Origin of the sequence: Sorangium sp. So ce836, from assembly GCF_028553905.1 — a bacterium.
Lineage (GTDB): Bacteria > Myxococcota_A > Polyangia > Polyangiales > Polyangiaceae > Sorangium > Sorangium cellulosum_D.
In genome coordinates this window covers 6,000,414-6,115,756 of record NZ_CP102233.1, presented here as the reverse complement: position 1 = coordinate 6,115,756, position 115,343 = coordinate 6,000,414, and the positions used below count along the sequence as shown (strand labels likewise).

Annotated in this window: 86 protein-coding genes (2 of these 86 cut by a window edge); 46 read left to right on the top strand and 40 right to left on the bottom strand. The window is 71.4% G+C overall.

Annotation, left to right across the window (positions count from 1 at the left end):
* On the bottom strand, positions 1-1,218 hold the 5' portion of the coding sequence (locus NQZ70_RS22095; RefSeq protein WP_129575965.1) for a DEAD/DEAH box helicase. 222 nt of this gene lie to the left of the window's left edge; the window shows 1,218 of its 1,440 coding nt (coding positions 1-1,218); the start codon lies at positions 1,216-1,218; its stop codon lies off the left edge, out of view.
* A 451-nt stretch (positions 1,219-1,669) separates the two neighbouring features.
* Between NQZ70_RS22095 and NQZ70_RS22090 the strand changes: the two genes are divergently transcribed.
* On the top strand, positions 1,670-2,950 hold the full coding sequence (locus tag NQZ70_RS22090; protein ID WP_129575964.1) for a phosphodiester glycosidase family protein: 1,281 nt from the start codon (positions 1,670-1,672) through the stop codon (positions 2,948-2,950).
* 451 nt (positions 2,951-3,401) lie between these two features.
* Positions 3,402-6,668 (top strand): UvrD-helicase domain-containing protein, encoded by a 3,267-nt coding sequence (locus tag NQZ70_RS22085; protein ID WP_129575963.1) that lies wholly within the window; start codon positions 3,402-3,404, stop codon positions 6,666-6,668.
* A gap of 88 nt (positions 6,669-6,756) precedes the next feature.
* On the opposite strand, the gene NQZ70_RS22080 is transcribed toward NQZ70_RS22085, so the two are convergent.
* The gene (locus tag NQZ70_RS22080) at positions 6,757-8,376 is read right to left on the bottom strand and encodes a tetratricopeptide repeat protein (protein ID WP_237245511.1); all 1,620 of its coding nucleotides are present in this window, start codon (positions 8,374-8,376) and stop codon (positions 6,757-6,759) included.
* Positions 8,377-8,449: 73 nt separating this feature from the next.
* On the opposite strand from NQZ70_RS22080, the gene NQZ70_RS22075 reads away from it, so the two are divergent.
* The 10 genes from NQZ70_RS22075 to folK all read left to right on the top strand — a co-directional run bounded on the left by NQZ70_RS22075 (position 8,450) and on the right by folK (position 20,453).
* Complete coding sequence (locus NQZ70_RS22075; protein WP_237245510.1) at positions 8,450-8,752, top strand: hypothetical protein; 303 nt, start codon at positions 8,450-8,452, stop codon at positions 8,750-8,752.
* Between the two features lie 105 nt (positions 8,753-8,857).
* Entirely contained in the window at positions 8,858-10,291 is a 1,434-nt protein-coding gene (gene mgtE, locus NQZ70_RS22070; RefSeq protein ID WP_165374099.1) for a magnesium transporter, read from the top strand.
* A gap of 56 nt (positions 10,292-10,347) precedes the next feature.
* Positions 10,348-10,638 (top strand): SelT/SelW/SelH family protein, encoded by a 291-nt coding sequence (locus tag NQZ70_RS22065; protein WP_129575961.1) that lies wholly within the window; start codon positions 10,348-10,350, stop codon positions 10,636-10,638.
* 736 nt (positions 10,639-11,374) lie between these two features.
* The gene (gene folE / locus NQZ70_RS22060; RefSeq protein ID WP_207217917.1) at positions 11,375-12,094 is read left to right on the top strand and encodes a GTP cyclohydrolase I; all 720 of its coding nucleotides are present in this window, start codon (positions 11,375-11,377) and stop codon (positions 12,092-12,094) included.
* Positions 12,091-12,669 (top strand): 6-carboxytetrahydropterin synthase, encoded by a 579-nt coding sequence (locus NQZ70_RS22055; RefSeq protein ID WP_129575960.1) that lies wholly within the window; start codon positions 12,091-12,093, stop codon positions 12,667-12,669. Before folE ends, NQZ70_RS22055 begins: the two co-directional genes overlap by 4 nt.
* Positions 12,669-14,714, top strand: a complete 2,046-nt coding sequence (locus tag NQZ70_RS22050) for an alpha-ketoacid dehydrogenase subunit alpha/beta (protein WP_165374097.1) — start codon at positions 12,669-12,671, stop codon at positions 14,712-14,714. Before NQZ70_RS22055 ends, NQZ70_RS22050 begins: the two co-directional genes overlap by 1 nt.
* 52 nt (positions 14,715-14,766) lie before the next feature.
* Positions 14,767-17,577, top strand: coding sequence for a condensation domain-containing protein (locus NQZ70_RS22045; protein ID WP_129575959.1), 2,811 nt, complete (start codon positions 14,767-14,769; stop codon positions 17,575-17,577).
* 88 nt (positions 17,578-17,665) lie between these two features.
* On the top strand, positions 17,666-19,048 hold the full coding sequence (locus NQZ70_RS22040) for a tetratricopeptide repeat protein (protein ID WP_129575958.1): 1,383 nt from the start codon (positions 17,666-17,668) through the stop codon (positions 19,046-19,048).
* Between the two features lie 29 nt (positions 19,049-19,077).
* A complete protein-coding gene (locus tag NQZ70_RS22035) occupies positions 19,078-19,842 on the top strand; it encodes a pteridine reductase (protein ID WP_207217916.1) in 765 nt (254 codons plus the stop codon).
* Between the two features lie 74 nt (positions 19,843-19,916).
* Entirely contained in the window at positions 19,917-20,453 is a 537-nt protein-coding gene (gene folK / locus NQZ70_RS22030) for a 2-amino-4-hydroxy-6-hydroxymethyldihydropteridine diphosphokinase (protein WP_207217915.1), read from the top strand.
* A 128-nt stretch (positions 20,454-20,581) separates the two neighbouring features.
* Here the strand turns inward: folK and NQZ70_RS22025 are convergent, their stop codons facing one another.
* The gene (locus tag NQZ70_RS22025; protein ID WP_129575956.1) at positions 20,582-21,580 is read right to left on the bottom strand and encodes a serine O-acetyltransferase; all 999 of its coding nucleotides are present in this window, start codon (positions 21,578-21,580) and stop codon (positions 20,582-20,584) included.
* Positions 21,581-21,587: 7 nt separating this feature from the next.
* Positions 21,588-22,580 (bottom strand): cysteine synthase A, encoded by a 993-nt coding sequence (gene cysK / locus NQZ70_RS22020; RefSeq protein ID WP_129575955.1) that lies wholly within the window; start codon positions 22,578-22,580, stop codon positions 21,588-21,590.
* 506 nt (positions 22,581-23,086) lie between these two features.
* On the opposite strand from cysK, the gene NQZ70_RS22015 reads away from it, so the two are divergent.
* From NQZ70_RS22015 to NQZ70_RS21995, 5 genes are all read left to right on the top strand, one after another.
* Positions 23,087-24,346 (top strand): hypothetical protein, encoded by a 1,260-nt coding sequence (locus NQZ70_RS22015; protein WP_237245509.1) that lies wholly within the window; start codon positions 23,087-23,089, stop codon positions 24,344-24,346.
* A gap of 526 nt (positions 24,347-24,872) precedes the next feature.
* Entirely contained in the window at positions 24,873-27,020 is a 2,148-nt protein-coding gene (gene ligD, locus NQZ70_RS22010) for a DNA ligase D (protein WP_129575954.1), read from the top strand.
* Positions 27,021-27,204: 184 nt separating this feature from the next.
* Complete coding sequence (locus NQZ70_RS22005) at positions 27,205-27,837, top strand: hypothetical protein (protein WP_129575953.1); 633 nt, start codon at positions 27,205-27,207, stop codon at positions 27,835-27,837.
* 20 nt (positions 27,838-27,857) lie between these two features.
* Positions 27,858-28,457 carry an RES family NAD+ phosphorylase gene (locus tag NQZ70_RS22000; RefSeq protein WP_129575952.1) on the top strand — a complete coding sequence of 200 codons (600 nt, stop codon included), beginning with the start codon at positions 27,858-27,860 and terminating at the stop codon, positions 28,455-28,457.
* 215 nt (positions 28,458-28,672) lie between these two features.
* Positions 28,673-29,098, top strand: coding sequence for a hypothetical protein (locus NQZ70_RS21995; RefSeq protein WP_165374096.1), 426 nt, complete (start codon positions 28,673-28,675; stop codon positions 29,096-29,098).
* 55 nt (positions 29,099-29,153) lie between these two features.
* Here NQZ70_RS21995 and NQZ70_RS21990 read toward each other — a convergent pair whose 3' ends face one another.
* The 3 genes from NQZ70_RS21990 to NQZ70_RS21980 all read right to left on the bottom strand — a co-directional run bounded on the left by NQZ70_RS21990 (position 29,154) and on the right by NQZ70_RS21980 (position 32,982).
* Complete coding sequence (locus tag NQZ70_RS21990; protein WP_165374095.1) at positions 29,154-30,170, bottom strand: hypothetical protein; 1,017 nt, start codon at positions 30,168-30,170, stop codon at positions 29,154-29,156.
* 94 nt (positions 30,171-30,264) lie between these two features.
* Positions 30,265-30,867 carry a DUF4360 domain-containing protein gene (locus NQZ70_RS21985; protein ID WP_129575950.1) on the bottom strand — a complete coding sequence of 201 codons (603 nt, stop codon included), beginning with the start codon at positions 30,865-30,867 and terminating at the stop codon, positions 30,265-30,267.
* A gap of 258 nt (positions 30,868-31,125) precedes the next feature.
* Positions 31,126-32,982, bottom strand: a complete 1,857-nt coding sequence (locus tag NQZ70_RS21980) for a M14 family zinc carboxypeptidase (RefSeq protein ID WP_237245508.1) — start codon at positions 32,980-32,982, stop codon at positions 31,126-31,128.
* 798 nt (positions 32,983-33,780) lie between these two features.
* On the opposite strand from NQZ70_RS21980, the gene NQZ70_RS21975 reads away from it, so the two are divergent.
* The 3 genes from NQZ70_RS21975 (at position 33,781) to NQZ70_RS21965 (ending at position 38,208) form a co-directional block, all read left to right on the top strand.
* Positions 33,781-34,812: an extensin family protein gene (locus NQZ70_RS21975; protein WP_129575949.1), complete on the top strand. Its 1,032-nt coding sequence runs from the start codon at positions 33,781-33,783 to the stop codon at positions 34,810-34,812.
* Positions 34,813-35,008: 196 nt separating this feature from the next.
* Positions 35,009-36,619, top strand: coding sequence for a hypothetical protein (locus NQZ70_RS21970; protein ID WP_129575948.1), 1,611 nt, complete (start codon positions 35,009-35,011; stop codon positions 36,617-36,619).
* A 47-nt stretch (positions 36,620-36,666) separates the two neighbouring features.
* Complete coding sequence (locus tag NQZ70_RS21965) at positions 36,667-38,208, top strand: hypothetical protein (RefSeq protein ID WP_129575947.1); 1,542 nt, start codon at positions 36,667-36,669, stop codon at positions 38,206-38,208.
* 74 nt (positions 38,209-38,282) lie between these two features.
* On the opposite strand, the gene NQZ70_RS21960 is transcribed toward NQZ70_RS21965, so the two are convergent.
* The 3 genes from NQZ70_RS21960 to NQZ70_RS21950 form a co-directional block, all read right to left on the bottom strand.
* Positions 38,283-38,726: a hypothetical protein gene (locus NQZ70_RS21960; RefSeq protein WP_129575946.1), complete on the bottom strand. Its 444-nt coding sequence runs from the start codon at positions 38,724-38,726 to the stop codon at positions 38,283-38,285.
* A 219-nt stretch (positions 38,727-38,945) separates the two neighbouring features.
* Positions 38,946-39,590 (bottom strand): hypothetical protein, encoded by a 645-nt coding sequence (locus NQZ70_RS21955; protein ID WP_207217914.1) that lies wholly within the window; start codon positions 39,588-39,590, stop codon positions 38,946-38,948.
* Positions 39,591-39,622: 32 nt separating this feature from the next.
* The gene (locus NQZ70_RS21950) at positions 39,623-40,054 is read right to left on the bottom strand and encodes a hypothetical protein (protein WP_129575944.1); all 432 of its coding nucleotides are present in this window, start codon (positions 40,052-40,054) and stop codon (positions 39,623-39,625) included.
* Positions 40,055-40,589: 535 nt separating this feature from the next.
* Here NQZ70_RS21950 and NQZ70_RS21945 point away from each other — a divergent pair.
* The 5 genes from NQZ70_RS21945 to NQZ70_RS21925 all read left to right on the top strand — a co-directional run bounded on the left by NQZ70_RS21945 (position 40,590) and on the right by NQZ70_RS21925 (position 46,047).
* The gene (locus tag NQZ70_RS21945; protein ID WP_237245507.1) at positions 40,590-41,663 is read left to right on the top strand and encodes an alpha/beta fold hydrolase; all 1,074 of its coding nucleotides are present in this window, start codon (positions 40,590-40,592) and stop codon (positions 41,661-41,663) included.
* Positions 41,664-41,703: 40 nt separating this feature from the next.
* The gene (locus tag NQZ70_RS21940) at positions 41,704-42,771 is read left to right on the top strand and encodes a hypothetical protein (RefSeq protein ID WP_129575943.1); all 1,068 of its coding nucleotides are present in this window, start codon (positions 41,704-41,706) and stop codon (positions 42,769-42,771) included.
* A complete protein-coding gene (locus NQZ70_RS21935; protein ID WP_129575942.1) occupies positions 42,768-43,772 on the top strand; it encodes a zinc ribbon domain-containing protein in 1,005 nt (334 codons plus the stop codon). The genes NQZ70_RS21940 and NQZ70_RS21935 overlap by 4 nt, the downstream gene beginning before the upstream one ends.
* A gap of 198 nt (positions 43,773-43,970) precedes the next feature.
* Positions 43,971-44,501: a pyridoxamine 5'-phosphate oxidase family protein gene (locus NQZ70_RS21930; protein WP_129575941.1), complete on the top strand. Its 531-nt coding sequence runs from the start codon at positions 43,971-43,973 to the stop codon at positions 44,499-44,501.
* Between the two features lie 412 nt (positions 44,502-44,913).
* On the top strand, positions 44,914-46,047 hold the full coding sequence (locus NQZ70_RS21925; protein ID WP_237245506.1) for an AI-2E family transporter: 1,134 nt from the start codon (positions 44,914-44,916) through the stop codon (positions 46,045-46,047).
* A 20-nt stretch (positions 46,048-46,067) separates the two neighbouring features.
* On the opposite strand, the gene NQZ70_RS21920 is transcribed toward NQZ70_RS21925, so the two are convergent.
* From NQZ70_RS21920 to NQZ70_RS21900, 5 genes are all read right to left on the bottom strand, one after another.
* Positions 46,068-48,818 carry an ATP-binding protein gene (locus NQZ70_RS21920; protein WP_129575940.1) on the bottom strand — a complete coding sequence of 917 codons (2,751 nt, stop codon included), beginning with the start codon at positions 48,816-48,818 and terminating at the stop codon, positions 46,068-46,070.
* A 10-nt stretch (positions 48,819-48,828) separates the two neighbouring features.
* A complete protein-coding gene (locus NQZ70_RS21915; protein ID WP_129575939.1) occupies positions 48,829-51,000 on the bottom strand; it encodes an ATPase domain-containing protein in 2,172 nt (723 codons plus the stop codon).
* Positions 50,997-51,434: a hypothetical protein gene (locus tag NQZ70_RS21910; RefSeq protein ID WP_129575938.1), complete on the bottom strand. Its 438-nt coding sequence runs from the start codon at positions 51,432-51,434 to the stop codon at positions 50,997-50,999. Before NQZ70_RS21910 ends, NQZ70_RS21915 begins: the two co-directional genes overlap by 4 nt.
* A gap of 1,408 nt (positions 51,435-52,842) precedes the next feature.
* The gene (locus NQZ70_RS21905; RefSeq protein WP_129575937.1) at positions 52,843-53,598 is read right to left on the bottom strand and encodes a hypothetical protein; all 756 of its coding nucleotides are present in this window, start codon (positions 53,596-53,598) and stop codon (positions 52,843-52,845) included.
* Between the two features lie 92 nt (positions 53,599-53,690).
* Positions 53,691-54,704 carry a DNA-formamidopyrimidine glycosylase family protein gene (locus NQZ70_RS21900; RefSeq protein WP_237245505.1) on the bottom strand — a complete coding sequence of 338 codons (1,014 nt, stop codon included), beginning with the start codon at positions 54,702-54,704 and terminating at the stop codon, positions 53,691-53,693.
* Between the two features lie 114 nt (positions 54,705-54,818).
* Between NQZ70_RS21900 and NQZ70_RS21895 the strand changes: the two genes are divergently transcribed.
* The 6 genes from NQZ70_RS21895 (at position 54,819) to NQZ70_RS21870 (ending at position 60,415) form a co-directional block, all read left to right on the top strand.
* A complete protein-coding gene (locus NQZ70_RS21895; RefSeq protein ID WP_257792782.1) occupies positions 54,819-54,950 on the top strand; it encodes a hypothetical protein in 132 nt (43 codons plus the stop codon).
* Entirely contained in the window at positions 54,950-56,875 is a 1,926-nt protein-coding gene (locus NQZ70_RS21890) for an SIR2 family protein (RefSeq protein ID WP_129575936.1), read from the top strand. Before NQZ70_RS21895 ends, NQZ70_RS21890 begins: the two co-directional genes overlap by 1 nt.
* A 455-nt stretch (positions 56,876-57,330) precedes the next feature.
* Positions 57,331-57,597 carry a DUF6289 family protein gene (locus tag NQZ70_RS21885; protein WP_129575935.1) on the top strand — a complete coding sequence of 89 codons (267 nt, stop codon included), beginning with the start codon at positions 57,331-57,333 and terminating at the stop codon, positions 57,595-57,597.
* Between the two features lie 218 nt (positions 57,598-57,815).
* A complete protein-coding gene (locus NQZ70_RS21880) occupies positions 57,816-58,991 on the top strand; it encodes an endo-1,4-beta-xylanase (protein WP_129575934.1) in 1,176 nt (391 codons plus the stop codon).
* 66 nt (positions 58,992-59,057) lie between these two features.
* The gene (locus NQZ70_RS21875; protein ID WP_165374094.1) at positions 59,058-59,735 is read left to right on the top strand and encodes a hypothetical protein; all 678 of its coding nucleotides are present in this window, start codon (positions 59,058-59,060) and stop codon (positions 59,733-59,735) included.
* 26 nt (positions 59,736-59,761) lie between these two features.
* Entirely contained in the window at positions 59,762-60,415 is a 654-nt protein-coding gene (locus tag NQZ70_RS21870) for a hypothetical protein (protein ID WP_129575932.1), read from the top strand.
* 56 nt (positions 60,416-60,471) lie between these two features.
* On the opposite strand, the gene NQZ70_RS21865 is transcribed toward NQZ70_RS21870, so the two are convergent.
* The 3 genes from NQZ70_RS21865 to NQZ70_RS21855 all read right to left on the bottom strand — a co-directional run bounded on the left by NQZ70_RS21865 (position 60,472) and on the right by NQZ70_RS21855 (position 65,603).
* Positions 60,472-62,271, bottom strand: a complete 1,800-nt coding sequence (locus NQZ70_RS21865) for a glycoside hydrolase family 44 protein (protein WP_237245504.1) — start codon at positions 62,269-62,271, stop codon at positions 60,472-60,474.
* 147 nt (positions 62,272-62,418) lie between these two features.
* The gene (locus NQZ70_RS21860; RefSeq protein ID WP_129575931.1) at positions 62,419-64,857 is read right to left on the bottom strand and encodes a serine/threonine-protein kinase; all 2,439 of its coding nucleotides are present in this window, start codon (positions 64,855-64,857) and stop codon (positions 62,419-62,421) included.
* Positions 64,854-65,603 (bottom strand): RNA polymerase sigma factor, encoded by a 750-nt coding sequence (locus NQZ70_RS21855; protein WP_129575930.1) that lies wholly within the window; start codon positions 65,601-65,603, stop codon positions 64,854-64,856. Before NQZ70_RS21855 ends, NQZ70_RS21860 begins: the two co-directional genes overlap by 4 nt.
* Before the next feature lie 186 nt (positions 65,604-65,789).
* Here NQZ70_RS21855 and NQZ70_RS21850 point away from each other — a divergent pair, with 186 nt between their 5' ends.
* Positions 65,790-67,100, top strand: coding sequence for a hypothetical protein (locus NQZ70_RS21850; protein WP_129575929.1), 1,311 nt, complete (start codon positions 65,790-65,792; stop codon positions 67,098-67,100).
* Between the two features lie 19 nt (positions 67,101-67,119).
* Here NQZ70_RS21850 and NQZ70_RS21845 read toward each other — a convergent pair whose 3' ends face one another.
* Complete coding sequence (locus NQZ70_RS21845) at positions 67,120-68,622, bottom strand: hypothetical protein (RefSeq protein ID WP_237245503.1); 1,503 nt, start codon at positions 68,620-68,622, stop codon at positions 67,120-67,122.
* A gap of 296 nt (positions 68,623-68,918) precedes the next feature.
* Complete coding sequence (locus tag NQZ70_RS21840) at positions 68,919-69,794, bottom strand: hypothetical protein (protein WP_129575928.1); 876 nt, start codon at positions 69,792-69,794, stop codon at positions 68,919-68,921.
* An 848-nt stretch (positions 69,795-70,642) separates the two neighbouring features.
* Between NQZ70_RS21840 and NQZ70_RS21835 the strand changes: the two genes are divergently transcribed.
* From NQZ70_RS21835 to NQZ70_RS21825, 3 genes are all read left to right on the top strand, one after another.
* The gene (locus tag NQZ70_RS21835) at positions 70,643-71,929 is read left to right on the top strand and encodes a hypothetical protein (RefSeq protein WP_237245502.1); all 1,287 of its coding nucleotides are present in this window, start codon (positions 70,643-70,645) and stop codon (positions 71,927-71,929) included.
* Between the two features lie 205 nt (positions 71,930-72,134).
* Positions 72,135-74,264, top strand: a complete 2,130-nt coding sequence (locus NQZ70_RS21830) for a molybdopterin oxidoreductase family protein (protein WP_129575926.1) — start codon at positions 72,135-72,137, stop codon at positions 74,262-74,264.
* Positions 74,264-75,715 (top strand): FAD-dependent oxidoreductase, encoded by a 1,452-nt coding sequence (locus NQZ70_RS21825; protein WP_129575925.1) that lies wholly within the window; start codon positions 74,264-74,266, stop codon positions 75,713-75,715. The genes NQZ70_RS21830 and NQZ70_RS21825 overlap by 1 nt, the downstream gene beginning before the upstream one ends.
* A gap of 255 nt (positions 75,716-75,970) precedes the next feature.
* Here NQZ70_RS21825 and NQZ70_RS21820 read toward each other — a convergent pair whose 3' ends face one another.
* The 3 genes from NQZ70_RS21820 to NQZ70_RS21810 form a co-directional block, all read right to left on the bottom strand.
* Positions 75,971-77,695: a hypothetical protein gene (locus NQZ70_RS21820; RefSeq protein ID WP_129575924.1), complete on the bottom strand. Its 1,725-nt coding sequence runs from the start codon at positions 77,693-77,695 to the stop codon at positions 75,971-75,973.
* Positions 77,696-78,520: 825 nt separating this feature from the next.
* Positions 78,521-80,362 carry a serine/threonine-protein kinase gene (locus NQZ70_RS21815; RefSeq protein ID WP_129575923.1) on the bottom strand — a complete coding sequence of 614 codons (1,842 nt, stop codon included), beginning with the start codon at positions 80,360-80,362 and terminating at the stop codon, positions 78,521-78,523.
* Between the two features lie 181 nt (positions 80,363-80,543).
* Positions 80,544-80,888 carry a molybdopterin oxidoreductase gene (locus NQZ70_RS21810; RefSeq protein ID WP_129575922.1) on the bottom strand — a complete coding sequence of 115 codons (345 nt, stop codon included), beginning with the start codon at positions 80,886-80,888 and terminating at the stop codon, positions 80,544-80,546.
* Positions 80,889-81,035: 147 nt separating this feature from the next.
* On the opposite strand from NQZ70_RS21810, the gene NQZ70_RS21805 reads away from it, so the two are divergent.
* A complete protein-coding gene (locus NQZ70_RS21805; RefSeq protein WP_165374093.1) occupies positions 81,036-82,604 on the top strand; it encodes a GMC family oxidoreductase in 1,569 nt (522 codons plus the stop codon).
* Between the two features lie 226 nt (positions 82,605-82,830).
* Here the strand turns inward: NQZ70_RS21805 and NQZ70_RS21800 are convergent, their stop codons facing one another.
* Positions 82,831-83,157, bottom strand: a complete 327-nt coding sequence (locus NQZ70_RS21800) for a hypothetical protein (RefSeq protein ID WP_165374092.1) — start codon at positions 83,155-83,157, stop codon at positions 82,831-82,833.
* Positions 83,158-83,164: 7 nt separating this feature from the next.
* Here NQZ70_RS21800 and NQZ70_RS21795 point away from each other — a divergent pair, with 7 nt between their 5' ends.
* Entirely contained in the window at positions 83,165-83,839 is a 675-nt protein-coding gene (locus NQZ70_RS21795; RefSeq protein WP_129575921.1) for a hypothetical protein, read from the top strand.
* A gap of 469 nt (positions 83,840-84,308) precedes the next feature.
* A complete protein-coding gene (locus NQZ70_RS21790; RefSeq protein WP_129575920.1) occupies positions 84,309-84,911 on the top strand; it encodes a hypothetical protein in 603 nt (200 codons plus the stop codon).
* An 84-nt stretch (positions 84,912-84,995) separates the two neighbouring features.
* Here NQZ70_RS21790 and NQZ70_RS21785 read toward each other — a convergent pair whose 3' ends face one another.
* From NQZ70_RS21785 to NQZ70_RS21770, 4 genes are all read right to left on the bottom strand, one after another.
* Entirely contained in the window at positions 84,996-86,003 is a 1,008-nt protein-coding gene (locus tag NQZ70_RS21785; protein WP_129581493.1) for a lipase secretion chaperone, read from the bottom strand.
* A gap of 50 nt (positions 86,004-86,053) precedes the next feature.
* Positions 86,054-86,965, bottom strand: coding sequence for a triacylglycerol lipase (locus NQZ70_RS21780; protein WP_129575919.1), 912 nt, complete (start codon positions 86,963-86,965; stop codon positions 86,054-86,056).
* Between the two features lie 454 nt (positions 86,966-87,419).
* Positions 87,420-91,448, bottom strand: a complete 4,029-nt coding sequence (locus NQZ70_RS21775) for a serine/threonine-protein kinase PknK (RefSeq protein WP_129575918.1) — start codon at positions 91,446-91,448, stop codon at positions 87,420-87,422.
* A 1-nt stretch (position 91,449) separates the two neighbouring features.
* Positions 91,450-92,277 (bottom strand): hypothetical protein, encoded by an 828-nt coding sequence (locus NQZ70_RS21770; protein ID WP_129575917.1) that lies wholly within the window; start codon positions 92,275-92,277, stop codon positions 91,450-91,452.
* A 732-nt stretch (positions 92,278-93,009) separates the two neighbouring features.
* Between NQZ70_RS21770 and NQZ70_RS21765 the strand changes: the two genes are divergently transcribed.
* A complete protein-coding gene (locus NQZ70_RS21765; RefSeq protein WP_129575916.1) occupies positions 93,010-93,426 on the top strand; it encodes an HPP family protein in 417 nt (138 codons plus the stop codon).
* A gap of 82 nt (positions 93,427-93,508) precedes the next feature.
* Positions 93,509-94,861, top strand: a complete 1,353-nt coding sequence (locus NQZ70_RS21760; protein WP_272829141.1) for an Rpn family recombination-promoting nuclease/putative transposase — start codon at positions 93,509-93,511, stop codon at positions 94,859-94,861.
* 101 nt (positions 94,862-94,962) lie between these two features.
* Here the strand turns inward: NQZ70_RS21760 and NQZ70_RS21755 are convergent, their stop codons facing one another.
* The gene (locus NQZ70_RS21755) at positions 94,963-95,775 is read right to left on the bottom strand and encodes a metallophosphoesterase (protein WP_237245501.1); all 813 of its coding nucleotides are present in this window, start codon (positions 95,773-95,775) and stop codon (positions 94,963-94,965) included.
* A gap of 14 nt (positions 95,776-95,789) precedes the next feature.
* Positions 95,790-96,140 carry a BolA family transcriptional regulator gene (locus NQZ70_RS21750; protein ID WP_044988516.1) on the bottom strand — a complete coding sequence of 117 codons (351 nt, stop codon included), beginning with the start codon at positions 96,138-96,140 and terminating at the stop codon, positions 95,790-95,792.
* Between the two features lie 191 nt (positions 96,141-96,331).
* Between NQZ70_RS21750 and NQZ70_RS21745 the strand changes: the two genes are divergently transcribed.
* Positions 96,332-97,018 carry a hypothetical protein gene (locus NQZ70_RS21745; RefSeq protein ID WP_207217912.1) on the top strand — a complete coding sequence of 229 codons (687 nt, stop codon included), beginning with the start codon at positions 96,332-96,334 and terminating at the stop codon, positions 97,016-97,018.
* A gap of 43 nt (positions 97,019-97,061) precedes the next feature.
* On the opposite strand, the gene NQZ70_RS21740 is transcribed toward NQZ70_RS21745, so the two are convergent.
* From NQZ70_RS21740 to NQZ70_RS21710, 7 genes are all read right to left on the bottom strand, one after another.
* A complete protein-coding gene (locus tag NQZ70_RS21740; RefSeq protein ID WP_129575913.1) occupies positions 97,062-98,582 on the bottom strand; it encodes a hypothetical protein in 1,521 nt (506 codons plus the stop codon).
* A gap of 125 nt (positions 98,583-98,707) precedes the next feature.
* Complete coding sequence (locus tag NQZ70_RS21735) at positions 98,708-99,724, bottom strand: ABC transporter ATP-binding protein (protein WP_129575912.1); 1,017 nt, start codon at positions 99,722-99,724, stop codon at positions 98,708-98,710.
* A complete protein-coding gene (locus tag NQZ70_RS21730) occupies positions 99,721-100,734 on the bottom strand; it encodes an ABC transporter ATP-binding protein (protein WP_129575911.1) in 1,014 nt (337 codons plus the stop codon). Before NQZ70_RS21730 ends, NQZ70_RS21735 begins: the two co-directional genes overlap by 4 nt.
* A 43-nt stretch (positions 100,735-100,777) precedes the next feature.
* Positions 100,778-101,851: an ABC transporter permease gene (locus tag NQZ70_RS21725; protein WP_129575910.1), complete on the bottom strand. Its 1,074-nt coding sequence runs from the start codon at positions 101,849-101,851 to the stop codon at positions 100,778-100,780.
* A 2-nt stretch (positions 101,852-101,853) separates the two neighbouring features.
* Positions 101,854-102,774, bottom strand: a complete 921-nt coding sequence (locus tag NQZ70_RS21720; protein ID WP_129575909.1) for an ABC transporter permease — start codon at positions 102,772-102,774, stop codon at positions 101,854-101,856.
* Between the two features lie 285 nt (positions 102,775-103,059).
* Positions 103,060-103,425, bottom strand: a complete 366-nt coding sequence (locus tag NQZ70_RS21715) for a glutaredoxin domain-containing protein (RefSeq protein ID WP_129575908.1) — start codon at positions 103,423-103,425, stop codon at positions 103,060-103,062.
* A 173-nt stretch (positions 103,426-103,598) separates the two neighbouring features.
* Positions 103,599-104,567, bottom strand: a complete 969-nt coding sequence (locus NQZ70_RS21710) for a quinone oxidoreductase (protein ID WP_129581491.1) — start codon at positions 104,565-104,567, stop codon at positions 103,599-103,601.
* Between the two features lie 141 nt (positions 104,568-104,708).
* Here NQZ70_RS21710 and NQZ70_RS21705 point away from each other — a divergent pair, with 141 nt between their 5' ends.
* The 4 genes from NQZ70_RS21705 (at position 104,709) to NQZ70_RS21690 (ending at position 110,750) form a co-directional block, all read left to right on the top strand.
* Complete coding sequence (locus NQZ70_RS21705) at positions 104,709-106,241, top strand: GH1 family beta-glucosidase (protein ID WP_129575907.1); 1,533 nt, start codon at positions 104,709-104,711, stop codon at positions 106,239-106,241.
* A gap of 214 nt (positions 106,242-106,455) precedes the next feature.
* A complete protein-coding gene (locus NQZ70_RS21700) occupies positions 106,456-108,039 on the top strand; it encodes a family 43 glycosylhydrolase (RefSeq protein WP_129575906.1) in 1,584 nt (527 codons plus the stop codon).
* Between the two features lie 457 nt (positions 108,040-108,496).
* The gene (locus NQZ70_RS21695) at positions 108,497-109,714 is read left to right on the top strand and encodes a hypothetical protein (RefSeq protein WP_165373705.1); all 1,218 of its coding nucleotides are present in this window, start codon (positions 108,497-108,499) and stop codon (positions 109,712-109,714) included.
* Positions 109,715-109,964: 250 nt separating this feature from the next.
* Positions 109,965-110,750, top strand: a complete 786-nt coding sequence (locus NQZ70_RS21690) for a hypothetical protein (RefSeq protein WP_129575904.1) — start codon at positions 109,965-109,967, stop codon at positions 110,748-110,750.
* Between the two features lie 109 nt (positions 110,751-110,859).
* Here the strand turns inward: NQZ70_RS21690 and NQZ70_RS21685 are convergent, their stop codons facing one another.
* Positions 110,860-111,792, bottom strand: a complete 933-nt coding sequence (locus NQZ70_RS21685; RefSeq protein WP_165374090.1) for a fibro-slime domain-containing protein — start codon at positions 111,790-111,792, stop codon at positions 110,860-110,862.
* Between the two features lie 298 nt (positions 111,793-112,090).
* Positions 112,091-112,807: an SDR family oxidoreductase gene (locus NQZ70_RS21680; protein ID WP_165374089.1), complete on the bottom strand. Its 717-nt coding sequence runs from the start codon at positions 112,805-112,807 to the stop codon at positions 112,091-112,093.
* Between the two features lie 49 nt (positions 112,808-112,856).
* Here NQZ70_RS21680 and NQZ70_RS21675 point away from each other — a divergent pair, with 49 nt between their 5' ends.
* A complete protein-coding gene (locus NQZ70_RS21675) occupies positions 112,857-113,756 on the top strand; it encodes a LysR family transcriptional regulator (protein WP_129575903.1) in 900 nt (299 codons plus the stop codon).
* A gap of 26 nt (positions 113,757-113,782) precedes the next feature.
* Here the strand turns inward: NQZ70_RS21675 and NQZ70_RS21670 are convergent, their stop codons facing one another.
* A protein-coding gene (locus NQZ70_RS21670; protein ID WP_129575902.1) for a TIM-barrel domain-containing protein crosses the window boundary here: on the bottom strand, positions 113,783-115,343 show its 3' portion. 839 nt of this gene lie beyond the right edge of the window; only the last 1,561 of its 2,400 coding nucleotides appear in the window; the start codon falls outside the window, past its right edge — the gene reads right to left on this strand; it ends in the stop codon at positions 113,783-113,785.

Sequence of the window (115,343 nt, the reverse complement as noted above, 5' to 3'; positions counted from 1 at the left end):
CCCTTGCGGCCGCTGCTGCTGCGGCCGACCTTGCGCCTGGGGCCGCCCCTGCGGCTGCGCCTGATGGGCGGGCCTGGGATCGGGCTGGAGCCAGGGGATGCCGGGGATGGAGAGGAGCGGGAGGCGCTTCTGGATGAGGCGCTCGATGTCGGCGAGGTACGGGCGCTCCTCGATGTCGCAGAACGAGAGCGCCACCCCCGACGCCCCGGCGCGCGCCGTGCGGCCGATGCGGTGCACGTAGCTCTCCGGGATGTTCGGGAGGTCGTAGTTGATCACGTGCGAGATGTCCTCGATGTCGATGCCGCGCGCCGCGATGTCGGTCGCGACGAGCACGCTCGTCGTCCCCTGCTTGAAGCTCGCGAGCGCCCGCTCGCGCGCGCCCTGCGACTTGTTCCCGTGGATGGCGACGGCCTCGATGCGCGCGCGGCCGAGCTGCTGGACCACGCGGTTGGCGCCGTGCTTGGTGCGGGTGAACACGATCGCCCGGCGGAGCGCGGGATCCTTGAGCACGTGCTCCAGCATCGCGCGCTTGTCGGACCGCTCGACGAAGACCACCCGCTGGTCGATGTTCTCGGCGGTGGTGGCGACCCGCGCGACCTCGACCCGCACCGGGCGGTGCAGGATGCTGTCCGCGAGCTTCTGGATGTCCGGGGGCATCGTGGCCGAGAACAGGAGCGTCTGGCGGCGCTCGGGCAGCATCGCGAGCACGCGCCGGATGTCGTGGATGAACCCCATGTCGAGCATCCGGTCGGCCTCGTCGAGCACGAGCGTCTCGAGCCGCCCGAACGGCGAGATGCCCTGCGAGCAGAGGTCGAGCAGCCGGCCCGGCGTCGCCACGAGGACGTCGACGCCGCGGCGCAGCGCCTCCATCTGGGGGCGCTGCCCCACCCCGCCGAAGACGACCGCGGTCCGCAGGCCGAGGTTCTTGCCGTACGTGGTGAAGCTCTCGCCGACCTGCGCGGCGAGCTCGCGCGTCGGGGTGAGCACGAGCACGCGGAGCCCGCGCTGGCTCGGCGCGCCGGCCTGCGCGAGGCGCTGCAGGATCGGCAAGGCGAACGCGGCGGTCTTGCCCGTCCCGGTCTGCGCGCACCCGAGGACGTCGTTGCCCTCGAGGATCGGCGGGATGGCCTGCTGCTGGATGGGCGTCGGGGCGCTGTATCCTTCGGCCTCGATGGCGCGGAGCAGCGGGTCGATGAGCTTGAGATCGGCAAATTCCATGGACATCGGGCTCGTGGAGAGCCCCTCCTGAGCAAGGGCGGAAAGCGCCGCGGCACCGCGCCCTCCTCTGCGGAGGGCCCGATCACGGAGAGCTGCCGCCTCGCGCCTCCCTCAGCGGAGGCTGCGAGGTCCACATGACAGCGACCGAGCACCGCGACCCGTGCCAGGTCAGTCCGAGGCCGCGACTCTAGTACGGCGCGGTGAGGAAGTCGAGGCGCGACCGCGAGCCCGGCAGCGAGTCGTCGCCGCGCGCCGTGACGGACGCGACGGTCGGGCCCGCGCTCGCGGATCCGCTCCGCTCCGAGCAGCGCCGTGCGCGGAGCGGGTTCCGTGCGCTCGGCGCATCGTGCTACACCCTCCCCGAGCCGGGGGGACCGCGGCTCGCGAGCGCCCGCGTCGCTTCGCAGCTCCCCTCCGAGCGCCGCACCCCCCGCAGCACGCGCAGCACTCCATGGCCGACACCGCCGAAGCCTCGAACACGCCGGCCCAGGCCGGGCACTCCGCGCCGCAGCGCCCCGGCGCTCCGCAGCGCCGCCGCCGGCTGCGGCGCTGGGCCCTCGGCTCCCTCGCCGTCTCGGGGCTCGCCGGCGTCGGATTGTGGATCGCGGTGCACCGGATTCCGTGGATGGGTCCGCTCGTCGCGAACGGCCTGCGCTCCGTGATCGGGGCCGAGAACGTGACCGCGCTCGAGGAGACCGCCTACGGCGTCGAGGATCGCGTCCACCAGGTCCTTCGCAAGAACGAGCCGCCGAAGACGTACTGGGAGGTGCCCGAGCAGGCGCCGGCGCCGGCCGCGCCCGCCGCCGAGGCGAGCGCCGCGGTCGCCCCGGCGGTCGTGGCGGCGGCGTTCCGGCCGAAGGACGTCGGCCCCTCGCACGCGGCCTGGCCGGCGCCCGGCGACGGGCAATGGGTGCCCATCGTGGATCGCGCGCGCCCGGGCGACCCCCCGCGCCTCTACAAGACGCTGATCCACCCGGATCCGCACCGCTCCTGGGCGGAGCTGTTCATCGTGGCGGTGGATCTCTCGGGGGTCGACGTCCACCTCATGGCCGGCTCGCGGGAGCCGGCGGCGATGACCGAGGAGGGCAAGACCTACGAGCGGCCCGCGAAGATCCCGAAGGCGGACCACGAGCGGCTGCTCGCGGCGTTCAACGGCGGTTTCATGACCGAGCACGGTCAGTGGGGCATGCGGATCGACGGCGTGACGCTGGTGCGCCCGCGGGAGAACGGCTGCACCCTCGCGCTCCACCGCGACGGCCGGATGCAGATCGCGCCGTGGGCCCGCATGGCCGCCGACGAGGGCGCCATGCGGTGGTGGCGGCAGACGCCGAGCTGCATGGTCGACGAGGGCGAGCTCCACCCGGCGCTCCGCGTGCCCGAGGTCCGCAACTGGGGCGCCACGCTGGACGGCAACACGGTGATCCGCCGCTCCGCGGTGGGGCTCGACCGCGACGGCAAGGTCCTCTTCGTGGCCATCAGCAACCACACGACGGCGCCCGCCATCGCGCTCGGGTTGCGCCACGTCGGCGCCACGGCAGTGGCCCAGCTCGACGTGAACTGGTCGTACCCGAAGTTCTTGCTCTACGAGCCCGGCGAGGGCGGCGCGCTCATGCCGGTCGCGCTGGCGAGCGGCTTCGAGTTCTCGGAAGACGAGTACATCCGCAAGCGCTCCCTGCGCGACTTCTTCTACCTGACCCGCAAGGCCCCGGCGCCCTCCACCGCGACGCCGTGACCCCGCGCGGCGCGCGGCGGCCCCCGCCGGACTGGCCCTCGCGCTGACGAGCGCGCCGGCTGGGCTCCGGCTGGCGCGCTGGCGTGGCACGCGTCGCGCCGCGCCGCGCGAGCGCACCACAGGGCCGTTCGGCAGGGCCATCCAGACCCAGGCGCTCGCGGGCGCAGGTCCGCAGCGATCAACCTGCCTGAGCGAGATCCTCTCCCGGCGAGCTCACCCGGGCTCCTGGACTCATTGCATCGAGCGATCGATCTTTACCATATATTGAGGCCTCTTCACGCCGCGCTGCCCTTTACGTTCAGCGAGCGTCTTTTGCCATGGATCAAACCTGTTCGCGCAGCGCATGTCTTTACGTTGATCGTGACTCATTTTCCTGGCGATATTCGACAAAAACAGCGGTGTCTGCAATTGACAGCGCGAGGGAGTTCGATACGTCCTCACGGCGGAACCCATGCGTTTCTATGCAGACCTCCATGTGCACTCGAAGTATTCCCGCGCGACGAGCAGCGATTGCGATCTTGCGCACCTGAGCTACTGGGCTCAGCGCAAGGGCATCTCGGTGATCGGCACGGGGGATTTCACCCATCCGGCGTGGATGGCCGAGCTCCGCGAGAGCCTCGTGCCCGCGGAGCCAGGGCTGTTTCGCCTGCGGGACGACCTCGAGCGCGCGGTCTCGGAGCGGCTCCCCGGCGCGTGCCGCGGGCCGACCCGCTTCGTCCTCTCGGTGGAGATCTCGACGATCTACAAGAAGGGAGATCGGACGCGCAAAATCCATCATCTCCTCTACGCGCCCGACTTCGCGGCGGCGGACCGGATGGTCCGCGCGCTCTCGAAGATCGGCAACCTGACCGCCGACGGGCGGCCGATCCTGGGGCTCGATTCGCGCCACCTGCTCGAGATCGTGCTGGAGTCGGGCGATGGCTCCTACCTCGTGCCGGCGCACATCTGGACTCCCTGGTTCTCGGTGCTCGGCTCCAAGGCCGGCTTCGACGCGGTCGAGGAGTGCTACGGCGATCTCGCGCCGCACATCTTCGCGCTCGAGACCGGGCTCTCGTCCGATCCCGCGATGAACTGGCGCATCTCCGGGCTCGATCGCTACCGGCTCGTCTCCAGCTCGGACGCGCACTCGCCCGCGAAGCTCGGCCGCGAGGCCACGGCGTTCGACGCGCCGCTCGATTACTTCGCGATCCGGCGCGCCCTGGAGACCGGACAGGGCTTCGGCGGCACGGTGGAGTTCTTCCCGGAGGAGGGCAAATACCACCTCGACGGCCACCGGAAGTGCAATGTCGTGCTGTCGCCGGCGGAGACGCGGGCGCTCTCCCTCGCGTGCCCCGTGTGCGGGCACCCGGTCACCGTGGGCGTGCTGCACCGGGTCGAGGAGCTCGCCGACCGCGAGGAGGGGGTGCGCCCCGAGGGCGCGAGCGCGTTCCGCAACCTCGTGCCGCTGCCCGAGGTGCTGGCCGAGCTCCACGGCCTGGGCGCCTCCAGCAAGGTGGTGCAGCGGAGCTACGACCGGGTGCTGTCGCGGCTCGGCCCCGAGCTGTTCCTCCTCGGCGACGCCCCGCTCGACGAGATCGAGCGCGCCGGGACGCCGCTGCTCTCCGAGGCGATCGCGCGGATGCGCGAGGGGCGCGTGATCCGCGACGCCGGCTACGACGGCGAGTACGGCGTGATCCGGGTCTTCCAGCCGGAGGAGCTCACCCAGCGCCGCGGGGGCGGGCTCCTCTTCCAGCCCGAGCCCGCGGCGCCCGGGCCGCCGTCCGCGCCGGCGCGCGCCTCCGAGGCGTCGCGGCCGCCCCCGCGCCGCGGCCGGGCCCAGGCCGAGCGCGCGCCGGGGCCCGCCGGCGAGGCGTCGCTCGGCGCGCCGCCCGGCGGGGGGCCCCCGGGCGGCGCGGCGCTGCTCGACGGGCTCGACCCGGAGCAGCGGGCTGCGGCGGAGCTCACCGAGGGCGCGGTGCTCCTCCTCGCGGGGCCGGGCACGGGCAAGACCCGCACGCTCACGCACCGGATCGCCCACCTCGTCCTGGATCTCGGCGTGCCGCCGGAGCAGTGCCTCGCGATCACCTTCACGCGCCGGGCCGCCGACGAGATGCGGGAGCGCCTCGGCGCGCTGCTCGGCGAGGCCGGCGGCCGCGTGCCGGCCATGACCTTCCACGCGCTCGGCCTCTCGCTGCTCCGCGAGCACGCGCAGGCCGCGGGCGCCGCTCTGCCCGGGATCGCCGGCGAGCGCGAGCGGATGGCGCTGCTCGCCGCGGCGCTCAGCGTCCCGGAGCGGCGGGCGGCCCGGCTGCTCGCCGACATCGCCGCGCTGAAGCGGCGCTACCCGCGCCACGCCGACGCGCCCCGGCCGCAGGAGGGCGCGCCGGCCGAAGACGGCGAGATCGACCGCCACCTCGACCGCGCGTGGAAGGTGTACGAGGACGAGCTCGCCGCACGCGGGCTCCTCGACCTGGACGATCTCATCGGCCATGCGGTCCTGCTCCTCGAGGCGCAGGGCGAAGCGCTCGCCGCGGCGCGCGCGCGGGCCCGGTACCTCTCCATCGACGAGTACCAGGACATCGACGAGCGCCAGTACCGGCTCGTGCGCGCGCTGGTCCCGCCCGGCGGGAACGTCTGCGCCATCGGCGATCCGGATCAGGCCATCTACGGCTTCCGCGGCGCGGACGTGGGCTTCTTCTTCCGCTTCCAGCAGGACTTCCCGGCGGCGCGGGTGGTGAGGCTGAAGCGGAATTACCGCTCGTCGCGCCCGATCGTCGAGGCGGCGCTCCAGGTGATCGCGCCCTCGCCGACGCTCGGCGCGCGGGAGCTCCTGCCGAGCGCGGGGGGCGTGGAGCTCGTGGCGGTCCACGAGTCGCCCACGGAGGCGGCCGAGGCCGAGCGCGTGGTCCACACCATCGAGCGGATGCTCGGGGGGTCGACGTTCTTCTCGATGGATAGCGGGCGGGTGGACTCGCCTGCGGCGGGCGGCGAGTATCCCTTCTCGGATTTCGCGGTGCTCTACCGGACCGAGGCGCAATCGGAGCCGCTCCGGGAGGCGTTCGCCCGCTCGGGCATGCCGTTCCAGCGGCGGTCCGAGCGCCGCCTCGTCGAGCGCGCGGCCTCGGAGGCGCTCGCGCGGGCGCTGGCCGGCGCCCCGCCGGGGCCGCTCGCGGCGCGGCTCAAGGCGGCCGCGGCGCGGCTGCGGGAGGAGGTCGCGCAGCCGGCGGTGGACGGCGCTCCGCCCGCGGAGGGCGCGGCGCGCCTCGGCGAGGCCGACGTGGACGCGGCGCTGGAGCTGCTCTTGCCGCTCGCGGAGCGCTGCGGAGGGGATCTCGATCGCTTCTCGATCGAGCTCGCGGTGAGCACCGAGATCGACGCGTGGGATCCGCGGGCCGACCGCATCTCGCTCCTCACGCTGCACGCGGCCAAGGGGCTCGAGTTCCGGGTGGTCTTCCTGGTGGGGTGCGAGGACGGCCTGCTCCCGTTGCGGTTCCCTGGCAGGGAGGAGACGGATGTCGCCGAGGAGCGCCGGCTCTTCTATGTCGGCATGACGCGGGCGCGAGAGCGGCTGTTCCTCACCCGCGCGATGCAGCGCGCGCGGCACGGCAAGGTGGTCGAGACCGAGATCTCGCCGTTCGTGCGCGAGGTCGAGGAGCGGCTGCTCCTGCGGGCCGGTCCGTCGCCGGAGGCGCAGAAGAAGCCGCGCGCGGCGGCCGATCGCCAGATGAAGCTGTTCTAGGCGCGCGGTGAGCCCTGCGCTCCGGCGCGAGGGAGCACCCGCCGCGACGCCGTGAGCTCGCGGTTCGCCGGAGCGCCGCGGCCCTCGCCTACTTGCGCGCGCCGCCGAGCCGCTTCTGGCTCGCGCACGCCGCCTTGTCCTGGGTCCGCGAGCACTGCTCCGCGTAGAAGGTGCGCGCGCGTTCCTTGTCCTTCTTCTCCAGGAGCGCGCCGAACGCGTCGCATGCCCTCTTCTCCCCCCACTGCGAGCACGCCCTCTCGTACAGCGAGAACGCCCGCTCCGCGTCGGCCGTCACCCCGTCGCCGCGCTGCCAGATCTCCGCGGCCCGCAGGCAGCCGCCCGAGCCGCACACCTTCTCGTAGAGCGCGGCGGCGCGCGCCATGTCCTTCGGAATGCCGGTCCCCTTCTCGTACATCCCGGCGAGGCTCATGCACGCCTCGGCGCCGAAGCCCTTCTCCGGACAACCCTTCTCGAAGAACGAATAGGCCTTCGCGACGTCCCTCGGCACGCCGTCGCCCTCCGCGTAGACCGCGCCCGCGGCGTTGCACGCGCGCATGTCCCCCAGGCTGCAGCCCCGCCGGTACGCCGCGATCGCCTTCACGCCGTCCTTCGGCGCGCCCTGCCCCTTGCGGAGGATGTCCCCGAGGTCGACGCAGTCCTCGGCCTCGCCCCCCTCGCACGCGCGCTGGAGCACGGCCACGGCCACGGCCACGTCCTTCGCCGCGAGCTTCCCCTCGATGAGCATCTTGCCCAGCGCGCTGCAGCTCGGCCCGTACCCGAGATCGCAGCCGCGCCGGAGGAACGCGACCGCGCGCGTCGCATCCTTCGGGAGGGCCGCCTGCGGGCCCTCGCTCAGGTACCACTCGGCCGCGCTGAAGCACGCCCAGCCGTCGCCCATCTCGCACGCCTTGTCGGCGAACTCGCGCACCTTGGCCCGCCCCGCGGTGTCCGGCGGCACCTTGGCGCTCTGGATGTCGCGCAGCTGCAGCCGCGCCCGCGCGTAGCAGGCCTGCGAGACGCCGGCGCCGCACGCCTTCTCGAACAGCTCCGCCGCCCTCGCGTCGTCGCGCGGCAGGTCCTTGCCGCTCAGGTAGTGAGTCCCGAGGTGATAGCAGCTGCCGACGTCGCCCTTCCCGCACTGCGCCGCGCACGCCCTCGCGTCTGCGGGCTCGCACAGGTGCGCGGGCGCGCCCGCCGGCGGCGAGCACTTCGCCCCGCTCCGCACCGTCCCGACCGGGCACGAGCTCGACAGCTTCGGGAGCTCTTCCTCGGCCGGCTTCGCCGCCGGCTCGGCCGTCTCTGCCTTCTTCGCGTCCAGCGGGACGAGCTCCAGGCGAAGCGGCGCATGGCAGCGGTCCGTCGGGGCCTGCGCGTCGGGCTTCGCGGCCCGGCACGCCTCGAGCTCCCCTTCCCGGCTCGACGTGCCCCCCTGGCTCGACGCCGCCGCAGGCCCGACCGCCGCGAAGACCTGATCGACCGTCCGCGCCGCGCCGCGGCTGCCCGGCGCCATCGCGAAGGCCCCGAGGAGCGCCGCGCGCACGAAGTGCGTCGCGCCCTCGCAGCTGCCCGAGAGGTCCTGCGCCGAGGCCGAGGTCACCGTGGTCGCCATCCTCCCTGCGGGCACGAGCGCCACGTCGATCGCCGCCGTCTGGTTGCCTTCGATCGCGGTGCTGAGCGCCGGCGCGCCGAACGGAACGTTCGCCTGCATCTCCGCAGGATTTGTTAATTGAATTACGTTTTCGTTCCGGCTCACGCCCGCGTAGGAGTAGGTCCCTGGGAGCTTGCACTGCGCGAGGAGCTTCAACGTCGTGCAGTCGTACGAGACGACGGCGACGCCTTCTTTCATCGCGAGGCCGAGATCGGAGCGGCGGGTCGTGAGCCAGTCGACGATGAGCGGCTCGGTGTGGCCGATGGCCGGACACCCGCCGGTGTTCTCGCCGGCGCTGCTCGCGGGCAAGACGGTGGGCCGGGGCGGGTGCACGACCACCTCGGGATCCAGGCCCGGTCCACAGGCCGTCGCTGCGAGCGAGAGCCCAACCACGCACATCTCGAAGGCGCGCTTCATCGGGCCGACAGAACCATGAGCCGTGGGGTCCGGTCAATATGGCGAGCGCGGCAGCGCGCCCGCACGCCGGCCGCGCGGTCCGTGCCGGGCTATGCTCGGCGCGCCGCCCGCGCCCGGAGCCTCCATGAGCACGTCCAGGTCCCAGGAGAGACTGCAAGAGAGCCAGAGCCTGGTAACTACCCTGCTCGAAAAGCAACGCGTCATCGAGGCCCTGACCCACAAGCAGGAGAGCAAGAACAAAGAGCTGATCGAGTCGCTGGTCCACCGTCAAAATCTCGCCCTGCTGCAGCGGAAGCTCAGGGATCTGCACCCGGCGGACCTCGCTCACATCATCGAGGTGCTCCCCCAGCCGGACCGGCTTGTGGTCTGGGCTGAGCTCGAGCCCTACCACGCCGCACAGGTGCTGCTCGAGGCTTCGCCGTCGGTCCGCGACTCGCTCGTGGCGGAGACGGAGCGCGGCCGCCTGATCGCGCTCCTCGGCCAGCTCGACCCCGACGATCTCGCCTACATCAACGAGTCGATCGACCCGGAGATCGTGGCGGAGGTGTACCAGTCGCTGGACGCGCGCGAGCAGTCGCTGTTCCGGTCGACGATCGCGTACCCGGACGACTCGGTCGGCCACCTGATGAGCCCGGAGCTCGTCTGGGTGCGCGACAGCTGGGATATCGCGGGCGCGCTCGAGGAGGTGCGCCGGCGGGCCGAGCTGCCGTCGCACACGGAGGCGCTGTTCGTGGTCGACGTGCGCAACGTGCTCCGCGGCACGCTCTCGCTCAAGGACCTGCTGCTCCGCCCGCCGAGCGCGCGCGTGAGCGCGGTCATGTCCACGGACGTGGTGAGCTTCACGCCGCGGGAGCGGGCCAGCGACGCGGCCAAGGCGTTCGAGCGGTACGACCTCATCGCCGCGCCGGTGGTGGACGAGCGCGGCAAGCTGATCGGCCGGCTGACCGTCGATGTGGTGATGGATTTCCTGCGGCGGCAGGCCCAGAGCGAGGCGCTGCGGCGCGCGGGCCTGGCGGGCGAGGAGGACTACTTCGCCCCCGCGTGGACGAGCGCGAGGAACCGCTGGCTCTGGCTGTTCGTCAACCTGCTCACGGCGTTCATGGCCTCGCGGGTCATCGGCCTCTTCGAGAGCACCATTCGGGATCTCGTGGCGCTGGCCGCGCTGATGCCGATCGTGGCGAGCGTCGGCGGCAACACCGGCAATCAGACGGTGGCGCTCGTCATCCGGGGCCTCGCGCTCGACCGGATCACGCGGGCGAACGTGCGCCATCTCCTGCAAAAGGAGCTCTTCGTGGGCCTGATGAACGGCGCGGTCTGGGGCACGCTGGTGGGGCTCGCCGCCATGGCCCTTTACAGCAGCGTCCCGCTCGGGCTGGTGATGGCTGCGGCCATCCTGCTCAACCTCGTGGTGGCGGCGATGGTCGGCTGCGCGGTGCCGATCGTGCTCCAGCGCCTGGGCCGCGATCCGGCCCAGGGATCGAGCGTCCTGCTCACGTTCACCACGGACAGCATGGGCTTCTTCATCTTCCTCGGGCTGGCGCGGGCGTTCCTCGTCTGAGCCAGCGCTCGGCCTGAGCCAGCGCTCGCGCCGTCCGATCGCGCTACGCTCGCGCCATGGACACCGCCCCCGCCTCGCAGCGCCCGCTCGTCGCGATCCGGTACTGCCCGAAGTGCCGCTGGCTGACGCGCGCCGCCTGGCTCGCTCAGGAGCTGCTCATCACGTTCCCCGACGAGATCGACGTGCTCCTGTCGCCGGGCGGGAGCGGCATCTTCGACGTCACGCTCGACGGGGATCTCCTCTTCTCGCGCGCCGCCGCCGAGCGCTTCCCCGAGCCCAAGGAGCTGAAGCAAGCGATCCGCGACCGGATCGCCCCGGGCCGCCCCCTCGGCCACTCCGACCGATAAGGAGGCGCTGCTCCGGCGCGCTCAGCCCGGCTGCACGCAATCGCCGATACCGAAACAAGCCACCCTCGTTGCTCAGTCCCCAGCTGCTACTCATTTGTTTACCTGGACGATTGCCAGGCGGCTTGCGTGCCCGCGGCGACAGCGGCGGCACTCCGGGCCAGAGAGCCGCGCGTCGGCAGCGCGCAGGCGCTTGGCGCCACGGTCGGGGCGGAGAAGGGTGAACACGAGCGCGCGGCGGTGCCCCTTGAGAGCCAGCGGTTCGACGAGCGCCTCTCGTGACGGGACCTGGTCCCTCCGGCAACGTCCCTGAGTACCTCCTCGTGCGCGGCAGCCTCCGATTGCAAAATCGGGCGTCGAAAAATCGCAGAATTGCACGCGCCGAGTTGACACGATCAAAATGCTGATGTAATCGACGTAACCGCGGGGGGCAGTTCGGGTTTCCAGCGCGAGATTTGTGCACCCGAACATGCGTTTCGCGCCGCTCGCGCGCGGGCACCGGATACATAGGGGGCCTAGCCCGCGGCCGCAGCGGATCTGTGCGTCGGCACCGGGGCGGCGACGGCCTCGCCCGAGGCCGGGCACGAACGCAAGATGAGCGAGGTACGAGATGACGTCTGCGGGCCGGCCACGGTGCAAGCACCGCCCGCTTGCCATGGCGCGGGCCTCGACCCCACGAGCGGCTACTGTGAGCCCATGATGCGAGCGTCCTATTCTCGACGACTGAGCTGATCCCGAGATGCTGGCACACGAGAGAATGCAAATGCGATACCATGAATTAGAAGTCGCGCCGCCCGGCCACGCCGACGGCATTTCCACGTACTTGGCCAAGAAGCGCAGCACGCACGGCGCTGACGCGAGCCTGACGGAACAGGAGCTGTCAGCGATCGTTGAGAGAGCGGCCATCTCGTTCGGTGAGTTCTTGACGGCGCTGGGGGTCGACTGGAAGAGCGACCCGAACTCCGCGGACACCCCGAAGAGAGTCGCCACCGCGTACGTCTTCGACCTCTGGAAGGGGCGTTACCAGCCCATGGCCCAGATTACTACATTCCCGGCGGACAATTATAGGGGGCACATCTTCGAAGGCGGGATCGCCCTCAATTCCATGTGCTCCCATCATCATCAGGCGATCGTCGGGCACGTCCATGTCGCCTATGTCCCGGGAGCGAATGGCCGTGTTCTCGGCTTATCGAAGCTCAATCGAATCGTGGAGCACTTCGGAAGGCGGGCGCTCATCCAGGAGCGGCTCACAGTGTCCATCCACAACGGCATCGATAAGGTGTGCGAGGGGAACGAGGGGGTCGCCGTCCTGGTCGACGCCGTGCACAACTGCGTTCGATGCAGAGGGGTGAGGCATCACGACAGCCGCATGAAAACCCACATGTTCTCGGGCCTGTTCAGCGACCCCGCTGGACCGGCGAGGGCCGAGTTCTACGAGCTCATTCGAGGGATCAAGTGACCGTACAGTATATCACCCGCAAGGGCTCGTTTGACTCCGCGCACCGGGTCATGGACGAGAGCTTCAAGTGCTTCAACATTCATGGCCATACGTACCTGTATGAGCTCACGTTCGCCTTCGATCAGGTGCAGCACATCGGGTACGCCATCGACTTCAAGGAGATCAAGCGGGTTGGAGCGACCTGGATCGACGATCTCCTCGATCATGCATCGATCCTCAACCCTCGGGATGCAGACTTCATCACCGCGGTCCATGCCACGCGTAGCAAGTTCTGGCTCATGAGCCTGAACGGCGGCGCTTACTGCAACCCGACCGTAGAGAACATCGCCAAGGAGATATTTCTGGCGATGGAGCTGCTCTTCCAAGCATGGGACCACCTGAAGATTCACCACGTCCGGCTGTACGAGACTCCCAACTGCTATACAGACTGCGGCGCCGACGCGATACACACCGATGAGCGAGGTATGTTTCTCGCGCAGAGGCGCGACGAGCTGACGCTCTTCGCCAAATCGATGGGCAAGATCGATTACGACAGCAGAAAGTCCAGAGCTTCGTCCAAGCAGATAGTCCCGTGATGAGCGTCGAAGATACCACGATGACCGCTGCCAGCCCGCTCTCGGACGTCGAACGGCGACTCTTCCGAAAATCGCTGCTGATACGAGAGACGGAGGAGGCGCTGCTGCGCTTGTACGCAGAGGGCGAGCTGCACGGAACCGTTCATACCTGCATAGGCCAGGAGCTGTCCGGTGCGATCGTGTGCGAGTTCCTCCAGCCAGAGGACTCGATCTTCTCGAACCACCGCTGCCATGGGCATTTCTTGTCGCGCGTCGGGGATGTGACGGGGCTCATCGCGGAGATCCTGGGGAAGGAGCTGGGTGTGTGTGGCGGCAGAGGGGGCAGCCAGCACCTGTGCAAGGACGGCTTCTTCTCGAACGGGATCCAGGGCGGGATAGTACCAGTAGCAGCCGGTCTGGCATTCGCGAGGAAGCTGCTCGATAGCGGCAGTATTTCCGTCGTGTTCATCGGCGACGGAACGCTCGGAGAGGGCGTGCTCTATGAGGTCTTGAACATCGCGTCCAAGTGGAGCCTGCCGCTGCTGATCGTGCTCGAAAACAACTTCTACGCGCAGTCCACGCATCACTCCGAGACGTTGGCGGGCGACATCTGCGAACGAGCGCGCGCCTTCGGGGTGCGATCTGTCAAAGCCGACACCTGGAACTGGCGCGGCTTGTTCGCGGCGGCGGAAGACCTGGCGGGATACACGAGACGCCAGTCGAGGCCGTCGCTGCTGCAGGTCGACACCTACCGGCTGAAGGCGCACTCGAAGGGCGATGACAACAGGGACATCCACGAGATCGAGCACTTCAGGAGCATCGACCCGATCAACGTCGCTCTGCGCGAGCGGGAGGCAGAGCTCGCGCCGGACCTGGCCGAGGTCCGCGAGACGGTCGAACAGGCGATAGCGGCCGCACGGTCAGCGCGCTATCCGTCGCCAACCAGCGCCGCGCGCGCGCCACGGGCGCCGTCCTTCTCGCCGGTACCCGCGAGCCGAGCGGCGCCGCTCCGAATGTCACGCGCGATCAACGATGCGTTCGTGGAGATCATGGAGCGGGACCCGAGGATCTTGTTCATCGGAGAAGACGTCAAGTCACCCTATGGCGGGGCGTTCAAGATCTCCGACGGCCTGTCGGATCGATTTCCGGGTCGCGTGTTCAACACCCCGATCTCCGAGAGCGCGATCGTCGGCATCGGCTGCGGGGTCGCGATGGCAGGATACCGCCCCTTCGTCGAGATCATGTTCGGCGACTTCCTCACGCTGGCGTTCGACCAGATCCTGAACCACGCCGCCAAGTTCAGGTACATGTACAACGAGCAAGTGAGGGTGCCCCTGGTCATCCGAACGCCCATGGGAGCAGGCAGAGGGTATGGCCCGACGCACAGCCAGACGCTGGAGAAGCACTTCATGGGTGTCCCCGGGCTCACGGTGCTGGCGATAAACAACCTGATCGATCCGAAGCTCGTCTATCGCGCGCTCGCCGAGCACCAGGGGGATCCGGTTCTGTTGATCGAGAACAAGGTCCTCTATACGAAGCACGTCCGGAGCGACGCGCCGGCCGGCTTCGAGCGAACGATGTCCGACGAGCCCTTCCCCGCGGTCGTGGTGGCGCCGCGGTCGACCCGCATCGATGTGACGATCTTCGGCTATGGCGGGCTGGGCGACGTACTGGTGGACGTCGCGGACAAGCTCTTCGAGGAGCACGACGTGGTGGCGCAAATCATATGTCCTGTTCAAGTGTTCCCGTTCAGTGTGCTCCCCTACGCCGAGCTGGTGTCGAGGAGCAAGCTGGCGGTCACCGTCGAGGAGGGGCAAGGGTTCGCGGGCTTCGGCGCGGAGGTGGTGGCGCAGCTCGCGGAGCTCAAGGGACCATCGCTGCCGAAGGTCGCGCGCATCGGCCCGCCTAGCGCGACGATCCCGGCGAGCAAGCCGCTCGAAGCGCAGATGTTCCCTGGAATAGACAGCATTGTCGAGCGAATCCTGGAGCTGTTGACGAGCAGCACGGGCACCGCGAGGAGTATGTCACGCTCCTCGTCGCCGGCAGAGGAGAGCTCCTGCCGCTGACGCGCCGTCCCGGCGCCGACGAGGGCGCCCCCAGAAGGATCGAGCCCCAATCATGAAGAGCATCATTCGCCTGACGAAGTTGAGCTCCAACGACGAGACCACACTGATCGCGGAGTGGCTGGCCAAGGACGGCGACTACGTGGCCGCCGAGCAGGTCATCGCGAGGGTGGAAACGTCCAAGGCGACCGTGGACGTCCACAGCGAGGCCTCGGGATACCTGCGGACGCGGTGCAAAGCCGGGGACGAGCTGCCGGTCGGCGCCCCGATCGCCGAGATCTACGCCGAGCGTCGCGAGCTCGAGGCTGCCGTAGCATCGGAGGTAGCGCCCAAGGGCGGGGCCGGGGGCGGGGGGCGAGCCGTCGGAGAGTTGGCGCGGCTCTCGCGGCCAGCGCGGAGATTCCTGGAGCAGAACAACCTCGATCCCGCTCTGCTCAGTCTGCCCGGGCTGGTGAGCGTCGCCGACATCAAGGAGGCCCTCGCCCACGACGGCAGCCGCGAAGAAACGCCGGCCGATCGCGCGTCTTTCACCGGGCCGACGGCGGACGAGCGGGCTCTCTTCGGGGCCATGACGTCAGAGGTGATCAGCCCGTCCAAGCGGCGCGAGATCGATGTGCTCTCGGAGGCGCAGCGAGGAGCCCTTTGCAGCGCGCTGACGGTGCAGTTGATGTCGTCTCCCCTGAGGGAGAGGCTCAAAGGCGATCCCAGCAGCAACGGACAGGTGCTTCCCTATTGCCTGTGGGTCCTGGCGCGGCTGCTCGACGAGCACCCGAAGCTGACGGCCTACTATGACGCAGGGCGAATCCATTATTACAACGAGGTGAATATCGCGCTTGCCGTGGATCTTGGGAAGGGTCTGCGGGTCCCCGTCGTCCGGCATGCGAACAAGCTGAGCCTGAGCGCGATCGAGGCTGCGGTCGCGGACTGCGTGAGCCGGTACGACGAGGACCGGCTCACGCTCGAGGACGTGAGGGGCGCTACCATCACGGTGACCGACCTTTCCGGCCATGACATCTCGCACTTCCAGCCGATGCTGAACCGCCGGCAGTCTGCCGTCCTGGGGATCGGCGGGGACCGAGGTATGCCCGGACATCCCATGTCGTTCACCCTGGTCTTTGATCACCGCGTGCTGACCGGCGCAGAGGTCGCCGAGTTTCTCCGCGCGTTCAAGCAGAAGGTCCTGACGGGGGGCCCGCAGGCCTTTGCCGAGGCCTGCCAGGGGCGCGATGACCGGGGAGCACTAGATTCCGCGGCGTTCGGAGACGTGGGCTCGATCGCCGAGGATGTCGCCACGGTGTGGCGATCGGTCCTCGGGCAGCCGGCAGTAAGCCCATCTGACGATTTCTTCGCGATCGGCGGCGATTCCATGTTGGCCGTTCGAGCGGTATCGCGGGTTGCTCGCCTGCTCTCCATAGAGATCCCGTTGAGATCGCTCTTCGAGAACCCCACGCTCCACGCGTTCGCTCGTTGCGTCTCGGAGCGCGGGAGAGCCCTTAGGCAAGATACATCTCAGCGTGTACCGACGCGATCGGCAGAAGCCCCGGTCGTATCGCTCGTGCAGGAGCGCCTCCTCCAGCTGTGCGTCGACGGGGACCCGTCCGACTACAATCTTTTCCGCGCGTTTCGCCTGAAGGGGAAGGTCGACACTTCTGCGCTGGCGGACAGCGTGCGCTCCCTGATGCGGCGCCACGCGGTCCTCCGGTCGCGGTTCCGACGTGTGGACGGCGCGCCGAGCGTGGTCATCGATGAGAACGCGGAGTTGCCGATCGAGATGATCGACCTGTCCGGTCTACCCGCCGGAGATCGGACCGCGGGCATAGCGAAGGTGTTGCGACGCGAGTCCCGCTGGTCGTGGGACCTGTTCGGCGGCCGGCTGGTCCGGGTGACGCTGGCCGGTCTGGCCCAGGACGAGCACCTCCTGACCGTGTGCGTGCATCATTTGCTCGGGGACGGATGGTCTATCGGCGTTTTGGCCGATGAGCTCTCGATCCTGTACCGCCGAACCCGCGGGGACGAGACCGCGAGCCTGCCAGAGCTTCCGAGCCAGTACTACGACTTCGCGGGCTGGCAACGTCGGTACCTGGAGGGGCGCGTCATGGAACGGCAACTGAATTACTGGAAGCAGAGGATGGCCGGCGCGCCCGCTGCCCTCACCCTGCCGCTGGACGGGCCGCGAGGGGCGAAGCCGACGGGCGTGTCGGTCTCGGAGACTTTCGACATCCCTCGAGAGACAGGTATATTCGATTTGAGCAAGCGTGAGGGGGCTACGCTGTTCACCGTGCTCATATCGGCGTGGGGGGTGGTGCTGTCGAAGTATACGGGCCAAGACGACATCGTCGTTGGCGCTGCTTCGGCGAATAGAGACAAAGAGAGCCTCGAACATCTTATCGGCTTCTTTGCGAATAATTGGCCGCTGCGTATGTCTACCCGCGATGAGATCACGTTCTCATCCTTGCTGAGCTTCGTGCGCGCGAGCACCCACGATGCATACGACAACGTGGACGTCCCTTTTGGCTGCATCGTCGACGCGCTGGCGCCCGACGAAGACCCTAAGGCGCGCCCGCGCGTCTTCCAGGCGATGTTGATCATGCTGCCCAGCGCAGAATTGACATTGCCTGACGTTGAGGTGTCCCCGCTCCATCTGGAGAGCAGCAGCGGCAAAGAGCCTTTCGACGGCTCGGTGCTCGACATGACGCTTTGGGCATCTGTCTCGAAGCGTGGTGTGCACGTGAGCTTGGCTTACAACGTGGATCTGTTCCGAGGAGGTGTGATACGAGCAATGGCTCAATCCTACCTGAAGGTGCTCCGCCGGGTGTCCGTGGATCCTCAGGTGACGCTTGCGCGTTTGAAAGAAATCTGTGTCTGAGTGGCACATTTCGGCAGCGGTCGATGCAACAGTACGTTGTAGCGTGTCGTGCGCCGGAGGTTGTTCAACCTCGTACCTGTGAGATCCTATGCGACTCGACGAATTGTACGCGCAGGCCCGTAATGCGCTCCATAGATTCGACCTCGATGGCTGTGTGGACTCTTGCGATCGAGCGCTGTGCGAGATGGGGCAACCAGATACATCGACCGCCGACGGTCGCCTCGAGTTCATCTACCTGCTTCTGCTGGCGCACGATATGCTGGATGGAGGCTCGGCGCCCATCCTCGACGGGAAATACACGCAGGGCGACTTGTTCGCGTGGACGGACGCCCTGCCGGCACGAGCGGATCGCCTCGATACACTCGTGAAGGTGAAGGTCTTAAAGGGCAACTGGCTCTCACGCACGAAGTCAGCGCTCGATGCCATCCAAGCGATGGGGGAAGCGCTCGCCCTGGCTCAGACGGGCTGTGCGCCGCTCGTCCTGGCGCTCGCCACGGCTGAGCTTGGGCACAAGACCATGAAGGTCGACCTGCGACGCGGAGCCGAGCTGGCTCGAGCGGCGTTCGATATTGTGAGCCGGTGCGCGCCCCAGGGTGCCATGTCTATGGAGTCCCAGCGCCACGTTGCCACGATCCATGCCATCCGAGGGATCTGCGAATTCGACATGGGCTACTACGAGACGTCCATCGATTACCTATCTCGAGCTCATCGAGCGAGCGTGAGCCTCGGGCTGAGGGGCGATATCGCCGTGGCCTGCAATTACCTTGCCCAGGTCTACGTCGCGCTCGGAGAGTTTGAGTCGGCGGAGTCGGTGCTCGTCAGCGCGATCGAGCGCTTCGACCGAGGCGGCGTGCCACACGCTTGGAACGCGAACAACCGGGCGCTCCTGGGGAAGCTGTACCTCGAATGGGGCAAGATCGACGCCGCGCACGAGCACCTGATCTCCGGTTTGCGCGAGAGCAATGCGATGCGCAGCCTTCCGTTGATCACTCTCGTACGGAACTACCACGCGGAATTTCTGATGCTGCGCGCGACGACCAAGAACGAACGGGATCTTCTACTCGCCGAAGAGCTCTTACGTGAGAACATCGAGGAGTGCCATCGGACCGGTATCTATCGGAGTCAAATCCTCTCCCTCTCGTTGCTTGGCCAGCTGTTCCTGGCTCGAGGGGACGACGCGCAGGCGATCCGGTCCAGCGAGGCCGCTGTCGAGATGCTGACGGGCATGGGATGGTTGCCGGCCCTCCGGGCTCAGGAGATCTACTATAATCACCACGTCGTACAGACGAGGCTCGGGGACCTGGAGCAGGCAGCGCGCTGGCTCGGGACGGCTTTCGATACGGTCCTCGACATCGCGAGCAGGATCAACGACGAGGCGCGTCGGAGGTCATTCCTGGGGCGAGTTCGGATCAATGAGACCATAATCCGTGAGCGCACTCAGGCGACGTCGCTCGTGACGGCGCCGAGCTGACGCATGTCGATTGGCTATCGTGGAGAAGCATGATGGGTATCGGAGATTCGGTGCCGCAGCGCACGGGCAAGGTCGCGCTGATCACAGGCGCGGCGCGCAGGGTGGGAGCGGTCATCGCGAGGGTGCTGCATGCAGAAGGCTTCAACATCGCTGTGCACTATCACTCCTCGCGTTCCGAAGCCGAGCAGCTCGTCGGGGAGCTCAATTCGGCGCGCGGGGGCTCGGCGAGTCTGATTTGTGCCAAGCTGGATGACCGCTCCAGCATATCGAGCGTCGTGAGCTCCACCGTCCGCGACTGGGGGCGCCTGGATGTGCTGGTGAACAACGCCTCGACGTACTATCCGACCCGCGTCGAGACGGCTACCGAGCGAGAGTGGGACGACTTGGTCGACGTCAACTTGAAGGTCCCGTTCTTCATGGCGCAGGCGGCTCTGCCTTGGCTGCGTGAGTCGAGAGGCTGTATCGTCAATCTCGTGGACGTTAATGCCAAGAGGCCTCTCAAGGGGTATCCGATCTATTGCGCCGCGAAGGCAGGGCTCGTCAGCCTGACGGAGGCGTTGGCCCTCGAGTTGGCCCCCGAAATTCGTGTAAACGGCGTTGCCCCTGGAACCGTGATGTGGCCGGAGAAACAGAACGCCTTGAATGAGGTCGAGCAGCGCATGGCTCTTGCGAAGATTCCTCTGGGACGGATAGGATCTTGCGCGGATGTCGCCGATGCCGTGCGGTATCTCGTACTGGCGGACTACGTGACAGGGCACATCGTCACAGTGGACGGCGGGGTCCTGCTGACCTGATGGTGATATGTGACGTCCGGAACGGTAGGCGCACGGCAGAACGGCGGCTCGGGTCGGAGCAGAGGGAGTAAGACTTGCGGCGCAAGGGGATAACGGCGGCTGTCGCCATCGGAAGCAATCTCGGCGACACGTACGGGTACCTGCTGGATGCAGAGAAGCATCTGCTGGCGTTGAGAGGCAGCGAGAACTTCAGGTTCAGCCCGATCTACCGGACCGTCGCCGTGGACAGCGCCGGCTCGCCGGACTATCTGAACGCGGCGGTCGCGTTCGAGACATCGCTGGAGCCGGGCGAGCTGCTGTCGGAGCTGCTCGGAATCGAGGCTCGCAATGGCAGGGAGCGCCCGTTCCGCAACGCACCAAGGACGCTCGATCTGGATCTGTTGTTGTATGGCGAAGAGCTCATCTCCGAGCCCGCCCTGATCGTCCCCCACCCGAGGCTGCATGAGCGCTTTTTTGCCTTGACGCCGCTGTGTGATCTGCTCCCCGACGCAATGCATCCCGGCCTGGGGACCACGATCCGGGCGCTGGAGCGGCGTCTGGGAGAGCTGCATGCGAAGGACGCCTGCGCATCCAGGTGCGAGCTGACGTTCATGTCGAATCGCGCTGGGTGAGAGTGAGGGGGTCGGCGGTCCGCCCCGGGCCACGTCTCGTGGGGCGTCTGGTGACGCGCGCGACGAGGGGCACGGCGCAGTCCTGATGGACCGTCGGCATGCTGGAGCGACGGGGCCGCGCCGCGGCGCTAGATGTCGAAGTCGAGGATGCTCGAATCCAGCTCGGAGCCGCCGACCGCGGGGGAGCCCTGCTGGGACGGCGAGGCGACGCGCAGCCTCGGCGCCTCGATCGCCACGCGCTGGCCGCCGGCGACGCTCTTCGTCAGGAACACCGAGCCGCCCACCACGCTCCCCTGCCCCAGCACCGTCTTTCCGCCGAGCACGGTGGCGTTCGCGTAGATGGTGACGTCGTCCTCCACCGTGGGGTGGCGCTTCAGGCCGCGCGCGCCCCGCGAGTGCTGGGGCAAGGACAGGGCGCCGAGCGTCACGCCCTGGTAGAGCTTGACGTGCGCGCCGATGTCGGTGGTCTCGCCGATGACGACGCCGGTCGCGTGATCGATGAAGAAGCTGTCGCCGATGTTGGCGCCCGGGTGGATGTCGGCGCCCGTCCGCGTGTGCGCCCACTCGCTCATGATCCGGGGCATGAGCGGCACGCCGAGCAGGTACAGCTCGTGCGCGACCCGGTGCACCGTCACGGCGAGCAGGCCCGGATAGGCCAGGATGATCTCGTCCATCGAGGCCGCCGCCGGGTCGCCGTCGTAGGCCGCCTGCACGTCGAGCAGGAGGCGCCGCCGGACGTCCGGCAGCCGGCTCACGAACGCCCGCGCCACGTCGCGCCCCCGCTGCCGGCACTTCGGGACGTCGAGGCGCCCCGCGTCCACCGCCTCGTCCTGGAAGCAGAGGCAGCGCTCGATCTGCCGCTCCAGCTTGTCCCGCAGCGTCGAGACCAGCGTGCCCACGTGGTAAAGCAGGTCCTCGTCCGACAGGTCCTGCCGCCCGTGGTAGCCCGGGTAGAAGATCTGGAGCAGGAGATCGATGATGTCCGTGATCTCCTGGCGCGACGGGGTGAAGCGCTTGTTGATGTGATGCCCGCGCGGATCTTCGCGGTAGCTCGAGATCAGCGCATCGACGATGCCGTGCAGGTCGCCCGACGTCTGGGCAGAGGCAGCGTCACATTCCTTGCTCACGTCGACCTCACGAGGCCTTCATCGCCTCGACCTCCGCGAACATCCCTTCGAAGAGGGGCCCGGAGAGGTACCGCTCGCCGGCGTCCGGCAGGATGGCCACGATGGTCTTGCCTTCCCACTTCGGATCCCGCGCGAGCCGGCTCGCCGCGACCATCGCGGCGCCGCAGGAGACGCCGCACAGGATGCCCTCCTCGCGCGCCAGGCGCCGCGACATGGCGATCGACTCGTCGTTGGAGACCGCCTCGACCTGATCCACGAAGGAGAGGTCGAGGTTTTTGGGGACGAAGCCGGCGCCGATGCCCTGGATCTTGTGGGGCGACGGGGTGAGCGGCTGGCCGGCGAGCGTCTGCGCGATGACCGGCGAGTGGACCGGCTCCACGGCCACCGAGTGGAGCGCGCGGCCGCGGACGCGCTCGAAGTAGCGGCTGACGCCGGTCAGCGTGCCGCCGGTGCCCACGCCCGAGACGAGGACGTCGACGTTGCCGCCGGTGTCGTCCCAGATCTCGGGGCCGGTCGTGGTCTCGTGGATGGCGGGGTTCGCCGGGTTCTCGAACTGCCGCATCAGCACGTAGCGGCCGGGGTCCGAGGCGGCCAGGGCCTCGGCCTTGGCGATGGCGCCGTTCATCCCCTGGGAGCCCGGCGTCAGGAGGAGCTTGGCCCCGAGGGCCACGAGCACCTTGCGCCGCTCCATGCTCATCGTCTCGGGCATCGTCAGCACGCACTCGAGGCCGCGCGAGGCGGCGGCGAAGGCCAGCGCGATGCCGGTGTTGCCGCTGGTCGCCTCGACGATCGCCTTGCCGGGGCCGAGCGCGCCCCGCTTCTCGGCCTCCCAGACCATGGCCGCGCCGATGCGGCATTTGACCGAGTACGCCGGGTTCCGCCCCTCGATCTTCGCCAGCACGATGGCGCCGCCGCCGTCGGTCACCCGGCGGATGCGAACGAGCGGCGTGCGGCCGATGCTCTGGGTGTTGTCTTCGTAGACGTGGGGGAAGTTGGTCATGGTGGGCCGTGAGGGTGGGAGGAGGGGAAAGGAGATCCAGAGGCGCCCCGCGCTGTCAAGGCCCACGTTCGCCCCGCCCCTCGCCGCGCCAGATTTCCAGAGCGCGGCGCGGTGTTGCCGGCGCGCCCCAGCGCCCGCTCGCCCGCCAGGCGCCCGCGCCGCGCGCGACCGCTCGCCGGCCGTTGGACGTGCAACCGATGGACGTGCAACGGACCCGTTGGAGATCCAACGGCTTGCGAGGCCCGTCGCGCGGGCGCCAGACGGGTGGACGTCAGTCCGTTCATGGCCAGTTCACACCGTGAAGCCGCGAATTCGAGTACGCGCGAAGCGCGGTAGACGCAAAGGCCTTCGGTCGCGAAGTAAGGTGATTGCCTGAGGACTCGGCTGACCATCTCCATGGTACGACGTCGGACCAGGTCCACCTTCTTGACGCGCGCGAACGCGAACTTATCTTGCTGAATTTCGCGCTTGCCCTTCGTGGCATAGGCCTCGCATCATGGCTGAGCATGTTCCCCGCAGAGCCCCACCGCGCGGAGGCCCAACTGCTTCACGACGAGGATGTACCCACTTTAATTTTCCGCCGTCCCCCGGCATCGCTTGCGGGCATGGCGATGCCGGTCGAGTCGGCGGCTCCGGTCGATGCGACGCCCGCCGAGGCGGCTCCGGTCGAGGCCGCGCCGGTGCGGCGTTCCATGTCGCGCCTGATCGCGCTGAGCGCGGGGGCGGGCCTGGGCTTTGCGGCGGTGCTGGGCGCGCTCGTCTCGCTGCAGCTCGGGGCTGCGGGCGTCGATCTCCGCGGGGGCTCGGCGATCCAGCCTGCGGCGGCGGCGGCTGTCCTGCGCTCCACCGGGGCGGCGGCGCGGGTCGAGGCGCGGGCGAAGGTGGCGGCGCCGGTCCAGGCGCAGGCGGCGGCGCCGATCATCGATCTCGACGCTCGTGCCGACGCGACGCTCGATCGCTCGGCGGTGATCCCGATCCCCGACGGGATCATCACCATCCCCTCGTCGTTCTCCTCGGCGGATGGGGCTTACGACCTGGTGGTCCATTTCCACGGGATCAACGATGTCGTCCAGGCGGGGTTCGAGCGGGCCGGGCTCAATGCGGTCGTGATGATCATCAACATGGGCATCAGCTCGGCGGCGTATGAGACTCGGTTCTCGATCCGCTCCTACCTGCCGGTGCTCCTCGCGAAGGCGCAGACCGCGGTCGAGGCGCGCGGGTTGCGCGACGCCCGGCTCAGGCGCGTCGCGCTCTCGGCGTTCAGCGCGGGGTACGGCGCGGTTCGCGGGCTCCTGAACCAGCCCGGGTTCGCCGACAAGGTCGACGCCGTCCTTCTCCTGGACGGCATCCATACCGGGTACATGCCGATCGACCACAGCCTGGACATGGAGCGTCTCAAGCCGTTCGGGCGCTTCGCCGAGCTGGCGGCCGCCGGCAAGAAGCTCATGTCGATCACGCATTCGGAGATCACCCCGGTGGGCGATTACGCCGGCACGCACGAGAGCACGGACGCTCTCCTCAAGCTCACGGGGGCGCAGCGCTCGCCGAGCGCCGGCGCCGATGCGCAGGCGGTCTACGACCTGACGGGGACGTCGGGCGAGGCGAAGCCCCGGTTCGTTCCGCTGTCGGAGGCGCACCGGGGCGCGTTCCACGTGCGCGGCTATCCAGGCACCCAGAAGCCGGATCACGTGCGACATCTCACCCGCATGGCGGAGACGGCCGTGCCCGATCTGGTGCGCCACTGGAGCGAGACCCCCGCGCTGTGACGGGCGGAGCGCGCGTGCTGGGCGCGCGCCCTCGATTCAGCACGACGAGCCGAGCGACCATGACGGCAGGCGTGACACGGATCATCTGCACGCATGGGGACGTTCCCTCGCCAAGCCTCAAGTCCGTCCTGTCTCAAGCCGAAGCGTCCGTGCAGCCCTGAGCAGCTGTTCAATCCAGGCTCGTGACGAGCGTGGAAACACATCGCTGTCCGGGACCTCGTGTATCCCGCGACCCAGCGCGTCTCGCTGCCCAGGAGCGCAACCCGCGCCAGGCGCGTCGCGAAGCCGCGAGCGTGGCAGTTCGCCTCATTCTGGGGCGCGTATGCCGAGCTCAGCCAGACACGTGACGAGATAAGGAGCCGGGGCGCAGATCGCATTCCGGTATCGAAATTGCTTTGCCGCCAAAAAAAGGCGGTGCGCGACGATGGTCGGACAGAGACAAGCGCGAAGCGCGGCGCGGCGGACTCAGGACGAGCGGCCCCTACCCCCGACAGCCCGCCGCAGACGCGGCGCGAGCTCGACGGACGTGGACGTCCTGCGCTCGTCCGCCGCGAAGGGACAAACGGACGGCGCCGCCGCGGCCCCGCGCCGGACGCTGACCTACGCGGATGCGCTCGATGGCGCCCGGAGAGGGACGTTCCCGGACGAGGTCGAACCCCAGCTCGCGACGCTCGTCACCGGGCCTCCCCAGGGCGAAGGGTGGCTCTACGAGGTCAAGTTCGACGGTTACCGGATGCTCGCGCAGCTCCGCGGCGGCCGCGTGACGCTCCTGACCCGCCGCGGCCAGGACTGGACCGAGCGGTTCGCGAGCGTGCGCGACGACCTCGCCCGATTGCCAGCCCGGGAAGCCGTGCTGGACGGCGAGATCGTCATCGTCGGGCCCGATGGCGTGACCGATTTCCAGGCCCTGCAGAACGCGCTCAGCGACGGAAATGATGGGCGCGAGGGGCGCCTCATGTACTTCGTGTTCGACCTGCTCTACCTGGACGGCCGCGATCTCCGCGACTGCGCGCAGGTCACCCGCAAACGGGCGCTCAAGGCGCTGCTGGAGGAAGCGCCGGAGGAAGGGACGCTGCGCTACACGGAGCACCTCGAGGAGGACGGCGCCGCCGTGTTCCAGCACGCGTGCAAGCTCGGGATCGAGGGCGTCATCGCGAAGCGCCCGGAGGCTCCCTACCGGAGCGGGCGCGGGAACAGCTGGCTCAAGGTGAAGTGCGGCAAGCGCCAGGAGTTCGTGATCGTCGGATTCACCGAGCCGTCCGGGGCCCGCCAGGGGCTCGGGGCCATCCTCGTCGGCGTGAACAGATTAGGCAAGCTCGCCTACGCCGGAAAGGTCGGCACGGGCTTCACGAGCAAGACGCTCACGACCCTGCGCAGCCGTCTCGAGTCGATCGAGCGCGCCAAGCCGGCGTTCGCAGGGGCGCCGCGCATGCGCGGCGTGCACTGGGTCGAGCCCAAGCTCCTCGCCGAGGTCCAGTTCTCCGCCTGGACGCGCGACGGGCGGCTGCGGCACCCGTCGTTCGAGGGCCTCCGCGAGGACCGCACCCCGGAGTCGGTCATCGTCGAGCGCGAGCAGCCCCCGCCGGCGCCGCCGCCCCGCAAGGCGGCCGGCGCGTCGAGCAAGGCGGCAACCGCGGCCAGGAGCAAGGGGGCGAGCGCGGCAGCCGGCAAGGCGGTGAGCGCGGCCGCGCGCAGGGCCGCGGGCACGACGCCCGGCAAGGCGGCCGGGGCGGCGGCGATCGAGGCGTCGGGCAAGGCGCCTCGCGGCGGCCGGGGCGGCGCCGACAGGATCGAGGTCGCGGGAACGCGGCTGACGAACCCCGACAAGGTGCTCTATCCAGCGCAGGGGATCACGAAGCTCGCTCTCGCCCGGTATTACGCGCAGGTCGCCGAGCACATGCTGCCCTATGTCGCAAAGCGGCTGCTGACGCTGGTCCGCTGCCCCGCGGGCCAGGGCAAACCGTGCTTCTTTCAGAGGCACGAGGCCGAGGGGCTCTCGGAGGCCATCCGGCGGACGCTCGTCGAAGAGGACGACGGAAAACGAACGTATCTCTACATCGAGAGCACGGAAGGGCTGGTGTCGCTCGTGCAGATGGGGGCGCTCGAGATGCACATCTGGGGGAGCCGCGTCGACCGGATCGAGCAGCCGGACATGATGGTCTTCGACCTCGACCCGGCGCCGGAGCTCCCCTGGGAGCGCGTGGCGGAGGCCGCGAAGACCGTGCGGCGCCTCCTGGAGACGCTGGGGCTGCGGAGCTTCGTCAAGACGACCGGCGGCAAAGGGCTCCACGTGGTGGTCCCGATCGAGGCGCGCAGGCGCTGGGACGAGGTGAAGCCGTTCACGAAGGCCGTGGCCGACGCGCTCGTGCGCTTCGATCCGGCGCGGTACATCGCGACGCTCTCGAAGGCCAAGCGCACCGGCAAGGTCTTCGTCGACTACCTGCGGAACGGGCGCGGCGCGACCGCCGTGGCGCCGTACTCGACCCGCGCGCGCCCCGGCGCAGCGGTGGCGACGCCGCTCTCGTGGGACGAGCTCGACGCGCCGCTCGATCCCGCCTCGTTCACCATCGAGACCGTGCCGCAGCGCCTCGCGACCATCGCAGATCCGTGGGCCGAGCTCCCGACCGTGCGGCAGTCCATCACCAGCGCCATGATGAAGCAGGTCGGGCTCTGACCTCCTCCCGACGTCCCCGGCAAACCCAGGAGCCGGTGAGCACACCGAAGAAGAGAGACACCTGCGACACAACGAATGTACCTTTCACTGACGTTATGTTCAGCGGGGTCGTAATATCGCAAGGTGGCGGCGTGCGCTTGGTTGACGATGCCGCGGGCGCGCTGCATCGTCCCCTGCGTCTGTCATGGCCAAGGATCGGGACTCCAGCGCGCTGGCGGAAATTGCAGAGCGACTCCACCAGTTCGACGGTGAGCCGCTGCGGGTCGCGTTTCTGGCGCGCGGCATCGATGCGCTCACCCAGATCGCCGAGCGGCTCGATCAGCGCGAGCTCGGCGAGGTCGTCGCGTCGCCCAGCAACGCGGACGCCCTGGTGACGGCGCTCACGCAGCCGAGCGCCGTGGGCCTCTTCTCCGCTGCGGATCCGCTCACGCCGGCCCGCCTCCGCGGCCTCCAGGCGAGGGACGCGCTCCTCGCCGCCGAGGGGGGCACGCTCACCGCCGAGGAGGCCGGCGAGGCGCTCCACCTCTCGCCGCAGGCCATCGAGGCGCGGCGCGCAGCCGGGAGGCTGCTGGCCGTGAGCACCGGCCGTCGGGGGCACCTCTTCCCTGCATGGCAGTTCGCGGACGACGGGGTGCTGCCGGGGCTGGAGGAGATCCTGGCCCTGCTCGACGACCACCCCGCGCTGGCGAAGGTCCGGTTCTTCCTCTCCGGCAACCACCGCCTCGACGGGGATCGGCCGCTCGACCGGCTCCGCCGCGGCGACCTGGATCCGGTGCGGCTCGCCGCGCGCGCGTTCGGCGAGCACGGCGCGGCCTGAGAGCGCGCCGCGCAGCCGACATGACGACGACGATCGGGCCGCATCCGGACCCGCCTTTCGACTTCGCGACGAGGCCGCTTCCCATCACGATCTTCCGGCGGTGCTGGTTCCGGATCCACCGGCTCGCGCGCGATCCGCTGTACTTCGGCCGCTCGGGCGACAACCGCTTCGACGCCCCGGCCGGCGAGTTCGGGGTGCTGTACGCCGGGAAGGACGAGCATTGCTCGTTCATCGAGGTGTTCGGCCACGCGACCGGCGTGCGCTTCGTGGAGCAAGGCGAGCTCGCCGCGCGCGGGCTCGCGCGCATCGCGCCGAGGCGCCCGCTGCGGCTCGTGAACCTCACGGGAGAGGGGCTCGCGCGCCTCGGGGCCGACGCCCGCTTGACCTCCGGCGAATCCTACGGGGCCGCGCACCGGTGGGCGCTCGCGATCCACGATCATCCGAGGCGACCCGACGGCATCGCCTATGCCGCGCGCCACGATCCGAGCCGCGTCTGCGCCGCCCTCTTCGAGCGCGCCAGCGCGGAGCTCTCGGTGACCCGGCTCGGCTCCCTCGCGGATCCGGCGCACGCGGCGCTCCTCGCCAGGATCCTGGAGACCTACAAGTTCGGGCTCGTCTGAGCATCGACGAGCGGGGACGGCCGCGCGGCGACCGAGGCGCTCTGCCGCACGGCGGCGCCGGGCGCGGCGTGGGCGCGCCCGGCGGGAGCCACGCGCGTGCGCGCCGGGCGCGCGCGCGCCGGCACAGCCGGTGCTTCCCGTGAAGACAGGCGCGCTGCGGCGGCGCCGCGGCGGGCGGTGGCCACGGCACGCAGGGCCGGGCGGCGGGGGGGGCGATGAAAATCAAGAATCTGCGGCTGGAAACAGGCTATCTCGTGGAACCCATTGCGCTCCAGAAGGGGCTCGCGATTCACCAGATCCAGATCGCGACGATCGGCAGTGAGGGGTCGTCTCGGGTCCGGCTCTCGCTCGAAGCCAACGTTTGCACGATCGACAGCTTCGGCGAGGCGAAGGCGTGCGCGCGGGGGGCGCCGATCCACCTGGAGGCGGACGTGGAGCTCCTCGAGGAGTGCGATGAGAAGCAGCTGCTCGCCCTCAAGTTCGACGGCGGCAGCGGGCCGGCGCTCCGGCTGGCGCTCCTGCCCCTCTGCGGCGCCGTCCAGCAGGCGATCGTGGCGCGGCTCCTCGTCTTCGGGGAGAGCGGGGAGCTCAAGGCCATCGTGCCGATGCAGGGATCGTCGGCGGGCTGCGTGGTGGCCTGAGCGAGCGCGCCGCCCTGCGGCGCTGCCAGCGCCTGGAGCCCGGAAAGGGCGTCGCTCAGGAGCCGCGCGGGCCGCCGCCGGGCCCGAAAGGACCGGCCGGCCCGCCGGAGACGCCGTCGGGACCAGCGCCATGGGGGCCGGGGGCGCCCTGCGGCGCGCCGTAGGCACCGGCGGGAGCGCCGTAGGCACCGGCGGGAGCGCCGTAGGCACCGGCGGGAGCGCCGTAGGCGCCGGGCGGGGCCCCAGGAGGCGCGCCGTAAGCGCCGGGCTGAGCTCCAGGGAAGGCGCCGTAGGCGCCCGCGGGAGCGCCGTAGGCGCCCGCCGGACCGGGTGGAGCCCCAGGCGGCGCGCCGTAGGCCGCGGGGGCAGCGCCGTAGGCGCCGGGCGGGGTCCCGGGCATCGCGCCGTGCGCGCCGTAAGCGCCGGGCGGGGCTCCAGCAGGCGCGCCGTAAGCGCCGGGCGGGGCTCCAGGAGGCGCGCCATAAGCGCCGGGCGGGGCTCCAGGAGGCGCGCCATAAGCGCCGGGCGGGGCTCCAGGAGGCGCGCCGTAAGCGCCGGGGGCAGCGCCGTAGGCGCCCGCGGGAGCGCCGTAGGCGCCGGGCTGAGCCCCTGGGGGCGCCCCATGAACCCCCACCGGCGGATAGCCCCCGAGCGCGGCTGCGGCGGCCGGCCCCTGCCCGGGCGGGTACGCTGCCTCCATGGCGACGCGGCGGGGATTGGCCGGGTCATAGCGCACCGTGACGATGCACCCCGGCTGGATACGAGGGGCCGCGAGCACCGACACGAGGGCGACCGTCTCCACCTGATAGGGCGGCATGCCCGGCGGCATCACCTCGAGGAGCAGCTTGAGGCTGTAGGAGTCCTGGGCGCCCATCGACACCTTCATGCCGGTCTCCTGGTACCGCAGCACGCGCGCCGCGCACGACACGCCGATTCGCAGCAGCTCCTGCTGCTCCCGCTGCTGGGCCCGGAGCGGACCGAGGACCTTCTTCCAGACCCCGAAGAGGACCGCCGCGGTGATCCCGAGCGGCAGGACGACGCTGAGCGCGATGATCAGCAGGGTGGACGTCATCGGGTCAGCGTACCAGGCCGGCGCCCCGGCGCACCAGGGCGTCGGCGCCCGTCATCGCCGATCGCGCCGCGCGCGGCGAGGCGCCCCGCGGAGCTCAGGGGCAGCGGCGATACATGAGGGCATAGTCGATCCGGACCTGCACGTCGGTGGTGTCGTTCGTGAGGACCCCGGAGCGCGACGGCGCCAGGCGGTTCGTGACGTAAAGGCTCGTCTTGATGTTGAGCGGCCGCACCGTGCCGCACTCGGACCAGACCGTGGTCGCGAACGCGTCCGTGCGCGAGAAGTCGTTCGTGAACGGCCCGATCATGCTCCATGTGAGCGGCCCCGAGGTGAGCGGCGAGCCCGAGAAATAATACGATGTCTCGTGGAGCCCCTGGACGCCCGGCTCCAGGTCGGCAAAGCCGCGGTACGTGGCGTCGAAGATGGCCACCTGCCATCCCGGATCGAACCGAAGATCCACGGCCAGCTGGCAGAAAGCGCGGTTCGCGGCGCGCGCCGCGCCCGGGCCGGCGTGCGCCTCGAACTGGTCGAAGATGACCGTCAACGCCTTTTGATCCGGCGAGATCACCCCCGCGGCGGAGCCGCTGGGACATCCGCTGCCGGCATAGGTGAACGCCTCGATCCGCGCGCTCTGCGCCAGCGCCGGAAAGGCGAAGAGAAACGCCAAGCAAAAGCCGAACGCCCATCGCAGCAACATGCTTGCCCCCCTTTTCATCTTCAGACGACATCGCGTCGCCGTCCGTCGGCGCCCGCGCGCGGGTCAGCGCTGTCGCAGGCCAGCCGACATGTCATGACGAGCATGCGATAGCGGCGCGCCCCGCGCAACCTGTGCGGGGCGCCCTCGCGCGGCGCCGGCGCCGCGGATTGACCGGAATCCATCGAGCGTCGTGAGATCCGCGGGACGCACGGACACTCGACTGGATCCCGGAGCGCAGGCGATATGCGGAGAGGCGACTCAGGGCGAGGCGGCGACGCGGAACACCGGGACGAGGTTCACGCGCTCGTCCCAGGACGGGTGGCGCTGGTAGAAGAAATCGAGCCGGGCCTTCGCGTCCTTCGCGAACGCGGGATCGCGCAGGCGCGCCTCGAACTCGGCGCGCAGCGCCGGATCCGCGGCCAGCATGCGGCGAGCCTCCTCCTCGGCGACGTAGGCTTCCATGTACTCTTTGCGCTCGAAGGCGGCGTTGAAGAAGCCCCAGGCCACGAGCGAGTCGGGCGCGAGCGGCTCGAGGAGATGCATGACGAGGGGCGCCCGCGGCTGCGCGATGGGTACGAAGAGCGAGCCGGCCGGCAGATCCTGTCGCTCCGGCCGGAAGGCGCCCTTCAGCTTGACGGGCGTCCGGCCCTCGAAGGACGGCTCGTAGGCCACCGCGTCGGCCCGGAACGCCTCGACGGCGACGCCGGGGCGCGCCTCGGGCAGGCGCTCGTAACGCACGCCGTGCAGGCGCAGCTTGTCGGCCACCCAGGCCGCGTGCGCCGCCGGGACGACGTAGCCGGCGGCGGGCGCGGTGACGATCAGATCCGGCTCGAGCCGGTCGAACAGCGGCACGCGCCAGATCTCCGGGCGGGACTCGTCGTAGCGGGTCCACGTGCCGCCCGAGATCTCCGAGGCGCGCTTCTCGTAGGCGTACCCGCGGAACGGGAAGATGCGCGGGACCGGCCCCGCGCGGTGCGTGAGGGCGAAGGGGGCGCCGGCGAGGTGCGCGGCGGCGGCGTCCGCGCGATCGGCCGCCGCGCGGAGGGCGCCCGCGCCGGCGGCGGCGCGCTCGAAGAGCGCCGCGAGCAGGTCGTGGACCGCCCGCACGCGCGCGGCGTGGGTGGCCCAGCTGTGCGTCTCGACGAGCACGCCGACGCGGTTGCGGGCAGCGCCGTAGCTCTGCGAGTAGCGCGGCGGCCCCGGCTTGGCCGAGATCCCCGACGCGGGGTCGTCGTCCTCACGGAACGACGGATAGAACGGGAGCGGCAGGTGACCGAGCGCCGAGAGGCGCGCCTGGAGCGCCTCGGAGAGCTCGCGCGCCGCGGCGTCGAGGCCGCCGGGGTGCGGCGCCGACGGCTCGACGATGACCGCGACGTCGTGCTGGAACTTCGCGCCGTCGGTCGCGTGCAGGTCGACCTGGACCACGGGATCCCAGGCGTCGAGGAGCGCCAGCATCGCCCGCATCTCGGGCGCCTCGGCCTTCATGTAATCGCGGTTCAGGTTGAGGTTCTGGCCGGTGGTGCGGAAGCCCATCTCCTCGGGGCCGCGCTGGTTGGGCCGCTGGTTTCGGCGGAAGCGCTCGTGGCCGTCGACGTTGAACACGGGCACGAAGAGCGCCGTGGTCGCGGCGAGGGCGCCGGGCGCCATGGCGCCGTCGAGCAGCTCGCGGAGCGCCCAGAAGCCGCCGTCCTTGCCGTCGATCTCGCCGGCGTGGATGCCGCCCTGGAACAGGATCACCGGGCGCCGCTTCGCCCGCGCCGCGGCGGGGTCGAGCGCGCCGTCGTCGGAGGCGGCGATCGCGAGCATGGGCCTGCCCTCGGGCGTGGTGCCGAAGCGGATGCAGCGCGCGCGGCCCGGATAGGCCTGCTCGAAGGCGGGGCACAGCCGCTCGACCTCGGCGTAACGGCCGGTGCGCTGGAAGCCGGTCCGCTCGGCCTCCGTGACGAGCGACGGCGTCGGCGCTGCCTGCGCGGCCTGCGCCGCCCCTGCGGTCTGCGCAGGCCCGCCGATGACGGGCGAGCCGGGTGCCGGCGCCTGGCAGGACGCGAGCAGCGCGATCGGCGCGATTCCCACGGGAAAAATGCGGCGACGGCGCGCGGCGCGGGGGCGAGACATCGCGGGAGTCGACCAAATTCCGCGCAGAACGGCAAGGCGCGATCCGGGACTCATCCCCGGGATGGCCGGGATGTTCGTGACCGGCGCCGCGCGCGCCATGACGGGCATGGTCGCGGCACGGGCTTCGGTGTCAAGGTGGGCTGCGGTGGCGCGTGCGGATCGGCGTGTCGCGCCGGGGGTACGTGGAACGTCCGTGGCGGCACGGCGGCCAGGCTTCAGCGCGCGCGATGCCTCCGTCATTGCGTTCGGATGGGCAGCGAGTCCTTGGGAGCGGTCCTCGGGAGTCGCTCGCCACGGAAGCGGGCGGCGACGTCTATCCGGTGGGCGGTGCGAGGGCTGCGGGGAGTTTCCCCCTGACCGTGTCCGGTGCCATGAAAGGCTGCCGGCAGCCTTCCTCGGACCGTGTCCGGTGCTGCGAGGGCTGCCGGCAGCCTTCCTCGGACCGTGTCCGGTGCCACGAAGGCTGCGGGGAGCCTCCCCCCTGACCGTGTCCGGTGCCACGAAGGCTGCGGGGAGCCTCCCCCCTGACCGTGTCCGGTGCCACGAAGGCTGCGGGGAGCCTCCCCCCTGACCGTGTCCGGTGCCACGAAGGCTGCGGGGAGCCTCCCCCGGACCGTGTCCGGTGCCACGAAGGCTGCCGGCAGCCTTCCTCGGACCGTGTCCGGTGCCACGAAGGCTGCCGGCAGCCTTCCTCGGACCGTGTCCGGTGCTGCGAGGGCTGCGGGGAGCCTCCCCCGGACCGTGTCCGGTGCCACGAAGGCTGCCAGGCTGCCTGGTTTCTCCTAAGCTCCGCCAGAGATGAGCGCGCTCCCTTCCCGCCGTGCGCTGTCCCTCGGCGCGGCCCTGATCGGCGGTGCGGCGCTCCTCACGCCGCTCGGCATCGCCTCGCTCCGCCGCGCTTCGGAGGAGCGGGTCGATGCCCCGGCAGCGGCGGCGCCCGGGCCCCTCGCCGCATCAACGGCGCTCGCGGATGGCGGGGACGGCCCTCTGGGCGGCGACGCCGGCGCGCCTGCGGACGGCGCGGGCGGCCTCCCGGACGGCGGCGCGGACGCGGGCGTCGCGCCGTTCGAGAAGCCCGTGTGGTCCGAGGCGTCGCGCGCGGCCACGTACGGCGGGCTCCCGAGCGACGCCTGCGACCGGGAGATGAAGCGCCGCCGGATCCCGCACGCCGTGGCGGCGCGCGGCGCCCCGCTGGTCGACCGGCCGGTCCGGCTCACCGGCCCGCTGCACGGGGTCGCGTTCCGCGGCGACGGCGTGGCGAAATCCCGGTCGATCTCTCCCTTCGACATCGCGGATTGCCGGCTGGTCCTCGCGCTCGACGATCTCGCCGCCTTCCTCGCGGCGCGCGGGATCGCCGAGGTGGTGCACTTCAGCATGCACCGGCCCGCTCCAGCGGGCGCGGCCGCGCCGAAGCCGAAGAAGGCGCAGAAGGCGCCCGCGAAGCCGCCGGCAGGCAAGAAGACCCCGAAGGCCGCCGGCAAGGCGGCGAAGCCGGGCGACCGCGCCGCGAAGAAGCCGGCGGCGGCGCCCGGGCGCCCCAGTCAGCACGCCCTCGGGCTCGCCATCGACGTGGCCGCCTTCGTGAAGTCCGACGGCGCGCGGCTCGACGTGAAGACCGACTGGCACGGCGCCATCGGCGCGCCGCCATGCGGCCCCGGGTCGGAGCCGAAAGAGCCGAGCCCCCACGCCCTCGAGCTTCGGGAGATCATCTGCGCCGTCCACACGAGCGGGCTGTTCAACGTGGTGCTCACGCCCAACGCGAACGAGGCGCACGCAGACCACTTCCATTTCGATATCAAGCGAGATGCGCGCTACTTTCTGCTGGAGTGAGCGCGCGTCACGGCGCGGTGTCGCTCCGCGCGCTGGACACATCGAGCGCCCGCTGAAAGCAAAGGGCCCGCGCATGCCGCTGACCAGCGGGCCGCATTGCGTTGTCGAGAGATGCTTTCCACGGACAAATGCTCCTTGTTGTTGCGGTTCTTGCTGGTTGACGCCGTGCGGCTGGCGCAACTACCGTGCACGCGGAATGAGCGGCCAGGGGACAACCACCGGAGGAGCGTCCGTGGTGGCGTTCGCGCTGTGCGCGTGGAGCGCGAGCACGTCGACCGCGTGCACGTACTCCGATGCCTGCTGGGAGGTGTTCGTGTGCGCCCCCGATCCGGAGCCGCCGCCCGGACCGTGCGAGGGAGAGCCCTGGACGGCGCCGGCGCTCGACGAATGCGGGGTGTTCGTCAGCAGCGAGCACGGCGACGACGACAACCCCGGCACGAAGGACGCGCCGGTGAAGACGCTACAGCGCGCGGTCGGGCTGGCCGCGAGCGGGCGAGGCGGCGGCGCGTCGCCGACCCGGCGCGTGTACGCTTGCGGCGGGGCGTTCGAGGAGGCGATCACGCTGCCCTCGGGCGTCGACCTCTGGGGCGGCCGTCTCTGCGACGGCGGCGACTGGTCGCCCGGCGGGCCCGATCAGCGGACGACCATCGCACCGCCCGCAGGGGTCCCGCTGCGCGTCCTCCAGGGGGAGGACGCGACGTCGACGATCTCCGGCGTGCGCGCCGTGGCGGCGGAGGGATCGGCGATCGACGGCAAGTCGTCGATCGCGGTGATCCTGAGCTACGGCGGCAAGGCGAGGCTGGTGTCGAGCGTGGTCGTCGCGGGCAACGGCAAGGACGGGGAGCCCGGCGAGGACGCGCCGAGCGTCCGCGCACAGGGCGGGCCGCTGGGGAACAACGGCGCGGACGCCTGCACGGCGGACGCCGCAACGGGCGCGCTCCCGGTCGTGACCGCGTGCGGCGAGGGCATCGAGTCGACGGGCGGGTACGGGGGCGACGGCGGGATCGAGCGGGGCGGCGACGGCGCTTCGGGACAGCCCGAACCCGCACCGAACCCCGAGGGCAAGGGCCTCGGAGGAGCCGGCGCCGGCAGCACGGCGTGCAGCGACGGGAACGATGGCGCGCCCGGCGCGGACCGTGGCCGCGCCGGCGGCGCGGCCGGCATTGGCTACCTCACCGCCGACGGGTGGATCGGTGTCCGCGGTGACGACGGGGAGCGGGGCGGCATCGGCCAGGCCGGGGGCGGCGGGGGCGGAAGCAAGTCGCGCGACGGCGTGAGTCTCCCCGTGTGCCCGGCCTCCCGACCTCAGACCGGGGCGGCCGGCGGCTCGGGGGGCGGCGGCGGCTGCGGTGGCCTGGGCGGCAAGGGCGGCGGCTACGGCGGCGCGAGCATCGGCATCGTGGCGCTGGAGGGCACGGAGCTCACGGTCGAGGCCACCGAGGTGCTCACGGGCCGCGGCGGGAACGGGGGGACCGGCGGAACGGGCCAACCGGGCGGCTTCGGCAACCAGGGCGGGTACGGTGGCAGGGGCTTTGTAACCGGGATGTGGAACGCCTGCCATGGCGGCTACGGCGGCAACGGCGGCCGCGGGGGCGACGCCGGCGGCGGGCTCGGCGGCCCGTCCATCGGCATCGCCTACGTGGCCCCCAACCTGGCCCTCCGGCCCGGCGCCCTGATCACGGTCGGAGCGGCTGGCGAAGGCGGTCTCGCGGGGAACGCCGGCGCGAACGATGTGGCTGGCAAAGGCGGTTCGGGTCCTTCGGCGCAGACCCAGGCGTTCAGCGGGCCGAACGAGCTGCCCCGTTAGCCTTGGAGAGCGTGCGTCCCAGGGGACGCTTCCGGTGAGGCATGCCCATGCGCGCGAAGTCCGTGTTCCTTCCGTTCGTCGTCCTACCGCTCGCGATGGCCGGTTGCGGGAACCCGCCGGAGGCGAACGAGCCGGGCGGCGCACCGCCGTGCGACGCTCGGTCCTTCTGTCCGGGCGAGGCCGTCCCGGAGTCGGCGTGCCTCGAGGAACTCGCCGCGGATCGCGCCATCGATGGCTGCGGGGTGTTCGTCAACAGCGAAATCCTCGGCGGCAACGACGCGAACCCCGGCACGAAGGACCGGCCGGTTCGCTCGATCCAGCGGGGAATCGAGCTCGCTCGCACCGGGCGCGGTCGCGTGTTCGTGACCACCGATACCTTCGTGGGGGCGATCAGGCTTCCTTCCGGCGTGGACATCCATGGCGGCTTCGACTTCCTCGAATGGAGGCGCCGGAGCAGCGACGACAGCGGCCGCATCAATTCCGAGGTGGATTCGCGGATCGCGGTGATCGTCGAGCCGGCACGCCCCGGTGACACGGGGGCCGCGGACGGGGTCTCGACGCTCGATCGCGTGTGGGTCCTGAGCGGCGCCCCCATCGGGGTGCTCGTTCAGTCCAACACCGAGGTGGAGATCGTCCGCAGCGAGATCAGGACGCTCTACTACGGCACTGCGGGCCACGACGGGGAGGCGTGGCCGAGCCGAGCAGCGGCCGGCCCCGATGGCCTGCTCGGTGCGGACGCGTGCTCCGCCGCCACGATCCCCGGGGGCGCGGCGGTGATGAACCCGTGTGAGGACGGAACGTCGAGCACCGGCGGCAAAGGCGGTGATGGGCTGCCCGCGGGGGCCGAGGACGGGGACACCGGTGAACCCGTGCCGGCGGCCGACCCGACCTCAGGCCTCGGCGGCGACGCGGAGCGCCAGGACAGCGCTTGCGAGAACGGCCGGTCCGGGCTCTCCGGGTCTCCGGGAACGATGGGGGCGGCCGGCCAGGGCATCGGGCGCCTTACCGAGACGGGATGGGAGGGCGACAAGGGGATTGACGGCGGCAGGGGCACGCCGGGCCAGGGCGGAGGCGGAGGCGGCGGTCGGCGCGGCGGGCTCGCCGTGTGCACGGCGGCGGACAAGGGAGGAGCCGGCGGCGGCTCTGGAGGCGCTGGCGGCTGCGGCGGCCGAGGTGGTCGAGGCGGCGAGAACGGTCGGCCGTCGATCGGCATCGTCGCGCTGCACGCCAGGGTGACGGTCCGGGACAGCGTCATCAAGGCGCCCGCCGGTGGGAAGGGAGGCGACGGAGGGCCGCCCCAGCAAGGCGGCAAACCCGGACGAGGCGCGTACGGCGGCGACGGCTACGACGGCGCGCGGGCGTGCAGCGGTGGCCGCGGCGGCTACGGCGGCGACGGCGGCTACGGCGGCCCCGGGCGCGGCGGCGACGTGATCGGGATCGCCTACCTCGACGAGGACCAGCTCACGCTGGAGGGGGTCACGTACGAGCTCGGCCCGCCGGGCAGGGGCGGCACCAGCTGGAGCCACGACGGCACCATGACCACGGGAGAGGATGGCGTCGTCGTGGAGACGCTGCGCTTCCCGGAGTAGGCAGCCAGGCCACGACCGCACGCGGCCGGAGGCTCATCGCGACCGAAGAGAGGATCTGCACCGAGCTCGATGAGCTACGGATTCGCCGACTCATCAACCCTTTCGCCGAGTCTGCGCTTCATCCAAGCTGGAGCACTTCGACGTACTCTAATCGTCCCGTCTGCCTCGCGCACAAAGTTGGGCGCAAGGACGATTGTGGATTTGGTTGGCCGGAATGCGGCAGGGTCGGAGCGTGGTCCGGCATCTGGCCCGGCATACCATCCGATCTCTCCGTTGGCGAGCTTTCGTCCGATGATGAGTCCGTCACCATCATTCGACCAATCGTCGGGTTCATAGATGCCGATCGTTCCATCCGCCTCTTGAACGATCACAGCCTCGGATAGGGCGTCCAAACGATCGTGATGGCTCCTGATCTCTCCGGCGATGGTCTCTTCGACGATGGAAGGCGGAAGATCGGGCTCGGGCTTCTCGGGAACGCCGGACGGCGCGGTCTTTGGATCCATCGTATCAATGGCCATGCAGGCATCTAGTTGTGCTCTCATGGAGGCAAGGGCGCTTCGTTCGGCGTCGCACTCGTCGTCGGCAGGCGTCGTGCCCGGAAACGTGGGTAACGCGCTAGCATCCGCTGCGACGCCTGGCACGTCGCGTGGTACGGCGCGTCCGATGAAGACGCCAATGATGCCAGCTCCGGCAATGATTACGAGCCCAAAGACGCGAGATATTGTCATGACGCATTCTCACCGCTGCGGCTTCGACGGTCGTTCGATCTTTCCACCGAACATGAACTGTACGCCATGACTGGCAGGCTTTCCGTTGATTGTGATCGTCCCATCTGGCTCACGCTTCCAGGCGGGCAGCGTATCGACCGGAGGGTCCCAGGGGCGGAATGCGTCGGGATCCGTGCGTGGTCCGGCATCTGGCCCAGCATACCATCCGAGCCGTCCGCTGGGCAACTTTCGCGCAACAATGTATCCGTCGCCGTCAATCGGCCATTCGTTAGGTTTATAGACACCGGTTGTTCCATCGTAGTGCTGGACGATCACGGCCTCCGAATAGCTATCCAAAAGCTTGCGATTTCGCCGGATCTCTTCGACGCTTGGCGCGCGCCGGTCGAGGGGCTCGGGTTCCGCAAGATCGGGTTCATACGCCTTGGTAGCGCTAGACGGATCGGCCTCGGGAACCAGCATGCGAAGAGTTATGCAGATATCCAGTTGCGCCTTGGTCGAGGCGAGGTCGGCCCGTTCCTCTTTGCAGCCACGGCCGGCAGGCGCCACAGTCAAATGCGGGGACGATGCGCTCGGAACCGCTTGTATGCTTGGTGCGTCGCGAGGAGCGGCGCGTCCAATGAAGGCGCCAGCGATACCGGCGATAAGTGCGAACACAAGGCAGCTACGAATTGTCATCGCGCCTCTCGCTAATATGCGCAACCTGGGGGCGCAGGCTGGCAAACCGCATGATCCTGATTCGGCCACTCCTGGGGGATGATGCCAACGTCACATGGAGTCACCCAGTGCTTCGAATCTGGTGCAGGGCACACCTGTATCCCCTGGGCCTCTAAATCCTCTGCGCCATTTATTGCCTCTTCCATGAACAGGATCGTCAGCTCGTCGGCATCGGGGCCCTCGCACATGGGCGTGAATGCGATCTGATCCACCGCGATGCAAAATGCGACGCACTTGGCCGGCGGGTCCGTATAGCAGAATGGCTTGACCGAGTCTTGGTTGAGCTGCGCGTCCTGACTGGGTTGCGAGCCGGAAGGAGTGCATTTGGGCGACTTTGCTCCAATCGAACAAAGGGCAAACATCAGCATGATACGCCAAGGATTATGCGAAACGAACCGTTTCATGTGAATCTCCTTTGGATTAAGCTCACGCCCGCCCCTCACCGTAGGTTCGCTGACGAGCCGCAACACTTGCCCCCCCCGCCGGGCGCGTGGAAGAAAACATTTGCTCTTGCAACAGCACGACCCCGCCGCCGTATGTCCTCCCCGATGCCGCGAGACTCTTCTCAGTCGAGCACGGCGTCAACGGGTAACCAGGGGTACCAATCCTGTCAGTGCGCCATTGGGGGGGGCCGGCCACGGCATCGGTCGCATCACCGAGGCAGGATGGCAAGGCGACAAGGCGGCCGACGGCGGCAGGGGCATGCCGGGTGCTCGGGCACGAAAGGACCTTCGGGAGGCGCTCGGTCACAAGCTCCGGCCAGCTCCTGCGCCGCAAGCGGTCCGGTCGACGTCCCAGGATGACGTACGCCGGGGCTGCACAACCCACACCGAATGCGAAGCCGTCTTCGCGGGAGCCCGCGGCCGCCCGCGACGAAGCAGAGGACCGGCATACAATCTGGACAGACGCGGCGCTTCGTGCGAATTCTTGATGGAGAACATGTCGATCCGGTGTCGCAGCCATGTTCGCAGCTTTTCAGCAGGCGAGGTCCACTGGGAAGAGTGGAGCCCTCCTGGAAATGACGGCAAGCACACGCGCACCGTGGTCCTGGTGCACGGCCTGTCCGATAGCTGTAGGACCTGGAACCGGCTCGCGCCCGCGCTCGCGGCCGGCGGGCGCCGGGTCGTCGCGCTCGACCTGCCCGGCCACGGACACTCGGCCCGCCCGGACGCTCCCTACACGGTCGCCTGGTACGCGGGCGTGGTCGCGGAATGGATCCGCGCCCTCGGGCTCAGCGATTTCGATCTGATCGGGCACTCGTTCGGCGGCAGCGTTTCGATGTGCGTGGCGATCGAGCGGCCGGGGCGCGTGCACCGCCTCGGGCTGGTCGCCGCGGGCGGCATCGGGAGCGAGGTCGCGCTGCCGCTGCGCTTCGCCGCGGTGACCGGGCTGCTGGAGCTCGCCGCGCCGGTGCTCATGGGCGTCGGCACCCACGCGGGGATGCTGGTGCTCGGCGGCAACTTCAACGCGGAAGAGCGCCGGCACCTCGCCCGCGTGAACGCGCGGCCCGGCACGGCCCGCGCGCTGTCGCGCACGCTCCGCCACGCGATCGATCTGCGCGGCCAGCGCGAGCACCTCATGGACATCGCGCACCGGATCCCGGAGATACCGCCCGTCGCCGTCTACTGGGGCGAGCGCGATCCCGTGATCCCGGTGCGCCACGCGTCGGACATCGACCGCTACCTCGAGGGGGTGGCGGTGCGCCGCTTCGCCAAGGCGGGGCACTACCCGCACCGGGAAGCGGTGGCCGATCTCGCCCCCGATCTCCTGCGCTTCCTCGACGAGCCTCGGCCTGCGCCGCGCCTGCGCGCCGGGGCGCGCGCGCCCCGCGCTGCCGCCGCGGCGGTCGCGGCGCAGGTCGGCCCGCGGCCGCAGCGGTGGGCGGACGCCCCGGTCCGGCAATGGGCGATGCGCTCGCTTTCACCGCTGCTCCGGCAAGCACCGCAGCAGGACGCCGGCAACTCCGTATCTCCCGCCGACCTCGGGAGCCGGCCGCCGCCCGTCCCCTGCTGACGGCGCGCGGCCCTGCCGGCGCCGCGCCGCCCCTTCCCTGTTGACGCCCAGCCCCCCGGTGCGGTTCTCTCGGGCGCCGGTGCAACTCGAATGTGAGACCTGCGGCGCCTCGCTGCGCGTCGAAGCGGACCAGCGGACCGCGGTGTGCCCCTTCTGCGCGTCGCCGTCGGTGGTGGAGCGGCCGCCCTCGAACGACCGGCCGTCGCCGCACTTCGTGCTCGGGTTCTCCATGGCCAGGGAGAGCGCGCAGGGCGCCGTCACGGCGTGGCTCGGGAAGCGGAGCCTCTTCGTGCAGTCGAGCGTCAAGAAGGGCACGATCGACGCGATCCGCGGCGTGTACACGCCCGCTTACCTGTACTCGGCGATGGCGCAGACGCGCTACGCGGCGCAGATCGGCGAGAACTACCAGGAGACCGAGACGTACACGACGACCGACGACAAGGGGAACACCGTCACCCGCACGCGCGTCGTCACCAGGACCGAGCACCGGCACCTCGAAGGCCAGCACGCCACCTACGTCATGGATGTGCTCGTCGTGGCGTCCCGCGGCGTCCAGAACGCCGAGCTCGAGGCGATCGAGCCGTTCGACCTCCGCACGATGCGGCGCTACACGCCCGCGGTGCTGAGCGGCTGGGTCGCCGAGGAGCCGACCATGACGCAGGCGGAGTGCTACGCCCTCGCGCGGCGGGAGGCGCTCGAGAAGGTCGGCCGCGACCTGCCGGGCTTCATGCCCGGGGACAGCCACCACGGCCTCACCCACGAGACGCGCCTCGACCAGGAGACGCTCGAGCTCATCTATGTGCCCCTCTGGGTGCTCGCGATCCGGCACGACCCGCGCGAGCCGCCCTTCCGGGTCCTCATCAACGGCCAGACCGGCGCCATCCACGGCAAGGCGCCCCTCTCCTGGGTGAAGATCGCCCTCGCCGTGCTGCTCGCGATCCTGCTCCTCGCGGCGCCGTTCGTCCTGGCCGCGGCCCGCGACCGCGACCGCGACCCGACCGAGCGGCGCGGCGTCGCGCGGCCTCCGGCCCCCGCCGCCGCGCCTGCGCCGGCCGAGCGCGCCCGTCCCGGTGGCAGCAGGCCCACCCCGACCGGAGGGGCGCGATGAGCATGAGCGTGGGCGTCTCGCCGGCCGCCGCGCGGTGCTGCGCGCGCTGCCAGGGCCCGCTGGAGCCGGGCGACCTGCGCTGCGCCGTCTGCGGCCTCGCCGCGCCGCAGGACCGCGGCCCGGCCCCGCCGCCGCTGCAGGTGCTGCGGTGCACCGAGTGCGGCGCCGCGGTGGCGTACTCGGCCGAGGCGCAGGCGCCGAAGTGCCGCTTCTGCGGCGCGGTCACGCGGCTGGAGCAGCCGGTCGATCCGGTCGATCAGGCCGACTGGCTGCTCCCGTTCGGGGTGCCTCCCGCGCAGGCCGACCAGGCGCTGCGGCGGTGGATGTCGACGCTCGGCTTCTTCCGGCCGTCGGACCTGTCGCAGGCGGCGACCGTGGAGGGGCTGCGCCCGATCTGGTGGGCGGGCTGGCTCGTCAACGCGGACGCGGTGGTGAGCTGGACGGCGGACTCGAACGCGGGCGCCCGGCGGAGCGCCTGGGCCCCGCACGCCGGACAGACGCAGCTGCCGTTCCGCAGCCTGCTCGTGTCCGCGTCGCGCGGGCTCTCGCTCGACGAGGCCCGGGAGCTCGCGCCGCACTTCCGGCTCGACCACGCGGTGCCGGTCGCGCAGCGGGCCCAGCAGCAGCTCGGCCCCGAGGACGCGGTGCTGGAGCAGTTCGACGCCCAGCGCTCGGCGGCGCGGAAGATTGTCAGCGAGCGGATCGCCGCGGCCGCGAAGGAGGCGCTGCAGCAGGGCGTGATCCCCGGGTCCACCTTCCGGAACGTGCACGTGGCGGTGCTCCTGCGCGCGCTCGAGACGCGCCGGGTGGCGCTGCCCTCGTACGTGCTCGCCTATCGCTACAAGGGGCGCAGCTACCGCGCCGTCGTGCACGGCCAGGACGCGAGCCGCGTCACGGGCACGGCGCCGATCGCGTGGGGCAAGGTGGCGCTCGTGGTCGTCGGCGCGCTCGCGCTGATCGTGATCGTCGTCGCGGCGCTCGCGCTCACCCGCGCTGGGTAGCTCGCCAGCGCCGCGCGACAGCCCTCCTTGCGCTGCGCAGGGCGGAGGCGCGCTCGCGAGGGCCGCCGAAGGCTGTGGCGGAATGCCTCTAGCGCACGCTGAGTGCGGCACAACAGGGCCGCTCATCGCGCGATCTCGCGTGCGAGCCGGCCATGGTCCAGATCTCGCAACCACCGGCGGGACTCAACGGAGGACACCATGGAAACTGGATCACGCGAGAAGCTGCTGGAGATCCTCAAGAAGTTCCGGAATGCCATGCTCGTCACGCAGGCCAGCCACGGTGCGCTGCGGGCGCGTCCGATGGCGCTGATGAAGGTCGACGACGGCACCGGGGACATCTGGTTCATGACGAGCATCGACTCGGGCAAGATCGACGAGATCGAGTCGAATCCGGAGGTGAACGTGACGCTCCAGGAGGAGCGCCGCTTCCTGTCGCTCTCGGGTCGCGCGTCGATCGTGAGGAGCCGGGCGAAGATCGAGGAGCTGTGGTCGGAAGAGGCCAAGGTCTACTTCCCGAAGGGCAAGGACGACCCCCACCTCGCGCTCATCCACGTGACCCCGCGCGAGGGCGAGTACTGGGACAACCAGGGCGCGGCCGGGCTCAGATTCCTGGTCGAGGCGGTCAAGGCCTACGTCACCGGGACGACCCCGAAGACCGACGCCAGCCAGCACGCCGCGGTGCCGCTGAACGGCGGGCCGACGAGCGACGGCCGGGTGGCCGCGCGGTAAGCGATCTCCACCGGGGCGCGGAGCGCTGCGCCGGCTCGCTCTGGCGCAGCGCTACGACGCGCCGATGCGGCCGACGTGGCGCGGCGCCGCATGCGACATCGCGCCCCACTGCCCTGCCCTTTGCGGCGCTCCTGAGCCTGTTCCCCTCCCCCAGCATCGAATCGGCGCGCGTGGCGGATCGCTCCGCCGCGTGCAGGCTGGCCCCACCTCCACGATCCCGCGCGAGAAACGAACGCCGCGCCGCGCGCGGCGAGCTCGCGAATCCAGCGGACGCGACGATCCCGCGCGCGCCCGCGCGCCGGAGAACCAGCGGGACGGAGCGTGGCGCATTCCTTGCTTTTCTTGGAATTAACCCCGTGATCACTTTCTGGGATGGACGTGACGCGGGATCCCGGCAGCAACGAGGTCAGGCATGGGGATCTTCACGATATCTCGTCGAGCTCAGATGATCATGGTCGCGGCGGCGGCGGTCGTTGTCATCGTGGGGTTGCGCTACGCCGAGCCGTTCCTCGTACCGGTGCTGTTCGGGATCGCGCTCGCGGCCATCTCCTCGCCGATCGCGAGCTGGGTGACGCGGCGGGGGCTCCCCCCGGCCGTCGGGGCGCTGGCCGCGCTCGTGGTCGACCTCGCGATCCTGGCCTTCGTGGGGGCGGTGGTCACCATCGCCGGGGTGGAGCTGGAGGAGAAGGTGCCGGCCTACCTGGCGCGCGCCTCCGAGATCACCGTGGCGATCGCCGCGACGCTCACGGAGCGCGGGCTGCCGGTGAACCCGGAGTTCCTGTCGAAGACGCTGCACACGGCGTCCCTGGTGCCGCTGCTCGGCGGGGCCGCGGTGACGGTCGCCAGCGCGGCGTCGAACCTGGGCATGGTGCTCCTCGTGGTCTTCTTCGCGCTCTGCGAGTTCGCGGGCGCCGGCGCGAAGCTCCGGGCGGTCATCGCGGACCCCGGCCGCGGGCTCGAGCACGTCGACCGCATCGTGCGCGAGGTGAAGAAGTACCTGCTCGTGAAGACGCTGACGAGCCTGCTCGTCGCCGTGCTCGCCTACGTGATGCTGGTCCTCTTGGACGTGGATCTGGCGCTCCTCCTGGCGTCGAGCCTGTTCGTCCTGCACTTCATCCCGAACATCGGCGCGGCGGTGGCGACGATCCCGGCCGTGCTCGCCGCGCTGGCGAGCCAGGGGCCCGGGACCGCGGCGGTCGTGGCGATCGGGTACCTGCTCATCAACCTGCTGGTGGGGAACGTCCTGGAGCCGCGGGTCCTCGGGCGGACGCTGGGGTTGTCCCCGCTCGCGGTCCTCCTCGGGATGCTCTTCTGGGGCTGGCTCTGGGGGCCGTCGGGGGCGCTGCTGTCGGTGCCGATCATGATGGTGGCGAAGATCACGCTGGAGAACGTGGAGGGGCTCTCGTGGATCGCGCGCGTCATGGAGCCGGCGCCCGAGGAGCCCGAGGCGGCTCCGGCCAGCGAGGACACGTCGGGCTCGCTGCGGGAGGAGGCGCCGAGCTCGCTGCTGCGGCCGAGCGTCGCGGGGGCGCGGAGATCCGTGTAGCGCCGCGGGACGACGTTCGTCTAGCGGCCCCCTCCGGCAGCGGCTCCCTCCGGCTGGACGAGGGGGAGCGTGAAGAAGAACGTGGCGCCAGCGCCGTGCTGACTCTCCGCCCAGATCCTCCCGCCGAGGGCCTCCACGAAGCCCTTCGCGATGGTGAGCCCCAGCCCGGTCCCCAGCCGCGCGGTCTCCGCCACCTGCCAGAAACGATTGAAGATGTGAGGGAGCTCGTCGGGGCGGATCCCCGCCCCTGTGTCCGCCACGGCGAAGAGGGCCTCCTCGCCGCGCGGCTCCGCTCGGACGGTGATGACCCCGCCCTCCCCCGTGAACTTGATGGCGTTGCCGATCAGGTTCGCGAAGACCTGGAGGACCCTCTCGCGATCACAGAGCACCTCGAAGCCGCCCCCGCCGCAAACCTCGCTCTTTAGCACCAGGTGCTTCTGCGTCGCCAGCGCCTGCTCCATCTCGATCGCGTCGCGGACGAGCGCGCCCGCCGCGTGCCTCCGCTTCTCCATCGATAGCCGACCGGCCTCGATGGCGGCGACGTCGAGCAGATCGCCGATGAGCCGGAGCATCCGCTGCGCAGCGAGGAGAATGATCTCGGCCCTCTTCCGATCTTGCGCTCCCTGCGCGCTGGTCGGCAATGTCTTCATGAGGAGAGCCGCGGCCGTCAAGATGGAGCTCAACGGGTTCCTGAGGTCGTGAGAGACGATGGCGAGGAAATCGTCCCGCGTGCGAATGCCGTGCTGCGCCTGCCGGTACAGGCGCGCATTCTCCACGGCCATGGCGGCCCGGTGCGCCACCTCCTCGGCCACTGCCAGATCGGCAGCGGAGTAGCGGCGGCTCGACTCCGCCGCCACGAACGTGAGCGCGCCGAGGATCCGCCCGCGAGCCATGAGCGGCACCACCATCACCGCGCCCGAGCCTCTCGCGCGGAGGGATCCTCGATGGCTCGGGTCGTGGGCGGTGGCCTCCACGGCCGGCTCGGAGATCTCAGGGATGAGGAGCGGCGCGCCGGTCCGCAGCACCCTCGCCTGCGGGGTCTCCCAGCCCGGCCTTGGGGTGTAATCCCCCATGCGCTCCGTCAGCCATGGCTTCACGGGATCCGCGGAAGTCGGCTCGAGGCGCTCGACTCGGCCGTTCTCATCGACCAGGTCGACGAAGTAGAGGTCGGCGAGGGCGTGCAGCGACAGCCGCGCCACCGCGGCGATCGTCTGTGCGTAGTCGAGCGAGGAGGCGAGGACCGCGCTGACCTCCGCGAACATTCGCTGCACCTGCTCGGCGCGTTTCACCTCCATGATATCCCGGAAGACGAGCACCGCCCCCGAGACCTGCCCTCCTCGCTTCAGGGGAGCGAACGTGCAGCTGACGTGGAAGGCCGCTCGGTCCCGGCATGAAAACGCGTCCTCGTCGCTCCGGACCGGCTCGCCCGTGCGGATCGCCCGCAGCGCGGGGTGCTCTTCGTCGGGTATGAACGTCCCATCCGGGCGTTGAATCCGGACAACCTGCTGGACGGGCCGCCCCACGACCTCCTCGGGGGTCCAGCCGAGCAAGCGCTCGGCGGCGGGGTTGAAGAAGGTGATCCGCCCTTCGCGATCGATCGCGAGCACGCCCTCGCCGATGCTGCTGGTCACCGCGCGCGTGAACTCCAGCTGCTCACGGACCTTCGCCTCCGCCTCCTTCGCGGGGGTGACGTCCATCGAGACGCCTTGAAACCGGGACGCGCCGGCGCCGTCCTTCACCAGGTGCACGCCGGTGTGGAGCCAGAGCACGCGGCCGTCCGCCGTTCGACAGCGATGGTCGCAGCGCTGGTCCCCCTCGAGGGCCAGCGTCCTTCGAAACGTCTGCTCGAGCGCGCCGCGACCGTCCGGGGTGGCGCAGCGGCTCCAAAAGTCGGGCTCCGCGAGCCACCGCGCGCGCGGATAGCCGAGGAGCTCCTCGGCCCGCGCGCTCACATAGAGGACCTGGAATGTACGCGCGTCGGCCTCCCACACGAACGCTCGAGCGAGGTTGTCCACCAGCGCCTCGTAGCGCTGCCGCAGCGCCTCGGCGAGGGCCCGCTGCTCGTCGGATTCGACCTGCCTTCGCTGGGCCGCTTCTTGCGCCGCCTCCGCGGCCGCCTGCTTGGCGTCGATGACCACCTGGCGATCGAGCGCGACCGCGAGCTGGTTGGCCACCGCGTTCATGAACACGAGGTCCGGCTCCTCCAGAGGGGCGGCGCCCTCGATCTGGAGAGCGCCGAAGATCGGCCGGCGCTCGACGACGAGGGGGAGGATGAGGAAGCTCCCGCGCTCCTCCGCCTCGGCCCGAGGGGCCCTGGCAGGCTGTCCGGAAGGCGCGCTCGGCGCGGCCGGCGCGCCGTGCCTCTCGACGTCCCGTGCGGCCCCCGATCCGGTGAGATAAGCGTACGAGGTCGTGGCATGGGACGTCGCTGCCTGGAGCCGATCGGCGCCGACGCCTTCGGCGGCCCAGACGAGGGTCTTCACCCCGGGGCGGCCCTGGACCTCCAGGAGGACGAGCGCGGTGCGGAGGGGGAGCGCCCGCGCGAGGGTCGCGAGGACCGACGGGACGGTCCGCTCGGCGCCCTCGAAGCGCGTGAGCTGCTTGCTGATCTCGTAGAGATACTGGACGCCAGGGTACGCGCGCTCGAGACCTCCGGCGACCTGACCCTCGCCGTCGCGCAGCGCAGGCGCCTGCTCCCCGTGCGCGCCGTTGCGCCTCGACTCCTCCTGCGGTGCTCCCGGTGTCTCCTTCGTCCGGTGACCAGCGCTCATCCCCACCCCCCTATCTCTTCGTTCGCCTCCGGCCCGCGAGGTTCTCCGTCGCCAGGGGGGCACCCTCGCCAGCGCGCTGCCCGATCCGGGCGCCGCCCTTCCCGATGGTGAAGTAGTAGGCACCAAAATCGTGCTCGCTGCCGCGCGTCTTCACGACCAGGAGGGTTGGCCTGATCTCTCCTGGCAGGGGCGTGTACCGGAGCACGACGAGGTTGTCGGCCACCGGAGAGAAATGGCGGTCGGTGACGGTCTCACTGGAGTACATCACGCTCGATTCGAGCGTGAGCAGGCTGGTCACGCCGAGCGCCTTGAACCGCACGATCAGCGCGTAGAGGAGCTGCCGCAGCTCGTCCTCCCCGATGCCCTCGTCCGCGAGGTGGCTCACGCTGTCGAGGACGACGCGACGCGTCTTTTGCGTGCGGATCTTGTCGGTCAAGAGCGAGAGGAGCTGACTCGGGCGGATGCGCTCCCGCGAGATATAGATGACCTCGGCGCGCCCTTCCTGGATCGCCTCGGGGAGCGGCAGCCCCAGGGCCTCCGCGGCCCTGATGATCTGCGCGGGCCCCTCCTCGAGCGCGACGTAGAGCCCCGGCTCTCCGCGGCGGCAGCCTTCGAGGAGGAACTGCATCGACAGGGTGCTCTTCCCGATGCCCGCGCTCCCGGAGAGGAGGGTGACGCTGCGCTCGAGCAGCCCTCCGCCGAGCAGCTCGTCGAGCCCGGGCACCCCGGAGGGCAGGCGCCGCGCCGTCTCCAAGGGAGGCGGCGGCTCGGCGAACGCCGCCTCCGCGTTGTAACGGGGATAGACCATCACCCCGCCCGGGCCGATGACGATGCTGTGCCGGCCCCTGAGGTGGGCGGTGTTCCTGAGCTTGTAGATCTCGATGTAGCGCTGGCGCTCGAGCCCTTCCTCCGTCGAGGAGAGGAGGATGACCCCGTCGACCATGGTCTCCTCGACGCCGAAGCGGCTGATCTGGTGGGTGCCGTAGGGGATGTCGGTGGCGAGGAAGCCGACCGCCTGCGCGTTGTGGATGACGCTGGCGAGCTGGAAGATCTTCTCTCGGTCCACCTGAGGGTCCTTGACCTTGTGCAGAAAGACCGAGACCGAATCGACGACCACGCGCCGCGCCTTCATGCCGAGGATCCGCTCGCTCATCATGAGCAGGTGCGCCTCCACCAGGATGTTGGGCTGCGGGATGAAGACGATCTCGACCATCCCGCGCTCGATCTCGGCGTCGAGGTCCCAGCCGAGGCCACGGGCGGTGGCGCGCAACCGCGGCTCGGTCTCCTCGAAGGAGAAGAAGATCCCCTTCTCGCCGGCCTTCGCGCCCCGGTAGATGAACTCGAGCGAGAGCACCGTCTTGCCGGTCCCCGCCACGCCGGCGACGAGGAGGCTGGCGCCCCGCGGGATCCCGTCTCCGAGGAGGTCGTCGAGCCTCGAGATGCCGGTCCTGAGGCGCGGCTCCTCGCCCTCGATGACCGCCCGGTGGAGGGTGACGCGGGGCGCGAACACGTCGATGCCGGCCCGCGTGATGGCGAACGAGTGCTCCTCGCGGCTGTGATCGGTGCCGCGCATCTTGACGATCTGGATGAAGCGCCGCTGCTCGCCGGCCTCCTGGCGCTGGCCGATCATGACCAGCCCGTCGATGATCGAGAACAGGGGGTTGGTCTCGATGTCGCCCTGCCCGAACTCCCCGAGGAATAAGGTGGTGGTCTCCCACGCCATGAGGCTGATCGCGAGCTCGTAGCCGAACTTCCGGAGCTCTTCCTTCGACTTGGCGAGGTCGTCGAAGACCTTGAAGCTGTCGATGACGACCAGGGCGGGCTTGACCTTCTTGATGTGCTCCATGATGAGCTTGAAGGCGCCCTCGAGGCCCTTCGTCCGGAGGATGGCGCCGAGATCCACGAACTGGATTCCCCCGTCGATCTTCCTGGCGTCGAAGAAGTCGAACTGATTCAGGTAGCGCAGCGTCTTCGCCGTCGGCTCCGAGAGCGTGTTGAAGTAGAGGACCCGGGTCTTGGCCGAGGCGTTGTGGAAGCAGATCTGCTGGGTGAGGATCGTCTTGCCCGCGCCTGGCGCTCCGGCGATGACGACGATCGAGCCCTTTGGCAGCCCACCCTGGAACAGCACATCCAGGTTTCGCACCCCCGTCTCGATGCGCGCGATGGCCGTCTTCTTCGTCATGACTCCGCTTCCTCGCCGTCCTCGCCCTCGGAGATCCCGGGCGCGCTCTCCGACCCTCTCTCGACCCCGCCCGCCTCCTCCTGCGCGACCTTGGAGAGCTCCGCGTGGAGCGCCGGTGTGAGGATCTCCGCCGTCAGGTTTCCGAGGACCGTGAGGAACTCCACCAGGATGAACCGGAGCCCCTCCGCGAGCTCATCGCGAGGCAGGCCCCCGGCGAGCACCTGGAGCTCCACGCAATAGAGCCCAGCCGAATTCACCTCGAGCGACGAGAGGACCGGGTAACGCTCGGAGGCGTAATAGAGCACGCGATCCACGATGGCGCCGAGCGTGACCTCTCCAAGGGTGACGTGGGCGCGCCGCCACAGGGCGCTGAACGCTCGTTCGAAGAGATGGGCGAAGCGGTCGGGCGGCAAGCCCTGAGCCACCCGATCCATCCAGGCGTCCACGCAGGCGCTGTGAGCGTTCGCATCACGCATGAGCGTTACGCCCTTGCCACGATCGCTGGGCGTCGGAGAGCGACGCGTCGAATCATCGGCGCGCCTCGCGGTGATGGCCGACGTCGCCGTCTCGCCCGGGGCGTTCGTGGAAGGCTCCCCGCCCTGGATGAGCGCCGGGCTCCACTCGGGAGCTCCGCGCGCGGGCGTCCGTACGCGGCGGCGTCCACCGCCGGGCCGCCGTGCGCGGGCGGCCGCCACGCTCCCCGTCACGCTGGCGCCGCATCGCGCCCTCGATCAGGTCGTCCCGCGCGGGCAACGTCGCCGTGACGCTCGCGCTTCCGTCTGGACCGCCGCCGCGCTCGCGCCCGGGACACTCGCCCGATCGGCCGGTGGTTCGAGCCATCCTTGCCCATCTGCTCCGCGCGATCGCGGGCTCGAGTCCGCGCACGATCGTGGGGCGACTCCCCGCCGAGCACGTAGAGCGCGCCGTCCGCGGTGCGCTGCACTGCACGCAAGGAGATGTTCGCCGCCCTCCGTGCAGCGCGGAGATCGTCGGCCAGCTCTCGCATGCGATCGCTGTCCTGCGCTCTTCCGGCAGAGGCGCGGAGCGCGATGATGGCTTCGAGCGCCTCGAGGACATGGCGGACGGCGCGGCGCGCGGAGGTCGCCGCGTCGGCCGCCTCGCGGAGGATCGCTCGCGCATCCTCTGGATTCGTCGCGACGTCTGGCATCTCGGTGTTCTCGTGCAACGTGCGATCAAGATCGCCCGCGCGGTCCATCGCGGTGCCGCTGCGAGCAGGCGTCGCGGACCGCGCCATTGCGCTCCCCACGCCCGCTCGCGGCTTGACGTTGCGCGGTCCGAGAACCCTGGACTCAGGGTAGCACGGCGGCGGCCTCACGTCCCTCGTTATATCGCCTCGCGCGGCGGGCCCATCGTCCCGATATTCTCGGACACGGGAGGCGTTCGCGCTCTGCATGGATCTCCCTTTTCCGCGCTCATCCGCGCGGAGGGGCGCTCCCGCGACGAGCGATCTCTACATCGCGTCGATTCGCCGGCACAGTGCTTATGTTTCCGAGATCCTGGATCCTGCGAGCGCCGCCGGCGTCGAGGCGCTCCTGTATTGCATGAACGGAAAGCCGGCGTGCATGCGGCGCACGGGTGCACAAGCGCGCGTTATCACGCGTGCGAGCCCAGAATTCAAGCGTGAAAGAGCGAAAGGCTGACGGATCCCGTCATCGAGCCGGAGAGGGCCCTGCAGGCCGAGGAGCATGCGTCGGGGAAATCCGCACGGAGGCTGGTGTCGTGCGCGGCGACGTTGGACAACGGGCGTCAGGGCTCCGTGCGCCTGGGCGGTCCAAGGGGCCGGTCGAAGCACCAGCGCTCCACGAGACCCTCCGCGAGCCATCAGGGCTGCGGAGCTGTCGCGATCCCGAAGACGCGCTCGTGACGGGCGCTCTCATGGCAGCCCATGCACGACGCGACGCGGCCGGCCGAGGTCACCTCGCCCTCGGGCGTGACCGTGCCATAGACCCAGCCGGCGTCGGTGCCGGGCGTCTCCGGCGCGACCTTGAGCATCACGTAGGCGCCGGCGAAGCGCGACGCGCGGTAGACGCGATCGCCGTCGCGCACGTAAGGATCGAAATGGTCCGGCGTGCCGGAAGCGCCATCCGGTGCCGACGGCTGATGTGACGGGAACTCGGGAACCTCCTTCTCGTCGACGAGCTCGGGGTGGTAGCTCTCCTTGACGAGGGCCTGCCCGACCGGCTGGGACATGGGCGCTTCGCCCTGCACCAGCGGATAGCGATCGCGGTGCTTGGCGAAGGTCGAGTAGAGCTTGCGGGCGTGACCGCCGTCCTCGGCGGCGCTCATGCGGGCACGGCCGGGGAGCGGCAGGCGACAGAGCCAAGGCGCCCAGCGGAGCTCGTCGTCGACGCGGCCCCAGGCCTTGTAGTCGCGAAAGGCCGAGGCGATGAGCGGGGTGAAGCGGGCGTCGACCTCGGCGGCGGCGGCTGGCGGCGCCGCCGAGGGCGCAGCGGCCGGAGAGGAAGGCGAACTGCCGGATGGAGGGCTCTTCGCGCTCTCAGCGTCCGGAGAGATGGCCTCGTCGATGGGGTGGCTGCACGCAGGCACGAGCACGAGAAGGAACCAGGCGACGCGCATGAGGCCGATTGTACGATCCGGTTGACGGAAAGTTCTCGGCCTCGCGGCTCTCCGGCTTTTGCCGCCTCGCCGCCCTCCGCAGGCGGCCAAGGTCATGGCACGGACGGCTCGGACCCGTCCGGCAGCGCCGTCTCGGCCGACGGCGACCCGGCCGGCGCCGCTGTCTCGGCCGGCGCCGGCGCGGCGCGGCCCGGCTGGCAGCGGGGGCAGAAGTACGTCGACCGCATCATCGTCCCCTGCCGGCGCATCTGGACCGCGGCGCCGCAGTCGTAACAGGCGCGCCCCTCGCGGCCGTAAACGCTGACTGGCCGCCTGCCGCGGTCGAACCCCGCGCGCGTCGTGCGCGTGTGGAGGTAGTGCGCGGTGGGACCGCGGTACGCGCCGGAGGGATCCCGCGGCTCGACGTTGGCTTGCAGCAGACGGCGGCCGAGGTCGAGCATCGCGGAGAGCTCCTCGTCCGAGTACGCTCGGACCGGAGCGAACGGATCGAGCCGCCTCCGGAAGAGGAGCTCGCTCTTGTAGACGTTGCCGATGCCGGCGACGACGCGCTGATCCATGATCGCGACCCCGAGCGGCACCTCGTCGAGCGCGCGCAGGCGGCGGAGCGCCTCCGCGGCGTCGAAGCCGTCGCCGAGCAGGTCCGGGCCGAGCCCGCCGAGCAGCCGGTCGCCGCGCAAGGCGCTCGCGCGGAGCAGGCGTACGATGGGCGCGCGGAAGCAGACGGCGACGTAGCCCGGGACCGCGAGGATCGCCGTCGCCGTCGCCTCGGACCGCTTCCAGCGCTCGCCCTCGCGGTAAATGTGCCACGCGCCGCTCATTCGAAGGTGCGTGTGCAGCACGGTGCCCTCGTCGAAGAAGATCAAGAGGTTCTTGCCGCGCGCCTCGACGCGCTCGATCCGCCGGCCGACGAGCGCGTCGCACCGCCGCTCGCTCCGGGGCAGCTCCAGGGCGATGACGCGCGCGCCCTCCAGCGCGGGGCCAAGGGCAGCGGCGATCCGGAAGAGCGTGTCGCCTTCGGGCATGAGCGGCTCCAGGACGGTCTGGGTGCAGACCGGCCGGATCGCAAGGGGCTCCAGCGCGAAGAGCGCCCGATGCTCCGCCGGCACATGTCCGCCTGCTCACGGGCGCGTCGCGCGATGTCGGCGCGCCGGCGATACGCGCCGAGCTCGTCGCGCACGCCGCGCTCGAGACGTTTGCAGATCGTGGCGCCCTCGGCTCTCATGGCCGAAACCTCTCCGGGGCTCTCCATGCCAGCGACCAACGTCCGCGCAGCGCTCACGATCGACGGGCTCGCCACCCCCCTCGCCGTCGAGGAGATCGCCGGGACGGAGGCGATCTCGGAGCGGACGTGATGGAGCTCGGGTTCGACGACATCCTGCCCTACCTCGCCAGCGCGTACCGGCGGGGCGCGCTGGCGCCGTTCATCGGCTCGGGGATGAGCAGGCCCGCCTGCACGAGCTGGCTGGACCTGCTGGTGCGGCTCGCCGGCGAGGCCGGGGTCGAGGTCCCCGAGCACCTCCAGCGGGCCCGGCCCTCGGACAGGCTGGACACCTCGGAGCTCTACCGCCTCGCCGACAAGGCGGTGCTCGGGCTGGCCGCCCTGGAGGTGGAGGCGCGCGCCGAGGCGTACCGGAGGGCCCTCAACGAGGGCGGCAGGGCCGCGGGCGAGTGCGAGGTGCCGGCGCAGACGGCGGCGCTCGCGCGCTGCACGTGGCCGCTCGTGCTCACCACCAACTACGACGATCTCTACGTCGTGAGCCGGATGCGGCAGTCGCGCACCGGCGAGATGGTCGGCGTGAGCCGGACGGGCAAGCCCTCGCGGGAAGCGAAGCGGGACGAGACCGACGTCCCCGAGGTGCTCGGGCGCAGCGTCGAGGACTGCCACAAGGTCGTCCGCTCCCTGGCGTCGCCGACGCGGCCCATCCTCTGGGCGCTGCAGGGCTTCCTCGGCGGGCAGGCCGTGCGGCTCGACGCGCTCGTCGAGGAGCTGGTCCTCGACGAGCGGCGCCGCGCCGAGCTCGCGGGCCAGGTGGTCGCCGGCTATCAGCAGTACCAGCACGCGGTCAACGCGCAGCCCCACTTCCGGCGCGCGTTCGCCGAGGTCCTCTCCCGGCGCTCGCTGCTGTTCCTCGGCTCCGGCATCCTCGAGGATTACCTCATCAACCTCTTCGGAGAGATCGCCCATCACTACGGGCCCGGGCCGCACCCGCACTTCGCGCTGTTCTCCAGCGACAGGCGGGGCGCGATCGACGTCCGCTTCCTGCAGACGCGGCTGGGCATCGCCCCCGTGTTCTACGGGCACTACGGCGAGCTGGCGGAGCTGATCGGCCGGCTGACCGATGCCGTCTGGGAGCGCAGGGCGCCCGCGCCGCCGGGCGCCGAGCGGCCGCCGGTCGCGTGGATGCCCGACGAGCTGGGGTTCAGCCTGTCCGACGGGGCGAAACACCCTTCCGGCGGGGCGAGGAAGGTCCGTCTCCGGTACGCGCCGCTCTCGGTGCCCGCCGCGGACGGCCGCGAGTGCGTGCTCGTCAGCGTCGGCCGGACGCCCGCGGACAACCACGCCATCCCGGGGACCCAGGTGAACGGCTTCCTTGAAAAGGCGCGGGACGCCGGGCTCGTCGCGGACGCGGCGCTCGAGCGCTGGCGCCCGCTGGACGCGACGCCGTCGTATGCTTACCGGTTCGGCGACGCGCCCATCTTCGGCGTCGCCGCCCGCGACCGGAGCCCGGATGTTCCGCGCGTGCAGGGCGGCGAGGATCCCGAGGACAGCCGGGATCTCGGCGTCATCGCCGATGCGGTCTGCGGGGCCTTGCGCGCGGCGGACGCGGCGGGGTTCCGCCATGTGCACATCGGCCCGATCGCCTCGGGGAAGCACCGCCTGTGGCACCCGCTCCATCCGTTCGTCCAGACGCTCGCCGGCTTCCGCAGGTTCTTTGCCGAGCATCCGGGCACGGGCATCGAGCTCGTCGAGCTCCACGTGCTCTCCTCGGCGGTCTGGTTCCCTGTGGTCGCCGGCAAGGTCCCGGTCGCGCAGATGCTGTCGTCCGACATGATGAAGATCTGGGTCGACATCCGGGACGCGAGCGGCAGCTCGGAGATCTTCGCGGTGACCGCCCGGGGCCCGACGCGCGTGGGCGACATCAAGGCCCTGTGCGGGCTGCCCCTTTCGCGGTGGAGCGCGGAGATCCTCCCGCGGCCGAGCAAGGTGGAGCCGTCGAGCGCGGACGATCTGCTGGTGGCGCCGACGTCGATCGTCGTCCTCTCTCCGCGGCGGTGACGCTGCGCTGCCGAGGTTCGTCTCTGGCTTCATGAGAGAGGGGACCACAGAGGCAGAGAGGGCACAGACGAGAGAAAGAGCGCTGCGCCGCCTGTCTCTCAGGGGAGTTGTTAAGAATTGTAATTTTGGGTGTTATGGCGTGAAGCGCGCCATATCAACCGGGCTGAGCCAGATAGACGAAGGGTGAAAACACTGCTGTGCCTGCGGACTTTTCTTTCGGAGCGACAGTCGACCGTCCGCGCGCAGCGCGCGACGTTCGCCGTTGCGCCAAAGCTCGCGCGCTGCTTCACCCCTCGCCGACACCCTCGGCGGCGCTCTCACCATGCATGAATGCATTCGTCGATAGCCGTATCGAGCGCTCGGCCCGAGCGCTTGCCCGAGCCGGGCATTCGTTCTAAGGTATGTCGCATCGACCCGGAGGCCAGGACAGGCCTCCATCGCAAAAGGAGTTATCCATGCGTCGGATCAGCCCTGCTACCCGCTTGCGGTTCTTCTTCGCTGCCCTGACGGCAGGCGCGGCGATGCTGGGAGGCGCCGCCCTGCTGGCTCCCTCGAGCGAGGCGGCGCCCGGGGCGAACTGCATCTACTACAGCGACGAGAGCCACACGACCGTCGTCGGCAAGTACGGCCGCGATTGCTGCAACAACCAGATCGCGTGGGGCACCAAGACGCCGCATTACGAGTGTGGCGGGTGTTTCCTCTGCACCCCGCCTCCTCGGTGAGGCGAGCGCGTCACGTTTCGCCCGCTCTCGCGGGCCGTCGTACGGATCGCTCCTCGGAACGGATCGCGATCGATCCAGGGGGCAGCGGGAATTCCCGGGACCGCTCTGCCCGGCAGGCCTGGCGCCGGGCGCGTGCTCCCTCGGATCGCGCTGCTGACCGTCGGCTTTCTTGATTCAATAGTCACCATCGACGATCATCCAGCTCGCGGGGGGTTGGCATGAACAAGAACCGTTCTTCTCGATGGCTGTGCGGCGCGATCGCGCTCGGGCTCGCGGCCCTCCCTGGGTGCTCTGGCAAGGTCGACAGGGGCGACCCTGGCCCAGGCGGCTCGTCGAGCGCGGGCGGCTCGACCGGAGCGGGTGGCCACGGCGGCGGCGCCGGCGCGACGGGCGGCGGCACGGGCAGCGCGGGAGCCTCTGGCGCGGGTACGGGCGGCGCCGGCGACGGCGGCTCCGGGGGTGCTGGGACGAGCGGCGCCGGGGCTGGCGGCTCAAGCCACGGGTCGGGCGGTTCGAGCAGCGCGGGCGCCGGAAAGTTCGTCGGCAACATCACGACGGATCGCGCCGTGCGCGACGACTTCGTCCGGTACTGGGACCAGATTACGCCCGAGGTCGAGGGCAGGCTCAGCAGCGTCGAGATTTCCCGCGGCGTTCGAGACTGGAGCAGGCTCGACGCGATCTACAAATACGCGCAGGACAACAACATCTCCTTCATGGAGCACGCCTTCGTGTGGGGGAACACCCAGCCGAGCTGGCTCGTGCGCCTCACCGCCGACGAGCAGCGGCAGGCCATCAGGGACTGGATGCAGGCGTTCTGTGAGCGGTACCCCGACACGAAGTACATCATCGTCGTGAACGAGCCGCCGCCCCACACCACGCCTACCTTCAAGAACGCCATCGGGGGCGACGGCGAGAGCGGCTATGACTGGATCGTCAACTCGTTCAAGTGGGCGCGCGAATTCTGCCCGGGCGCGACCCTGATCCTGAACGACTACAACAACATCGAGTACAAGGCCGAGCACGACCGCTTCGTCGAGATGGTGAAGGCGCTGCTGGCCGCGGGCGCCCCGATCGACGGCCTCGGCGCGGAGGCCCACGACGCGTACAAGTTCGACACCAGCACGGTGGAGGGCCTCATCGACGGGCTCGCCGCCACGGGCCTGCCCGTGTACATCACCGAGTACGACATCGGCCTCGCGGACGACGAGGAGCAGCGCCGGGTGATGGAGGAGCAGTTCACGATGTTCTACAACCACCCCGCCGTCAAAGGCATCACCCTCTGGGGCTACGTCGTCGGCTCCACGTGGCGGGACAACACGGGTCTCCTGCACCCGGACGGCACCATGCGGCCGGCCATGGCGTGGTTGATGGACTTCCTCGGTCGCGGAGAGTGATCACGAAAGCGACGCGGGGCGCGCTAGGCAACGAGGCCCCCGGCGAATACCATCGCGCACACCGCCGTGAATCTCCGTCGACCTTCCTTGTCGTGCGCCGCACGCGCAGCGCTGGGCGCCCTCGCGCTCGCCGCGCTGCCCGGATGCGGATCGTACATCCCCGACTACGTGCCGCCGCCGGACGGGCGCGCCCGCCCTGTGTACCGCGATGGGGCGGTCGCGATGGAGATCGGCGGGCCGATCCCGGAGTGCCTCTCCGGAGAGCCGGGGTCGGTCGGAGCGCCGCCTCCGGCTCGCGATGCCGCGCAGGCCCCGCCCGTGCGCGTCAGCGGCGCTTTCTGGGTGCCAGTCTACTTCGGCCCGCAGATCGTCGTCGAGCGGCGCGGCGTGGCCCCGCCTCCTCCGCACCTCCACCGGGCCGAGCCGGACGTCGTGCGGCACGCCGCCTCCCCCTCGAAGGGCATCACGGGCGGCAACGCCAAGTCCGGCGGCGCGGCCTCCGGGGGCAACGCTGGCAGCGGCGGTCGCGACGCTGGCAGCGCGGCGGCGTCCACCCTCCTCGCGGCATTCGCGGTCGTCGCGCTCGTCGCGCTGCCGCCGATCGCGGTGGGGCTGTCGGTCGGTCGCCCCGAGCGGGAGAAGGATACGGCGCGCGCGCTCGACCACGTGAACGCCTACAACGATTCCGCGCGCACGCCCGGGTCGCCGTGCGCGGTCGGCGTGCAGGGAGGGCAGGCCCGGTGAGGCCAGCGAGGGGACCTTCGCGCGCCGTGTCCGCGTGCGCGCTCGCCTGCACGCTCCTCGGCTGCGCCAGCGGCCAGACGATGTACACGCCGCGGCTCGTCGCCCGCGGCGAGCTCACGGCGCGCTACGACGACGGCTTCACGCTGTGGGCCGGCGGCAGGAAGGTGGCCGAGAGCTACCACTACGACGGCCTGGAGCACTTCGTCCGCTGCGTCCCCGAGGCGCGCGAGCACGCGCGCGCAGCGTCGAGCAACGGCCACACCGCCACGACCCTCTCGACGCTCGGCGTGGCGCTCGGGGTGGGGAGCCTCGGCGGGTTCGCGGGGCTCTATTTCCACGACAAGGACCAGGCCGCCATGGCCACGATCCTCGGCGCCGGGGCCATCGTCGCGGTGACGGCGGTGGTGTTCGGGGCGCTCTCGAGGCCGGCCAAGGAGAGCGCCCACGGCCACGCGTTCGACGCGATGAACTACTACAACGATGCGGTCGGGAGCCTCGGCGCCACCTGCGACGATCTCGTGTTCCCGCCGCCGGCAGGGCCGGAGCCGGCGCCGCCTGTTCCCGAGGCGACGCCGGAGGGCGAGGCGCAGCCTGCGCCTGCGGCCGCGCCGGAGGAAGAGGCCGCGCCGCAGGATGAAAAGGGCGCACCCGAGCCACCGCCCCTGCCCCCGCCGCGCTAGGCGGCACACCTCGTGAACATGAGGCTCGCGGGGCTCCGGAGCGGCCGGCCGCTGCTTTACCGGGGCACCAGCACCGAGACGCTGTGGGCCGGCATGGCGTACGTGAAGGCGTTCGTGGCGCCCGGGGTGACCGCATCCGCAGCCACGAGATCGGCCTTTGCGGCCGTGAGCCGCCACACGTCGACGGCCGTGTAGCTCGCGTAGGCGGCGAGGGTCACCGCGGCCGTGAGCGGGGCCGCGGTCTTGTTGATGGCGACGAGGACCATGCGGCTCGGGTCGGCCTCGTCGATGCTCGCGTACACGGTGGCCTTCGCCACGTCGCTCGTCTCGGCGTGGATGGACGTGTCGCCGAAGCGCGCGCCTTTCCCGTCGTAGCTCGTGAACGCCCGCACGCCGGCCCGGAGCATCGAGACCTCCTCGCCGGGATCCCAGATCGTCGCGAGGAACACGCCCTCGCGGCCGAAGACGCCGAGCGCGTCGGCCTGGGCGATCGCGCCGGAGATGTGGTTGCCGCCCCCGTAATTGTACTCGGTGAAGCCGATCTCGGTGCCCGGGTAATGGGCGTCGATGAGGCCGCGGAGCCACGGGATGAGCTTGATCGGGCCGTTCAGCACGTCGTTCGCGATCCAGCTGTCCTCCTTGAAGGTGGGATCCCAGAGCGAGCGCGGCGCCTGGACGCGGGCCTCCACGGACTCGGGCGAGGCATCATCGCCCGTGATGCGCTCGCCGTTCGCGTAGATCTCCGTGTACCAGTGCAGATCGAGCACGTCGACGAGGCGGTGCCCCGCGCTCGCCTCGGCGGCCTTCATGGCGTCGAGATAGTGCTCGATGAAGTTCCCGTCCGCGTCCGGCGCGCCCTGCAGGCTGACGTAGCCGGAATACCCGTACGAGACGAAGCCGGTGACGAGCGCGTTCGGCGCGACGTCCTTGACCGCGGAGGCGAACTCGATGTTCTTCTCGACGAGCTCGGCGTAGGTCACCGGCTCCGGGTGGATGCGCTCGTGGGTGTGATTCCAGAGGTCGGGCTCGTTGTCGAGCGAGAACAGGACCTTCGCGACCTCGCCCTGGAAGGCGTCGGGGAAGGCCTGCTTCATCCAGGCGACGAACTCGTCCTGGTACACGGCATTATCGCCGAGATTGGGCGCCGCGGAGAACGGGGCGCCCTTGCGCGCGATCGTGGGGTGAAAGCGCGTCTGGAGGTAATTCGGGGTCTTGTTGACGTCGCCGTCGCCCGCCTTGTCGGCCGCGACATAGCCGCAGATCGGGATGGTCGCGATGAAGGCGGCGCCGTGCGACAGCGCGTCCTCGGCCAGCATGCGCACCGCCTCGCCGGGGACATCGCCGTTCGGGCTGTTGCCGGCGAGGTGGGCGTCGTTCTGGAACATGTAGTCCGAGCCGGCGTTGGAGGCGTTGTTCTCCCAGTTGTAGGCGGTCATGCGGTTGCCGCCCATGCGCACGACGCTCGTCCCGCGCTGGTCGCCGTCCAGGTCCTCGGCCCAGTTGGCCCCGTAGATGAGCGGGCTGATGGGGCGCATTCCCTGATCGACGCGCACGGTGAAGGTGACATCGCCCTGCCCGGGGTCGCCGGGCTCGACGATGTCCGCGGGAAGATGGCCGCCCGACCCGCCCTGGCCGCCGCCCGCAGCGCCGGTGCCGCCGCCCGCAGCGCCGGTGCCGCCGCCCGCAGCGCCGGTGCCGCCGCTCGCAGCGCCGGTGCCGCCGCCGGAGGCGCCGGCGCCGCCGCTGCCCCCCGGGGACGTGTCGCCGTCGTCGCCGCAGGCAAGGAGGGCGGCCGACGCGAGCAGGGCGAACAGGACCCGCTCGCGAGCAAGCGAACCAAGTGTAGAAATTTTCATTACAACGGTCTCCTGTCGGCCATCATTTACCGAACCGCTTAAGTTAGATGTATTTATTAAGCGGTGGCCCCCGTCCGGTTGGCACACCTGGCGTCTCGGCGGTTCACACGTTCGCGGCGCTGCGTGCGGCAATTACCGCATCACCCGCTAGCGGCGGATCAGCGCCGGGTCCATCAGATCGACCTCGCCGGGAGGTGGCTTGGCGGCAGGGCGCGCTCGCTCGATCGCGGGCGCTGCAGGGGGGCTGCCCTTGGCCGGCGGCGCGGCGGGACGGGCGCGCGCGCTGGACGGCGGGCGCGCTGGCGGGCCCTGCGGCGGCGCGGCGGCCGTGGCCCCCGCGCCCTGCGGCGGCGGGGCGCCGTCCGGGAGGCCGGCGCCCCGCGACGGCGGCGCGCCCGCGGAGGCCTCGGCCTCCGGAGCGGGCGCCGCGCTCGCCGTCGTCGCAGGCGGCGGTGGCGGCGCGGGCGCGGCTGCGCTGCGCTGGAGCGCGTGGCTCGGGCTCGGCGTCTCGTCGGTCGACGGCGCCGTCGCGCCGGCGGAGGCAGGCGCCGCGGGCGGGCCCTCCGCGCCGCCCGGAGCGCGCAGCACGGCCACCAGCCCGGCGCTCAGCGCGATCGCCGCGCCCGCGACCAGGACGAGCGCGCCGCGCCGCCCCCTGGACGCGGCCGGCGCATCCCAGGTGCGCGCCGTGATCGCCCGGTCCGAGGGGGCGCCCTCCGGGCGCGCGGCCGGCGCGCCCACGTTCGCGGCCGGCGCGCCGGCCCCGGCGACGCGAGCGATGCGCTCGACCGAGAGCCGAGACCCCTCCGGCGCGTACGGCCCGAGCGCCTGCGCGAGCTCGGCCATGCTCTGAAAGCGCCGCGCCGGATCCTTCTCCAGGCAGCGGAGCACGACCGCGGCGAGGCCCTCCGGGGCCTCGGGGCAGCCCTCGCGGAGCCCGGCGGGCGCCCCGGCGGCGATCTTCGCGCCCATGGCCATGAAGCTGCCCGCCGCGAACGGCGGACGGCCGGTGAGGAGCTCCTGCAGGACCACGCCGAGCGACCAGATGTCCGTGCGGGCGTCCACGCGCTTCGTGCTCTCGAGTTGCTCCGGCGACATGTACAGCGGAGAGCCCATGATCGCGTCGGGCGCGGTGATGCTCACGTCGAGCGGGAGCGTCGCCGCGTGCGCGCCGTCGCTCGCGCGCGAGATCTTCGAGATGCCGAAATCGAGCACCTTGACGAGCGGCGAGCCGTCGCGCCGCGCGGTGAGGAACAGGTTCGACGGCTTCAGATCCCGGTGGACGATGCCGAGCGCGTGCGCCTCGGCGATCGCCTCCCCCGCCTGGAGCACGTAGTCCACCGCCACGCCGACCGGCAGCCGCTTCTTCTCGTGCAGGACCTGCCCGAGGTCCTTGCCGCTCAGGAACTCCATCACGATGAACGGCGTCTCGTCGTCGAGCGTGCCGACGTCCATCACCCGCGCGACGTGCTCGCTCTCGAGCCGCGACGCCGCCCGCGCCTCCCGGAGGAAGCGCGCCACGTCCCCGCCGCTCTTCCTGCCGCGCAGGAGCTTGAGCGCCACGTTCCGCTCGAGCGCCTCGTGCCGCGCGAGCAGCACGACGCCCATCCCGCCGCTGCCCAGCGTCCGGACCACCCGGTACTTGCCGGCGAGCAGCGTCCCCGGCGCGGCGGCCTGCGCCGGGTCGCCCGCCGCCGCGGCCGGGACGGCGCCGAGGCCCTCGTCGGCGAGGAGCGCGGCGAGCCCGGCCGCGACCTCGGCGGCGCTCGCCGGGCGGACCTCGGGGGCCTTGGCGAGCATCCGCGCGACGAGCGCCTCGAGCGCCGGCGGGGCGAGCGGGCAGAGCTCCCGGACCGCGGGGGGCCGCTCGACGAGGATCTTCACCAGCACCGCCTCGGTGTCCGCGCCCGAGAACGGCGCCCGGCCGGTCAGGCACTCGAAGAGCACCGCGCCGAGCGCGAACAGGTCGGTGCGCGCGTCGGGGGTCGCCGCGCCGCGCACCTGCTCGGGCGCCATGTAGCTCGGCGTGCCGACGAGCGTCCCGGCGCCCGTGACCGCGGCCGCGTTCGGCCCGCGCGCGAGCCCGAAATCGAGGAGCTTGACCCGATCGACGGCGCCGTCCTGCAGGAAGATGTTGCTCGGCTTGATGTCGCGGTGGACGAGGCCCTTCTCGTGCGCGGCGGCGAGGGCCGAGGCGACGCCGTGCCCGACCTCGGCCGCGTCGCGGACGCCCAGCGGGCCGGCGGCGAGCCGCTCCGCGAGCGTCACGCCCACGAGCCGCTCCATGGCGAGGTACCGCTCGCCCAGCGGGGTGCTGCCGTGGGCGACGTAGCCGACGATCCCCGGGTGGGAGAGCGCGGCGAGCGCCTCGGCCTCCCGGTCGAACCGGGCGCTCGTCGCCTCGTCGACGTCGCGCAGGACCTTGAGCGCCACGCTCCGGCGCTCCTCGCGGTCCCAGGCCTCGAAGACGACGCCCATGCCGCCCTCCCCGAGCAGCGTGTCGACCTCGAACCTGCCGGCGACGACCTCGGGCTCGGCCGCGAGCGAGACGAGGCGCCCGACCCCCGCGTCGTCGAGGAAGGTCACCGGGCGCCCCCGAGCAAGGCGCGGGACTCGGCCTCGAACTCGGCCTCGGAGCCGGTGATCTCCCGGAGCTTGTCGAGGAGCAGGCCGCGGAACTCGCGCCGCGCGAACGCGAGGTAGTTGGTCACGTCGGTGACCTTGATCCCGAGCTCCGCGGCGAGCTCGGCATAGGTGGGGCGGGCCTCGGGGCCGTCGTCGAGCACGTAGCGCTCGAAGACGCGGAAGGTGAGCTGCTTGCCGCCCCGCTCGCAGCGCTCGCGGAGGGCGTCGACCGCCATCCCGACCAGGTGACGCGTCCACTCCCGGTCGAAGTACGTGTCGATCGAGTCGGGCGCGGGCACGGCGAGCGCCTCAATCTCCCGCTCGGCAGAGGGGAAGTCAAGGCTCAGCGTCACCGCATGTCCGCCGCGCTTCTGTCGCCCGCTGCTCTCGGCCTCCTTCATGACGAAGCGGTCGAGGCACATCTTCAGATAGGTGCGGAACAGCGCCCGCGCCGGGTCGTAGGCGGAGAACGTGCGCTGCTCGAGCGCGCGCGCGAAGAAGCCCTGCGTCAGGTCGGCGGCGCGCTCGCCTTCCATGCGCCAGCGGACGCGGAGGTGCTTGTACACCGGCTTCCAGTAGGCGCGCACCAGGATGTCGAACGAGCGCGCGCGCTCGGCCGGGTCGTCGCTGCCCACCGCGACGACGGCGGACCGGCGGGTCGTCGGAAACCTGCCTCGCGGGGGCTCACGCGAGAAATCGTCGGGCATGTCTAAAGGAACGCGGGGGCCACGCGGAATAGGATCATCGATGAGGCGAAGCTATCACAGGCCCACCCAGGTTACCTTCACGGCGCTCGGCGTCCCGGCCGCATGCCCGGAGATCGGGCTGGCAGGCCCGAGCGATGCTCCGACGGCTTCTGAGACCTCCGACCGCTTGCGCCTCCCGAGGACAACGTGAAACCGCTCCATCCGCTCCGTCGTACGCTCTGCGCTCCCCTCTCGGGGGCGCTCCTCGGCGCCGCGGCGCTGCTCTCGGGCCGGCAGGCCGTCGCCGAGGAGAGCGCCGCCGAGCAGCTGTTTCGAGAGGGCCGCGCGCTCCTGGTCGAGCAGCGCTTCGCCGAGGCCTGCCCCAAGCTCGAGGAGAGCCAGCGGCTGGAGCCGAGCCTGGGGACGAAGCTCAACCTCGCCTTCTGCCACGAGCGGCTCGGCCAGGTGGCCACGGCCTGGGTCGGCTTCCAGGAGGCGCTGATCACGGCGCGAACCGCGGGGGACGCGGCCCGGGAGGCGTTCGCCAGGGCGCGGCTCGACGCGCTCGCGCCGCGGGTGCCGTGGCTCCGGGTGCGCGCCTCGGCGGGCGACGCGGGCGCCGACCAGGTGACGATCCTGCTCGACGGGGCGGCGCTCGATCCGGTCGCGTGGGACAAGGATCTGCCGGTGGATCCGGGCGAGCACGTCGTGGCCGCGGCGCACCAGGGGGAGGTCTTCTGGGAGACGACGGTGGCGCTGAAGGAGTCGGAGCGCGTGGACGTCGCCGTGCCGGCGCCCGCGCCGGCGGAAGCGGCGCCGGAGCCGGCGGAGGCGGCCGGGCCGAGGCCGGCGCGGCGGCCCGCGGCGCGACCGCCGGCGGCGCGGCTGCCCAGGGCGCGGCTGCTGCCCGACGCGCAGCGCGATGGAGCGCGCGACGAGAGGAGCGTGCGCGCCGCCGCGCCGGGCGTATCGGACGGCCTCGTCGTCGAGGGAGGCGGGCACATCGGCTATCTCTGGTTGGACGCAGACAAGATGGATGTTTGCGCCACCACCACATATGGGGAGTGCTATTACTCTCTCTCCGACGGTAGCTTCCTCGCAGGGGCGACGGGGTTCATCGGATACAAGGCGACGGAGCGCCTGGACCTCGGCGTTCGCGCCCACCTCAGCCTCCACTCGAGCGCGGGCCTGCTCATCGCGCTCGGCCCGTCGGTGTCGTACCCGCTCGGCGATCGCTTCAGGGTGGGATCGTCGCTGCTCTTCGGCACGGCGACGCAGAGCGGGACGGCCTACACGGAGAGCTATTCGTGGAATGAGAACGGCTACCAATACGGTGGAGACATGGTGGAGGCCAGCGTGCCGCTGGGATTTTCGCTGGGCCTGGGCGCCGAGATCGGCCTGAAGCTTACGGACAGCCCGTCGGGCTCGCTCTTTTTACAGGCCACGCCGCTGTTCCTCGTCGGCGCCGACGGCGTGGCGGCGTCTCTGCCGCTCGGCGTGGCCTACCGGTGGAACTGATGTCCTGAGCCGGCGGCGCTCAGGGCGCGGTCACGACGGTGATCTCGCCGGTCGCGTACAGCGCGGAGGTGTCCCAGGCGAGCCCTGGGGCGAGCGGCACGTCGATGTTCACCGAGGCGAACGCCCCTGTGAGGTCGCCGCTCCAGCCGAGCAGAGCCAGGGTGTCCCCGGCCTGGAACGACACCGAGCCGTCCGCCGGCCGGACCTCCAGCGCCCCGTCGAGGTGGACGTCGCCGTCCACCTGGAGGAGCGGCGAGGCGCTCGATCCTGCGACGGTCACGCGGAGGGCGGCGCCCGGCCCCTGGGTGTAGCTGCCGGCGACGACGGTCGACGGGTGGACCTCTCCGACGGAGAGCTCGCCGGCCAGGACGTTGTCGAGATCGCCCACGAAGCTGCCGGTCTCGAGGCGCCCGCCGGCGAGCTCGAAGTCGCCCTCCGCGACCTCAATCGCGCCCGCGATGAGGTCGCCGTCTGCGAGGCGCACGGAGGGCCCCAGGTAGGGATAGGGAGAACCGCCGACCGTCGGCGCGGTCCGGAGCAGGCCGCCGATGCTCACGAAGGCGTGCTCGTCCACGAGGAGCGACGGGGACTGATTGCCTATGGCAAAGACGGTGACGTCGCCGCTGTTGAGCCACGATGCGTAGACATCGTTCGCCTTGACGAAGCCCCCGCCGAGCTCGGAGTGGATCTCGGTGTCCTCCGTCACGAGGGTCCCGTAGGCCCCGACGGTCAGCGTGCCGTATCCGCGGTTCGCCCCCACGCGCAGGAGCCCCTGGTTGGTCCACGTGCCGCCCCACCCGCTCACGGTCGCGTGGCTGTTCCGGAGGTCGTCGCCGTCGATGCTCGCGCCCACCGTGAAGAGCTGGCCGCGGTGGATGTTCAGGAGGCCGCGGCTCGCCACGCCGAGGACGAACTGCCCCGTGCTCACCCACTGCGTCGCGGAGCCCGTGATGACGACCTCGCCGCCGCAGATCGAGCAGCCGTGGACTCCGCCGATATACACGTCATGGGAGAAGAGGCTCCCTCCTTGCTTGAGCTCGACGTAGCCTTGACCAAGGTCGCCGATGTAGGTGTTTCCTCCGCTCGTCAGGGTGGCGTCGTACCCCTCGACGAACAGACGACCATAAGCCTGCGAGCCCCTCGCGCCCACCACGAGATCATCGGTGATCACCTCGGCGCCGCTCCGGACGACGACCCAGCCCTCGGAGAGGTTGACTCTGCCGATCCCCATGGATCCATGGTTGATCCACGTCGAGCCATACCCCTCGACCAGGACGGTGCCGAAGCCGGCCGGCCCCCCGTTCACGGAGGCGCCGGGGCTGATCAACGTCCCGGCGTCGGTCACCTCGACCGTCCCGGAGCCCACGACGAGCTGGCTCGTCCCCAGGTCCCAAGGATCGGATGGGTTCTGAGGCGACACGCCTCCCGCGATGGTCACGTCTGCGTGGGCCTGTCCCGCCATGCCCGCCGACGCGGCGACGAGCAGCGCCGAGAGAGCGCATCGAGCTTGGTAGTTCATCATTCTGATTCCTCCACGAGAAAGTTCAGCGCGCGTGAGAGCGCACCATCGCCTGATGCCTCCGAAGCGCCGGAGCACCCTGCGAATGTGGTCTCCCACGATGAAATGGATAGGCGAGTCGATTCACCATTGCAATGAATTTCGCCATGTCATCGCGACCCGGGCCCGCATGTGACCGGATGGTAGAAATCGAGTCGCGCAAGCCCGGCAGCGTGCCTGTCGATGGACGTGCACGCTGCCCCGGGGCGCGGTGGGTATGAGCCCCGAAGCCTTCACGCGATGTCTGCCTGTTCGGCGCTCTAGCCGCTCGGCGGCGCGCCCTCGGGCGCCACCTCCGGTTCGGTGGGCGCGGCCGCGCCGGCGGTGTCCGCGGGCTCGGTCGCGGGGTCGTTGGATGACGCGGCGCGGCCGCCGCGGCCCTTGTAGAGCGACGGCGCGATCGTGTCGGCGTCTCCGTCGTTCCAGCGCAGGTAGGTCACGGCGCGGCGGGTCTGGTCATAGGCGCGCACGAGCAGCGCGAACGCGCGCGCCCGCTTGTCCGCGGCCTCGGTCGGCCCGGGGCCCTTGCCGTGCTCCCGCGCGCCGAGGGCGGTGAGGAGCTGCGGCCCGATCTCTCCGGCGCGCTTCACCTCCTCCTCGGTCGCCGCCGTCTTGCCGGCGATATCGGACCAGCGCCCGCCGAGGAGGGCCGAGAGCGCGACGAGGTCGTTGGCCGTGTCGACGTGCCCGTGGCCCGCGCGGATCTCGGCGACGGCCGCGGCGTCGAGCAGGCCGCGGCGGGCGAGCGCCTCGGCGTCGCCCAGCAGGTTCTCGCGCAGCGCGGCCGCCTCCGCGAGCAGCGGCTTCAGCGCGTTCTCGGCGCCTCCGCTGGACAGCCACAGGAGGTGCGCGTACCAGGCGGCGAGCGCGTACGTCTCGAGCCGGTCGAGCAGCGCGAGCTCGTGCTGCTGCAGCTGCGCGGCGATGGCGGGGCGCAGCGCGCGCAGGCCTGGCAGCACGCCGAGCACCTTGGAGACGGCGCGAGGGATGTCGATCTTGATGGCGACGAGTCGATCCGGGCTCAGCGACTCGATCTCGGGGAGGGTCCTGTCGAACGCCGCCGCCGCCTGGGGCGGGGCCGCGAGCGCGCTGGGAGCCGGCTTCTTCTTGCTGACCGGAGAGGAAGGCTTGGCCATGAGGGGAACACCTCTCGTCGAAGTCCTTCGCCGGGCGGCGAAGGGACACTGGCGCCGTGCTCCCTACTCCCCTGCGCTGGACGTGTTGTGAGCGTCCGGCGCGCGCCGGACGTTCGTGCCAGGGGTAAGCACCCTTCCCGATCGGTCAACGGACATGGCAAGATTTCGACGGTCGATGGCCGACCGCCGCGATGCTGTGCCCGCGCAGCTCGGCTATCCGGGCCGGGTCGCCTCCGATGGCGGAGGAAAGCTCAACTATCCGGGCCGGGCCGCCTGCGATGGCGGAGGAAAGCTCAACTATCGGAGCCAGGCCGCCTCCGATGGCGGAGGAAAGCTCAACTATCCGGGCCGGGCCGCCTGCGATGGCGGAGGAAAGCTCAACTATCCGGGCCGGGCCGCCTGCGATGGCGGAGGAAAGCTCAACTATCCGGGCCGGGCCGCCTCCGATGCCGGAAGATCGACCCGGCGAGCGTTTGGCCAACGAAAGGCTTGCCATTGCGAATCGATCCGAATATGGATGCGAACATGGGAGACCACGCTCGCCCGGTGCTCCGGAGCTGCGAGGGAGGACCAAGGCAATGGGTGGGCTCTCATGGGGACTGAACCTTGTCGTGGAGGTATGGAGATCCATGAACTACCAAGCTCGATGCGCCCTCTCGGCGCTGTTCGCCGCTGCGTCAGTGAGCGTGGCAGCACCAGCCAGCGCAGATGTGACCATTTCCAGTTGGGGATACGTATCGCCCCAGAATCCGACCGATCCTTGGGATCTGGGGCTGACCCCGCTCGTCGTGCGAGGTGGGACGGTCGACGTAACCCATGGCGGGACGTTGATCAGCCCCGGTGCGTCCGTGGCAGGAGGGCTCGACTGGGTCGGCGCTGTCCGGGTCGACGGGTATGGGTCGACCTGGATCAACGATGGATCGATCAACATCGGCGGGGACATGGAGGGTCAGGTCGTCATCCGGAACGGTGCCGCGGCGATCACCGACGATCTCGTGGTGGGCACTCGATACTCGCTGCATGAGGGACGCCTCATCGTCGAGGGGTACGACGCCACCATGACGAGCACGGCGAATACCTACATCGGCCACACTGGACAGGGCCACGTCGAGCTCAAGCAAGGCGCGAGCCTCTTCTCGCACAATGTCTATATCGGCGGAAGCGGCGGCTGCATGAGCTGCGGGGGTGACGTCGCCATCACGGGGTCCGGGACGCAGTGGGTGAGCACGGGGGAGTTCGTCCTGGGGGTGAGGAGCCATAGCTCGCTGGACATCTACCGCGGCCAGCTCTTCACGGTGAATGCACGCATCCTCGGCGACGATATCGGCTACATGACCAGCCATGCGAGCGTGAGCGGCTGGGGCGGCACGTGGACGAACCAGGGGCTCCTGCGGGTCGGGTCGAACTATGGATACGGCACGCTCACCGTCGGGGCCTACGGGACCCTCGTGACGGAAGACACCGAGATCCGCTCTCAGCTCGGCGGGGGCTTCGTCAAGGTGAACGATGTCTATGCATCGTGGCTCAACAGCGGCGACGTCACCGTCTCTGCCATCGGCAACCAGTATCCATCGCTCCTGGTCGACAATGGCGCCCTCGTGAGCATCGGCGGCCTCCTCCGGACGGCGCCCTGGGCCGGCGGCGATCCCTACCCCTACCTGGGGCCCTCGGTGCGCCTCGCGGATGGCGAGCTCATCGCGGGCGCGATCGAGGTCGCGACGGGCAACTTCGAGTTCGCCGGTGGGCGCCTCCAGACCGGCAGCTTCGTGGGCGACCTCGCCAACACGCAAGCCGGCGAGCTGTCCGTCGGGGAAGCTCACCCATCGACCATCATTGCCGGCAGCTACAGCCAAGGGCCAGGCGCTACCCTGAGCATCACGGTCGCGGGCCCGAGCGCCTTGCCGCTCCTCCAGGTTGACGGGGACCTCCACCTCGACGGGGCGCTGAGGCTGCTCCCGGCCGACGGGTCCGTGTCGTTCCAGGCCGGGGACGTCATCGCAGTGTTCGGCTGGAGCGGCGGCCTCACGGGGACGCTCACCGCCGTGGATATCGACGTGCCGCTCGCCCCGGGGCTCGCCTGGGACACCTCCGCGGTGCAGACGACCGGCGAGATCACCGTCGTGCCCGCGCCCTGAGCGGCCGTCGGCGTCACGCGCGGGGCCGATCCTGCGACCCGGGCGAGCTCCTGCGCGCCGCCGGCGGTGACGATCTCGGACAAATCGGGCCGATCCCGATCTCCGCGTCCGATTTACCCGCCGCACATTTCGGCGAAACTCATGGGAAACACGGCGACCGCTATACCCGGTCCTGCGTGTTCGTCGAGGACGGCCACGCCCCTCCATGGCCGCGCGCTCCTCCCTCCACCTCAAGGTCGTCACCGCCGAGACAACGCGGACCCACTGCCCGTACTGCGCCTTCCAGTGCGGCATGGTCGTGACCGATCTGACGCCCTTCTCCGGGCCGATCGAGGTCCGGCCGGACGAGGAGTTCCCCGTCAACCGCGGGCAGATGTGCATCAAGGGGTTCACCTCCGCGGCGCTGCTCGATCATCGCGAGCGGCTGACGTCGCCGCTGCTCCGCGGGCGCGATGGCCGCCTCCTCCCCGCGCGCTGGGACACGGCGCTCGATTTCATCGCCGAGCGGCTCCTCCGGCTGCGCGAGGCCCACGGTCCCGCGGCGCTGGCCGCGTTCGGCAGCGGCGCCCTCACGAACGAGAAGACCTATCTCCTCGGCAAGTTCGTCCGCCTGGCCCTCGGATCGCCGAACGTCGATTACAACGGCCGCTACTGCATGTCCTCGGCGGCGGCGGGGCAGAACAAGGCGTTCGGCGTCGATCGCGGCCTGCCGTTCCCGGTGTCCGACATCGCTCAGACAAAGGCGCTCCTCCTGTGGGGCGCGAACTGCGCGGAGACGCTGCCGCCCATCATGCAATGGGTCTACGCCCAGCGCGACAGCGGGGGCGCGCTGATCGTCGTCGACCCGCGGCGGACCGACACGGCGCGCGCGGCGGCGCTCCACCTCCAGCCCACGCCAGGGTCCGACCTCGCGCTCGCCAACGGTCTGCTCTACCTGGCGCTGGAGGAGAAGCTCGTCGACGCGGCCTACATCGCCGCGCGCACCGAGGGCTTCGACGAGCTCCGGCGCGTCGTCCTCTCGTACCACCCGGCGCACGTCGAGCGGCTGACCGGGGTCTCGACGCAGGACCAGCTCCGGGCCGTGCGGCTGCTGGCCGAGGCGCCGAGCAGCATGCTGCTCTCGGGCCGCGGGCCGGAGCAGCAGTCCAAGGGCTCGGACACCGTCCTCTCCTTCATCAACCTGATGCTCGCGCTCGGCAAGGTCGGCAAACCCTACAGCGGCTATGGCTGCCTGACCGGACAGGGCAACGGCCAGGGAGGCCGCGAGCACGGCCAGAAGGCGGATCAGCTCCCGGGCTACCGGCTGATCGAGAACCCGGAGCACCGGCAGGCCATCGCCCGCGTCTGGGGGATCGACCCGGCGGAGCTGCCGTCCAAGGGGAAGAGCGCCTACGAGCTGCTCGACGCGCTCGGCCCCCAGGGCGGGATCCGCGCGCTGCTCGTGTTCGGCTCCAACGTGGTGGTCGCGTCGCCGAACGCGCTCAACGTCGAGCGCAAGCTCGCCGCGCTCGATCTGCTCGTGGTCTGCGACGCCTTCGTGAACGAGACCGCGGCCTCCGCCCACGCCCTGCTCCCCGTCGCCCAGTTCGCGGAGGAGGACGGCACGATGACGAACCTCGAAGGGCGGGTGATCCTGCGGCAGCGGGCGCGCCGGCCGCCCCCGGGGGTGAAGAGCGATATCGAGATCTTCTGCGAGCTCGCGCGCCGGCTCGGCGCGGGCAAGCACTTCCAGTACGAGGGCGCGGAGCAGGTGTTCGACGAGCTGCGGCGGGCGACCGCGGGCGCGAAGGCGGACTACAGCGGCATCACCTACGACAGGATACGACGCGAGCGAGGCGTCTTCTGGCCGTGCCCGTCGACCGAGCACCCGGGGACGCCGCGCCTCTTCGCCGATCGCTTCTATTACCCCGACGGCCGGGCGCGCTTCCACGCCGTCCACCACCGGCCGGCCGCCGAGCTCCCCGACGACGCGTATCCGCTCTACTTCACGACCGGCCGCTACAAGGAGCATTACAACTCGGGCGCTCAGACGCGCCGGGTCTCCAAGCTGGACGAGGCCAAGCCCGAGCCGAAGGTCCAGGTCCACCCCCGGCTGGCGGCGCGGCTCGGCGTCGTCGAAGGCGACTGGCTGCTCGTCGAGAGCCGCCGAGGATCGGTCGTCTTCCGGGTCTCGGTCACGCCGGAGATCCGGCCCGACACGCTGTTTGCGCCGTTCCACTGGGGCGGCAAGAAGGCCGCCAACGTCCTCACCAAGCCGGCGCTGGACCCGACCAGCCGGATGCCGGAGTTCAAGGTGTGCGCCGTCAGGGCGCGCCGGGTCTCGGAGTCGAACTGATGCGAAGGAAGGACCTTGTCGTCGTTGGCAATGGCATGGCCACCTGCCGCCTGCTGGACGAGCTCGTCTCGCGCGGCGCCCGGGACCGCTACGACATCACGGTGTTCGGCGAGGAGCCGGGCGGGGCGTACAACCGCGTCCTGCTCAGCAAGGTGCTCTCGGGCGAGGCGCCCGACTCCATCGTGACGAAGCCGCCGGCGTGGTACGAGCGGAACGGCGTGAAGCTCGTCGGCGGGACGCCCGTGGAGCGGCTCGACACCGCGGCGAGGACGGTCGTGACGGAGGGCGCCGCGGCCCATCGTTACGACGTCGCGGTGATCGCCACCGGGAGCCGGCCGCTCGTCCCGCCGCTCGAGGGGATGACGACGGCGGAGGGCGACCTGCGGCCGGGCGTCTTCGTCTACAGGACCATGGACGATTGCCTCCGGATGCGCGGCCACGCGCGGGCGGGAGACAACGCCATCGTGGTCGGCGGCGGGCTGCTCGGCCTGGAGGCCGCCAAGGTGCTGAGCGACATGGGGCTGCACGTGACCGTCATCCACGTCGCCAAGGGCCTCATGAACGCGCAGCTCGATCAGATGGGCGGCGACATGCTCGAGCAGCAGATCGAGCGCTGTGGGATCTTCGTCCGCACCGGGCGCACGGTCGAGGCGATCTGCGGGGACGAGGTGGTGGAAGGGGTCCGGCTCGACGACGGCAGTGTCTTGCCGGCGGACATGGTGATCCTGGCGTGCGGGGTGCGGCCGCGCGTCGACGTGGCGCGCGCCTCGGGGCTGCCCATCAACAAGGGCATCGTGGTCAACGACACCATGGCCACCCAGGTGCCCGGCGTCTACGCGATCGGGGAGTGCGCGGAGCACCGGGGCAAGCTCTACGGCATCGTGACGCCGATCTGGGAGCAGGCCGCCGTCCTCGCGGATCTCCTGACGGGCGCGAACCCGCAGGCGCGCTACCGGGGGTCGAAGCTGTACAGCCGGTTGAAGGTGGCGGGGGTCGACGTCACCTCGATGGGCAGCGTCGAGCCGGAGCTCGAGAGCGACGAGGTGCTGCAGATCGTGGAGACGCGGAAGTGCACCTACCGGAAGCTCGTCCTCCGCGACGGGCGGCTCCTCGGGGCGATGTTCGTCGGCAACACCGCGGCCTCGGCGGCGCTCGTGCAGCTGTTCGACCGCAACGATCCGCTGCCGGCCGACCCGCTGGAGGTGCTCTGCGCGGGCGGCGGCGCGGGGGCGGCGGCGCAGAGCGAGCGGATGATCTGCAATTGCCACAAGGTCAGCGAGTCGGCGCTCCGAGAGGCGATCCAGGGGGGCGCCTGCACGCTCGAGGCGGTGTGCGCGGCGACGAAGGCCGGCACCGGGTGCGGCTCGTGCCGCAGCGAGGTGGCGCAGATCGTGGCCCGGCACGCGCCCGCGGAGGAGCCGCCCGCGGGCCGCATCGTGGCGGCGGGGTAGACGCGAGATCCTGGGCTCATGATGAGGAGAATTTGAGCCACAGAGGCACAGAGGGCACAGAGGAGAGAGAAGAGAAAGAGAGATGAAGAAAATCGATATCTATCTCTTCTCTTCCCTCTGTGCCTGTGTGGTTCTTTTCGTGAAACCGGCGCTCGCGGCTCGGCCAGCCGATTGGGTTATATGCGACGGAAGAGCTGCTGCGCCGCGTCCATCGATGAGCTATGAACGGCCACTTGCCGTGAGGCCCGAGCTCCCTCAGAGCTCGACGAGGGTGCCATCGAGACGGGTGAAGACAAAGCCCCTGAAGACCGACTCGGGATAGGTAGGGCGCTCCTCCCGGAGGACGCGGATGGCGAGCTCCTCGCCCAGCTTGTGACCGGCGACATCGTCGTTCCTGTAGTGTATGCCGTAAACATCCCTGCCCAGCGACGTGTTGTGCGCAAGCTTGTTGATCTCACCGGCGATGGTGAGCGGCGGCCCGTCCACGCCGGGCACGTAGGGCTCGAGCGCCGTGCCGTCGCGGCTCGGCTTGACGGGGTTCGGCAGCACGAAATCCTCCTTGAACCAGGCCTTCAGGAGGGCAGCTCGGGAGCCTGCCGTGTAGCCGTGTCCCCCCGGGTGGGAAGGATCCGTGGGCGAGCCGATGGGCATCATGCTCGGAAGCAGGTACGAGCCCCTGCCGCCGTTCAACCCACGCCGCCGATTGACCAGCTCGTTGTAGGCATAGATGCGGTCGAGCACCGGGGACTCCAAGAGGTCCGGGTGGATGGGGTAGTCCGCCGCGCCCCGCCGGCGGTTGTGCACGCGCCCGCCGAAGGCGTCCGGCCGCAGGTAGCGGTGGACGTACCACTTCCCGTAAAAGCCAGGATGGCTGGCCCGGGTCAAGCAGCCCATCAGCGTGAGCAGGTGAAACGGCCCGAAGCTGGCGAACCCGATCTGCGTCCTGCTCGACTTGTACGGGTTGCGATCGCTCAGGGCCTGGTCGCCATAGCTGAGGAGGATGAGGGCCGCGCGGAGATAGGGGGTGAAGTGCATGTCCGAGCCGGCGAGCTGGCCGACGCCGCGCAGGTTGTGGACGTAGCGGGGGACCGGGTCCATGCGCGGGAAGCCGATGGTCGTGCCCGGGGGGAAGCCGCGCTGCGCCGCCAGCCACTCGTCATACGACGTCATGAAGTCGATGCCGTTGCCGGTGGTGACAGGCAACGGGACCTGCAACCGGGGCACGATCCTGATGGAATCGTACGTCATGGGCTGGAGCATGAACTGCGAGACCATGGGCCCGTCCATCACTCCGGGGCTGTCCATGCGGAAGATCGTCTGGGGGGTGAGGGGCCTCGGTCCCCTGTAGCCTGAGTACCGGCTGAGATCGTCGATGGCCGCGGCGACGGTGGGATCGGTAGAATAGTCGGTGAAGGGAACGTCGCGGCAGAGCGCCATCCAGTAGAGCTCGGCCATCTGAGCGGCCGCCTCGGCGCTGGCGAAGGGAGGCGGCGGCGGTTCGATGGGCACGGCCGCGGCGTCCGGTCCGATCAGATCGTACGTCAGGCCGCCAAGAGGGTTGCTCAGCCGCAGCAGGCCCGCCAGCGGAAGGGCCTCGAAGTCCTCGAAGCGGCCGCTCGCGAGCGCGCACAGCATCGCGTCGTAGGCGTCGGGATCCACCTCGCCCAGGTCATTGTGGGGCAGGCACTTGGAGTAGTTTCCGATGCGGTTCGGGTAGAGCTCTTCATCCCCGTTGGTCCACTTGGGGAAGAGCCCCAGGCGGAGCTCGTCGAGGGCGGCCTGGCGGCGCAGCTGGAACGCGCGGTGGCGCCGCTCTTCGCCCCGCTGCGGCTCCGGATCATCGTGCGGTCCGGGCTCACCGCAGGCCGCGCCGCGCCGCGCGTCCGTGTCCTCCGCCCAACTGGCCAGCGCCGTGCCGCCCAGCGCGCCAAGGAAGCCGCGGCGGTCCGTCCGCGCCCGGCGGATCTCGCCGGCGGTCACGGCGTGATCATCGCCTCCTCGCGCTGGAGCCTGAGAAACAGCGTCCTTGTGTCGCTCGCTCATAGAACTACCCCCCCTCTTATCTACAGGCCCGCTCCACGCGAGCCACGAAGCTCCGCGCACTCGCCGTCGAAGAATGAAGAAGGATCACGACCAAAAGCTGCAGCGGCGACGTCCGGGGCGGGGAATCGCTGCCACGCCAATAGGTTGGCTTTCGATGATCGCGGCGAGGTCGCGTTGCGGTCAGACGATGACACCACGCTGCCGGGGCCGCAAGCGCCTGGCCAGGGCGCCGTGACCGTCCGGGCTGCGCGGGTTACTTATTCCATCGCGACATACCATTCAGCCGACCATCTACCAGGCAGGACAATCGACTTCCCATAGCCGTTGAGCCCGTGGAGGATGGTGGTCCTCTCATCGATTTTAGCGGGAAGGGGCGGCAAGTCGATTCGAGGATGTCAAGGGTGAATCGCTGCGCTCAGCTCAGGTGATCCTCGCGCTGCTCGCACGAAGCGGTCCGTACGATGCGATGGTACTTCGTGACGCGATCGCTGCCGTCTTCGCCTATCGTGCGGCGTAACCGGTTCCATCGAAGCTGCCGAGCCCGCCAGCTACCTGGGGCGCTGTCTATGCCAGCCTCGCGCAAGGAAACGCACTTCAGTGGCCTGCCTTGGCGGTTCATTCCTCGCTGGATCGACGCGATCGGAGCTCGCGAGAAGATACTTGGAGCTCGCCCTGCCGCAACCGCCAGCGCGACGTCGTGCTCGTACTTTGCGCGGGCGGTCCGGGCTCGGCGCGCTCGACGGCCCGCGCCGAGGGCGCGACTCAGCGCCGGAGCAGCGTCTCCGCCCCCGCCTGCGAGCTGCCCAGGCTGGCCCATCGCCCCGTGAGCTGCCTGCCCTCGATCGCATAGCTCACCACGCCGACCGGCTGCCCCGGCGACCAGCCCACCACGAGCTGGTCTCCCGTGCGGAGGCCCACCCCCTTCAGCGCGCCGGTGCTCAGCGTCCAGGTCACCGCGTACGTGTCGCCCGTGCGCGCGATGACGACCGTCCCCTGCCGGCTCCCCTCGACGATGCGGTAGCTGCCGGTCAACCCCTCGGGCCCCTGCAGCGTCTCGGCCTCGATCTGGCCGGGCCGATCGCTCGCGATCCACTGCCCGCGGAGTCGATCGCCCTCGATGCGGTAGGCGGCCGCGCCGTACGGGCCGCCGCTCGCCCAGCCCACGGCGAGGGTCTGCCCCTGCAAGAACGCGATCCCCTCGTAGCCGGCGCCCTTCGTGATGATCCAGGCGATGCGGTACGTGTCCCCGCTCCGCGACAGCAGGACGTTGCCCGCGTAGCTGCCCTGCCCGCCCGGGTTGCGCGACGAGGCGATGTCGTACGTGCCGGCCAGGTCGACGTCGCCGGCCGTCGCGGCGCCCGGCGGCGCCGGGGCGCTGCCGGGGGTCGCGCCGGCGCCGCCCGCGCTGCCGTACGGCGGCGGGAGGACCTGGGGCTCGGTCGCGCGCAGGCGCTGGACGAGCACGACGCCGCCGACGACGAGGGCGGCGACGGCGAGCAGCCCGCCGCCGGCGATCGCGAGCAGCAGGCCCCAGGGCTCCCTCCGCGCCGGTCGGGCCGGGACCGGCACCAGGGTGCCGCCGGCCACGCCGCCGACGTCGGTGCCGGCGAGCGTCGGGGAGGTCAGGCCCGTGGTCGCCGGCGGGGCCGGCGCGAACGGCCCGGGCAGCGGGGTCGCGGGCCGGTGGACGGCCGCGGCGAGCACGGCATCGAGCGCCGCCATGGCCTGCGCGGCGTCGGCGAAGCGAGCGCGGGCGTCGCGCGCGACGCACCGGGCGAACCAGGCGTCGAAGCCCGCGGGGATCAGGTGCGGGCAGCCGAGGCGCGCGGCGCGGGCGGACGCCGGCTCCAGCGGGACGAACAGCACCTCGCGCATCAGCGACATGACCGAGGCGCTCGGCCCGCGGCTCGGCTCGAGCCAGTACATGCGCCCGGTGAGCAGCGCGAAGGCGAGCAGGCCGAGCGCCCAGACGTCCGACGCCGGGGTGACGTGCTGGGACGCCTCGGTCTGCTCCGGCGCCATCCAGAGCGGCGTCCCGACCGACGCGGTCAGCGCCGTGGTGGCCCGCGCCTCGGCCACGATCTTCGCGACGCCGAAGTCGAGCACCTTCACCTTGAAGCGGACGTTCTGCTGCCGCGGCCGCGCGATGAAGACGTTCTCGGGCTTGAGGTCGCGGTGCACCACGCCCGCGCGGTGCGCCGCCGCGAGCGCGTGGCACAGCTGCCCCATGAGCTCGCGGACCTCGTCGGGCGGCAGCGCGCCGCGCTGCGCGATCACGGTCGACAGATCGGCCCCGTCGAGCAGCTCCATCGCGAGCCACGGGGTCTGCGTCGCCGGATCGACGCCGGCCGCGACCACCTCCACCACGTGGTCGCTCTCGATGCGCGCCCCCACCCTCGCCTCCTGCTCGAAGCGCTCGCGGAACCGCGGGTCCTGCGCGAGCTGCGCGTGCATCAGCTTCACCGCGCGCTGCTTGCCGGTGGAGAGCTGCTCGGCCACGAGCACGGCGCCCATGCCCCCCTGGCTCAGGGGACGGACGATGCGGAAATCGCCCCCGAGGACGGTGCCGGGGGCGAGCGATGCGGCGGTCGTGAGGTCGAGCATGGCGAGAGGGGGCGGCGCCGCGGGCGACGCGCTCCCGTAGCGTACCCCCGGACGCGCGCTGAAGGGGCGCCGCAAAGCGCCCGCCGGCGCGGTCGCCGGGTCCTCGCCGCGGAGGGCGCGCTCAGCCCCCGGCCGCGCCGCCGTCGCCGATCACCACGAGCCTGCGCTTCCGCTGCATGGCTCAGATCTCCGCCAGGCCGATGTCGATCGTCGCGAGGCCGCGCACGTCCTCCGGCGCGCCCACGGACAGCTCCAGCACGCTCTCCGGGGGGACGTCCTCGACGATGACGAGCGGCACGTGGATCGCCGCCTTGGCGCCGATCGGGAAGTAGCGCATCGGCTGGCCGTCGCGCTCGAGCAAGAGGTAGATGAGCTCGGGCGTGGAGTTGCCGGCGCGCAGGTAGATGAGCTGCGCGCGCTTGTCCCGCGGGACCGTGTACCCGACCACGGGGCGGAGGGGGACCGGCCGCTCCAGCCCCTGCCCCTCGAACGCGTAGACCCCCTGTATGAACCTCGGTGTTTCCAACGTGGCCTCCCGGGCGAGTCACCGGACGAGCGCGCCCTTCGGCGCGCCGCGTGGGGTGCGATTCGGCTGCACGGGAGTGATACGGCGCGGCCGGTTTCGAGGGCACGTTGCCTGGCGCAGCGATCCCGTGTAGGTCGAGTTTCCAAGGTGTTTCGATCGTCTCCGTCCTCTTCTTCCCGCCCGGCCGCGGCCGCTGAGCTCGTCGTGGTCGGGGCCGGCTCGGCCGGCGCGGTGATCGCGGCGCGCGTCACGGAGCGCGCCGATCGCGAGGTGCTGCTGCTCGAGGCGGGCCCGGACTACCCGGACGCGGCGCGCCTGCCCGCCGACCTGCGGGACGGCACGCGCAACTCGTGGCTCGCGCACGACTGGGGCTACCGCCACCGGCCGACGCCCGGGCAGATCATGTTCCTGTTCCCGCGCGGCAAGGTGGTCGGCGGCTCGTCGGCGGTGAACACGTGCATAGCGATCCGCGGCATGCCGTACGATTACGACGAGTGGGCCGCGCTCGGCCTGCCCGAGTGGGGCTTCGACGCCTGCCTGCCCTATTTCAAGCGCCTCGAGGACGACCGCGACTTCGGCGAGCCGTGGCACGGCAAGGGCGGCCCGGTGCCCATCCGCCGGGCGCGGCGCGAGGAGCTCGTGCCGTGGCAGGCGGCGTTCGTCGACGGGTGCAGGGCGCTCGGCTACCGCGAGTGCGCGGACACGAACGATCCGCAGGCGCCCGATGGCGTCGGGCCGCACGCGATGAACAAGATCGACGGCCAGCGCATGAGCGCGGCGCGCTGCTACCTGACCGCCGAGGTGCGCCGGCGGGAGAACCTGCGGCTCCGGCCGCGCACGACGGTGCGGCGGGTGCTGGTGCGGAATCGCCGGGTCGAGGGGGTCGAGGTCGAGACCGACGGGCGCGTCGAGGTCGTCGCGACGCGGAAGGTGGTGCTGAGCGCGGGCGCGATCGCGACGCCCGGGATCCTCCTGCGCAGCGGCATCGGGCCGCGGGCAGAGCTCGCGCGGCTCCGGGTCGAGCCCATGTCCGACGTGCCCGCGGTGGGGGCGCGGCTGCTCGATCATCCGGGGGCGGCCATCGGCCTGTGGCCGCGCCGCCGCGGGCTGATCGACGTCCTGCGCCAGCCGCTCGTGCAGACGGTGCTCCGCTACACGTCGCGCGGCAGTCCGTACCCGAACGACATGCAGCTCCAGCCGGGGTCCTTCTTCCCGGTGCACCCGCGCCTCACGATCCCGGCGTTCGCCATCGCGTGCTGCATCGGCAAGCCGCGCGGCGCCGGCCGCATCGAGTACCTGAGCGCCGACCCGCACGCGCGGCCGCGCATCGTCTCGAACATGCTCGTCGACCGCGACGATCGCGCGCGCGCCGTCGACGCGCTGGCGCTCGCGTACGAGGTCGCCCGCGCCGCGCCGATGCGCGAGCTCGGCTTCTTCCTGTGGCCCAGGGAGCGCACGCTGATGCGGCGCGAGGCGCTGGAGCGGTGGATCACCCGGAGCTGCGGCTCCGGCTACCACCCGTGCGGGACGGTCCCGATGGGGCCCGAGGGGGACGCGGCGGCGGCGGTCGACGGGCGCGGGCGCGTCCGCGGCGTCGAGGGCCTGATCGTCGCGGACGCGAGCATCATGCCGACCATCCCGAGCGTGAACACGAACCTGACCGCGCTGATGATCGGCGAGCGCTTCGGCGAGTGGCTCCGCGAGGGCGCGGTCTAGCCGGCGCAGGGAGCGAGAGCCCCCTCGCCGGCGAGTACGGCCGGTCAGCCAACGTTCGAGCATCCGGCGGTGATCGCGGGGCTCACCTCGTGCAACGACAGCTCGCAGTGCCCCGAGAGGGCAAGACCTGCCAGAGCGCTCTCCTATACAATGAGCCTCGCCGCTCCGCGGCGCGGCTGCCCCTCGAGCTTAACGAGGAAAAGGAAACGGAGACCATGACAGGCACTTATCGCCCCTTGTTGCTGCCTCTAACCCTCGCGCTGTTCTCGCACGTGGTCGGCTGCTCCGGTTCGGACTCGGATGCGGCCGCCTCGAGCGGGGGAGCGACCAGCACCTCGTCCACCTCCGGCGGCGGCGCCACCTCGTCCACCTCCGGCGGCGACGCCACCTCGTCCACCTCCGGCGGCGACGCCACCTCGTCCACCTCCGGCGGCGACGCCACCTCGTCCACCTCCGGCGGCGATGCCACCTCGTCCACCTCCGGCGGCGATGCCACCTCGTCCACCTCCGGCGGCGGGACGACCGAGAAGTTCAGCTTCTTCGTAACCAGCATCGCCGCCATGCGCGAGCTGTCGGGCTCCCAGGACGGATTCGGCGGCGACTTTCGCTTCGGGGAGACGGGGCCGGGCGCCGGTCTCCGCGGCGCGGACAAGATCTGCACGACGATCGCCGAGAAGAGCCTCCCGGGCGCAGGAAGCAAGACATGGCGCGCATACCTGAGCGCCGTGGCGGGCGAGGACGGCAAACAGGTCGACGCGATCGACCGGATCGGCGAGGGGCCCTGGTACGACCGGCTCGGCCGGCTGGTCGCGAACGACAAGAAGGAGCTGCTCAACACGCGTCCCAGCGGGGCCGACGAGGCGATCATCGACGATCTGCCGAACGAGGACGGCGTCCCCAACCACCAGCCCGATCCGAGCCAACCCGAGGTCGACAACCACGACACCCTGACGGGCTCCAACGACCAGGGGCGGCTCTACAGCGCCACGGCGACGTGCAAGGACTGGACGAGCGCGGCAGGCGACAGGGCCTCGGGGGAACCGCGCCTCGGACACTCGTGGCCGAGGGGCGGCCGCGGGGGCATGAGCGGGAACCACTGGATATCGTCCCACGATGCACCGGGGTGCGCGCCGGGCGTCAATATCGCGCAGACGGGAGGTCCGCCGCCGGGCTCGGTCACCGTCGGCGCCGGCGGCGGCTACGGAGGGATCTACTGCTTCGCCCTGACGCCCTGACGCCCTGACGCAGGCATATCGGCGTGCGCGAGGAACGATGCCAGATCCTCTCGAACCAGCCCGGTCGCGTCGGGACGTCAGGGGCGGCTGCTGCGGCGGTGATGGACGGCGCCCGACAGGAACTCCACAGGCCCCCTCGGAAGTCAAGCGCCTCGCGGAGAGCGCCTCTCTCCAGGTCGTCCCCGGACGCAGGACCCGGCGTCTCCCCTCGAGGAAGAGGAATCCCGGCGGCGCAGAGGACTCGGAGAGAATCCCAGAGAGCCTCTGTGCTCTCCGTGCCCTCTGTGCTCTCTGTGCCTGCGCGGCGCGGATCTCGGGCTTTCGCGCCCATCGGCGCGAGAGGCCTCTGCAGGAGAGGTCCGCGACTTGCTCTCCCCAGCGCAGGTGCGCTTCGTGGCACCGGGAGGGGCTCATGCGGACTTCGAAGACGGGGAGAAACAGCGGTAGGTCGACAAGAAGGAGAGGCGTCGTGGGGGGGCTCGCCGGGCTTCTCGGGCTCGGCCTCTGTCTCGGCGTCTCCAGCGCTTCCGCGGACGACGCTGCACAGCGCACCTCGCCGCAGGCGCAGGCGCGAGCGCAAGGCCGCCTCGGGCCGCACCGCGCCTCGATTCCCACGCAGCACGCCGCCTCCACCTACGTCGCGAACCCCCAGAAGCGGCGCTGGATCATCGCCGGAGCGTCCACGCTGAGCGGCTTCTGGACCGCGTCGGCCATCTACGGCGCCGCCCTCAGCCTCGAGCGGCCGCACACCCGGCTCGTGCCCCATTGCACCAAGTGCGCATGCTCCCTCGTCCCGCAGCGCGACAGGGCCTCGGCCAGGCCCACCACGCTGCTCATCCCCCTCGCCGGCCCCTGGATCCACCTCGGCACGGGGCGGCACTCGGCGGCAGGCGCGGTCGGCCTCTCCGTCCTGGGCGCCGGCCAGGCCGTCGGCCTCGGGATGCTGCTCGGCGGCATCGCCATGCCGCGGCAGGTGCGCGTGCCGATGAAGCGCGGCAGCGTGCTCCAGGTGGGCGCAGCGCCGATCGTCACCCCCGACGGGCTCGGGCTCTCGATCCAGGGCTCGATGTAGCCGCGGCTCGAGGTCCCCGCCGGCGCCCGCGTCGCGGAGCGCCCCGCGGCGCGCCGGCGCGCGCGTCCGGCGCCGGCGCGCGGGTCACGGCGAACGGCCGAGGATCGCCCGCACGCGCAGCCGCTCCTCGGGCGTGAACGCGCGCGCGAGCAGCGCCTCCTCGGCGGCGCGCCGCGCCTCCGGCTCGGCCTCGGTCGCCGCGATCGCCGCGCGCGCGCCCTCGAACGCGTCGAGGCGCCGCTGCCAGTCCGCCCGCTGCCGGTCGAGCGCCGCGAGCCGGTCCGCAGCCTCGGGGCCCACGGTCGCGACCCGGTGCGCGTGGAGCTCCTCGTCCGAGGCGCCCGCGTCGCGGAGCGCCTGCTCCTCGGCCTGCTGGACGAGCGGGCGCACCGCCGCCTCACGCGCCTCGCGGAGGTGCTCGGGCAGCGCCGCCTCGACCTCGGCGAGCCGCGCGTCGCGCTCCTCGGGCGAGAGGGTCGCGTCCGCGAGGACGCGGGACGCCTCGATCGCCGCCTCCCCCTCCCGCTCCTCGTCGCCGAACAGCTGCGCCGCGACCTCGTCGCCGAAGTGCGCCCGCCGGATCTCGCGCAGCGCGGCGAGCCGCTCGGCCGGATCGGCCGCCTGCGCGGCGCGCGCCGCGCCGGCCGCCTCGCGGTAGCCGAGGTACCGGTCGAGCAGGGCGATCGCCTGGTCCGCCGCGCGCCCCGCCGCGCGCTCCCGGATCGCCGCCACGATGCGGGCGCGGATCGCCGCGTCCGGCTCCTCGCCGGCCGCGCTCAGGAAGTAGTCGAACAACGCGAGGAGCTCGGGGCCGACGATCAGATCGCCGTTCGCGTCGACGAGCACCGCGCCGTCGACGTCCGTGCCGCGGAGCGACGGCGCCGCGGACGGCCGCGGCAGAGCGGCCGCGGGGGGCGCGACCGACAGCGCATGCCGGACCCGCGCCGGGGCCGGCGCCGTCGACAGCGCCGGCCGCACTTCCGCGCGGAAGGAGCGCGCGGCCAGCCCGCTCGTCCGCGCGGCGGACGCGGCCGGTCTGGGCCGCTCCCGCGAGAGGAGCCGCCCGGCGCCGAGCAGCGCGGCGACCGCCATCGCCGCGAAGACAACCTTCCTTCCACGACGCTCCACGGGCCCTCGCCGGATCAGAGACCGAGGTTCTTCAGGCGGCTCGCGTGCGCCCGGAACACGGATTTCGGGTTCGGGCCAGACAGGTTGATAAACCCGAAGAGCTGATTCACCTCGTCGAGGTGGTTCATCCCGTAATCGTCGCGGACCACCTCCCCGAAGTGGGAGCTGCACCTGCCCACCATCCCGTCGTTCGACTCCGAGTACAGCTTGGAGATGAGCCCGAGCGTCACGTCGGTCGGATCGAGGAGGCTCGTGATGATCCCTGTCCCCGACCACGAGAAGAAGCGCACGCCGTTCTCCTCGGCGGCGCCCTGCCCGCACCGGCTGGCGGGCAGCCCGGCCGGGTAAAGCGCGTTGAACTCGCGCATCCCATCGGCCGAGAGCGACTTCACGGCGGCGATCGAGTCCTGAGGCGCCGTATGCCCGCTGAGCAGGCTGAGCACCGTGCCCAGGCTGTTGGCGAGGAACGAGAGCGCCCCCTGGGCGAAGCCGCCGTCGCGCAGGTTCTCCTGGAGATAGCTGGCGAGCTCGGCCCCCTGGTGCGGCGACCCGATCGTGGTCACCGAGGCGACGAGATCCGGCCGCACCGCGGCGACGTACCGGACGTCGAGCCCTCCATGGCTGTGCCCGATCAGGTTGACCTTCCCGCTCCCGGTGCGCGCGACGATATCCTCGACCTGGGCGAGCAGCGCCTCCCCGCGCGCCTCGGTGCTGTCGAACTGGGGCACGGAGGTGGCGTACACCTCCGCTCCGCCGGAGCGCAGCGTCGACGCGATCCCACCGAAGTAGTCGACCACACCGAACATCGCCTTGAAGCCGGCCATCCCGTGACAGAGCACGATGGGATACTGCGTCTTCGCATAGCTCTTCAACGCCTGGGCGGCCTCGCCGACGTCGGCGCGCTCCTCGCCCGCCGCCTCATCCATCGACGCAACGCATCCTTGCGAGAGCAGCAGGACGGCAGCGCCGGCGGCACAGCGCAATGCGTCAATCCACATTCGGCACCCAGCCCCTCGTTTTCTCTCGACTCTCTGCCCATTTCGAGCAGGTGTGACGGTGGTGGGTAGTACGGCGCGCGTGTTGGAGGAATGAGCTCGTCTGATCACCTGTCACCTCTGATAGAGTATTTTTTTAATTCGAATCAAGCAGAACTCACAGGCTCTCAGCGCAATAAGCACCTCGCTCATCCTGGACAATCGGCAGACAGGTGTCCGCCACCGCACCGGTCACGATGGTCCAGGCGACGCGACAGGCCATGAGCGGCGCGGCGTCAAACCGTCCGTGTCGCGCCGAACCGCGCGGGAAGCGGATGCGCACGGGCGGGCGAGGCGGAGGGTGAATGCACCCCTCGGGCCGGCTGGCTCGCCGCGGCGCCAGGGGCTAGCCAGCTGGCTCGATCGACGCGGCGCCCAGGACGATGCGCGCGTTCTCCGGCACCGCGGTCAGGAACCGCTCGCGCCGCCGTGGGTCCGCGATGCGCTGGGCCCGCGCGAGCAGGCTCTCTCTTGCGTCGGCGAGCACGGCGGCCGCCTCGGCGTGCGCGCCGGACGCCGCGAGCGCCTCGGCGTACGCGAGCCGCACGAGCGACTCGCCCTCTTCCAGGGACCCGAGCGCCGCGAGCTCGCCGAACGCCGCCCGCGCCGCGCCGAGGGCCGCCGCGACCTGGCCGCCGGCGAGCAGCGCGCGCGCGCGCACCGCCATGGCGGGCGCGCGCAGCCGCGGGGCCACGCGCAGCGCCGCCTCGGCCGCGCTCGCCTCCCGCTCGGCGGTCGCGGCGTCGCCCGAGAGCAGCGCGATCTTCGCGAGGTACGTCCGCGCCACGCCCTCCATGCGCAGGTCGCCCCGCTGCTGGAACGCATCCACCGCGCGCCGCTCGACGAGCTGCGCCTCGTCGAGCTTGCCGAGCTGCCCGAGCGCGTGACCGAGGTTGTGCAGCGCCACGGTCGCGAGCTCGCGCAGCCCCATCCGATCGGCGGCCTCCTGGGCGGCGCGCAGGGCCGCCTCGGCCGCCTCGAGCTCGCCGAGCTCGGCGTAGATGAAGCCGAGGTTCGCGCGGATCACGCAGGCGCTGCGCCTGTCCCCGGCCTGCTCGAACGCCGCGAGCGCCGCCTCGAGGCCCTCGAGGCAGGCCTCGGGGTCGCCGCCGGCCGAGGCGCGGATCGCGCGGAGCTGCTGCGCCATCGCGACGAGCTCGGCGTCGGGCGGCGGGGGCGCGCGGAGGTCCTCGTCGATGCGCGCGAGCAGGGCGTCGGCCTCGGCGCAGCGACCGCCGAAGACGAGCTGCGCGCCGCACTCGCAGAAGCACGCGATCCGCGCGCGGCGCAGCGCCGGCGCGCCGGAGGGCGGCGGCGCGGCCGGATCGCGCGCCGCGGACAGGCCCTCGGCGATGGCGGCCCACCCCGCCACGCGGTCGACGGCGCCGAGCTTCCCCGCGGCGGCGGCGATCTGCGTCACGGCCCGGAACCACCCGGGGGAGCCGGCCGGGAGCAGCTCGGCCGCGGATGCGCCCAGCGCCTCGGCGGCGGCGAGATCGCCCTCCCAGACCTTGGCCTCGGCCGCGACAAGCCGGAGCGCGCCGAGGTCCTCGCCCGCGGCGCCGCACGCCTCGCCGCTCGCGGCGCGCTCGATCACGGCGCAGAGGTCGTTCGCCTCGAGCGATTGCTCGGACGCGCGCCGGTACCAGCGCACCGCGCGGCCGGGCTCGCCGCCCCGCCGGAAGTGCTCGGCCACGACCTGCGGATCCGCGGACGCGCCCCGCTCGAGCCACGCGCCCGCCAGCCGGTGGCCGAGCGCGCGATCGTGCTCGGTCAGCATGGCGTAGGCGGCCTCGCGGACGAGCGTGTGGCGGAAGACGTGGTCGGCGGCGTCGGCGAGGCCCCCCGACCCGGAGGCCGGCGCGACGAGCTCGCGGTCGGCGAGCGCCCCGAGCCACGCCTCGACGTCGGCGAGGCGCTCCTCGCCGCCGAGCAGCGCCGCGACGCCGCGCTTCGAGAAGCGATCGCCGAAGATGCTGGCCGCCCGGAGCACGCGCTTGCCCTCGTTGCCCTCGGCGTCGAGCCGCGCCTCGACCGTGCCGAGCACCGAGTCGGGCAGGAGCTCGCCCTTGCCGCTCGCGACCGCCCGGATGAGCTCTTCGAGGTAGAAGGGGTTGCCGCCGGCGCGCTCGACCAGGTGCGCCACCACGCCCTCGGGCACGGGCTCGCCGAGCGCCGCGCGCACGAGCTCCGCGCCCGCGCGGCGCGGCAGCGGTCCGAGCTTGATCGTCTGCACCTCGCGCTCGGCCCACAGGTTCGGGAACCGCTGGTGGACGTCGGGGCGCGCGAGCGCGAGCACGAGGAGCGGCAGCTCGCGGAGGTTCCGCAGGGTCGCGTCGAGCAGGCGCACGGTGGCGGCGTCGCCCCAGTGCAGGTCCTCCAGCGCGAGGAGCACCGGGCGCGCGGCGCACTCGGCCGCGAGCCAGTCCTCCCACGCGGCCCACACGCCGTCGCTCACGCCGGCGGGGCTCTGGCGCGCGGCGCGCAGCAGCCGGGCGTGCTCGGGCGAGGGCGCGCCGGCGATCTCGCCGAGGAACGCCGCGGCGCGCTCGCGCGGCGGGCCGTCGAGGTGGCGCCCGAGCCGCTGCCTCAGCTTGCGGTGGCGCGCCGCCTTCGGGTCGCGCTCGCGGAGGCCCGCGGCCCGGCAGAGGACGTCGGCGATCATGCCGAACGGCGAGCCGGGGGAGCTCGAGTCGGCGCGGCCCCAGAGGATCTCGACCGGCTCGTCCTGCTGCCGCAGGGCGGCGAAGAGCTCCAGGCGGAGCCGGGACTTGCCGGCGCCGGGCGGCCCGACGACGAGCACCGCGCTCGCGAGCGACTCGGAGACGCAGCCGGAGAGCGCGCCGTGGAGCATCGAGAGCTCGCGGGCGCGGCCGACGCAGGGCGTGCGCTTCCCGAGCAGCGCGGGGGCGATCTCGTCCACGGCGCGCTCGCCGGAGAGGACGAGCGGCTCGCCCGGCGCCGAGGGCGCGGGGCGCGCGACGACGAAGCGGGGCCCGAGCATGTCGGCGGTCGCCGGGTCGAGGCGCACGGCGCGCGCTCCACGCGCGTCGCGCGCGGCGCGGAGCTCGGCGAGGCCGCGGTCGATGGCGTCGCCCCCGGCGACGCCCGCGGAGAAGACGCCCCGCCCCGTGATGACGCAGAGCGGCGCGCCCGGCAGCTCGGCGCGGAGGGCGAGCGCGCACTGGGCGGCGCGCTCGGCGCGGTCGACGGCGCTGCCGGGGCCGGACATCACGACGAGGTCCACGCCCGGGGTGAGCTGCGTGAGCCTGCCGCCGTGGAGCTCGACGAGCGCGCGGATCTCGGCGGCGCGCGAGCTCGACGCGGGCGGAGAGCCGGCCTCGCCGAGGGCGCGGTCGAGCTCGGCGAGGGCGCCGTCGTCGGCGGCGCCGAGGAAGACGAGGCTCGCGACGCGCTGCTCGTCCAGCGTGAGGGCGGCGCGCTCGCGCGGGCCGGGGCCGCGGCCCGGCGCGCTCCCCGCGCGCGGCGGCGCGCCGGGCGGCATGCTCCCCGACAGCGTCGGCGCGTCGGGCGGGGCGATCCACGGGCCGGCCACCGCGGCGATCCGGTCGATCTCCGCCGCGACCTCGGCGCCGTCGCGCGGGCGATCGCCGGGCAGCCTCGACAGCATGCGCGCGACGAGCTCGTCGAGCGGCGCGGGCGCGTCCGCGCGCAGGTCGCGGAGGCGGGGCGGATCCTCGAGGAGCATCTTGCTGAGCGCGGCCATCGGGCTCGCGGCCGCGAAGGCGGGCTGGCCGGTGAGGCACTCGAAGAGGACGCACCCGAGGGAGAACACGTCGCTGCGCGGATCGGGCGCGCTCCTGGCCTCGACCTGCTCGGGGGCCATGTACCCGGGCGTGCCGAGGACGCCGCCGGTGATGGTCACGCGCCCCGCGTCCGCGCTGGGGCGCGCGATGCCGAAGTCGACGAGCTTGACGCGCCCCGCGTCGCCGCCGGGAAGGAAGAGGTTGCTCGGCTTGATGTCGCGGTGGACGATGCCGCGCGCGTGCGCGAACGCGAGGGCGTCGGCGGCCCGGCGCACGAGCGAGAGCCCATCGCTCGCGGGCAGGACGCGGCGGGCGAGGCGCGCGGCGAGGTCCTCGCCGTCGAGCCACTCCATGGCGAGGTAGCGGTCGCCCTCCGGGGTGCTGCCGTGCGCGACGTAGCGCACGATGCCCGGATGGACGAGCGAGGCGAGGAGCGCGGCCTCCCGCTCGAACCGCTCGACCTGGATCGCGCTCCTCAGGCGGACGATCTTGAGGGCGACCGACGCGCCGCCGAGGCGGTCGTGCGCCTTGTAGACGGTGCCCATCCCTCCGGCGGCGGCCTCACCTTCGAGGACGAAGCGCCCTGCGACGACCTCCGCGTGGCTCACGTCAGCGCAGGAACACGGTGACCGAGCCCGGGTGCGGCACCTCCTCGACGGCGAGCTCGCCCGAGCGGACGTGGTCCGTGCCGCGGCAGTTCCGGAAGCTCCCGTCGCTGCTCGGCGCGTCGCACAGGCGCTCGCACGATCCGGCGACCTCGATCGCGCATGTATCGAGCGACGGCCCGCAGACGCGGGGGATGGCCGAGGTCTCTTTCGGGAGGCACGCGTGGTAGAGGGGCCGCTCCGCGAAGATGTCGCCGTAGTACGTCGCCTCCCGCACGGGGAACGCGGCGCGCTCGACCTTGTCGGCGAGGAGCTCCGCGCGAGCGCCGCGGAGGGAGATCCTCACCCGCTCTCCGAGGTAGTTGACGCGGGCGAGGACGCAGCCGCTGACCCAGCTCCGGCACGCGCCGTCGCAGGATCCGCCCTCCTTTCCCCAGCGCGGCGCGAGGCCGAGCTCTCCCGGGAAGGAGCGCTCGTCGCCGTCGATCGCGAGGGTGAGGCGCTCGCCTCGCGGCAGCGCGCAGCTCGCGATGTACTTCAGCACGGCGCGCGCGGCCGGGTCGCGGAGCGCCTCGGCCGTGAGCGGGCTTTCCGAGAGCGCCTCGGCGGTGAGCGCGTTCGATGTCAGCGCCTTCGCGGTGAGCGCGTTCGACGTCAGCGCGTTCGACGTCAGCGCGTTCGACGTCAGCGCGTTGTTCGACCCGACGGCCTGGGACGCGTCGCCGTCCTCGGCCTCCGCCGAGGGTTCCGGGTCGAGCGGGGCCGCGCAGGCGCCTGTGGAGAGCGCGGCGACGGTCAGGACGAGAGAAGCCAGCTTCGGCGAATGCTCCATGGTTAACGCCCCCTGGGATGCCCATGAGCGCTTCGCCCATGAGCTCCCGAAACGACCGGCGCCGGAACGCGGACCACGGGGGCTCGCATCGAACGCCGGTGCGTACATCTTGGTTCAAATGCACGAGCCGAGAAGAAGCCTACAAGGCCGGAGCGGCCGACGTGAGTCAGCGCCGCTACGGCGACACGTGGAAAGATGTCACTGATAAACCGCGTGGCAAAGACCGACGCGCACGCAATACGCTCTTTTTTTTTGTGTCGCGGAGCGAACGCTCTGTCGGCGCGAGACCACCGCTCTGTCCACGCCATCACGAACAGCGATGCTCGCACCGGGGACGGAGGCGCGGTGAGCGGCGGAGGCGCGATGAGGTGCTGACAGCCACCCTCCTGCCGGGCGGAGCGCGGGGCGCGCGTCGCTGGCGTCGTCGGGGTGGAGAGTCGCGCTGGCGTCGTCGGGGCGGAGGCCGTGGCCGTCGTGGTCTGCCGACCTGCGGGGCCGGCCTCCCCTGGGTCCGCGGTCGACTCGCGGGGGCGCGGCGCCGCCCCGGTCGCGGGGTGGCGGGGACGGCAGCGCTGGCTCGTCTGGGCCGGGGGCGCCCTGTCCACGCGCGGCCGTCCGCGGCGTTCGCTCGATCGAGGGGCGTGCCGCGGGCGGGGGGCGAACGGCGGCTAGACGGACTGCTCGGCGCGGTGCGTCGATGTGCCCTTGACGCCGCTGCGCCTTGATCATTACATGCCGCAGACCATGAAGGGCCATGCCCGCAATCTGATGACCGAGCGCGTGATCGCTTTGGAGCAGGGCACGCCGGTCACCGACATGTTGCAGCTGTTCGCGAAGCAGAACCTGAGCGGCGCCCCGGTCATCGACGAGGGGCACCACATCGTCGGGTTCGTCAGCGAGACCGATCTCCTGGGCGTGCTCCTGCGCGAGGAGTACGAGGGCATGACGGCCGCGGACGTGATGAGCACCCCGCCGATCTGCGTGGACGAGTTCATGCCCACCGACGAGGTGATGACGCTGCTCCGCGAGAACCGGATCCACCATCTGCCGGTCGTGCGCGAGGGGCGGCTCGTCGGGATCATCACGCCCCAGGACATCCTGCGCTACCTCGTGGAGCGGGTTCTGCCGCTCCCGCCGACCTCCGCCTGAGGCCACCGGCGCCCGGAGGGCAGCCGGATCGCTCTCCTCACCAGCGACATGGACGCGGCCACAGGATGGCTCGTTGGGACGCGTGCCGACACCTCGGCGTCTCGAGCGGCACCGGCGCGTCGAAGCCGATGGTTCGCCCGGCGTCCTCGAGAATGCGGAGGCGATTTCAGCACGAATCGGGGCCGCTTCAGCAAGCGCCGGAGTCTCCTTGTGCATTGCACGGAAGGCTTCCTGCTTGCCACCGAATGCGGCGCGAGATCGCGGAAGCTGGCATATTCGCTCTCACGTTACTCGTACGCTGAAAAATCATTCTATCGCGTGCGCATCGACTCTTCTGCCGAGGACTTGCCTCCTGCGCGTCGGTCATCGAGGGTTGCCCCATGCCGAAGTCGCCGCGCAAGCGTGCGCTGAGCTCGCCCACGATGCGCTGTTCCAGTGGACCTTCTCCCAGCGCGAGCACGCCGTCGGCCTGCTGAGGGCCGCGCTGCCGCCGCCGCTGGTCGCGGCCGTGCGATGGGGCACGCTGCGCGTCGAGAAGGGCAGCTTCGTCGACCGCGCGCTGCGCAGCCGCCATAGCGATCTCGTGCTCTCCGCCAGGGTCGGAGAGGGGCGGGTCTACTTCTACGTGATCGTCGAGCAGCAGCGCGACGTCGAGGCGCTGATGGTCTTCCGCATGGGCCTGTACATGATGCGCCTGTGGGAGCAGCTCGTCCGCGAACAGCCGGGACTGAAGAAGCTGCCGCCGATCATGCCGGTGCTGGTCCATCACAGCGACACGGGGTGGACGGCGGCCAGGGCCTTCGAGGACATCGTCGCGATCGATGGTCCGGCGCGGGCGGCGCTCCTGCCGCACATACCGCGCTTCGAGCTGCGGCTGATCGACGTGAGCGGCGGGCGGGCCGGCGATCTGGTGGAGCAGGCGCTGACGGCGCTGGGAAAGGTGGTGCTGTGGTGCCTGTCGGTCTCCGGCGACGACGCGCGGCTCGAGCGGGAGATCGGGCGCATCGCGGCTGCGCTGGACGAGGTGCTGCAGGCGCCGAGCGGGCTCGCTGCCCTGGAGGCGCTCTTGCGCTATCTTGTGGCCACGCACGCGCGCTTCAGCGCGCGGAAGATCGGACGGCTCTTGGAGAAAGCGGCGGGCCCGCGGGCCCAGGAGGCTATCGTGAACGCGCTGGACGAGATCGAACGCAGAGGCGAGCGCAGGGGGCGCGCGCAGGGCCGCGCACAGACGCTCCTGGAGCTGCTCGCGGCCCGGTTCGGCGCCGTGCCTGCCGACGTGAGCGCCCGGATCCTGGCCGCGAACGAGGCGGCGCTCGTCGCCTGGACGACGCGGGTGCTCACGGCCCCGACGCCGGAGGACGTCCTCGCCGAGGACGGCGAGCGCCCCGCAGCGACGCGGCGCCCTGCGGCACGCAAACGCGCGCGGCGGGTCTGATCCGGGGAAACGCCGCCACGCCCGCCCCGAGGCGGCCGCCCGCTCGGCCGCACCCCCCCGGTCGGAGGTGAAGCGCCCGCGGAGCCGCCGGCCGCCGCCTCCTACCGCCGGTCGAACTGGTACCGCGCCCGCTCCGCGCCCTCGATCGCGACCACGATGCGCTTCGGGCCGAGGCGCACCACGGCGTGCGCCGCCGCGGGGCGGCCCGGCGCGTCGTCGTCGAGGTTCTCGATCAGGCTCTGGAGCGTCACGTACGGAATGCCGCGGATCACGTCGAGGTGGTTCCAGTGCAGGTGGCCGTTGAAGACCGCGAGGACGCCGTGCTCCTCGAAGAGCTTCCGCATCGCGCGCCGCTCGCGCACGAGGCAGATGTGCGGGCTCCCCTCGAACCAGCGGTTGCCCCGGAGATCCTGATCGGCCGCGCTGTGGTGCATCAGCACGACCTTGGGCAGCGAGGTCCCCGCGAGGTCCTCGGCGAGCCAGGCGAGCTGCTCGGGCCCCACCGACACGTCGCAATCCTTGCGCTCGCGCGTGTGGAGGACCGTGAAGTGGTACCCGCCGCGGTCGAACGCGTAGTGGAGCCGCGTCACCTCGGGCCTCCCCCAGGCGGACAGCAGCTCGGCCTCGCTCAGGTGGACCACGTCGTGGTTGCCGGCGACGTGGAAGAGCTCGGCCCGCACGCCGCGGAGCGCCGCGATGCACTCGCCGTAGCGCGCCCGATCGGCCTCCGGACCCTCGTCCTCGATGTCGTCGCCCAGGTTCACGACGAGGTCGGGCCGCGTGACCTCGTTCATCCGCTCCACGAAGGCGCGCGTCAGCGCGGGCGCCTCGCCCGTGAGCTTGCGCAGCTTGCCCCCGAACGACGCCTGCGGGCCGAAGTGCAGGTCCGAGACGAGCGCGACGACGAGCTCCATCCGCGCCTCGCCGCTCAGCTCGACGCCGCGCCGGGATCCGGCGTCCCCTTGGAGCCGCCGAGGCACGCGGGCGAGCGGAACCCCGCGCTCCCCTGCCGCTCCCACTCGTCCGGCGTCATCGCGCGGATCGTCAAGGCGTGCAGCCCGGCGCCGAACTCCTCGCGTACGACCTCGTTGACGCGCCGGTGGCGCTCGAGGGGGCTCAGGCCCCGGAACGCCTCGCTCACCACGAGCACCTTGAAATGCGTCTCCGAGCCCGCCGGCACGCTGTGCATGCGGCTCTCGTTCTCCACCTCGAGGTGCACGGGCTCGAGCGCGCGGGCGAGCTTGCTCTGGATCGACTCCTGCCTCGTCGCTGTCGTCATGGCCGCGCGAAGCTTAGCCTCGGCCGCGCCGCCGGTCACCCGATGAGCGCCGCCGCGAAGGAGCGCCCGCCCGCCGGGACCCGGGCGGGAGCGCGCTCCGCGGGCCGCGGGAGGGCGCTCCGCGGGCCGCAGGAGGGCCGCCGTGGACGAAGGGATTGCCCGGCGCCACGCCAACGGATAAACCGCGCGGCATGGCATCTCCGATGGTTGCGCGGCTCGCGCTCGTCCTCGTCGCCGGGCTCGCCGGCGCTTCCGGCTGCAGCGACGATGAGACGTCGACCGCCCCCGGCCCGACCGGAGTGCCCCAGCTCGAGATCGTGAGCCCGAAGGACGGCGCCTGCGTCGCGATCGGGGAGCCCTCGGACGCCTCCTCCGACGACGGCCCGACGGTTCCGATCAGCGTGACGGTCTCCGAGCTCCTCCTCCGCCCTCCCGGCACCTGCTTGACGTACCGGCAGTGCGGGCACCTCGTGCTCAGCGTCGACGGCGAGAGGAACAACGCCGCGGCCGGCCGCGTGATCGACGTGCGCCTCGGCGCGCTCGATCCCGAGGAACGCTACGGTGAGCTCGAGATCACCATCGCCGCCGTGAGCGACGCGGGCGAGCCGATCCTCGGCGGCGAGAGCAAGCAGGAGCCGCTCACCCGGAGCTTGTCGCTGACCGTCGCGGCGTCGTGTGAAGACGGCAGCGGCGGCGCAGGCGGGGACGGCGGCTCGGGCGGCGATGGCGGCGCGGGCGGCGGTGGCGGCTCGGGCGGCGATGGCGGCGCGGGCGGGGACGGCGGCTCGGGCGGCGGTGGCGGCTCGGGCGGCGATGGCGGCGCGGGCGGGGACGGCGGCTCGGGCGGCGGTGGCGGCTCGGGCGGGGACGGCGGCTAGCCCGCTCGCCGTTGCCCCGCGCCGCTCCAGCCCGGCCGAGGCATCATTTCTCCTCTGGATCGGCGCGCGGCAGGCCTCGCTCGTCGAACAGCAAAGCGATGTCGACATGGAACTGAGCTCTGCGGGAGGAAGGCGGCGCCCGGTGTGAGCTCGGCGGCGGCGTGGAATGGCTGCCGTAGGCCTCACCTTCCAGCGCACCCGGCGCGAGCGCCTCGCGCTGCGACGGTGCCGCGCCCATCTGCCCCGCGGTCATCTCCGGCTGCGGGTGCCCCGCGCCCCGCTGCGAGGGCGACACCGGCGTCTCCCGTCGAAGAGGCGCCCCGGCGAGCTGCGCCTCCCGCCGCGAGCTCGGCACCGCCGGCTGCGACAGCGGCGCCGCCGGGCGCGAGCTCGGCGCGGCCGGCCGCGAGCTCGGCACGAGCGCCTCGCGCCGGGACGGCGCCCCGGCCTCCTGCCGCGAGCTCGGCGCCGCCTGCCGCGAGCTCGGCGCGGCCGGGCGCGAGCTCGGCGCCAGCGTCTCGCGCCGGGACGGCGCCCCGGCCGCCTGCCACGAGCCAGGCGCCGCCGGTTGCGACAGCGGCGCCGGCGTGTCCCGCCGCGGAACCGCGACCCCCGGCTGCCGCCGCAGGTACGCGGCGGCCGGCTGCGACAGCGGCGCCGGCGTGTCCCGCCGCGGATGCGCGGCGGCCGGCAGCGTCGCCCCCCGCGAGTACGTCGCGGCCAGCTGCGAGCCCGCCATCGGCGTATCCCGCCGCGCGTACCCGCCCGCCGGCTGCGAGGCCGGCATCGGCGTGTCCCGCCGCGCGTACGCGCCCGCCCTGTCCGCGGGCGGCACCGACGCGTCCCGGCGCGCGACCACCACGCCTGTCGGCGCCGGCGCCGGCGGCGACGAGGGCAGCTCCCGGCGCGCGCGCGACGTCAACGCCATCACACCCAGGCGCTCCGCGCGCGGCGCCGCCGGATCGAGCGGGCGGTGCGGCGCCTCGCCCTGGCCGCCGGCCGCCCAGCGCTCCGGCCGCTGCGAGGCCACGGCAGCCGCCACGCGCTCGCGGAACGCGAGCTCCTGCGCGCCCGCGCTCCGCGGCCCGGACCGCGGCAGCGGCGTCGCCTCGGCGTCGCGCCGCGACGGCGCGTCCGTCATCCCCCCGAGGGTCCAGCGCTCCGAGCACGGCCCCGTGCCGTCGTCCCCGGGCGTCAGCGAGTAGCGCCCCGGCGTGAGCTGCCACGAGCGCTGCTTGCGGCTCTCGCGCGCCGCCGTGCCGAGCATCGCCCCGAGCTCGTCGTCCGTCAGCGTCTCGTCGACGCGCACCAGCGTGCTCACCACGTCGCGCGCGATCTCCTCGAACCCCTCGGGCGCCAGCGCGTAGGTCGACGACGTCACCACGATGGCCACCGGCCGGCGCTCCTCCGCCAGCGCCGCGGCCATCGATACGGGGCACGCCTTGACGACGATCCCCACGTCCATCGCTGCCGCCTGGCAGCGCTCTAGCAGCGCCTGATCGCCGCCGATGAGGAGGGCCGTCGGGATCTGGGCGCGAAGCGTGGCGTCAGAAATTCGCGGCATCGGTCCAAGGATCCTAACCTCCTCGACCCAAACAGAGGTCAGGAAAATCCTGTCATCGGACATTCCCCGTCATGTCTGGACAGCGAGCTCAACCGATGTCGGGAACTGCGCTCCGCCGGATCACCTCACGGATGCGTAGGTGCGGTGGGCAACTCGGTGAGGTGGCAAGCAGCCCAGTGACCGGGACGGCGCTCCTCCAGCGGAGGAACCTCGATGCTGCACCGCTCCATCGCATAGGGACAGCGGGTGTGGAAATGGCACCCTGAGGGCGGATTCAGCGGACTCGGCACCTCGCCGACGAGCGTCAGGCGACGCCGCTTGCGCTCCTGGTCGGGATCGGGGATCGGGATCGCCGACAGCAGCGCCTGCGTGTACGGATGCTGGGGTGAGCGGAATAGTGCATCTGGGCGGGCGCGCTCGACGATCCGGCCGAGGTACATCACCGCGATCTCGCTTGACAGATGGCGGACAACCGCGAGGTCGTGCGCCACGAACACGTACGTGAGGGACAGCTCGCGCTGGAGCGAGGCGAGCAGGTTGACGATCTGCGCCTGGATGCTCACGTCGAGCGCGCTGACCGGCTCGTCCGCGATCACGAGCTTCGGCTTGAGGGCGAGCGCACGGGCGATGCCGATGCGCTGCCGCTGGCCGCCGGAGAACTCGTGCGGATAGCGGCGCATGTACGAGGGCGAGAGCCCCACGAGCTCCATCAGGCGCGCGACCTCGCGGAGCGCCCCGTCGCGGGACGAGGCGAGGCCGTGGGTGAAGAGCGGCTCGGCGATGAGGTCGTGGACCGTCATGCGCGGGTTCAGGCTCGCGTACGGGTCCTGGAAGATCATCTGCATCTCGCGGCGCGCCTTGCGCAGCGCGCGCGGCTCGAGCGTCAGGATCTCCCGGCCGTCGACCTTCACGCTCCCCGACGTGGGCGGGACGAGGCGCAGGATGCCCCGCCCCGTCGTCGACTTGCCGCAGCCGGACTCGCCGACGAGGCCGAGCGTCGCGCCGAGGTCGACGTCGAAGGAGACGCCGTCGACCGCGCGCACCGTGCCGACCTGCCGCTGGAGCAGGCCGCACCGCACCGGGAAGTGGACCTTGAGATCGCGCACCGAGAGCAGCGGCGGAGGTGTGGCGGGTGTGGTCATGGCGCTCGTCCGGCGACGTCCTCGACATGGCACCGCACGACGTGCAGCGCCCTCCTGTCCCCCTCGCCCGAGACGACCCGCGGAAGCGGCGCCTCCTCGCGGCACGCGGCGACCGCGTGGGCGCAGCGCGGGTGGAACGGGCAGCCCGGCGGCAGGCGCGCGAGCGACGGCGGCATCCCGGGGATGGGGACGAGGTCCGCGCCGCGCGGGCCCTCGAGCCGCGGGATCGACCGCGACAGGCCGATCGTGTACGGGTGGCGCGGGGCGTGGAAGATGGCGTCGACCGGGCCCTCCTCGACGATGCGCCCGGCGTACATGACCGCGACGCGATCGGCCATCTTCGCGACGACGCCGAGGTCGTGCGTGATGAGCAGGACCGCCGCGCCGAGCGCCTCCTTCCGCTCCCGGATGAGATCCAGGATCTGCGCCTGGATCGTGACGTCGAGCGCCGTCGTCGGCTCGTCGGCGATGAGCAGATCCGGGTCGCAGAGCAGCGCCATGGCGATCATCACGCGCTGCCGCATCCCGCCCGAGAGCTGGTGCGGATAGTCGTCGATCCGCGACGCCGCCGCGGGGATGCCCACCGCCTGCAGCATCTCGACGCTGCGCCGGCGGGCCTCGGCGCGCCCCATGCCGCGGTGCAGCTCCAGCACCTCGATGAGCTGCTCGCTCACCCGGAGGTAGGGGTTCAGCGACGTCATCGGGTCCTGGAAGATCATCGCGATCCGGTCGCCGCGGATGCGCTCCATCCGCGCCTCGCTCGCCTCCACGAGGTCCTCGACGACGCCCCCCTCGGACTCGATCAGGATCTGGCCGCCGACGATCCGCCCCGGCGGGTCGGGGATGAGCCGGAGCAGCGAGAGGCTCGTCACGCTCTTGCCCGAGCCGGACTCGCCGACGATCCCGAGCACCTCGCCGCGATCGAGGCTGAAGGAGATGCCGTCGACCGCGCGCACCACCCCCTCCTCGGTGAAGAAGTGGGTCTTCAGGTTGTTGACCTCGATCAGCATGGTTCGTCTGAGCGCGCGCGCGCCGCGGGGGCGGCGCGCCCCTTCAGTCCTTTCGGATGCGTGGATCGAGGGCGTCGCGGAGCCCGTCGCCGAGGAAGTTGAAGCAGATCAGCGTGAGCGCGAGCATCAGCGCCGGGAAGATGAGCTGCCAGGGGAAGAGGTCCATCGCGTCGGCGCCCGTGGACGCGAGCAGGCCCCAGCTCGAGAGCGGCTCCTGCGTGCCGAGGCCGAGGAAGCTCAGGAACGCCTCGGTCATCATCACCTCGGGGATGGTGAGCGTCGTATAGACGATGATCGGGCCGACCGCGTTCGGCACGAGGTGCCGGAAGATCAGCGCGGCGTGGCCGACGCCGATCGAGCGCGCCGACTCGATGAACGGCTGGCTGCGCAGCGCGATGACCTGGCCGCGGACGATGCGGGCCATCGTGAGCCAGGAGATGCCGCCGAGGGCCGCGAAGACGACGACGATCTGGAAGATGGGGAAATAGCTCGGATCCGAGGCATCCTGCACGAACAGGCCGAGCGCGACCTTCCAGGCGCGGTAGAGGGGCGTCTGGTCGTTCGCGAAGAAGACCATGAGCAGGATGACGAGGATGAGGAACGGGAACGTGTAGAGCACGTCCACGATGCGCATCATGATCGCGTCGACCTTGCCGCCGAAGTAGCCGGCGACGCCGCCCCAGCTCACGCCGATGACGAAGCTCACGAGCGTCGCGATGATGCCGACGGCGAACGAGATGCGCCCGCCGAAGAAGACGCGGGCCATCAGGTCGCGGCCGAAGTAGTCGGTGCCCATCCAGTGCGCGAGCGAGGGCGGCTGCGCGCCGAGCTTGAGGTCGGCCTTGTCGTACCGGTAGCTGGAGAGCTCGGGGACGAGGATGCAGGCGAGGATCATCGCGAGGAGCACGGCGCCGCAGGCGACCGCCGCGCGGTTCTTGCGGAGCCGCCGCCACGCGTCGCGCCCGAGGCTCGACCCCTGCTCGAGCGCGTCGAGCCGCAGCGGGCCGGCCGGGCGCGGCGCCGCGCCGCCGGGGACGGCGGGCAGGTCGCCGGGCGCGGCGGGCGAAGCGCCGGCAGCGGCGGGCTCTGCTGCGGGCGGCGGGGGGGCGGCGGGCATGATCAGCGCAGCTCCACCCGCGGGTCGATGAAGGCGTACGCCACGTCGACGAGCGCGTTGAAGAGCATGAGCAGGAAGCCGTAGACGAGCATGACCCCCATCACGAGGTTGTAGTCGCGGTTCGTGGCCGCCTCGACGAAGTAGCGGCCCATGCCGGGGATGTTGAAGATCTTCTCGACGACGAGGGAGCCGACGAGCAGGCCGCTGAAGCCGGGGCCGAGGAAGCTCACGACCGGGAGCAGCCCGCCCCGGAGCGCGTGCTTCAGGACGACCTTGCGCTCGGAGAGCCCCTTGGCGCGCGCGGTCCGGATGAAGTCGGAGCGGATCACCTCGAGCATCCCGCCTCGCGTCAGCCGGGCGATGTAGGCGGCCACCGGCAATCCGGCGCAGATGACCGGGAGCACCATGTGCCGCCACGTCTCCCAGCGGGCCACGGGGAACCAGTAGAGCTTGAGCGAGAAGACCAGCATGAGCAGCGGCGCGAGCACGTACCGCGGCACGCTGAGGCCGACCATGGCGACCCCCATGGCCGCCGTGTCTTTCCAGGTGTTCTGGCGGATGGCGCCGACGATGCCGAGCGGGATGCCCATCGCCAGGGCGAAGAGCATCGCCCAGAACCCGAGCTGCATCGACACGGGCAGGCTGAGGGCGATGATCTCGTTGACGGTGCGGTTCGGGTACTTGAACGTCGGGCCCAGGTCGCCGCGGGTGACGAGCGCAAAGAGCCAGTCGCCATACTGCTTCAGCACCGGATCGTTCAGGTGGTACTTGGCGTCGAGCTGGCGCTGGACCTCGACGGGCACGGCCCGCTCCTGATCGAACGGGCCGCCCGGCACGATGCGCACCAGGACGAACACCAGGGTGGCGACGAGGAGGAGCGTGGGGATGATCGAGAGCAGCCGCTTGATGGCGTAGGTGCTCACGGCGCGCCGCCTCCCGGCCGTGGGGCCGCGCCGCTCGCCTCGTCATGCCGCCGCCTTCCGTGGATCCCGAGCGATGTCACGAGGTGCCTCCGTGCTGCCTTCCTTCGGCGCGGCGACGGCCGCGAGGGCGCGCCGCGTCTTCCCGCATATCACGGAATCGCTGGCCGGCACGGCGTTTCGCGCGGCGCGTCGCGCTGCCGCGGCCGAGGCGGCCTGCGCGCTGGGGCGCCGGTATGCGGCCGGCGCGCCAGGCACGCGCGGCGCTCGCCGTTCATCCGCGCCCGTTCACGGTTGCTTCTTGAGCTTGCCCTGATCGCGGAGCTTCACGAGCTCGGCGTAGCCGCCCTCGAGGACCCCGTCGACGAACACCATGGGAAGCGTCGGAAAGCCGGCCCAGAGCTTGATGGCGAGCCGCTCCCTCCACTTGGAGAGGTAACTCCCGTATTCCAGGTAGGTATATCTCACGCCCTCTCCATCGAGCAGCCGACGCGCCTTCTTCACGAAGGGATTCTGGGCCATCCCGACGACGACCACCCCGTCGCGGCTCACGGCGCCTGCGACCTCATCCACGATGGAGCGATGAAAGCTCGCGATCTGCGACTTCACCGCTTCGGCGACCTTCTCGGGAGCAAGCATGGGACGTTCGGACATGAGATGAGCACCTCCGCGCCGGCAGCGTACCGGCGCGGAGAGCGCGCGGTCAACCTCGCGCCGGAACGCGCTACTGCGCCTCGCGGCCCAGCGCGAGCGCCAGAGTTCGTGGAGACGGCGAACCGCCTTGCGTGGCCCGCTCGCGATCTCCGCGCGTCAGGCCGCCGGGCGCTCTACGGCACGAGCAGCACCTTCCCCGTCGTCGCCCGCCCGGCGAGCGCGCGGTGCGCCTCCGCCGCCTCGGCGAGCGGGTACGTCGCGCCGACCGAGATCGTGAGCTCGCCGCGCGCGATCGCGCCGAGCACGTCCTCGGCGCGCTGGAGCAGCTCCTCGCGCGTCGCCGTGTAGTGCCCGAGGGTCGGCCGCGTCAGGAAGAGCGACCCCTTCTGGCTCAGGATCTGCGGGTCGAACGCGGGCACCGGCCCGCTCGACTGGCCGAAGAGCACCAGCATGCCGCGCGGTCGGAGCGCGCCCAGGCTCTTCTCGAACGTGTCGCGCCCGACCCCGTCGTAGACCACGTCGACCCCGGCGCCGCCCGTGAGCCGGCGCGCCTCGACCTCGACGTCGGCCTGCGTGTACAGGATCACCTCGTCGGCGCCGGCCTCGCGCGCGAGCCGCGCCTTCGCCTCGGTCGAGACGGTGCCGATCACGCGCGCGCCGAGCCGCTTCGCCATCTGGCAGAGGAGCAGCCCCACCCCGCCCGCCGCCGCGTGGACCAGGCACGTGTGGCCCGGCCCGAGCGCGAACGTGGAGCGCACGAGGTAATGCGCCGTCATGCCCTGGAGCATCGCCGCCGCCGCGCGCTTCGCGCCGACGCCCGCCGGCACCGGGACCAGCTTCGCGACGGGGATGCGGACGTGCGTGGCGTACGAGCCGGCGCCGCCGGCCCACGCGACCTCGTCCCCTTCCCTCACCTCGGTGACCGACGGCCCCACCGCCTCGACGCGCCCCGCGCCCTCGAGCCCGAGCGGGAGCGGCGGCTCGAGCTTGTACTGGCCGCTCCGCTGGTAAATGTCGATGAAGTTCACCCCGGCGGCCTCGACGCGGACCACGGCTTCACCCGGGCCCGGCGTCGGCGTCGGGTGCTCCTCCAGCGTCATCACCTCGGGGCCGCCAGCGGCTTTCGGTCGGATCGCGAGCATGCCGCCCATGTTGCCGAGCCGGAGCGGCTCGTCAAGCAGCCGGCGCAGGCATCGACGATGCATCGCTTCCCGCCGGGCGCCGCCGCGGCGCAGGCATCGATCCCATTGCTGCCCAACGCGCGCCGTGGATGATGCGCTCTCATGTCCGCTTCCACTCCTTCCGAGTCGCTCACCCAGCACAACGCCCCTGGCGCCTCGCCCGCGCCGTCCGCTGCCGCGGCCGCCTCGGCGCTCGCGTCGCCGGCCCCGTCGGCCGGCGCGGGGCCGGCAGGCACGACGGCGGCGCCGTTCCCCGAGGGCTTCCTGTGGGGCGCGGCCACCGCGGCCTACCAGATCGAAGGCGCCGCCGCCGAGGACGGCCGCGGCCCCTCCGTGTGGGACGTCTTCTCGAACACCCCCGGGAAGGTCTTCGAAGGGCACACCGGAAACGTCGCGTGCGACCACTACCACCGCTACAAGGAGGACCTCGGGCTGCTCGCCGAGCTCGGGGCCAAGAGCTATCGCTTCAGCGTCTCGTGGACGCGCGTCCTCCCGGAGGGCACGGGCAAGGTCAACCAGAAAGGGCTCGACTTCTACGACCGGCTCGTCGACGAGCTCCTCCGCCTCGGCATCGTGCCCCTGTGCACGCTGTTCCACTGGGACTTCCCCCAGGCGCTCCAGGACCGCGGCGGGTTCCTCCAGCGGGACGTCGCCGACTGGTTCGCCGACTACACGACCGTCGTCGCAGAGCGGCTCGGCGATCGTGTGCCGTGGTGGGTGACGCAGAACGAGCCGCAGGCGTTCATCGGCAACGCGCTCCTCGAAGGGCACTTCGCCCCGGGGCTCAAGCTCCCGTACCGGGACTACCTGACCGCCGCGCACAACCAGATGCGCGCCCACGGCAAGCAGGTGGACGCCCTGCGCGCCGCGGCCAAGGCGGCGAAGGTCGGCTACGTGCTCGCGACCCAGGTCCAGCGCCCCGCGACGGAGGACCCGGGCGACATCGAGGCGGCGCGCGAGGCGATTTTCTCGGTCTACGAGCGGCACCCGTGGAACAACGCCTGGTGGATCGCGCCGGTGCTCGAGGGGCGGTATCCGGAGAGCGGCCTCAAGCTCTTCGGCAACGACGTGCCCGACTTCCCCGCCAGCGACTTCGACCAGATCAAGCGGCCGCTCGACTACCTCGGGCTCAACATGTACTCGGCGGGCACATGGCGGCAGGGCAAGGACGGCAAGCCCGAGCGCGTCGCGTCCCCGCCCGGCTACCCGCGCGCGACGCTCGACTGGCTGCAGGTCGTCCCCAGCACTCTCTACTGGGGCACGAGGTACTTCTGGGAGCGGTACAAGCTGCCCATCGGGATCACCGAGCACGGCACCGCCACGCGGGACCAGGTCTTCCTCGACGGGAAGGTGCACGACCCGCAGCGCATCGACCTGATGCACCGATACCTGCTCGGCCTGGCGCGGGCGATGAACGAGGGCGTCAACGTCTTCGGATACTGGGCCTGGTCGCTCCTCGACAATTTCGAGTGGGCCGAGGGCTACAGGGAGCGGTTCGGGCTCGTCTACGTCGATTACCAGACCCAGCGCCGGATCCCGAAGGACTCGTTCTCCTGGTACAAGGACGTCATCGCCACCAACGGGCGCTCGCTCCTCGGGCCGACCGCGGTGGCCTGGGACAACGTGACCGGCTGATCCCGGAGGCCCGCGGCCCGATTCCCCGTCGGGCCGCGCGGCCGGCGCGCTCTTCGTGCTACGTCGATCTCGACGCCGGATCGCTCACGAGCCCCGAAACGGAAGAATCGATGTTCCTCGGCCAATCCATCCCGTGATCACGCCGCGATCATGGCAGGGGCGGAAGAGAAGCGGTCTGGTCCCGTGCCGGCGCCGGGCCCTGGTCTGCGCTGTCATGCCCACGGCGGTCTCGCTGCTGCTCCTCGGCGGCTGCGGGGGGGACGCCGTGCCCGCGGGCTCCGCCGAGATCGCGGGGAGCCGCGGCGGCGGCGTGTACGCCAACCCGGTTGTCCCGGGCGACTTCCCGGATCCTTCGGTCATCCGCGTGGGCCGCGCGTACTGGGCGACGGCGACGAGCTCCGAGTGGGGCGCGCCGTTTCCGCTCCTCCGCTCGACCGATCTCGTGAACTGGGATCGGGTGGGCTCGGTCTTCCCCGATCTCCCGTCCTGGGCCACGGGGAGCCTCTGGGCGCCCGAGATCACCGAGGACCGCGGCCGATATTACGTCGTCTATACGGCCCGGAAGCGCGGCGGCCCGCTATGCGTCGCCGCGGCCAGCGCCGATGCGCCGGAAGGGCCGTACACCGATCACGGGCCGCTCACGTGCATGGCGGTCGGCTCCATCGACGGCTGCCCGATCCGCGACGAGAACGGGGTGCGCCACCTCGTCTGGAAGGAGGACGGGAACAGCGTCGGGGCTCCGACGCCGATCTGGGCCCAGGAGCTCTCGGAGGACGGCACAGCGCTGCTCGGCGCGCCGGTCGTCCTCTTCCAGAACGACGCGCCTTGGGAAGATAGCGTCGTCGAGGGGCCTTATCTCATGCGGCACGGAGGCCGCTTCTACGCCTTCTACTCGGGCGCCGGCTGCTGCGGCAGGGCGTGCAGCTACGCGCTCGGCGTGGCGCGCGCGACGCGCCTGCGCGGGCCCTGGGAAAAGAACCCGGCGAACCCGATCCTCACCGGCGACGACGCCTGGAGGTGCCCCGGCCACGGCAGCGTGGTGGACGACGGCGGCGGGCGGTTCTTTCTCCTCTACCACGCGTACAGCGCCCTGGACTCGGTGTACGTCGGCCGGCAAGGCCTGCTCGACGAGGTGCTCTTCGGAGCCGACGGCTGGCCGTCATTCCGCGGCGGCGGGCCCAGCGCCCGCGCCGCATCGCCCATCGCGCCCCAGGCGCCCTGGCCCGCGGAGATCGTGGACGAGTTCGACGGCGGCGCGCTCGATCCGCACTGGCAGTGGCCCGTGGCGGCGCGCCCCGACGCGACCCTCGAGCCCGAAGGCGGTGGATGGCTCACGCTGGGCGCGATGCCGGGGGCTCCGGGCAGCCACCTCGGTGCGGTCGTCGGGCGCCCGACGCTGCGGGGCGATTATGAGGTGACCACGGACGTCTCGGCCCCGCCGGACGTCGAGGCGGGGCTCGCGGCCTACGGCGACGGCGACAACGCGGTCGGGATCTCGATCGGCGGCGGCCGCGCCGCCGTCTTCCGCCTCGCGAACGGCGAGAGCCGGATGGTGGCCGAGACGAGCGCGCCCCCGCGCGCCGAGCTCCGGATGACGGTCGTGCGCGGGCACCGTTTCCGCTTCGCGATCCGCGCCGGCGGCGCCGCCGCCTGGGCCCCGGTCGGGGACGCCGTCGACGCCGAAGATCTGCCGCCCTGGGATCGCGGCGTGCGCGCGGTCCTGTTCGTGCGCGGCCCGAGCGGAGCCGCCGCGCGGTTCGCGTCGTTCCGCATGGCGCAGCCGTCGCCCCGGCGCTGAAGCCCGTCGAGCGCCCGCGGGGCGCGACAGGCGCTCTCGCCGCTCCGGAATCCGGATTACATCCCGAGGAGCGCCGGTGTCCATCGGACGCGACAACACGGCCGCTTGGCCGGCGCGCAGCGCGGGTCGCGCCGCGAGGGGGCGGGCTCGCGCCTGGCACGAGCAAAGACTCTGCGGACGCGATGCGAATGAGCTAATCTGTGCGTCTTTGCCTGTGTGCGCACCAACGCACAGGTGTCCACAAAGGAACATGGATATGGCTCTACGGAACGTTGTAGTTACGCTCACCTCAATCTGTGTGATGTTCCTCGTCGCGTGCGATCCTGGCGACCCTCCCCCTGCCGGCGCTGGCGCTGCGGGTGGGGCTGGCGGCTCGGGTGGGGCCGGCGGCGCCGGCGGCTCGGCCGAGCCGGGGTGCCCCGCGCCGTCCGGCGGCCCGACGGTTCACTCGGGCGATGTGAGCGAAAATGAGACCTGGACCGCGGAGGGGAGCCCGCACGTCGTGAGCTTCCCTGTCCGCCTCCGCCCCGGCGTGACGCTCACGATCGAGCCGTGCGCCGAGGTGCTGCTCGAGGAGGACACGGGCATCTCCGCGATGGATGAGGGCGCCGAGCTGAAGGCCGAGGGCACCGAGGCGCGGCCGATCACGTTCCGCGGCAGCGAGGGCGCGCGGTGGAACGACGTGCACGTCGCGTGGCCTGCCAAGGCGACCCTCCGCCACGTGACGCTCGAGGGGGGCGGCGGCGATCGCTTCCACGCGAACGCGGCGCTCTCCGCGTACGGGGCGTCCGTGACCCCCGCGGCGCCGGTCCTGCTCGTCGATCACGTGACGGTGCGCGGGTCGCTCGGCGCCGGGGTGCTCCTCTTGCGGGCGTCGGCGTTCGCGGAGGGCTCCACCGATCTCGTGATCACCGAGAGCGGCAGCGAGGAGCACCCGTATCCGCTGGAGCTCGGCGAGCAGGCGCTCGGCTCGATCCCGGTCGGCGTGTACACCGGCAATCGAAAGGACGAGATCCTGATCCAGGACGAGGGCGCCAATCAGACCTCCGGGCTGCAGCAGGACACGACCCTGCGCGACCGCGGCGTGCCCTACCACTTCGGCGACTGGCGCGACGCTCGCTTCAACATCGGCGGCGGCGGCGAGGACGCGCCGCTCACGACGCTCACCATCGAGCCCGGCGTCACCATCCGGTTCGAGCCCGGCAATTTCATGCAGATCGAGCACTTCACCGGCGATTTCGCCGCGAGCGGCGCCCTCCGCGCGCTGGGCACGCCGGAGAAGCCCATCGTCTTCACCTCGGCCGCGGAGACGCCCGCGCCCGGCGACTGGGGCGGGCTCTGGTTCGGCGGCATCCCGCGCGACGAGAACGTCCTGGAGAACGTCATCGTCGAGTATGTCGGTTACGACTGCGGCTGCATCCTGCTCAGCTGCAACGATCTCGCGACCTTCAATGGCGCCGTCATCTTCAGCCGGGCGCCGAGCAGCGGGTTCATCCAGGGGTCGACGTTCCGCCACGTCGCCGGCCACGGCGTCACCCGCGGCTGGAACGGCACCGCGGGGCCCGACTTCGTCTCTGGAAACACCTTCGAGGACGTGAGCGGCTGCAAGCAGACGCGCCCCTGGGTCGAGGGCCAGCCGTGCCCCGACCCGAAGCCCGCCTGCCCGGAGGACTGATACCGCGCCGCCCTGCGACGAGGGTCGCCGCCGGACGATCGACCGGCGATGAACGTCGTGCCCGCGCCGAGCATCGAAGCGGCCATGACCATAGACTCCGATCCTATCCATTCAGCATCCGCGGCAAGCATGAGCCCCTCGGCCGCCTTCACCATAGCGGCAGTCCTCGCCGCCGCGGCGTGTGAGCCGGCGGCGCGCGGGGGCGCCGCCGGGGATGGCCAGAGCGGCAGCGCCACGGCGCGGAGTCTTCGTGGCCAAGTTCGACGCCGGCGGCGATCATCTCTGGAGCGCCGGATTCCCAATCTTTGGCAACACGGGGGTGTGGCGAGTAGCTGAGATCGCGGTCGATGCCGTCGGTAATGTGTACATGCTCTACAGCATCTACGATTCCACCTACCTGGCGAGGATCGGCGCCGGCGGCGCCGGCATCCTCTGGACACAGATCATTCCGGCATCCGACCTCAGCAATGCAGCGGTGAGCCTCGCGGTCGACAGCGCCGGCAACGCGATCGTGGCGAACGAGGATCCCCCGGACGGTTCGCATCTCGGCGCGGAATACTTCACCGTCTCCAAGTTTGACCCGGCGGGCGCTCTGGTCTGGACGCGGATGTTCGAGAACAACGGGGCGATGGGCGCCTCCTCGGTGGCGGTCAACGCGTCGGATGAGATCCTCGTGGCGGGCTCCGCGGATGGGCTCGTCGACTTCGGCGGCGGCGTGCTCCCCGCCGGCCCCGTGCTCGTCAAGCTGGACTCGGCAGGCCAGCACGTCTTCAGCCGCTCGGTCCGCTTCGGCAACAAGATCGCCCTGGATCCTGCCGGCGGCGTCATCCTCGCCGGGGGCGGGCTCGCCAGGCTCGACGCGAGCGGCAACGAGCTCTGGTGGGTCGATTTCGATGCTCCCGTGGAGGATATCGCGATCGCGCCGAATGGTATGATCGGCGTCACCGGCGACATGATCGGTCCGGTCGATTTCGGGACCGGCCCGACATCTTACGCGGGGGGCCGCGATATCTTCGTCGCCACGTTCGGCCCCTGAGGGGCTCGGTCCCGGCGTCGTCGCGACGCCCGCGCGCGCAAGATGGCGCGGGCGTCGCGCGGCGAGCGGGGCGATCCCGCCCGCGGCCCGGGGCGCGGCGCGCCTCGCCTCACCGCGGGACGTCGACGGGCACGAAGCAGGAGATATTGGTCTCGATGTGGAAGTTCGACCCGTCGGTGTGGCGCTCCGCGTGGAAGATATCCATCGTGTACGTGTTGCCCGGAGAGATGCCGAGGTAATCGGCCTGAGCGTCGAAGTCGATGACGCCCGACTCGGGCCCGTGCATGCTGCCGAGATCGAGGGCGAGCTTGCCGTTGATGAAGATCCACATGTCGTCGTCGCCCCGGAAGCTGAACTCCTGGCCGGCGACGTAACCGAACTTGAGGTGGATCTCGGTGGTGAAGAGGAAGTTCTGGTTCTTGCCGTTGGGAGGGTTGATCCCGAACCCCTCCTCCGGCGCGAGCGGGAAGAAATCCGTGCTGTCGAAGATGTACCGGCCAGAGCCGGGCGGCGACTCCTCGAGCTCGAGCTGCTTGGGGAACGTCATGTTCACGCCGGGCACGTCGCGGTACCACTGGCTGAACGACTCGGCGCTCGTGATGACGACCTGGTTCGGGTTCCCGCCCCCGCAGGCGAGCGGGGTCTGCAGGTCCGCCTGGCAGCCCACCGAGCTGAGGAACACCGGCTTGCTGTCGCCGTCGAGCTGCGGCTCGATGAGCTTGCGCCGAACCACGTCGCCCCGGAAGTCCATCTCGAAGTCGGGGTGCGTGTCCTTGAAGTCGCGGTAGAGGACATCGAGCGTGCTCTTGCAATCGCTCCCGCCAGCGCCGCCGGCGCCGATGGTCACGTTGCCCCCCGAGATGCTCCCGATGTCGTCGCCCGTCGAGCTGCTGCTCTCCCCCGAAGGCGACCCGCTGGTGCCGCCGGAGGTCGGCCCGCCGCCGGAGCCGGAGCCCGAGTTGCCGTTGTTGTCGTCAGGCCCCGAAGAGCAGGCCAGGGCCGCGACGGTGAAGGACACAAGAAAGAGAGATCGAGGGGACATAGAGCACTCCTGGGAGAAAGTAGGACAACCACACCTCGTGGGGGTTGTCAATGTCGCCCCTGGAATCCTACGCGAGATCGCGCGGCGCCCGCTGCCACGATCGCGTGGAGATCGCTGAATTCAGCCCGGCTGCATCCGACGGAATCCTGCCTTGTTCGACGCGAGAGGAGGTAATGCGGTGCGTCGTCCCTGCCCCGCGGGAAGAGGTCGAATCGGTGAGCTCTCCCGTGCTGGGCCCCATCTCTCCGCCTCGCGTCTCTGCGCTTCCCGTCGCGTCAGGCCGCCTCGGCGGACGAGCTCAGACGAGGCGGTGTCCCCCGTCGACGTGCAGCGTCTCGCCGGTCGTGAACCCGTTGCCCATCAGGAAGAGGGCGGCGTGCGCGATGTCCGCGGGCGCGCCGACGCGCCGGACCGGGAGACGGCGCGCGTGCTGCTCGAACCGCTGCTCCTTCTCGCCGCCAGCGATGGAGTCCCAGATCGGCGTATCGACCCAGCCCGGCGACAGCGCGTTCACGCGCACCGGCGCGAGCTCGACGGCCAGGGCGCGCACGAGCGACTCGAGCGCGCCGTTCGCCGCCGCGACGACCGCGCCGCCCGGCCCCGGCCGCGCCGCCGCGATGCCGGTGGTGAAGATGAGCGAGCCGCCGGGCTCGATCCGCGCGTGCTTGGCGATGTGGAGCGCCGCCACGAGCTTCGAGTCGATCGTGCGGCGCGCCGCCGCGACGTCGAGCTCGCGGATCGGCTGGTAGTGGCCCTGCACCGCCGTGACCACCACGTGGTGCGCGGGCGGATGCTCGCCGAACAGGCCCCGCACCTCGGCCTCCTGCGTCGCGTCGGCGGCGACGGTGCGCACGCGGCGCGCCTCCCCGAGCTCGGCCGCGGCGGCGGCGAGCCTCTGCGGCGAGCGGCTCACGAGGGTCAGCGTCGCGCCCCGCGCGAGGCAAGCCTTGGCCACGCCGAGGCCGATGCCGGACGAGCCCCCGATGATGACGACATGCTGGTGTTCAAGGTTCATGAAGGAGGGGTAACGCGGGCGCCTCGCGCGCACCATGGGACGATATGGCATGCTTCATCCCATGAGCGGGATGATCTCCCTCGAGGACGTACGGCTCTTCGCGGCCGTCGCGCACCACCTGAGCTTCGTCGAGGCGGCCCGGCGCACGGGGGTGCCCACCAGCACCGTGAGCCGCCGGGTGGCGCTGCTGGAGGAGGTGCTGGGGGTGCGGCTGCTCCAGCGCACCTCCCGCCGCGTCGGCCTCACCGGCGAGGGCGCGCGGCTGCTCGAGCGCGCCGGGCCCCTGCTCGAGGAGCTCGGGTCGGTGCTCGACCGGGTCGCCGATCGCGAGGACGAGCCCGCGGGCAGGCTCCGGGTGACGGCGCCCGTGATGACGGGCGCGCAGCGCATCGCGCCGGCGCTGTCCGCCTTCGCCGCCCGGCACCCTCGCCTGACCGTGGAGCTCACGCTCACGAACGCGGTGGTCCCGCTCGTCGAGGAGGGCGTCGACCTGGCGTTTCGCGCGGGGCCCGTTCAGGACGCCGAGCTCGTGGCGCGGCGCCTGTGGTCGCTCCCGTACGCGCTGGCCGCGTCGCCGCGCTTCGTGCAGCAGGCCTTGCGGGGCCGCGCGCGGCTCGCGCGCGCGTCGCTCGGCGCCTTGCCCGCCGTCCTGAGCCGCGCGGACGCCGCGTGGCGCCTCCGCCGGCGGGACGGCTCCGTCGAGGAGGTCCGGCCGCGCGCGCGCTTCTGCGTCAACGATCCGCGGGCGGCGATCGCCGCGGCGGCGCAGGGGCTGGGCGTGGTCTGCGCGCCCCGCGAGGTGATCGCGCAGCACGGCGAGGCGCTCGTCGAGCTCACCGTGACGGGCCGCACCGTCGAGCCGCGCGAGCTCTTCGCGGTGTACCCGTCGCGGCGGCTCCTCCCCGCGCGGGTGCGCCTGGCGCTCGACTGGGTGATCCGGCACGGCTGAGCGCCCCGCGCCGGCGCCGCCGGCGCTCAGGACGCCCGGAGCTCGATCCGCTGCCAGTCGGCCGCCACCTCGAGCTCGACGCCCCCGTCCAGCGCGCGGTGCGACCTCGCCCCGGCCACGGCGCGCGGCGGCGGCGCGCCGTAGATCCGGATCGTCTCCACCTCGCGCGCCGCCGGCGCCGGCAGGTCTCCCTCGACGCTGCGCTCGAGCGTGAACGCCGCGCCGTCGAAGCCGCCCGAGAGCCGCGTCGTGCGCGACGCGCCGTGCCCGTCGCCCTCGTCCTCGTAGAGGCGGCCGCTCACCCGCTCCGCCGCGTGCACGTGCCAGGTGATCTCCTCCCAGCGCGCGCTCGTCGTGTGCATCCGCGGCGCGGTGAGCGCGACCGCGCCCCCGGCGCGCAGCCACACGGGGACGACCCCGAGCGGAGCATCGGCGATCACGTGGCGCCCGCCCTCCTCCACCTTCCCCGCGCGCTCCAGGTTGGCGAAATCCATCCACGCGCCGGCGGGCAGGTACGACAGCCGCTTCGACTGCCCCGGCCGCACCACCGGCGCGACGAGCAGGTCGTCGCCGAAGAGGAACTGATCGTAGGCGTGGAGCGCCTCGGGATCTCCGGGAGCCTGGAAGGACAGCGGCCGCATGACCGGCAGGCCCGTCTCCGCCGCCTCGCGCATCAGCGTGTACAGGGTCGGCAGGAGTCGGTAGCGCTGCTCGAGCACCGCGCGCGCGAGGCCGAGGTACGGCTCGCCGAAGCGCCACGGCTCCTGCGCCGGGCGGCCCCGCGCCGCGTGGTTGCGCATCAGCGGGTAGAACAGCCCGGCCTGCATCCAGCGCACGAGCAGCTCGCCGTTCGCGCGGCCGACGAAGCCCGGGATGTCCGCGCCGACGAACGGCACGCCCGAGAGGCCGAGGCCGAGGAGCATCGGGATCGACGCCTCCAGGTGCGTGAAATTGCTGGCAAAGTCGCCGGTCCACACCGCGGCGTAGCGCTGGATGCCGGCGAAGGCCGCGCGCGTGAGCACGAAGGGGCGCCGCTCCGGCGCGTGGCGGGCGAGCCCCTCGTGGGCGGCGCGCGACATGCCGAGGCCGTAGACGTTGTGGACCTCGAGGTGCCGGCGGGCGCCGTGGCGCGCGTCGTACGGGAGCGTGCTGCCCTCGATCGTGCCGAGGCCCGAGGTGCGCCCGCCGTTCGGCGCGGGAAGGCCCCTGTCGGGCCGGACGGAGAAGCACGCCGGCTCGTTCATGTCGTTCCAGATGCCGGCGATGCCCGCGTCGACGAAGGCCTTTTGCAGATCGCCCCACCACCGCTGCACCTCCTCGCGCGTCAGATCCGGGAAGACCGCGGGATCGGGCCAGACCTCGCCGACGAGCGTGTCGCCGCGCGACAGCCGGACGAGGAAGTCGCGCGCGCGCGCCTCGTCGTACACGGCATAGCCGTCATCCGCCTTGATCCCGGGGTCGACGATCGTCACGAGCCTGACCCCCTCGGCCGCGAGATCGCGCGCGAGCCGCGCCGGGTCCGGGAAGCGCGAGCGGTCCCAGGTCCACACCCGGTAAGCATCCATGTAGTCGATATCGAGGTGGACC

Excerpts from the sequence above, each read along its gene's own strand:
- NQZ70_RS21725 (WP_129575910.1), bottom strand. The coding sequence starts at position 101,851 with ATGCCCGCCGCCCCCCCGCCGCCCGCAGCAGAGCCCGCCGCTGCCGGC.
- NQZ70_RS21920 (WP_129575940.1), bottom strand. The coding sequence starts at position 48,818 with ATGAGCGCTGGTCACCGGACGAAGGAGACACCGGGAGCACCGCAGGAG.
- NQZ70_RS21975 (WP_129575949.1), top strand. The coding sequence starts at position 33,781 with ATGAGCGCGCTCCCTTCCCGCCGTGCGCTGTCCCTCGGCGCGGCCCTG.
- NQZ70_RS22085 (WP_129575963.1), top strand. The coding sequence starts at position 3,402 with ATGCGTTTCTATGCAGACCTCCATGTGCACTCGAAGTATTCCCGCGCG.
- NQZ70_RS21735 (WP_129575912.1), bottom strand. The coding sequence starts at position 99,724 with ATGACCACACCCGCCACACCTCCGCCGCTGCTCTCGGTGCGCGATCTC.
- NQZ70_RS22040 (WP_129575958.1), top strand. The coding sequence starts at position 17,666 with ATGCGACTCGACGAATTGTACGCGCAGGCCCGTAATGCGCTCCATAGA.
- NQZ70_RS21740 (WP_129575913.1), bottom strand. The coding sequence starts at position 98,582 with ATGCCGCGAATTTCTGACGCCACGCTTCGCGCCCAGATCCCGACGGCC.
- NQZ70_RS21855 (WP_129575930.1), bottom strand. The coding sequence starts at position 65,603 with ATGCCCGACGATTTCTCGCGTGAGCCCCCGCGAGGCAGGTTTCCGACG.
- NQZ70_RS22065 (WP_129575961.1), top strand. The coding sequence starts at position 10,348 with ATGGACACCGCCCCCGCCTCGCAGCGCCCGCTCGTCGCGATCCGGTAC.
- NQZ70_RS22050 (WP_165374097.1), top strand. The coding sequence starts at position 12,669 with ATGAGCGTCGAAGATACCACGATGACCGCTGCCAGCCCGCTCTCGGAC.
- NQZ70_RS21905 (WP_129575937.1), bottom strand. The coding sequence starts at position 53,598 with ATGCGCGTCGCCTGGTTCCTTCTCGTGCTCGTGCCTGCGTGCAGCCAC.
- NQZ70_RS21960 (WP_129575946.1), bottom strand. The coding sequence starts at position 38,726 with ATGGCCATTGATACGATGGATCCAAAGACCGCGCCGTCCGGCGTTCCC.
- NQZ70_RS21885 (WP_129575935.1), top strand. The coding sequence starts at position 57,331 with ATGCGTCGGATCAGCCCTGCTACCCGCTTGCGGTTCTTCTTCGCTGCC.
- NQZ70_RS21865 (WP_237245504.1), bottom strand. The coding sequence starts at position 62,271 with ATGAAAATTTCTACACTTGGTTCGCTTGCTCGCGAGCGGGTCCTGTTC.
- NQZ70_RS22090 (WP_129575964.1), top strand. The coding sequence starts at position 1,670 with ATGGCCGACACCGCCGAAGCCTCGAACACGCCGGCCCAGGCCGGGCAC.
- NQZ70_RS21815 (WP_129575923.1), bottom strand. The coding sequence starts at position 80,362 with ATGCTCGACCTCACGACCGCCGCATCGCTCGCCCCCGGCACCGTCCTC.
- NQZ70_RS21825 (WP_129575925.1), top strand. The coding sequence starts at position 74,264 with ATGCGAAGGAAGGACCTTGTCGTCGTTGGCAATGGCATGGCCACCTGC.
- NQZ70_RS22080 (WP_237245511.1), bottom strand. The coding sequence starts at position 8,376 with ATGCAGGCGAACGTTCCGTTCGGCGCGCCGGCGCTCAGCACCGCGATC.
- NQZ70_RS21730 (WP_129575911.1), bottom strand. The coding sequence starts at position 100,734 with ATGCTGATCGAGGTCAACAACCTGAAGACCCACTTCTTCACCGAGGAG.
- NQZ70_RS22015 (WP_237245509.1), top strand. The coding sequence starts at position 23,087 with ATGTTCCCCGCAGAGCCCCACCGCGCGGAGGCCCAACTGCTTCACGAC.
- NQZ70_RS21845 (WP_237245503.1), bottom strand. The coding sequence starts at position 68,622 with ATGATGAACTACCAAGCTCGATGCGCTCTCTCGGCGCTGCTCGTCGCC.
- NQZ70_RS22035 (WP_207217916.1), top strand. The coding sequence starts at position 19,078 with ATGATGGGTATCGGAGATTCGGTGCCGCAGCGCACGGGCAAGGTCGCG.
- NQZ70_RS21770 (WP_129575917.1), bottom strand. The coding sequence starts at position 92,277 with ATGGAGCATTCGCCGAAGCTGGCTTCTCTCGTCCTGACCGTCGCCGCG.
- NQZ70_RS21895 (WP_257792782.1), top strand. The coding sequence starts at position 54,819 with ATGGCCGAAACCTCTCCGGGGCTCTCCATGCCAGCGACCAACGTCCGC.
- NQZ70_RS21800 (WP_165374092.1), bottom strand. The coding sequence starts at position 83,157 with ATGCTGGTTACGAAGAAGCTGAACTTCTCGGTCGTCCCGCCGCCGGAG.
- NQZ70_RS21830 (WP_129575926.1), top strand. The coding sequence starts at position 72,135 with ATGGCCGCGCGCTCCTCCCTCCACCTCAAGGTCGTCACCGCCGAGACA.
- NQZ70_RS21840 (WP_129575928.1), bottom strand. The coding sequence starts at position 69,794 with ATGGCCAAGCCTTCCTCTCCGGTCAGCAAGAAGAAGCCGGCTCCCAGC.
- NQZ70_RS21680 (WP_165374089.1), bottom strand. The coding sequence starts at position 112,807 with ATGAACCTTGAACACCAGCATGTCGTCATCATCGGGGGCTCGTCCGGC.
- NQZ70_RS21745 (WP_207217912.1), top strand. The coding sequence starts at position 96,332 with ATGGCATCTCCGATGGTTGCGCGGCTCGCGCTCGTCCTCGTCGCCGGG.
- NQZ70_RS21925 (WP_237245506.1), top strand. The coding sequence starts at position 44,914 with ATGGGGATCTTCACGATATCTCGTCGAGCTCAGATGATCATGGTCGCG.
- NQZ70_RS21675 (WP_129575903.1), top strand. The coding sequence starts at position 112,857 with ATGCTTCATCCCATGAGCGGGATGATCTCCCTCGAGGACGTACGGCTC.
- NQZ70_RS21715 (WP_129575908.1), bottom strand. The coding sequence starts at position 103,425 with ATGTCCGAACGTCCCATGCTTGCTCCCGAGAAGGTCGCCGAAGCGGTG.
- NQZ70_RS21880 (WP_129575934.1), top strand. The coding sequence starts at position 57,816 with ATGAACAAGAACCGTTCTTCTCGATGGCTGTGCGGCGCGATCGCGCTC.
- NQZ70_RS21780 (WP_129575919.1), bottom strand. The coding sequence starts at position 86,965 with ATGGATGAGGCGGCGGGCGAGGAGCGCGCCGACGTCGGCGAGGCCGCC.
- NQZ70_RS22045 (WP_129575959.1), top strand. The coding sequence starts at position 14,767 with ATGAAGAGCATCATTCGCCTGACGAAGTTGAGCTCCAACGACGAGACC.
- NQZ70_RS21995 (WP_165374096.1), top strand. The coding sequence starts at position 28,673 with ATGAAAATCAAGAATCTGCGGCTGGAAACAGGCTATCTCGTGGAACCC.
- NQZ70_RS21915 (WP_129575939.1), bottom strand. The coding sequence starts at position 51,000 with ATGACGAAGAAGACGGCCATCGCGCGCATCGAGACGGGGGTGCGAAAC.
- cysK (WP_129575955.1), bottom strand. The coding sequence starts at position 22,580 with ATGACCAACTTCCCCCACGTCTACGAAGACAACACCCAGAGCATCGGC.
- NQZ70_RS21945 (WP_237245507.1), top strand. The coding sequence starts at position 40,590 with ATGTCGATCCGGTGTCGCAGCCATGTTCGCAGCTTTTCAGCAGGCGAG.
- NQZ70_RS21990 (WP_165374095.1), bottom strand. The coding sequence starts at position 30,170 with ATGACGTCCACCCTGCTGATCATCGCGCTCAGCGTCGTCCTGCCGCTC.
- NQZ70_RS21890 (WP_129575936.1), top strand. The coding sequence starts at position 54,950 with ATGGAGCTCGGGTTCGACGACATCCTGCCCTACCTCGCCAGCGCGTAC.
- NQZ70_RS21795 (WP_129575921.1), top strand. The coding sequence starts at position 83,165 with ATGCGCGAGCTGTCGGGCTCCCAGGACGGATTCGGCGGCGACTTTCGC.
- folE (WP_207217917.1), top strand. The coding sequence starts at position 11,375 with ATGCTGGCACACGAGAGAATGCAAATGCGATACCATGAATTAGAAGTC.
- mgtE (WP_165374099.1), top strand. The coding sequence starts at position 8,858 with ATGAGCACGTCCAGGTCCCAGGAGAGACTGCAAGAGAGCCAGAGCCTG.
- NQZ70_RS22005 (WP_129575953.1), top strand. The coding sequence starts at position 27,205 with ATGGCCAAGGATCGGGACTCCAGCGCGCTGGCGGAAATTGCAGAGCGA.
- NQZ70_RS21750 (WP_044988516.1), bottom strand. The coding sequence starts at position 96,140 with ATGACGACAGCGACGAGGCAGGAGTCGATCCAGAGCAAGCTCGCCCGC.
- NQZ70_RS21705 (WP_129575907.1), top strand. The coding sequence starts at position 104,709 with ATGTCCGCTTCCACTCCTTCCGAGTCGCTCACCCAGCACAACGCCCCT.
- NQZ70_RS21980 (WP_237245508.1), bottom strand. The coding sequence starts at position 32,982 with ATGTCTCGCCCCCGCGCCGCGCGCCGTCGCCGCATTTTTCCCGTGGGA.
- NQZ70_RS21970 (WP_129575948.1), top strand. The coding sequence starts at position 35,009 with ATGAGCGGCCAGGGGACAACCACCGGAGGAGCGTCCGTGGTGGCGTTC.
- NQZ70_RS21950 (WP_129575944.1), bottom strand. The coding sequence starts at position 40,054 with ATGAAACGGTTCGTTTCGCATAATCCTTGGCGTATCATGCTGATGTTT.
- NQZ70_RS21910 (WP_129575938.1), bottom strand. The coding sequence starts at position 51,434 with ATGGATCGGGTGGCTCAGGGCTTGCCGCCCGACCGCTTCGCCCATCTC.
- NQZ70_RS21935 (WP_129575942.1), top strand. The coding sequence starts at position 42,768 with ATGAGCATGAGCGTGGGCGTCTCGCCGGCCGCCGCGCGGTGCTGCGCG.
- NQZ70_RS21985 (WP_129575950.1), bottom strand. The coding sequence starts at position 30,867 with ATGTTGCTGCGATGGGCGTTCGGCTTTTGCTTGGCGTTTCTCTTCGCC.
- NQZ70_RS21710 (WP_129581491.1), bottom strand. The coding sequence starts at position 104,567 with ATGCTCGCGATCCGACCGAAAGCCGCTGGCGGCCCCGAGGTGATGACG.
- NQZ70_RS21965 (WP_129575947.1), top strand. The coding sequence starts at position 36,667 with ATGCGCGCGAAGTCCGTGTTCCTTCCGTTCGTCGTCCTACCGCTCGCG.
- NQZ70_RS21930 (WP_129575941.1), top strand. The coding sequence starts at position 43,971 with ATGGAAACTGGATCACGCGAGAAGCTGCTGGAGATCCTCAAGAAGTTC.
- NQZ70_RS21685 (WP_165374090.1), bottom strand. The coding sequence starts at position 111,792 with ATGTCCCCTCGATCTCTCTTTCTTGTGTCCTTCACCGTCGCGGCCCTG.
- NQZ70_RS21700 (WP_129575906.1), top strand. The coding sequence starts at position 106,456 with ATGCCCACGGCGGTCTCGCTGCTGCTCCTCGGCGGCTGCGGGGGGGAC.
- NQZ70_RS22000 (WP_129575952.1), top strand. The coding sequence starts at position 27,858 with ATGACGACGACGATCGGGCCGCATCCGGACCCGCCTTTCGACTTCGCG.
- NQZ70_RS21785 (WP_129581493.1), bottom strand. The coding sequence starts at position 86,003 with ATGGCGGTCGCCGCGCTGCTCGGCGCCGGGCGGCTCCTCTCGCGGGAG.
- NQZ70_RS21765 (WP_129575916.1), top strand. The coding sequence starts at position 93,010 with ATGCCGCAGACCATGAAGGGCCATGCCCGCAATCTGATGACCGAGCGC.
- NQZ70_RS21755 (WP_237245501.1), bottom strand. The coding sequence starts at position 95,775 with ATGGAGCTCGTCGTCGCGCTCGTCTCGGACCTGCACTTCGGCCCGCAG.